The 108,684-nt window shown below is 65.5% G+C and carries 94 protein-coding genes, 1 tRNA gene and 2 pseudogenes (1 of these 97 running past the window's edge); 61 read left to right on the forward strand and 36 right to left on the reverse strand.

The window, feature by feature from the left end:
- The 8 genes from ftsW to lpxC all read left to right on the forward strand — a co-directional run.
- Positions 1-1,209: the 3' portion of a putative lipid II flippase FtsW gene (gene ftsW / locus ACW7G1_RS03280; protein WP_456978325.1), read on the forward strand. 117 nt of this gene lie to the left of the window's left edge; the window shows 1,209 of its 1,326 coding nt (coding positions 118-1,326); its start codon lies beyond the left edge, outside the window; it ends in the stop codon at positions 1,207-1,209.
- Positions 1,206-2,327 carry an undecaprenyldiphospho-muramoylpentapeptide beta-N-acetylglucosaminyltransferase gene (gene murG, locus ACW7G1_RS03285; protein ID WP_456978326.1) on the forward strand — a complete coding sequence of 374 codons (1,122 nt, stop codon included), beginning with the start codon at positions 1,206-1,208 and terminating at the stop codon, positions 2,325-2,327. The genes ftsW and murG overlap by 4 nt, the downstream gene beginning before the upstream one ends.
- Positions 2,328-2,335: 8 nt before the next feature.
- The gene (gene murC / locus ACW7G1_RS03290; RefSeq protein ID WP_456978831.1) at positions 2,336-3,793 is read left to right on the forward strand and encodes a UDP-N-acetylmuramate--L-alanine ligase; all 1,458 of its coding nucleotides are present in this window, start codon (positions 2,336-2,338) and stop codon (positions 3,791-3,793) included.
- Entirely contained in the window at positions 3,790-4,782 is a 993-nt protein-coding gene (locus tag ACW7G1_RS03295) for a D-alanine--D-alanine ligase (RefSeq protein WP_456978327.1), read from the forward strand. The genes murC and ACW7G1_RS03295 overlap by 4 nt, the downstream gene beginning before the upstream one ends.
- Positions 4,779-5,525: a cell division protein FtsQ/DivIB gene (locus ACW7G1_RS03300; RefSeq protein ID WP_456978328.1), complete on the forward strand. Its 747-nt coding sequence runs from the start codon at positions 4,779-4,781 to the stop codon at positions 5,523-5,525. Before ACW7G1_RS03295 ends, ACW7G1_RS03300 begins: the two co-directional genes overlap by 4 nt.
- Positions 5,522-6,772 (forward strand): cell division protein FtsA, encoded by a 1,251-nt coding sequence (gene ftsA / locus ACW7G1_RS03305; protein WP_456962370.1) that lies wholly within the window; start codon positions 5,522-5,524, stop codon positions 6,770-6,772. Before ACW7G1_RS03300 ends, ftsA begins: the two co-directional genes overlap by 4 nt.
- A gap of 68 nt (positions 6,773-6,840) precedes the next feature.
- Complete coding sequence (ftsZ, locus tag ACW7G1_RS03310; RefSeq protein WP_456978329.1) at positions 6,841-8,058, forward strand: cell division protein FtsZ; 1,218 nt, start codon at positions 6,841-6,843, stop codon at positions 8,056-8,058.
- Positions 8,059-8,454: 396 nt separating this feature from the next.
- Entirely contained in the window at positions 8,455-9,372 is a 918-nt protein-coding gene (gene lpxC, locus ACW7G1_RS03315) for a UDP-3-O-acyl-N-acetylglucosamine deacetylase (RefSeq protein ID WP_456978330.1), read from the forward strand.
- Between the two features lie 256 nt (positions 9,373-9,628).
- On the opposite strand, the gene ACW7G1_RS03320 is transcribed toward lpxC, so the two are convergent.
- Positions 9,629-10,078: a DciA family protein gene (locus ACW7G1_RS03320; protein ID WP_456962367.1), complete on the reverse strand. Its 450-nt coding sequence runs from the start codon at positions 10,076-10,078 to the stop codon at positions 9,629-9,631.
- Positions 10,079-10,085: 7 nt separating this feature from the next.
- Here ACW7G1_RS03320 and ACW7G1_RS03325 point away from each other — a divergent pair, with 7 nt between their 5' ends.
- The 3 genes from ACW7G1_RS03325 (at position 10,086) to mutT (ending at position 15,048) form a co-directional block, all read left to right on the forward strand.
- A complete protein-coding gene (locus tag ACW7G1_RS03325) occupies positions 10,086-11,006 on the forward strand; it encodes a M23 family metallopeptidase (protein WP_456978331.1) in 921 nt (306 codons plus the stop codon).
- Positions 11,007-11,169: 163 nt separating this feature from the next.
- A complete protein-coding gene (gene secA, locus ACW7G1_RS03330) occupies positions 11,170-13,941 on the forward strand; it encodes a preprotein translocase subunit SecA (RefSeq protein ID WP_456978332.1) in 2,772 nt (923 codons plus the stop codon).
- 69 nt (positions 13,942-14,010) lie between these two features.
- Positions 14,011-15,048: an 8-oxo-dGTP diphosphatase MutT gene (gene mutT, locus ACW7G1_RS03335; protein WP_456978333.1), complete on the forward strand. Its 1,038-nt coding sequence runs from the start codon at positions 14,011-14,013 to the stop codon at positions 15,046-15,048.
- Between the two features lie 203 nt (positions 15,049-15,251).
- On the opposite strand, the gene coaE is transcribed toward mutT, so the two are convergent.
- From coaE to ACW7G1_RS03390, 11 genes are all read right to left on the reverse strand, one after another.
- Positions 15,252-15,866: a dephospho-CoA kinase gene (gene coaE, locus ACW7G1_RS03340; protein WP_456978334.1), complete on the reverse strand. Its 615-nt coding sequence runs from the start codon at positions 15,864-15,866 to the stop codon at positions 15,252-15,254.
- 25 nt (positions 15,867-15,891) lie between these two features.
- Positions 15,892-16,755 carry a prepilin peptidase gene (locus ACW7G1_RS03345; RefSeq protein WP_456978335.1) on the reverse strand — a complete coding sequence of 288 codons (864 nt, stop codon included), beginning with the start codon at positions 16,753-16,755 and terminating at the stop codon, positions 15,892-15,894.
- Between the two features lie 9 nt (positions 16,756-16,764).
- Positions 16,765-18,027 (reverse strand): type II secretion system F family protein, encoded by a 1,263-nt coding sequence (locus tag ACW7G1_RS03350; protein WP_456978336.1) that lies wholly within the window; start codon positions 18,025-18,027, stop codon positions 16,765-16,767.
- A gap of 202 nt (positions 18,028-18,229) precedes the next feature.
- On the reverse strand, positions 18,230-19,954 hold the full coding sequence (gene pilB, locus ACW7G1_RS03355; protein ID WP_456978337.1) for a type IV-A pilus assembly ATPase PilB: 1,725 nt from the start codon (positions 19,952-19,954) through the stop codon (positions 18,230-18,232).
- Between the two features lie 93 nt (positions 19,955-20,047).
- Positions 20,048-20,329, reverse strand: a complete 282-nt coding sequence (locus ACW7G1_RS03360) for a type II toxin-antitoxin system RelE/ParE family toxin (protein WP_456978338.1) — start codon at positions 20,327-20,329, stop codon at positions 20,048-20,050.
- Complete coding sequence (locus ACW7G1_RS03365; protein WP_456978339.1) at positions 20,326-20,604, reverse strand: antitoxin of toxin-antitoxin stability system; 279 nt, start codon at positions 20,602-20,604, stop codon at positions 20,326-20,328. The genes ACW7G1_RS03360 and ACW7G1_RS03365 overlap by 4 nt, the downstream gene beginning before the upstream one ends.
- A 290-nt stretch (positions 20,605-20,894) precedes the next feature.
- Entirely contained in the window at positions 20,895-21,314 is a 420-nt protein-coding gene (locus ACW7G1_RS03370; RefSeq protein WP_456978340.1) for a transposase, read from the reverse strand.
- 287 nt (positions 21,315-21,601) lie between these two features.
- Positions 21,602-21,823, reverse strand: a complete 222-nt coding sequence (locus ACW7G1_RS03375; RefSeq protein ID WP_456978341.1) for a hypothetical protein — start codon at positions 21,821-21,823, stop codon at positions 21,602-21,604.
- A 27-nt stretch (positions 21,824-21,850) separates the two neighbouring features.
- Positions 21,851-22,243, reverse strand: a complete 393-nt coding sequence (locus ACW7G1_RS03380; protein WP_456978342.1) for an HNH endonuclease — start codon at positions 22,241-22,243, stop codon at positions 21,851-21,853.
- A gap of 242 nt (positions 22,244-22,485) precedes the next feature.
- Positions 22,486-22,878 (reverse strand): pilin, encoded by a 393-nt coding sequence (locus ACW7G1_RS03385; protein WP_456978343.1) that lies wholly within the window; start codon positions 22,876-22,878, stop codon positions 22,486-22,488.
- A 689-nt stretch (positions 22,879-23,567) separates the two neighbouring features.
- Complete coding sequence (locus tag ACW7G1_RS03390; protein ID WP_456978344.1) at positions 23,568-23,960, reverse strand: pilin; 393 nt, start codon at positions 23,958-23,960, stop codon at positions 23,568-23,570.
- Positions 23,961-24,392: 432 nt separating this feature from the next.
- Here ACW7G1_RS03390 and ACW7G1_RS03395 point away from each other — a divergent pair, with 432 nt between their 5' ends.
- Positions 24,393-24,926: an outer membrane beta-barrel protein gene (locus ACW7G1_RS03395; RefSeq protein WP_456978345.1), complete on the forward strand. Its 534-nt coding sequence runs from the start codon at positions 24,393-24,395 to the stop codon at positions 24,924-24,926.
- 167 nt (positions 24,927-25,093) lie between these two features.
- On the opposite strand, the gene ACW7G1_RS03400 is transcribed toward ACW7G1_RS03395, so the two are convergent.
- Positions 25,094-25,285: a type II toxin-antitoxin system MqsA family antitoxin gene (locus tag ACW7G1_RS03400; protein WP_456978832.1), complete on the reverse strand. Its 192-nt coding sequence runs from the start codon at positions 25,283-25,285 to the stop codon at positions 25,094-25,096.
- Positions 25,286-25,342: 57 nt separating this feature from the next.
- Between ACW7G1_RS03400 and ACW7G1_RS03405 the strand changes: the two genes are divergently transcribed.
- The 4 genes from ACW7G1_RS03405 to ACW7G1_RS03420 all read left to right on the forward strand — a co-directional run bounded on the left by ACW7G1_RS03405 (position 25,343) and on the right by ACW7G1_RS03420 (position 26,796).
- Positions 25,343-25,627: a DUF4258 domain-containing protein gene (locus tag ACW7G1_RS03405; RefSeq protein ID WP_456978346.1), complete on the forward strand. Its 285-nt coding sequence runs from the start codon at positions 25,343-25,345 to the stop codon at positions 25,625-25,627.
- A gap of 40 nt (positions 25,628-25,667) precedes the next feature.
- On the forward strand, positions 25,668-26,021 hold the full coding sequence (locus ACW7G1_RS03410; protein ID WP_456978347.1) for a hypothetical protein: 354 nt from the start codon (positions 25,668-25,670) through the stop codon (positions 26,019-26,021).
- Between the two features lie 272 nt (positions 26,022-26,293).
- Positions 26,294-26,545, forward strand: coding sequence for a type II toxin-antitoxin system Phd/YefM family antitoxin (locus ACW7G1_RS03415; RefSeq protein ID WP_456978348.1), 252 nt, complete (start codon positions 26,294-26,296; stop codon positions 26,543-26,545).
- Complete coding sequence (locus ACW7G1_RS03420) at positions 26,542-26,796, forward strand: Txe/YoeB family addiction module toxin (protein WP_456978349.1); 255 nt, start codon at positions 26,542-26,544, stop codon at positions 26,794-26,796. Before ACW7G1_RS03415 ends, ACW7G1_RS03420 begins: the two co-directional genes overlap by 4 nt.
- A 20-nt stretch (positions 26,797-26,816) precedes the next feature.
- Here the strand turns inward: ACW7G1_RS03420 and ACW7G1_RS03425 are convergent, their stop codons facing one another.
- The 3 genes from ACW7G1_RS03425 to ACW7G1_RS03435 are packed head-to-tail and all read right to left on the reverse strand — an operon-like array spanning position 26,817 to position 27,765.
- Positions 26,817-27,092, reverse strand: coding sequence for a type II toxin-antitoxin system RelE/ParE family toxin (locus ACW7G1_RS03425; protein WP_456978350.1), 276 nt, complete (start codon positions 27,090-27,092; stop codon positions 26,817-26,819).
- Positions 27,092-27,352 carry a CopG family ribbon-helix-helix protein gene (locus tag ACW7G1_RS03430; protein ID WP_456978351.1) on the reverse strand — a complete coding sequence of 87 codons (261 nt, stop codon included), beginning with the start codon at positions 27,350-27,352 and terminating at the stop codon, positions 27,092-27,094. The genes ACW7G1_RS03425 and ACW7G1_RS03430 overlap by 1 nt, the downstream gene beginning before the upstream one ends.
- A gap of 41 nt (positions 27,353-27,393) precedes the next feature.
- Positions 27,394-27,765, reverse strand: coding sequence for a type II toxin-antitoxin system HicB family antitoxin (locus ACW7G1_RS03435; protein ID WP_456978352.1), 372 nt, complete (start codon positions 27,763-27,765; stop codon positions 27,394-27,396).
- 35 nt (positions 27,766-27,800) lie between these two features.
- Here ACW7G1_RS03435 and ACW7G1_RS03440 point away from each other — a divergent pair, with 35 nt between their 5' ends.
- Positions 27,801-28,061 (forward strand): CopG family ribbon-helix-helix protein, encoded by a 261-nt coding sequence (locus tag ACW7G1_RS03440; RefSeq protein WP_456978353.1) that lies wholly within the window; start codon positions 27,801-27,803, stop codon positions 28,059-28,061.
- Positions 28,049-28,339 (forward strand): type II toxin-antitoxin system RelE/ParE family toxin, encoded by a 291-nt coding sequence (locus ACW7G1_RS03445; RefSeq protein WP_456978355.1) that lies wholly within the window; start codon positions 28,049-28,051, stop codon positions 28,337-28,339. The genes ACW7G1_RS03440 and ACW7G1_RS03445 overlap by 13 nt, the downstream gene beginning before the upstream one ends.
- 63 nt (positions 28,340-28,402) lie before the next feature.
- Here the strand turns inward: ACW7G1_RS03445 and ACW7G1_RS03450 are convergent, their stop codons facing one another.
- From ACW7G1_RS03450 to ACW7G1_RS03470, 5 genes are read right to left on the reverse strand one after another with little or no spacing between them, the layout of a single operon-like run.
- Positions 28,403-29,398 (reverse strand): hypothetical protein, encoded by a 996-nt coding sequence (locus ACW7G1_RS03450; protein WP_456978356.1) that lies wholly within the window; start codon positions 29,396-29,398, stop codon positions 28,403-28,405.
- A 2-nt stretch (positions 29,399-29,400) separates the two neighbouring features.
- Positions 29,401-30,861: a hypothetical protein gene (locus ACW7G1_RS03455; RefSeq protein ID WP_456978357.1), complete on the reverse strand. Its 1,461-nt coding sequence runs from the start codon at positions 30,859-30,861 to the stop codon at positions 29,401-29,403.
- Between the two features lie 12 nt (positions 30,862-30,873).
- Entirely contained in the window at positions 30,874-33,654 is a 2,781-nt protein-coding gene (locus tag ACW7G1_RS03460) for a type VI secretion system Vgr family protein (protein WP_456978358.1), read from the reverse strand.
- A 16-nt stretch (positions 33,655-33,670) separates the two neighbouring features.
- Positions 33,671-35,104: a sigma-54-dependent transcriptional regulator gene (locus ACW7G1_RS03465; protein ID WP_456978359.1), complete on the reverse strand. Its 1,434-nt coding sequence runs from the start codon at positions 35,102-35,104 to the stop codon at positions 33,671-33,673.
- A gap of 32 nt (positions 35,105-35,136) precedes the next feature.
- The gene (locus ACW7G1_RS03470; RefSeq protein WP_456978833.1) at positions 35,137-36,777 is read right to left on the reverse strand and encodes a sensor histidine kinase; all 1,641 of its coding nucleotides are present in this window, start codon (positions 36,775-36,777) and stop codon (positions 35,137-35,139) included.
- 191 nt (positions 36,778-36,968) lie between these two features.
- Between ACW7G1_RS03470 and ACW7G1_RS03475 the strand changes: the two genes are divergently transcribed.
- The 5 genes from ACW7G1_RS03475 to ACW7G1_RS03495 all read left to right on the forward strand — a co-directional run bounded on the left by ACW7G1_RS03475 (position 36,969) and on the right by ACW7G1_RS03495 (position 42,948).
- Positions 36,969-38,312 carry a hypothetical protein gene (locus ACW7G1_RS03475; protein ID WP_456978360.1) on the forward strand — a complete coding sequence of 448 codons (1,344 nt, stop codon included), beginning with the start codon at positions 36,969-36,971 and terminating at the stop codon, positions 38,310-38,312.
- A gap of 300 nt (positions 38,313-38,612) precedes the next feature.
- Positions 38,613-39,776 carry an ADP-forming succinate--CoA ligase subunit beta gene (sucC, locus tag ACW7G1_RS03480; protein WP_456978361.1) on the forward strand — a complete coding sequence of 388 codons (1,164 nt, stop codon included), beginning with the start codon at positions 38,613-38,615 and terminating at the stop codon, positions 39,774-39,776.
- Between the two features lie 24 nt (positions 39,777-39,800).
- The gene (gene sucD / locus ACW7G1_RS03485; protein ID WP_456962344.1) at positions 39,801-40,676 is read left to right on the forward strand and encodes a succinate--CoA ligase subunit alpha; all 876 of its coding nucleotides are present in this window, start codon (positions 39,801-39,803) and stop codon (positions 40,674-40,676) included.
- Between the two features lie 261 nt (positions 40,677-40,937).
- Positions 40,938-41,297, forward strand: coding sequence for an endonuclease domain-containing protein (locus ACW7G1_RS03490; RefSeq protein ID WP_456978362.1), 360 nt, complete (start codon positions 40,938-40,940; stop codon positions 41,295-41,297).
- Position 41,298: 1 nt separating this feature from the next.
- Positions 41,299-42,948, forward strand: coding sequence for an NAD+ synthase (locus ACW7G1_RS03495; protein WP_456978363.1), 1,650 nt, complete (start codon positions 41,299-41,301; stop codon positions 42,946-42,948).
- Positions 42,949-42,959: 11 nt separating this feature from the next.
- Here ACW7G1_RS03495 and ACW7G1_RS03500 read toward each other — a convergent pair whose 3' ends face one another.
- Positions 42,960-43,802, reverse strand: a complete 843-nt coding sequence (locus ACW7G1_RS03500; RefSeq protein WP_456978364.1) for an outer membrane protein assembly factor BamD — start codon at positions 43,800-43,802, stop codon at positions 42,960-42,962.
- A gap of 81 nt (positions 43,803-43,883) precedes the next feature.
- On the opposite strand from ACW7G1_RS03500, the gene rluD reads away from it, so the two are divergent.
- Positions 43,884-44,858 carry a 23S rRNA pseudouridine(1911/1915/1917) synthase RluD gene (gene rluD, locus ACW7G1_RS03505; RefSeq protein WP_456978365.1) on the forward strand — a complete coding sequence of 325 codons (975 nt, stop codon included), beginning with the start codon at positions 43,884-43,886 and terminating at the stop codon, positions 44,856-44,858.
- On the forward strand, positions 44,859-45,659 hold the full coding sequence (gene pgeF / locus ACW7G1_RS03510) for a peptidoglycan editing factor PgeF (protein WP_456978367.1): 801 nt from the start codon (positions 44,859-44,861) through the stop codon (positions 45,657-45,659).
- Between the two features lie 143 nt (positions 45,660-45,802).
- On the opposite strand, the gene otsA is transcribed toward pgeF, so the two are convergent.
- From otsA to ACW7G1_RS03530, 4 genes are all read right to left on the reverse strand, one after another.
- Positions 45,803-47,182, reverse strand: coding sequence for an alpha,alpha-trehalose-phosphate synthase (UDP-forming) (gene otsA, locus ACW7G1_RS03515; RefSeq protein WP_456978368.1), 1,380 nt, complete (start codon positions 47,180-47,182; stop codon positions 45,803-45,805).
- Positions 47,179-47,952, reverse strand: a complete 774-nt coding sequence (otsB, locus tag ACW7G1_RS03520) for a trehalose-phosphatase (protein ID WP_456978369.1) — start codon at positions 47,950-47,952, stop codon at positions 47,179-47,181. Before otsB ends, otsA begins: the two co-directional genes overlap by 4 nt.
- Positions 47,953-48,209: 257 nt before the next feature.
- The gene (locus ACW7G1_RS03525; RefSeq protein ID WP_456978370.1) at positions 48,210-50,405 is read right to left on the reverse strand and encodes a methyl-accepting chemotaxis protein; all 2,196 of its coding nucleotides are present in this window, start codon (positions 50,403-50,405) and stop codon (positions 48,210-48,212) included.
- Between the two features lie 43 nt (positions 50,406-50,448).
- Positions 50,449-50,916 (reverse strand): hypothetical protein, encoded by a 468-nt coding sequence (locus ACW7G1_RS03530; protein ID WP_456978371.1) that lies wholly within the window; start codon positions 50,914-50,916, stop codon positions 50,449-50,451.
- A 315-nt stretch (positions 50,917-51,231) separates the two neighbouring features.
- Between ACW7G1_RS03530 and clpB the strand changes: the two genes are divergently transcribed.
- On the forward strand, positions 51,232-53,817 hold the full coding sequence (gene clpB, locus ACW7G1_RS03535; RefSeq protein ID WP_456978372.1) for an ATP-dependent chaperone ClpB: 2,586 nt from the start codon (positions 51,232-51,234) through the stop codon (positions 53,815-53,817).
- Between the two features lie 840 nt (positions 53,818-54,657).
- On the opposite strand, the gene ACW7G1_RS03540 is transcribed toward clpB, so the two are convergent.
- Positions 54,658-57,042: a TonB-dependent receptor plug domain-containing protein gene (locus tag ACW7G1_RS03540; protein WP_456978373.1), complete on the reverse strand. Its 2,385-nt coding sequence runs from the start codon at positions 57,040-57,042 to the stop codon at positions 54,658-54,660.
- Between the two features lie 154 nt (positions 57,043-57,196).
- Complete coding sequence (ybaL, locus tag ACW7G1_RS03545; RefSeq protein ID WP_456978374.1) at positions 57,197-58,900, reverse strand: YbaL family putative K(+) efflux transporter; 1,704 nt, start codon at positions 58,898-58,900, stop codon at positions 57,197-57,199.
- A gap of 100 nt (positions 58,901-59,000) precedes the next feature.
- On the opposite strand from ybaL, the gene ACW7G1_RS03550 reads away from it, so the two are divergent.
- Positions 59,001-60,980: an ABC-F family ATP-binding cassette domain-containing protein gene (locus tag ACW7G1_RS03550; RefSeq protein WP_456978375.1), complete on the forward strand. Its 1,980-nt coding sequence runs from the start codon at positions 59,001-59,003 to the stop codon at positions 60,978-60,980.
- Positions 60,981-61,078: 98 nt separating this feature from the next.
- Here the strand turns inward: ACW7G1_RS03550 and ACW7G1_RS03555 are convergent, their stop codons facing one another.
- Positions 61,079-61,789, reverse strand: a complete 711-nt coding sequence (locus ACW7G1_RS03555) for an SIMPL domain-containing protein (protein WP_456978376.1) — start codon at positions 61,787-61,789, stop codon at positions 61,079-61,081.
- 161 nt (positions 61,790-61,950) lie between these two features.
- Here ACW7G1_RS03555 and ACW7G1_RS03560 point away from each other — a divergent pair, with 161 nt between their 5' ends.
- From ACW7G1_RS03560 to ACW7G1_RS03665, 22 genes are all read left to right on the forward strand, one after another.
- Complete coding sequence (locus tag ACW7G1_RS03560) at positions 61,951-63,165, forward strand: cation:proton antiporter (protein WP_456978377.1); 1,215 nt, start codon at positions 61,951-61,953, stop codon at positions 63,163-63,165.
- A 157-nt stretch (positions 63,166-63,322) separates the two neighbouring features.
- Complete coding sequence (locus ACW7G1_RS03565; RefSeq protein ID WP_456978378.1) at positions 63,323-63,661, forward strand: FmdB family zinc ribbon protein; 339 nt, start codon at positions 63,323-63,325, stop codon at positions 63,659-63,661.
- A 133-nt stretch (positions 63,662-63,794) separates the two neighbouring features.
- Positions 63,795-65,591, forward strand: coding sequence for an aspartate--tRNA ligase (aspS, locus tag ACW7G1_RS03570; protein WP_456978379.1), 1,797 nt, complete (start codon positions 63,795-63,797; stop codon positions 65,589-65,591).
- Positions 65,592-66,140: an N-acetyltransferase family protein gene (locus tag ACW7G1_RS03575; RefSeq protein WP_456978380.1), complete on the forward strand. Its 549-nt coding sequence runs from the start codon at positions 65,592-65,594 to the stop codon at positions 66,138-66,140.
- A 233-nt stretch (positions 66,141-66,373) separates the two neighbouring features.
- On the forward strand, positions 66,374-66,637 hold the full coding sequence (locus tag ACW7G1_RS03580; protein ID WP_456978381.1) for a hypothetical protein: 264 nt from the start codon (positions 66,374-66,376) through the stop codon (positions 66,635-66,637).
- Between the two features lie 77 nt (positions 66,638-66,714).
- Positions 66,715-67,257, forward strand: a complete 543-nt coding sequence (locus ACW7G1_RS03585) for a DUF3016 domain-containing protein (RefSeq protein WP_456978382.1) — start codon at positions 66,715-66,717, stop codon at positions 67,255-67,257.
- Positions 67,257-67,931, forward strand: coding sequence for an esterase/lipase family protein (locus tag ACW7G1_RS03590; protein ID WP_456978383.1), 675 nt, complete (start codon positions 67,257-67,259; stop codon positions 67,929-67,931). The genes ACW7G1_RS03585 and ACW7G1_RS03590 overlap by 1 nt, the downstream gene beginning before the upstream one ends.
- Before the next feature lie 71 nt (positions 67,932-68,002).
- Positions 68,003-68,734 (forward strand): YebC/PmpR family DNA-binding transcriptional regulator, encoded by a 732-nt coding sequence (locus ACW7G1_RS03595; RefSeq protein WP_456978384.1) that lies wholly within the window; start codon positions 68,003-68,005, stop codon positions 68,732-68,734.
- Positions 68,735-68,751: 17 nt separating this feature from the next.
- Positions 68,752-69,279: a crossover junction endodeoxyribonuclease RuvC gene (ruvC, locus tag ACW7G1_RS03600; protein ID WP_456978385.1), complete on the forward strand. Its 528-nt coding sequence runs from the start codon at positions 68,752-68,754 to the stop codon at positions 69,277-69,279.
- Positions 69,276-69,872 (forward strand): Holliday junction branch migration protein RuvA, encoded by a 597-nt coding sequence (gene ruvA, locus ACW7G1_RS03605; RefSeq protein WP_456978386.1) that lies wholly within the window; start codon positions 69,276-69,278, stop codon positions 69,870-69,872. Before ruvC ends, ruvA begins: the two co-directional genes overlap by 4 nt.
- A gap of 106 nt (positions 69,873-69,978) precedes the next feature.
- Positions 69,979-71,832, forward strand: a complete 1,854-nt coding sequence (locus ACW7G1_RS03610; RefSeq protein WP_456978834.1) for a potassium transporter Kup — start codon at positions 69,979-69,981, stop codon at positions 71,830-71,832.
- A 26-nt stretch (positions 71,833-71,858) separates the two neighbouring features.
- Complete coding sequence (gene ruvB, locus ACW7G1_RS03615; RefSeq protein WP_456978387.1) at positions 71,859-72,911, forward strand: Holliday junction branch migration DNA helicase RuvB; 1,053 nt, start codon at positions 71,859-71,861, stop codon at positions 72,909-72,911.
- Positions 72,912-72,942: 31 nt separating this feature from the next.
- Entirely contained in the window at positions 72,943-73,374 is a 432-nt protein-coding gene (gene ybgC, locus ACW7G1_RS03620; RefSeq protein WP_456978835.1) for a tol-pal system-associated acyl-CoA thioesterase, read from the forward strand.
- A gap of 74 nt (positions 73,375-73,448) precedes the next feature.
- Positions 73,449-74,231, forward strand: coding sequence for a protein TolQ (gene tolQ / locus ACW7G1_RS03625; RefSeq protein ID WP_456978388.1), 783 nt, complete (start codon positions 73,449-73,451; stop codon positions 74,229-74,231).
- A 107-nt stretch (positions 74,232-74,338) separates the two neighbouring features.
- Entirely contained in the window at positions 74,339-74,779 is a 441-nt protein-coding gene (gene tolR / locus ACW7G1_RS03630; protein ID WP_456978389.1) for a protein TolR, read from the forward strand.
- Positions 74,776-75,756, forward strand: coding sequence for a cell envelope integrity protein TolA (gene tolA / locus ACW7G1_RS03635; protein WP_456978390.1), 981 nt, complete (start codon positions 74,776-74,778; stop codon positions 75,754-75,756). The genes tolR and tolA overlap by 4 nt, the downstream gene beginning before the upstream one ends.
- A 106-nt stretch (positions 75,757-75,862) precedes the next feature.
- Entirely contained in the window at positions 75,863-77,197 is a 1,335-nt protein-coding gene (gene tolB, locus ACW7G1_RS03640; protein WP_456978391.1) for a Tol-Pal system beta propeller repeat protein TolB, read from the forward strand.
- A gap of 81 nt (positions 77,198-77,278) precedes the next feature.
- A complete protein-coding gene (pal, locus tag ACW7G1_RS03645; protein ID WP_456978392.1) occupies positions 77,279-77,791 on the forward strand; it encodes a peptidoglycan-associated lipoprotein Pal in 513 nt (170 codons plus the stop codon).
- Between the two features lie 15 nt (positions 77,792-77,806).
- A complete protein-coding gene (ybgF, locus tag ACW7G1_RS03650; protein ID WP_456978393.1) occupies positions 77,807-78,643 on the forward strand; it encodes a tol-pal system protein YbgF in 837 nt (278 codons plus the stop codon).
- A gap of 47 nt (positions 78,644-78,690) precedes the next feature.
- Positions 78,691-79,368, forward strand: coding sequence for a 7-carboxy-7-deazaguanine synthase QueE (queE, locus tag ACW7G1_RS03655; RefSeq protein WP_456978394.1), 678 nt, complete (start codon positions 78,691-78,693; stop codon positions 79,366-79,368).
- Positions 79,369-79,410: 42 nt separating this feature from the next.
- A complete protein-coding gene (queC, locus tag ACW7G1_RS03660; RefSeq protein ID WP_456978395.1) occupies positions 79,411-80,088 on the forward strand; it encodes a 7-cyano-7-deazaguanine synthase QueC in 678 nt (225 codons plus the stop codon).
- A 133-nt stretch (positions 80,089-80,221) separates the two neighbouring features.
- Positions 80,222-80,297, forward strand: a tRNA-Lys gene (locus tag ACW7G1_RS03665).
- Positions 80,298-80,306: 9 nt separating this feature from the next.
- Here the strand turns inward: ACW7G1_RS03665 and recQ are convergent.
- Both recQ and ACW7G1_RS03675 read right to left on the reverse strand, forming a co-directional pair.
- The gene (recQ, locus tag ACW7G1_RS03670) at positions 80,307-82,133 is read right to left on the reverse strand and encodes a DNA helicase RecQ (protein WP_456978396.1); all 1,827 of its coding nucleotides are present in this window, start codon (positions 82,131-82,133) and stop codon (positions 80,307-80,309) included.
- Between the two features lie 662 nt (positions 82,134-82,795).
- Positions 82,796-83,356 carry a Dps family protein gene (locus ACW7G1_RS03675; protein WP_456978397.1) on the reverse strand — a complete coding sequence of 187 codons (561 nt, stop codon included), beginning with the start codon at positions 83,354-83,356 and terminating at the stop codon, positions 82,796-82,798.
- Positions 83,357-83,438: 82 nt separating this feature from the next.
- On the opposite strand from ACW7G1_RS03675, the gene hrpA reads away from it, so the two are divergent.
- Positions 83,439-87,551: an ATP-dependent RNA helicase HrpA gene (hrpA, locus tag ACW7G1_RS03680; protein WP_456978398.1), complete on the forward strand. Its 4,113-nt coding sequence runs from the start codon at positions 83,439-83,441 to the stop codon at positions 87,549-87,551.
- 42 nt (positions 87,552-87,593) lie between these two features.
- Here hrpA and ACW7G1_RS03685 read toward each other — a convergent pair whose 3' ends face one another.
- Complete coding sequence (locus ACW7G1_RS03685) at positions 87,594-88,112, reverse strand: hypothetical protein (RefSeq protein WP_456978399.1); 519 nt, start codon at positions 88,110-88,112, stop codon at positions 87,594-87,596.
- A 69-nt stretch (positions 88,113-88,181) separates the two neighbouring features.
- Between ACW7G1_RS03685 and ACW7G1_RS03690 the strand changes: the two genes are divergently transcribed.
- The gene (locus ACW7G1_RS03690) at positions 88,182-90,392 is read left to right on the forward strand and encodes a RelA/SpoT family protein (RefSeq protein WP_456978400.1); all 2,211 of its coding nucleotides are present in this window, start codon (positions 88,182-88,184) and stop codon (positions 90,390-90,392) included.
- A gap of 36 nt (positions 90,393-90,428) precedes the next feature.
- Complete coding sequence (locus tag ACW7G1_RS03695) at positions 90,429-91,946, forward strand: hypothetical protein (RefSeq protein WP_456978401.1); 1,518 nt, start codon at positions 90,429-90,431, stop codon at positions 91,944-91,946.
- On the opposite strand, the gene ACW7G1_RS03700 is transcribed toward ACW7G1_RS03695, so the two are convergent.
- The gene (locus ACW7G1_RS03700) at positions 91,943-94,045 is read right to left on the reverse strand and encodes a glycosyltransferase (protein WP_456978402.1); all 2,103 of its coding nucleotides are present in this window, start codon (positions 94,043-94,045) and stop codon (positions 91,943-91,945) included. The genes ACW7G1_RS03695 and ACW7G1_RS03700 overlap by 4 nt on opposite strands.
- Before the next feature lie 156 nt (positions 94,046-94,201).
- Between ACW7G1_RS03700 and mrcB the strand changes: the two genes are divergently transcribed.
- Genes mrcB through tsaB form a run of 4 tightly spaced genes read left to right on the forward strand, consistent with a single transcriptional unit; the run spans position 94,202 to position 100,004 of the window.
- A complete protein-coding gene (gene mrcB, locus ACW7G1_RS03705) occupies positions 94,202-96,640 on the forward strand; it encodes a penicillin-binding protein 1B (RefSeq protein WP_456978403.1) in 2,439 nt (812 codons plus the stop codon).
- Entirely contained in the window at positions 96,637-97,146 is a 510-nt protein-coding gene (locus ACW7G1_RS03710) for a tetratricopeptide repeat protein (RefSeq protein ID WP_456978404.1), read from the forward strand. The genes mrcB and ACW7G1_RS03710 overlap by 4 nt, the downstream gene beginning before the upstream one ends.
- Before the next feature lie 3 nt (positions 97,147-97,149).
- Positions 97,150-99,237, forward strand: coding sequence for an ATP-dependent DNA helicase (locus ACW7G1_RS03715; protein WP_456978405.1), 2,088 nt, complete (start codon positions 97,150-97,152; stop codon positions 99,235-99,237).
- Positions 99,238-99,251: 14 nt separating this feature from the next.
- Positions 99,252-100,004: a tRNA (adenosine(37)-N6)-threonylcarbamoyltransferase complex dimerization subunit type 1 TsaB gene (gene tsaB, locus ACW7G1_RS03720; protein ID WP_456978407.1), complete on the forward strand. Its 753-nt coding sequence runs from the start codon at positions 99,252-99,254 to the stop codon at positions 100,002-100,004.
- Here tsaB and ACW7G1_RS03725 read toward each other — a convergent pair.
- Together ACW7G1_RS03725 and gshB are read right to left on the reverse strand one after the other, a co-directional pair.
- The gene (locus ACW7G1_RS03725; RefSeq protein ID WP_456978408.1) at positions 100,001-100,870 is read right to left on the reverse strand and encodes an energy transducer TonB; all 870 of its coding nucleotides are present in this window, start codon (positions 100,868-100,870) and stop codon (positions 100,001-100,003) included. The genes tsaB and ACW7G1_RS03725 overlap by 4 nt on opposite strands.
- Positions 100,867-101,823: a glutathione synthase gene (gene gshB / locus ACW7G1_RS03730; RefSeq protein WP_456978409.1), complete on the reverse strand. Its 957-nt coding sequence runs from the start codon at positions 101,821-101,823 to the stop codon at positions 100,867-100,869. Before gshB ends, ACW7G1_RS03725 begins: the two co-directional genes overlap by 4 nt.
- 197 nt (positions 101,824-102,020) lie before the next feature.
- On the opposite strand from gshB, the gene pilG reads away from it, so the two are divergent.
- The 5 genes and pseudogenes from pilG to ACW7G1_RS03755 all read left to right on the forward strand — a co-directional run.
- Positions 102,021-102,422 carry a twitching motility response regulator PilG gene (gene pilG, locus ACW7G1_RS03735; RefSeq protein WP_456978410.1) on the forward strand — a complete coding sequence of 134 codons (402 nt, stop codon included), beginning with the start codon at positions 102,021-102,023 and terminating at the stop codon, positions 102,420-102,422.
- A 19-nt stretch (positions 102,423-102,441) separates the two neighbouring features.
- Positions 102,442-102,807 (forward strand): response regulator, encoded by a 366-nt coding sequence (locus tag ACW7G1_RS03740; RefSeq protein WP_456962301.1) that lies wholly within the window; start codon positions 102,442-102,444, stop codon positions 102,805-102,807.
- Positions 102,804-103,364: pseudogene (locus ACW7G1_RS03745) on the forward strand (chemotaxis protein CheW); the annotation flags it as partial. The gene ACW7G1_RS03740 and the pseudogene ACW7G1_RS03745, both read left to right, overlap by 4 nt.
- A 67-nt stretch (positions 103,365-103,431) precedes the next feature.
- Positions 103,432-105,453: a methyl-accepting chemotaxis protein gene (locus tag ACW7G1_RS03750; protein WP_456978411.1), complete on the forward strand. Its 2,022-nt coding sequence runs from the start codon at positions 103,432-103,434 to the stop codon at positions 105,451-105,453.
- 97 nt (positions 105,454-105,550) lie between these two features.
- Positions 105,551-108,232: pseudogene (locus tag ACW7G1_RS03755) on the forward strand (Hpt domain-containing protein); the annotation flags it as partial.
- Here the strand turns inward: ACW7G1_RS03755 and ACW7G1_RS03760 are convergent.
- A partial coding sequence (locus ACW7G1_RS03760; RefSeq protein ID WP_456978836.1) for a pentapeptide repeat-containing protein occupies positions 108,195-108,684 on the reverse strand: 490 nt, incomplete at its 5' end. The pseudogene ACW7G1_RS03755 and the gene ACW7G1_RS03760 overlap by 38 nt on opposite strands.

Raw genomic sequence — 108,684 nt, forward strand, 5'->3', positions numbered from 1 at the left:
AGCTCCATTGCGATCGCGATCGACTACGGCGTTGGCCCGTTCCACTACCTGGTCCGGCACGTTGCCTTCCTCGGTATCGGCGCGGGGCTGGGGCTGTGGCTGATGCGCACTGAGCTGAAGACGGTCGAGAACCTCAATCAATGGTTGCTGCTGGCCTGTTTCGGCCTGCTGGTCGCGGTGTTCATTCCCGGTATCGGCAACGAGGTCAACGGCGCCAGCCGCTGGATCAACCTGCGGGTATCAAGCTTCCAGGCAGTCGAGGCGGTCAAGCTGCTCTACATCATCTGGCTGGCCAGCTATCTCAAGCGTTACAGCGATGAAGTAACCGCCACCTGGACCGCGATGCTGAAGCCGCTCGGCGTGGCGTTGCTGATGGTGGTGCTGTTGATCTTCCAGCCCGACTTCGGCTCGCTGGCGCTGATCCTGGCAATTACCGGCGGCATGCTGGTGCTGGGCGGGGTCAACATGCCGCGGATGTTCGGCCCGGTGCTGGTGTTGCTGCCGGCGCTGGCAGTGGTCGCGATCGCTGAACCCTACCGCGTGCGTCGGCTGACCTCGTTCCTGGACCCGTGGGCGGATCCGTTCAACTCCGGCTACCAGCTGACCAATGCCTTGATGGCGGTAGGTCGCGGTGAATGGTTCGGCGTCGGCCTTGGCGGCTCGGTGCAGAAGCTGTCGTACCTGCCGGAAGCCCACACCGACTTCATCCTCGCGGTGATCGGGGAGGAGCTCGGCTTCGTCGGCGTCTGCACCGTGATTGCCCTGTACGCCTTGCTGGTCGGCCGGGCATTGTGGCTGGGCCTGAAGTGCGTGGAGATGCGCCGCCATTTCTCCGGCTACTGCGCATTCGGTATTGCGTTGTGGATCGGCCTGCAAAGCTTTGTCTCGATCGGCGTCAACCTGGGTCTGTTGCCGACCAAAGGGCTGACGTTGCCGCTGGTCTCCTCGGGTGGCTCCAGCGTGTTGATGACCTGCGCAGCCATGGGCCTGCTGTTGCGGGTGTCCTATGAACTCGATCGCGCCGAGCGCCAGGTCGCGCGCCTGCGCGGCGAGAAGGAGAGCGCCGTGACGGCGGACGGTTCCGAGCTGTCGACCAGCAGCGCCCGCGCGCCCGCATCGGTACCGGTTGGCGAAGTCACGGCCAACACCGCTCGCGGCACCAGCCGCCTGCGCGGTCGCGTCGAGCCGACCTTCGGAGGCCTGGCATGAACGCGGCCCTGCAATCGCATCCAGTGATGATCCTTGCCGGCGGCACCGGTGGGCATATCTTCCCGGGCCTGGCTGTGGCGCGGGAACTGCTTGATCGCGGTGTGCCGGTGACCTGGCTGGGCGCGGAGGGCGGAATGGAGACGCGCCTGGTGCCGGAGCACGGTATCCAGATCGACACCATCGCGGTGCGCGGTGTCCGCGGCAAGGGACTGCGCACCTTGCTGGGCGCGCCATACAAGGTGGCCGGCGCCGTGCGTGCGGCCGCCGCCGTGCTGCGTGCGCGCAAGCCGCAGGTGGTGATCAGTTTTGGTGGCTACGCGGCGGGTCCGGGTGGCCTCGCCGCCAGGTTGGCCGGCGTGCCGTTGCTGGTGCATGAGCAGAACCGCGCGCCGGGCATGACCAACCGGGTATTGGCCCGGCTGGCAGCGGGCGTGATGACCGGCTTTCCCGATACGTTCGCCAACGAGGTGGTCGTGGGCAATCCGGTGCGCGCCGAGATTGCCGCGGTGGCCGGCCCGGAGCATCGCTTTGCCGGTCGCCAGGGGCCATTGCGGCTGCTGGTGCTGGGCGGCAGCCAGGGCGCGCGTGCCCTCAACGATGCGGTGCCCCAGGCGCTGGGCCGGGTTCGCGAGCGGATCCAGTTCGACGTCCGCCACCAGTGCGGAGCGCAGCAACAGACCGATGCCGAGCGCCGGTACGCCGATGCCGGGATCGCCGCCAGCGTCGAGCCGTTCATCGCCGACATGGCCGACGCCTACGGCTGGGCCGACCTGGTGGTATGCCGCGCCGGTGCTTTGACCCTGGCCGAGCTGTGCGCGGTTGGCGTGGGCAGTGTGCTGGTGCCGTTCCCGCAGGCGGTCGACGACCACCAGACCCGCAACGCGCAATACCTGGTCGACCGCGGCGCGGCGCAACTACTGCCGCAAGGCACGGCTGATGACCTGGCCGCGCGCCTGGCGGACACCCTGCAGGGTCTTGCCGATCGCGCGGAGCTGTTGCGCCTGGCTCAGGCCGCACGCGCACTGGCCCGCCTCGATGCCGCGGCGCGGGTCGCGGACATCGTGCTGCAACACACCAATCCTGCCTCCCCATCTTCCCAACAGGAGCCCGCTGCATGAGCACTACCGTGCGCCGCCGCCTGCAACACAGCGGCGATCTCGCCCAAGCCTTTCCGCGGGTTCATTTCATCGGCATCGGCGGCACCGGCATGAGCGGTATCGCCGAGGTGATGAGCACCCTGGGCTATCAGGTGTCGGGCTCGGACCAGGCCGACAACGCCGTCACCCGTCGGCTTACCGGTCTGGGCATTGCCGTGCACCGCGGTCATGCCGCGGCGAACGTGCTGGGCACTGATTGCGTGGTGGTGTCCAGCGCGATCAAGACTGACAACCCGGAATTGCTGGAAGCGCGCGCGCAGCGCATCCCGGTGGTGCCGCGTGCGGAGATGCTGGCCGAGTTGATGCGCTTCAAGCGCGGAATCGCCGTCGCCGGCACCCATGGCAAGACCACCACCACCTCGCTGACCGCTAGTGTGCTGGCCGAAGGCGGGATCGACCCGACCTTCGTGATCGGTGGTCAGCTGCTTGCCGCCGGCGCCAACGCCCGGCTGGGCAGCGGCGACTGGCTGGTGGCCGAGGCCGACGAGAGCGACGGCAGTTTCCTGCGCCTGAGCCCGCAGATCGCGGTGGTCACCAACATCGACGCGGATCACCTGGAGAACTACGGCGGCGACTTCGCCAACGTCCAGGCCGCATTCGGCGAGTTCATGCTGCGGCTGCCGTTCTACGGCCTGGCGGTGTTGTGCATCGACGACCCGGAAGTCGCCGCGCTGGCCGAGCGCACCCCGCGCCACGTGATGACCTACGGCTTGTCCGCCGATGCCGACGTGCGCGCCGAAGACGTCACCCAGCAGGGCGCGCGGATGCACTTTGACCTGTGCCTGCCCGACGGCGCGCGCTGTCCGGTGACCCTGGCAATGCCCGGCGAGCACAACGTGCTCAACGCCCTGGCCGCGGCGACGGTGGGCTGGCAACTGGGCGTGGAACCCAGCGCGATCAGCCGCGCACTGGAGGGTTTCGCCGGGATTGGCCGACGCTTCAACCTGCTTTCCCAGACGTCGCTGTCCAAGGGCGGCATGGTCACCGTGGTCGATGACTACGGGCACCACCCGCGGGAGCTGGAAGCGGTGTTTGCCGCCGCCCGCGGCGGTTGGCCGGACAAACGGTTGGTGGTCGCGTTCCAGCCGCATCGCCACAGCCGCACCCGGGACCTGTTCGATGAGTTCGCGGCGGTGTTGTCCAGCGTCGACGCGCTGGTGCTGACCGAGGTCTACGCCGCCGGCGAGCAGCCGATTGCCGGTGCCGACGAGAAGGCATTGGCGCGCGCGATCCGTGCACGCGGCCGGGTCGACCCGGTGGTGGTGGGCGCCGCGCACGAGCTGCCCGGCGTGCTGGATGACGTGCTCGAGGACGGCGACCTGTTGTTGCTGATGGGCGCCGGCGACATCGGCCAGGCCGCCCAGCAGATCGCGACCCACGGGTTTGTCAACGCCGAGCCCGCCGATGAAAAGGAGGGCCAGCCATGACTGCCGCATTGCCCCCGCCGCGGGTAACCAATCCTGCCGACTTTGGCCGCGTCGCGGTATTGATGGGCGGCACCAGCGCCGAGCGCGAGGTCTCGCTGGACTCCGGCCGCAACGTGCTGGAAGCCCTGCAGGCCCGCGGCGTCAACGCGTTCGCGATCGACGGCATCCCGGCACTGGTCGACGCGGTGCGCAACGGCCGGGTCGACCGGGTATTCAACATCCTGCACGGCAACAAGGGCGGTGGCGAGGACGGCGTACTGCAGGGCCTGCTGGAAGCGCTTGGCGTGCCCTGCACCGGCTCCGACGTGCTCGGTTCGGCGTTGAGCATGGACAAGATCCGCACCAAACAGGTCTGGCTCAGTTCCGGCCTGCCCACCCCGCGTTACCAGTGTCTGGCCGAAGGCGCCGGACGTAGCCGCGAGGATGTGCGCCGCGCCGCGCGCGAACTCGGCCTGCCGGTCATCATCAAGCCGTCCAGCGAAGGCTCCAGCGTCGGCATCTCGCGCGTGCTGGACGAAGCCGGACTGGACGATGCGGTGGCGCTGGCGGCGCGTTACCCGGGCGAGCTGCTGATGGAGCAGATGGTGGTCGGCGACGAGCTGACGGTCGGCATCCTTGGCCACGGCAGTACCCATTACGCGCTGCCGTCGATCCGCATCGTGCCCAAGGGCGAGTGGTACGACTACAACGCCAAATACGTGGCCGATGACACCCAGTATCTGTGTCCCGGCCTGGAGGGCGACGCCGAAGAAGAGATTCGCCGGATTGCACTGGCCGCCTTTGAAGCCGCCGGCTGCCATGGCTGGGGGCGGGTGGATGTCATGCGCGACCGCAGCACCGGCGCGTTCCACCTGCTGGAGGTGAATACCGCGCCGGGGATGACCAGCCACTCGCTGGTGCCCAAGGCGGCCGGCCAGGTCGGGATCGACTTCGAAGACCTGTGCTGGCGCGTGCTGGAGTCATCGATGCAGGAGGGCTCGCACCGGTGAATGCGCTGCTGCGCCTGCTGGGTTGGCTGCTCGCGGTAGCACTGGTCGTGCTGCCGGTCGCGGCCGTGCTCAACGGCTGGGTGGGCGCGGACCAGTGGCCGCTGACCAAGCTGCGCGCGACCGGCCAGTTCGAGCGCGTGGACGAGGCGCTGCTGCGCCAGACCGTACTGCCGTATGCGCGCCAGGGGTTCTTCGCGGTGCGCCTTGATGATGCGCGCGCCGCGATTGCCGCGTTGCCGTGGGTCGAGCACGCCGAGGTCCGCAAGCGCTGGCCGGACGTGCTGGAAGTGCAGGTGATCGAGCACGTGCCGTATGCGCGATGGGGCGAGGACCAACTGCTGTCCGAGCATGGCCGGTTGTTCCCGGCCGCCGGCGTCGAAATACCCGAGGGCCTGCCGCAACTGGATGGTCCCGAGTCCCGGATCAAGGACGTGGTGGCGCTCTACAACGAGTCGCGCAGCTTGTTCAGCCCGATCGGGCTGGACGTCCGGGTGGTCCTGCTGGACCCGCGCGGCAGCTGGACCCTGGGTCTGGGCAACGGCGCCCAGGTGGTGCTCGGTCGCAACCAGGCCCATGCCCGGATCGAACGCTTCGTACGTCTGATGCCACAGCTGCTCGGGCAACAGGAGCAGGCACTGGTCCGCGCCGACCTTCGTTACACCAATGGCTTCGCATTGACCTGGGCCGCGAGCAACCAATCAACCCCGCGCGACCCGGCCGCGGACAAGCAGGGAAATACATGAATCGCAAGGGTGACAAATCATTGATCGTCGGCCTGGACATCGGCACCTCCAAGGTGGTCGCGCTGGTGGGCGAGTACACCCCCGGATACAGCGGACCGGACAACCCGATCGAGGTGATCGGTATTGGATCCCACGAATCGCGTGGGCTGCGCCGCGGCGTGGTGGTCGATATCGAGTCGACCGTGCAGTCGATCCAGCGCGCGATCGAGGAAGCCGAGCTGATGGCCGGCTGCGAGATCCGCTCGGTGTATGCATCGATCTCCGGCAGCCACGTGCAGTGCCGCAATTCGCAGGGCATCGCGCCGATCCGTGACGGTGAAGTCACCTTCGGCGACCTGGACCGGGTGCTGGAAGCCGCCAAGGCGGTAGCTATCCCGGCCGACCAGCGGATCCTGCACGCCATCCCGCGCGACTACGTGCTCGATGATTCGCAGGAAGGCATCCGCAATCCGGTCGGGATGACCGGCGTGCGCCTGGAAGTGCATGCCCACCTGGTGGTCTGCGCGCAATCGGCCGCGGCCAACGTCAGCAAGTGCGTGCAGCGCTGCGGATTGCAGGTGGACAACCTGATCCTGGGGGTACTGGCATCCAGCAACGCGGTGCTGACCAGTGACGAGCGCGAGCTGGGCGTGGTGCTGGTCGACATCGGCGCCGGCACCACCGACATCGCGGTGTTCGTGCAGGGCGCGATCGCCCACTCGGCCAGCCTCGGCATCGCCGGCGACAAGGTCACCGAAGACATCGCCCACATGCTGCGGACCCCGACCCCGGATGCGGAGCAGATCAAGGTTCGCTACGCCTGTGCGCTGGCCCAGATGGCCACGGCCGAGGAGTCCATCCAGGTGCCATCGGTGGGCGACCGCCCGCCGCGCCGGATGCCGCGGGCGTCGCTGGCCCAGGCGGTGCAGGCGCGCTACGAGGAAATCTTCGAGATGGTCCAGGCCGAACTGCGCCGCAGCGGTTTCGAGCAGCACGTCCGGGCCGGCATGGTCCTGACCGGCGGCGCCGCAAAGATGGAAGGCGTGGTCGAGCTGGCCGAGGAAATGCTGCAGATGCCGGTTCGCGTCGGCATCCCGCAACACGTCACCGGCTTGGGCGAGGTGGTCGGCAACCCCGTACATGCCACTGGCGTCGGCCTGCTGCTGATGGGCAGCCAGATCGAAAACCCGCGCCGGCCGGTAATCAATACCGGCCGGGCCGGATCCATTTTCAACAAGCTCAAGGACTGGTATCGCGGCCAGTTCTGAGTTCCCCCGCAAGACGCAGTACCACGCGACACCCAGCACTACATAACTAGACCAACGAGGACACGGACATGGCGCACTTTGAACTGGTAGAAAACATGGCCCCCAATGCGATCATCAAGGTGATCGGCGTCGGGGGTGGCGGCGGCAACGCGGTTGCCCACATGGTCAGCAACAACGTCGATGGGGTGGAGTTCATCACCGCCAACACCGACTCGCAGGCAATCAAGAACTGCGGCGCGAAGCTGCAGCTGCAACTTGGCACCAACGTCACCAAGGGCCTGGGCGCAGGCGCGAACCCGGAGGTCGGTCGCCAGGCCGCACTGGAAGACCGCGAGCGGCTGATGGACGCGATGGAGGGCGCCGACATGGTGTTCATCACCGCCGGCATGGGCGGCGGCACCGGCACCGGCGCGGCCCCCGTGGTCGCACAACTGGCCAAGGAGATGGGCATCCTGACCGTCGCGGTGGTGACCAAACCGTTCCCGTTTGAAGGTCGCCGCCGCATGCAGGTAGCACTCAAGGGCATCGAGGAGCTCAGCCATCATGTCGACTCGCTGATCACCATCCCCAACGAGAAGCTGATCACCGTGCTCGGCCGCAACGCGACCATGATCCAGGCCTTCCGTGCCGCCAACGACGTGCTGTTGGGCGCCGTGCAGGGCATTGCCGACCTGATCGTGCGTCCCGGCCTGATCAACGTCGACTTCGCCGACGTGCGTACCGTGATGTCCGAGATGGGCCTGGCGATGATGGGCAGCGGCTCCGCCCGCGGCGACGACCGTGCGCAGGCCGCGGCCGAGGCGGCGGTGCAGAACCCGCTGCTGGACGACGTCAACCTGCAGGGCGCCAACGGCATCCTGGTCAACATCACCGCCGGTCCGGATTTCACCATGGCCGAGTTCGACGAAGTCGGCCGCACCGTGGAGGCGTTTGCGTCCGAGGATGCGACCGTGGTCATCGGTACCGTGCTGGACCCGGACATGCAGGACGAGGTCCGTGTCACCGTGGTCGCGACCGGCCTGAACCGCGCGGTCGTGCGCCAGGCCCGTCCGGGCGAGGGCAACCGTCCGCCGATCCAGCTGGTCCGCAACGCCACGACCGGCGAGCCGGAATTCCCGATGGACGACGCGATTGCACCGGCGATGCCGAGTTTCGGCGGCAGTTTGCGCGGCAGCAGCAGCGCCGCCTCGTCCGAGATGCCGTCTTCGGCTCCGGCCGCGGCGGAGTTCGGCAACGACACCAACTATCTGGATATCCCGGCATTCCTGCGCCGGCAGGCAGATTGATCACGTTGATTGATCGGGCTTGTTAACCCGGTAATGCTTGAACAATTGTCGTCATCCCCGCGTCCGACTGGACTTCCTTCGGTCGAAAGCGGGGATCCATGGACCCTAAGCCGCCGATGGGCAACGTCCTTGGACTCCCGCTTTCGACCGCAGGGAGTCCAGTCGGACGCGGGAGTGACGATGAAAGCGAGTTGAAGTAACGCCAATGTCCAGTTCGATTGGTTCCGTGGCTTGATTGCGCGGGACGTTTGGACCGGTCACCTGCCCGATGGGCGGTGACCGGTCATTTTCCTCGGCCGGTTCCTCGGCCAGCCCCCGTATTGACCGGAGGCAGCGACGCCGCGTGTTAATCTTGCGCGCTGTAAAAATTCCGTCACAAGGCCTGCCCCTACACCCATGTTGCGCCAGCGCACCCTCAAGAACGTCACCCGCGCCACCGGCGTGGGCCTGCATAGCGGCGAGAAGGTCTTCCTGACCTTGCGCCCGGCCCCGGTTGATGCCGGGATCATATTCCGTCGTATCGACCTGGACCCGGTGGTCGAGATACCCGCGCGCGCCGATCTGGTCACCGAGACCACCCTGTGCACCGGTCTCAGCCTTGGCCCGGCCAACGTGCAGACCGTCGAGCACCTGATGTCCGCACTGGCAGGACTGGGCATCGACAATGCCTACATCGACCTGTCGGCTCCGGAAGTGCCGATCATGGACGGCTCGGCCGGTCCGTTCGTGTTCCTGTTGCAGTCCGCCGGCATTGCCGAGCAGGACGCGGCCAAGCGGTTCATCCGCATCAAGCACCCGGTCGAGGTTCGTGATGGCGACAAGAGCGCCCGGTTCGAGCCCTATGAGGGCTTCCGGGTTGGCTTTACCGTGGAGTTCCGCCACCCGGCTATCCCCGACGCGCAGTCGCGTGCGCAAGTGGAGTTCTCCACCAGCAACTACATCAAGGAAGTCAGCCGCGCCCGCACCTTTGGCTTCATGACCGACCTGGAATACATGCGCGAGCGCAACCTCGGGCTGGGCGGTTCGATGGACAATGCCATCGTGCTGGATGAGTTCCGGGTCCTCAACGAGGACGGGCTGCGCTACGCCGACGAATTTGTCCGCCACAAGATCCTGGATGCCATTGGTGACCTGTACCTGGCGGGCCATGCGGTCATCGGGGCCTATGAGGGCTTCAAGTCTGGCCATGCGCTGAACAACAAGCTGGTGCGCGCATTACTGGCTGAACAGGCCGCCTGGGAAATCGTCAGCTACCCCGAGGCAGAAGAACCAGAAGCCGTATCGGTGGCCTACGGCATTCCATCGTTGGTGTGATCGCACTACCTCGCAAGGCTTCCGGTTCCGGGGTCGGGATTCAGCGACGCTGCGGTTGATGGTGATGGACGAGCTGCGCGCCGCCGCGAGTACGCCGTGCGCGTCGTCACGGAAGTGAACCCACTACCTCGAAATAACGACTTACATACACATTATTCCCGGTCCCTTAACAAATTGAGGGTTTCGGAGCTTTAGCATGCGACGTCGGTGCTCACTTGATCTTCACGGCATACAACATGCCAGCGGGAACAAGTGCTCATCCGGCGTCGTCGGGCTCGTCCGGATTGGAAGGCTTCAACGACGCCAGCGCGGCCTGCAACGCTTGGTGTGCAGCGGCGGACATGGTGACCGGTTTCCGGGGCGCAGGTTGGGGGGGCGCACTGGATACGAGGCTCGTCTTGATGGCGAACTCGGTCACACCCAGTCCAATTGATCGGGCACCCGCCAACAGTTCCGGAGCAAGTAGACGCAATTTCGTTCGCCACACCGGGGAGTCAACCAAATACACGAGCCTGCCGCGCTCGTAATTCGCCAGTCGCGCATGCGCGGCAAGCGGGGGCGGCAGGAGGGGGCGTAAACGACGGTCCAGCTCGTCGAGCCAGAGGGCACGACGAATCGGGTCGCCAGCCGGCTCTGCCAGCAGCGCATCGAGCGCTGCAACAGGAGTCGATGGACGACGCGGCGGGTTGGATCGGGAATCAGACATTGGACCTATGACCTATCAAGACATCGTAAACAAATCGCGTGGCAGGTGGGCGTTAATGGCGCAACGCCTGATGGACACCATGACCCGGCAAGCGTCGCGCCGCCCGGGCCCGACCGCCGCGTTGCTGCTGGGCGGTGGCCTGGCGCTCGGCATCGGTGCCGGAGTCGCCGGCAACCTGTCGCTGCGTCACCAGGTGGACGCCCAGCAAGCGCAATTGCAGACCACCCAGGCCGAGGCGCAACGCGAAATCAACGCGCTGGCGGCCCGTCTGGGCGAACTGCAGGCCGAGGCCAACCGGCTCAATGCCCTGGGTGAGCGCCTGACCCGCATCGGTCAACTGCAGGATGGCGAGTTCAACTTCAACAAACCGGTGGGTCTTGGTGGTGGCGGCATCGTCCAGGACATGCCCAAGAGTGAGCTCAACCAGGGCCTGGTTGAGCTGGGCGCGCAGTTCCAGGCCTCCGGTGAGCAGCTGTCGGTTCTGGAGTCGCTGCTGTTCAACCGTCAGCTGGATATGAACTCGGTGCCTTCAGGCGAGCCGATCGACAGTTACATCACCTCCAACTTCGGCTATCGGGCGGACCCGATCCGTGGCGGCCGCGCGCTCCACAAGGGCATTGATTTCGAAGCCAATGTCGGCGACCCGGTGATGGCCGTTGCCGATGGCGTGGTCAGCTTCTCCGGTAGCCGCTCCGGCTACGGCAATACCGTGGAGATCGACCACGGCAACGGCTACGTGACCCGCTATGCCCACAACTCCAAGCTGACTCTCAAGGTGGGGGCGCTGGTCCGCGCCGGGCAGCAGGTCGCCAAGGCCGGTTCCACCGGGCGCTCCACCGGCGCCCACGTGCACTTCGAGGTCTGGCAGGACGGCCGGGCGGTCAACCCCAAGAAGTTTCTTGCCCAGCGTTCTCCGCTGCGGGGCTGAGCTGCGGGGCTGAGATCGCCATTGGCCCCTTGATAGGCGTCTGCGCGCCCCCACGCTAGAATAGGCTTTGCCATGACAGGGTGCCCAGCGCCCTGTTTTCGTTTTCGCGATGCAATCTTGCTTCCGTGGTGTCGCGCTCGCCTGATTCGTTCTGGACCAATCAATGCTCAACAACATGCTTACTCGCGTCTTTGGCAGCCGCAATGACCGCCTGCTGCGCCAATTGCAACGCTCCGTGACCAAGATCAACGCATTTGAGCCGGACCTGGAGAAACTCAGCGACGCCGAGCTGCAAGCCAAGACCCCCGAGTTCAAGCAGCGCCTGGCCGATGGCGCCACCCTCGACCAGATTCTGCCGGAGGCATTTGCCGTCTGTCGCGAAGCTTCCCGCCGGGTGCTGGGAATGCGCCACTACGACGTCCAGCTGGTTGGTGGCATGGTCCTGCACCTGGGCAAGATCGCCGAGATGCGCACCGGTGAGGGCAAGACTCTGGTCGGCACCTTGCCGGTCTACCTCAACGCCCTCAGTGGCGATGGCGTGCACCTGGTCACCGTCAACGACTACCTGGCCCGGCGCGACTCGGCGTGGATGGGCAAGGTGTACAACTTCCTGGGCCTGTCGGTCGGGGTGGTCTACCCGGGCATGCCGCACGGCGACAAGGCCGAGGCCTACAACGCCGATATCACCTACGGCACCAACAACGAGTTCGGCTTCGACTACCTGCGCGACAACATGGCGCTGTCGAAGGAGGACCGCCACCAACGCGGCCTGAATTTCGCGATTGTCGATGAGGTCGACTCGATCCTGATCGATGAAGCGCGCACGCCGCTGATCATCTCCGGCCCCGCCGAGGATTCGCCCGAGCTGTACATCAAGACCAACCGGATCGTGCCGTCGCTGACCCGGCAGAAAGAAGAGGAAGGCGAAGGCGACTACTGGGTTGACGAAAAGGGCAAGCAGGTGCACCTGTCCGAGACCGGGCAGGAGAACGCCGAGCAGTTGCTGCGCGATGCTGGCATCCTCGATGCAAACGAGGAGGAGGGCGGGCTGTATTCGCCGCAGAACCTCGCCATCGTCCATCACCTCAATGCCGCCTTGCGCGCCCATGCAATCTATCAGCGCGACGTGGACTACATCGTCCGCGATGGCGAGGTGGTGATCGTCGATGAGTTCACCGGCCGTACCCTGGCCGGGCGGCGCTGGTCGGACGGTCTGCACCAGGCGGTCGAGGCGAAGGAGGGTGTGCCGGTCCAGCGCGACAACCAGACGCTGGCGTCGATCACCTTCCAGAACCTGTTCCGGATGTACAACAAGCTTGCCGGCATGACCGGTACCGCGGACACCGAGGCGTTCGAGTTCGAGAGCATCTACTCGCTGGAAGTCGTGGTCATCCCGCCCAACCGTCCGGTGCAGCGCAAGGACAGTGCCGATGCGGTGTTCCTCAACCGCGCCGGCAAGTACCGCGCGGTAGCCGCCGAGATCAAGGAAGCGCACGCGAAAGACCAGCCGGTGCTGGTGGGGACCACCTCCATCGAGGTCTCCGAAATGCTCAGCCAGCAGCTGCGCGAGGCCGGCATCGACCACGAAGTGCTCAACGCCAAGCAGCATGAGCGTGAGGCGACCATCGTTGCCCAGGCCGGCCGGCCCGGTGCGATCACCATCGCCACCAACATGGCCGGTCGCGGTACCGATATCGTGCTGGGCGGGTCGTGGGAGAACGAGATCGAGCAGATCGAGGCCGAGACCGGCGAGCCGGTGGACGAGGTTACCCGCGCGCGCCTGAAGGCCGAATGGAAGGTGCGTCATGACGCGGTCAAGGCCGCCGGCGGCTTGCACATCGTGGGTACCGAGCGCCACGAGTCGCGGCGGATCGACAACCAGCTGCGCGGTCGCGCCGGCCGCCAGGGTGACCCGGGGTCCTCGCGCTTCTACCTGTCGTTGGAAGACAACCTGATGCGCATCTTCGCGGCCGACTGGGTGCAGCGGGTCATGACCCGGATGGGCCTGAAGGAAGACGACATCATCGAAAGCCCGCTGGTGTCCAAGCAGATCGCCAGCGCGCAGCGCAAGGTCGAGGCGCACAACTTCGACATCCGCAAGAACCTGCTGGACTTTGACGACGTCAACAACGACCAGCGCAAGGTGATCTACGGCCAACGCAACGAGTTGCTGGAGGCGCAGGACGTCAAGGAAAACATCGACAACATCCGCGATGACGTGGTCGCCGAGACCGTGGCCCGCTACGTGCCGCTCAACTCGATCGACGAGCAGTGGGACCTGCCGGGGCTGGAAACCGCGCTGGTCAGCGACTTCAACCTGCGCGTGGACGTACAGGCCAAGGTGCGCGACAACGCCGAGATCGATGCCGAGGCCATCGCCGAGTACGTCAACGAGCAGGTGGCTGCCCACGTTGCCGAGCGCGAGGCGCAGTTGGGTCCCGATACCACGCGCATGCTCGAGAAGCACATCATGCTCAACGTCCTGGACCAGAGCTGGAAAGAGCACCTGGCGCAGATGGATTTCCTGCGCCAGGGCATCCACTTGCGCGGTTACGCCCAGAAGCAGCCCAAGCAGGAGTACAAGTCCGAGGCATTTATCCTGTTCAGCGACATGCTGGAGAAGGTCAAGCGCGAGGTCATCTCGATGCTGGCACGCGTGCGCATCCGCAGCGAGGAGGAAGTCGCCGCGCTGGAAGCCCAGGAGCGTGCGCAGGCCGAGGCGCAGGCCCGAAACATGCAGTTCCAGCATGCTTCGGCGGGTGGTTATGGCGCCGATGAAGAGGCCGAGCAGGCACAGGCCGCCATCGCCCAGGCCGGTGGCCCGGGTCTGGCGCGCCATGCCGCTGAACCGGCATTGCCCAAGGTGGGTCGCAATGAACCTTGCCCCTGCGGCAGCGGCAAGAAATACAAGCACTGCCATGGACAGCTGGCCTGACGAGCCTTCACCGAGCGCGCACGACGATGAGCGCGCGCGCCAATCCAGCGACGCCGCCTCCCTGACCCGATGAGCGGCGACCCTCCATCGCGCGTCGTCCAGGTCGTCGCCGGAGTCATCCGCGACGCCCGCGGGCGGATCCTGTTGACCCGGCGCACCGAAGGTCGTGACCTGGCCGGGCGGTGGGAGTTTCCCGGCGGCAAGATCGACCCCGGTGAATCGGCCGAAGCCGCTCTCGCGCGCGAGCTGGACGAGGAACTCGGTATCCAGGTTGACGTCGGCGCGGCGTTGATCAAAGTCCCGCAGATCTACCCCGACAAGCGGCTGACCCTGGACGTCCGCCAGATCGCCCAGTGGCGCGGACGACCCCGTGGCTGCGAAGGCCAGGCGCTGGCCTGGGTCCCCCCGCACAAACTTTCCAGCTATCCGATGCCGCCCGCCGACCGCCCGGTCGTCGCCGCGTTGCTGCAGCCGGAGCTGTATCTGGTGACGCCGGATATAGGGACAACGACTGCCGGCCTACTCGCGCCGTCGGTGCCTACCGCCCTTGATTCGCTGACTGCGGAGACGCACACGAATGCGGAAGAGGAATGGCTGACTGAGCTGGATCGCGCACTCGCCCAGGGCATTCGCCGGGTCCAGCTGCGCGCGCCGAGTGTGGATCCCAAGCGCTGGCCGGAACTGGCCGCCAGCGCGGCCGCGCGCTGCCGAGCCGTGGGAGCGGAGGTGCTGGTCAACGGCGATGCCGCACTGGCGACCTCGCTTGGCATTGGACTGCACCTGCGCGCGGCGCAACTATCGTCGGTGACAACCCGCCCGGTCGCCGACGGCGTCCTGCTCGCCGCGTCCTGCCACACCATTGAAGACCTCCGCGCCGCCGAAGCACTCGGTTGCGACTTCGCCGTCGTTGGCAGCATCAAGCCCACCGCCAGCCATCCGGGCGCCCCTGGCATCGGCTGGGACGGTTTTGCGCGCCTGCGCGAGCACGTCAGCCTGCCGTTGTACGCCATCGGCGGCCTCGGCCCCGATGACCTCGCCGAAGCCCGCCAGCACGGCGCGCAAGGCATCGCCGCCATCCGCGCGTTATGGCCGACGGATATCGTTTAGCCCCCGGTCGCTATGCCATGGCGCATTGTTAATGCGCCCTACGTTGGGTGTGGGTAGGGCGTATTTCAATGCGCCACCGCGCAATACACCGCAGCAAGTAGGGCGCATTAACAATGCGCCGCCCCGCGTAGGCCGTAATGGCCGGTGGCACCCGCTATCGTAGGGCGTATTTCAATGCGCCACCCCGCAATACACCACCGGGGCTATCTCTCGGCTGCCACCACTCGATACCGCCGATCCAACGATTCCACATGCGCGTCCAGCGCCCCCAACGGCCCATCATTGACGATCACGTCATCGCCAATCGCCAACCGCTGAGCTCTGGTAGCCTGCGCCGCAATCATCGACTCGGCCAGCGCCAGGTCCACGCCATCGCGTTTGATCAGGCGCTCGCGCTGTACCTGCACCGGCACGTCCACTACCAGGATCCGGTCCAGCCAGGGATACGCCGTGCGCCCGCCGCCTTCAGCCAGCAACGGGATCGCGGCAATCGCATACGGCCCGCCGGCAGCCTCGCACAGCACATGCAGCCGGGCGCGTACCCGTGGATGGATGATGGCCTCCAGTTCGGTCCGGGCACCGGCATCGGCGAACACCCGCTCGCGCATCCGCGCACGGTCCAGTTGGCCATCGCCGAGCAGGACTTCGGCGCCAAATGTCTGCACCACCTCGGTCAGGCCTTCCGAGCCCGGCGCCACCGCCTCACGCGCGGCAAGGTCCGCATCGGCCACGAAGATGCCCAACGACTCAAAACGCCGCGTGACCGCGCTCTTGCCCGAGGCGACTCCGCCGGTGACGCCGATGATGCAGTTGCTCATACCGCACAGGATGCCATGTGACCGGTCAGGCCAGTCCCGCGACCCGCAGGTAGCTGTCAACCATCTGGTCGCCCCAGAAGAACGCCAGCCAGCCGGCGACGGCGAGGTAGGGGCCGAACGGGATCGGGGTGGCCTTGTCGCGGCCTTTTGCGGCCAGCCAGACCGAGCCGATGATGGCCCCGACCAGCGATGACAGCAGTACCGTCGGCAGGATGCCGTTGAGGCCGACCCAGGCGCCGATCGCGGCCAGCAGCTTGAAGTCGCCGTGGCCCATGCCTTCCTTGCCGGTGACCTGCTTGAATACCCACCAGACCAGCCACAGCGACAGGTAACCGGCCACCGCGCCCAGCAGCGCCGGCTTGGTGGCCATGTACAGATTGTCCGCCGCGGCGATCAACCCCAGCCACATCAGCGGCAACGTCAACTGGTCGGGCAATAACTGGGTGCGCAGGTCGATCCCCGACAGCGAGATCAGAAAGCCGGTAAACACCATCGCCCCGAAGCCCTGCCAGCCGAAGCCGAAGCGCCACACGCAGGCGACCATCAGCACCGCGGTCAACAACTCCACCAGCGGGTACTGGATCGATATCCGGGCCGCGCAGCCACGGCAACGGCCGCGCTGGATCACCCAGCTGAGCACCGGGATGTTCTCGTACCAGCTCAGCTGACGCTTGCATTGCGGGCAGTGCGAGCGCTCCACCACGATGCCTGGCGGCGGCGGATCGTAATCGTCCGGCTCGCCCAGCACCTCGCGGCTGTCGCGCTGCCACTGCCACTCCAGCCGCTTGGGCAGGCGCAGGATCACCACGTTGATGAAGCTGCCCAGCAGCAGGCCGAAACCCGCCACCAAGGGATAGCCTATTTCAGGATTCTGGTCGAGGAATGCCATCGGCTGAGCTTATCCGACTACCGCGCCGAGCTTGAAGATCGGCAGGTACATCGCGATCACCATGCCGCCGACCACCACGCCCAGGAACACCATGATCATCGGCTCCAGCAGGCTCGACAGCGCGTCGACCGCGTCATTGACCTCGCGCTCGTAAAACTCGGCGACCTTGAACAGCATATCGTCCAGGGCGCCGGCTTCCTCGCCGATCGCGGTCATCTGCACCACCATGTGCGGGAACTGGTTGGTCTGCTTCATCGCCATGTTGACCGAGTAGCCCACCGCAACGTCGTCGCGCACCCGGTTCACCGCCTTCTCGTAGACGATGTTGCCGGTCGCACCGGCCACGGTGTCCAGGCCTTCCACCAACGGCACGCCGGCCTTGAAGGTCACCGCCAGGGTCCGCGCAAAACGGGAGATCGCCGAGTTGTGGATGATCGCGCCCACCACTGGCACCTTGAGGATCAGCCGGTCGAGGAAATACTGGAATGCCAGCGAGCGGTTTTTGACCATGATGAAGGCGACCACAGCCGCGACCGAGGCGATCAGGATCAACCACCACCACGCCACCATGAAGCGGCTCATGTTGACGACCATCTGGGTAAAGGCAGGTAGTTCAGCGCCGAAGCCGGCAAATACGTCCTCGAACATCGGCACCACGAACACCAGCAGGATCGCGCTGACAATCAACGCCACCGCCACCACTGCGGCCGGGTAGAACATCGCCTTCTTGATCTTGCCCTTCAACGCCTCGGTGTTTTCCTTGTAGGTCGCCACGGTGTCGAGCACCGTTTCCAGCACGCCGGCCGACTCACCGGCCTTGACCAGGTTGCGGAACAGTTCGTCGAACTCCACCGGATGCTTGCCCAATGCTTCGCTCAACGACGAGCCGCTCTCGACCTCCGAGCGGAGCGAGTTGACCAGCTTCTGCATCTTCGGGTTCTTGTTGCCGCTGGCGATGATCTCCAACGAACCCACGATCGGTACGCCGGCCTTCATCATGGTGGCTACCTGACGGGCGAAGATCGCGATGTCCTGCGGCGTGACCCGCTTGCCGGTACTGCCGAACAGCGGCTTGGGCTTGACCTTGACCACCTTCGGGGTGATGCCCATCTTGCGCAGCTCGGCGCGCACGAAGTTGGCGTTCCTTGCGGTCTGCTCTCCCTTCATGACGACGCCGCGCTTGTCGGTGCCCTCCCAGACAAACATCGGCAACGGCTCGGCGCGGCGTACCGCAGCGGCAGACTTGGTGGCAGCAGATCGGGTAACGGACATGGTTGGGCCCCAGTAACGCGTAGCAATTCGACCAATGTGATGGGTCAGTGGTGACACATCATTCCCCAGTGTAGGCCGCGCCTCCCCGGCTGCGGACTACCCGGCACGCCCCGCATAAAATACCAAGCATGCCGTAGGCCAGCATATCCTGACCTTCCACGTCGCGATAGCAACGCCGGTCACGGTGCGTGACCTTGAGACCTCAGTCCTTGGTCACGCGGTTGATCTCCGCCAGGCTGGTGACGCCGTTGCGGGCTTTCAACAATGCCGATTGCCGCAGATCACGCACGCCGGCCGCCTGGGCCGCCGCGGCAATCTGCATCGCGTTGCCGCCGGCCAGCACGATGGTCTGGATCTCGTCGCTCATCGGCATCACCTGGTAGATACCGGTCCGGCCTTTGTAGCCCTCGGTGCAGTCGTCGCAACCGACCGCCTCGTACAGCTTGAACTCGGGGTCGGCGATTTCCTCCGCGGTAAACCCTTCGGCCAGCAAAGCATGCTCCGGCAGTTCCACCGGGCGCTTGCAGCTGTGCAGCCGCCGCGCCAACCGCTGGGCGATCACCAGGGTGACCGAGGAGGTGATGTTGAACGGCGCCACGCCCATGTTCATCAACCGCGCAATGGTTTGCGGGGCGTCGTTGGTATGCAGGGTGGACAGCACCATGTGCCCGGTCTGGGCCGCCTTGATGCCGATCTCGGCGGTTTCCAGGTCGCGGATCTCGCCGACCATGATCACGTCCGGATCCTGGCGCAGGAAGCTGCGCAGTGCGGCGGCAAAGGTCATGCCGCGCTTGAGGTTCATCTGTACCTGGTTGATGCCGGGCACCCGGATCTCGACCGGATCCTCGACCGTGGAGATGTTGCGGGTCTCGTCATTGAGGATGTTCAGCGCGGTGTACAGCGACACCGTCTTGCCCGAGCCGGTGGGGCCGGTGACCAGCACCATGCCGTACGGCCGCTGCACCGCACCCAGGAACAGGTCGCGCTGCTCGTCCTCGTAGCCCAGCTTCTCGATGCCCATCTTGGCGGCACTGCCGTCCAGGATACGCAGCACGATCTTCTCGCCAAACAGGGTTGGCAAGGTGCTGACGCGGAAGTCGATCTGCCGGGTCTTGCTCAGGTTGAGCTTGATGCGCCCGTCCTGGGGCGCCCGCTTCTCGGCGATGTCCAGTTGCGCCATCACCTTCAGGCGTGCGGAGATGCGTGGCTGCAGTTTCACCGGCACCCGCGCCGACTGCTTGAGCAGACCATCGATGCGCAGGCGCACCCGGTATTCGGTCTCGTAGGGCTCAAAGTGGATGTCCGACGCGCCGCGGCGGATCGCGTCGACCAACACCTTGTTGATGAACTTGACGACCGGCGTGTCGTCCGTCTTGGCGTCGACCCCGGCGTCGGAGTCGTCCTCATCGTTACTGACGTCGAGGTTCTCCAGCCCCTCGTCGTCGCCGCCCATCGCATCACCCAGCGCATCGGCACTTTCCAGCCAGCGGTCCAGGTGGCGCTTGATGCTCTCCTCATCGACCAGAATCGCCTCGATGGTGAAGTTGGTCTGGAACTTGATCTCCGACAGCGCATGGGTGTTGGTCGGGTCGGCAACGCCCACGAACAGCCGGTTGCCGCGCCTGAACAACGGCAGCACGCAGTGCTTGCGCAGCAGCTCTTCCTTGACCAGCTTGACCGCCGATTGCTCCGGGTCCATCGCCGCGGCATCAAACAACGGTACCCCGAACTCGATCGAGTTGGCCGCCGCCAGATGGGCCGGCGTGACCAGGCGCTTGTCGACGATGTAGTTGGCCAGCGGTTTGCGCTCGTCGCTGGCCGCGGCCATGGCTTCGCGGGCAGCGGCCTCGCTCAGCGCACCGTCCAGCACCAGTCGCCGGGCAATACCGGTGATCCCTACCAGGTTGGCAGTAGCTACGGCGTTCATGTGATCCCCTGTGATCCCGTGCGGACAACTTTACTGCAATCGCCCCTTGGCAGGGCGGCGCCGGGGTCGTGGTGCGCCGCGCAAGTCAATTCGTCACTGAGGCCACTGGCGTGCGGTATGGACCAACGCCAGCACCCAAACGGTGTTGTCGTTGATCGTTATCTCGTACACCAGGCGGTAGCTCTTATGCGGGATCAACTCGCGGGTGCCGGGGATCTTGCCAACATACCCGAGCATCGGAAGCTCTGCCAATTTTGCTGCGGCGTCACTGAAAAGCAGGTCCATCCGCGCGGCGGCCGACGGGTTGTCAGCTGTGATGTGGTCCCAGATGTCGTCACGGTCGTGCTCGGCTTCCGGCGTCCAGAGCACTCTCACGCCTGGTCGGTCACTTTAGTGCGCCGTGCGGCGAACTTGGCGTCGACCTCGTCATTGGATCGACCGCGCCCCGCACGCATCGACGCCCGCGCCACTTGGACCTTGCGTTGCAGGAACTCGTCGTACTCGCGCACTTGGCGTTGGCGTTGAACGAACTCGCGCATCAGTTCTCGCACCACCTGCGAGGCCGGGCGATGCACCGCTTCGGCTTCCGCCAAGAATTGCTCCCGCAGCTCGGGTTCCAGCTTCATCGTGAACACAGCTTGCTTTGACATGGGCCACTTCCGGTGATGACATAGTGTATACGTTATCACTACTTTCGGGCTCAGGGGTCTTGGCTGGCCGCTGCAGCGTCTTCTCCACCATTGCCTGGAACCGTGGCGAGCCCAATGCACGCTCCTGGCGCATGTGCTCGCGCACCGCATTCAACTGGTCCTGGTCAAGCGGTTCCATCAGCACGGCCCGATAGCGCGCAACGCGGATGGCGGCATCCGCGCCCAGCGCGATGAAGGACGGGTGCGGTTGCAGCAAGGGCCATGGCTGCAGGCCGAGGTTGGCGTGCACGCTAGACCACCGGTAACTCCCACGGCAATGCAGCCAGCCCCGCGCGCACGGGATTGAGCTCGATGTAGCGCAGGCACGTCAACAAGTAGCGGTCGCTGTCCATCAGGCATGAGCGGAACCGCCCCTCCCACAACGTTCCGGAACGGGCGAATTTGTGGTTGAAGGCGCGCACGTAGCGCCTTCCGAGTGACTGCATCATCCGCGACACCGCTCCCGTCACCGCGGCGCTTACCGACAGGTGCACGTGATTGCCCATCAGCACCCAGCCATGCACCGCGACATCATGGGTGGTGGCCGCAATCGTCAGCGCATCGAAATAAGCGGCGTGATCCTCGTCATCGATGAAGGTGGCGCCGCGATTGACCCCGCGATGGGTGATATGCATCGGGATGCCAGGTAACTCCAGTCGGGGGCGACGCATGCGTGGCACTCCAATGGTTGAAAGTGCTCAGCGTGGTCGTTGCCTGGGGAGTCCTGTATCGGCCCAGTGCGCATGGCAGCGTAGGAAAAGGGGGCGATGGATTGTTGGCGGGACGGGCTGGTGGCTTGTCTTGCGCCAACAAAAAAACCCCGGCGGGTGCCGGGGCTTTTTGTGGTGCCAGGAAGGCGAGGTCGAGTGAATCGGGTGCCTGTTACTTCAGGGTTGCCGATTCAAGTGGAAATGTTCTCCACTCCGACCCCTTTTTCCCCGCCCATGCTGCTGTCCTGTCAGAAGTTGCTGCTGCCGATGAATGCCAATGCAAGCCCGGTAAGTTGAAGAAAAATCGGGTTCTTGGCAACGTCCCAATGTAGGACTAGAAAGAATAGTGTTACGGGGGCTATGAACAAGCAACCTAGCCCCCACAAGATGCTTGTCTTGAACGCGGCGATCAGGGTTCCGATGCCGCCAATGATGAATACGATAATTCCAAGATAGGCCAAAGCCGCCATTTTATTCCCCTAGTGGAAACGCCTGAGTTAAGCTTGGCGCCGCAACGATGAAGGAAGGCTGGCGAGCAACCAGCGCCCCCTTGCGACTCGATGCTGGACAAACCTCTTGTACGCAGGTGTATCAAGTGGCTGGGGCCTGGCATGACGCGTGTGGTTGCAGAAGAAGCATGCCGCCACAATATTTGAACGGCCATTAGTGCCGCCATCACACCGAGGAACTACATGCTCCGCCGTGCATTGGAGAAGTCTGGCTTGGCGCTTACTGACGCGGTGCTTGGTGAGGAATAAGCCTGGCTCACCTAGCAGCATGAGTACACCACAGTAGTAGCAGAGATTATCTTGCTTATGTGCAGCAAAATTTCGGGCGTGAACAATAGATTTTGACATGAGGTAAGACTCCAAAAAAAGGAAGCCCCACATGTCCTTGGGATCAGATGTAGGCGCCGGGGGTATCCTCACCGGCGACTGACTGAGTAGCTCAGCCAGCTTCTGCTTTTACAGTACGCTGAGCCTAGCGCAAACTTTAAGCACGTGCAAATTTCCGGTCAAGCCTAACGCTTAGTGTGGCCAGAAATGAGGTCGACTGAATCGCCTATTACTTCAGGGTTTCCGATTCAAGTGGAAATCCTATCTGACCCCTTTTCCGGCCCCTTCCCCTCTCGTTAGCTACGGCAATTAGAAGGAACGTATCTATTGTCGCTTGAGGTGGTGCAATCCCAAGTCACGCCGCCATTCACAACTGCAGCGGTCAAGTTAAACGTCACCACGACAGAGTTGCTAGCAGTCACAGACACATTAATCGTGCCCGGTTCGGTGCACGCAATAGTAGTGCGACCAATGGTGCCAGTATTGATACCAGTGCACTTTGTCGCGACGTCAGAAGTCAGGTTTTCAGCGATGGTCGTCTTGGCCGCACTTGCCTGCACAACGCCCTCAGAGACTTGGGCGCGGATGGTGTAGTCCTGATAGGCCGGTAACGCAATCGCCGCCAAGATAGCAATGATCGCGATTACGATCATCAGCTCAATTAATGTGAAGCCGCGTACGTTGCTCATGACAACCCCCCCCTCTCTCTCTCTCGAATGCAATGTGATCGTTGCATGAATCATGCCAACGAATGAGCCTGCGAAAAAGACTTTTCAAGGACTGTCGGGAAGAACAGCCCCTATTTTCAGTAGGAACTGGTTGCCACAGGCGTAGGTCGTGCGCTTGATCAACTTGATCTTGTTGTTGATGCCTTCCGGTTGGTCTGTATGCATCGCTCAGCACGCCAGACTGACGATGTCGCGGCAGTAGTGGCGCAGTTTCCGGGCAAGGTGCATTAGCGTCAGAATTCGGCATTTTGGGACACGTGTAGTCTATTTGTTGCGATGCTCGGTGCCACGCCTAAATAGTGCATGTTATCCATAGCGGCTTCAGCTAGGCATTCATCACGTAGGCCGTCTTCTTTGACTGGTGGGTTGCCAGCAGTTCCTCGAACCGGGGCGTCCCGTCTTGCTGGGCGGCTGTGGCGCAGTTAATTGGCCGTGTCCACGTGCACCCGATCGATAACTTACAACCGTACTTGGCGGTCACGTACAACGGTCATAGAACATCCAATAGAAAAACCCCGGCGGTTGCCGGGGTTTTTTGTGTTGCCAGAAAGGCGAGATCGAGTGAATCGGGTACCTGTTATTTCAAGATTGCCGATTCAAATGGAATGTTCTCTGACCCTTTTTCCTTCCTTCTTCCCAACGGAGCAGAATTACTCGCGGCATTCCGCCGGGACGTACTTGGTGTCGCTCGGATTGTTGCAATCCCAGGTCACGCCACCGGTAGACGCAGTCGGAACCAGATCGAAGGTGACGGTGTGGGCAGAATCCGCAACGACGGAGGCAGACAGCGTACCGGTGGCACAGCTGATCGTGGTCATGCCGAGAGTGGTGGTGTTGACCCCAGCGCAGAGGTCGGTGGTTTCCGCCATGATGTTTTCCGAGACGGTAACCTTTGCAGCGCTGGCTTGAACGAGGCCCTCCGACACCTTGGCGCGGACCATATAGTCCTGATAAGCCGGCAGCGCAATCGCGGCCAAGATCGCGATGATCGCGATGACGATCATCAGTTCGATGAGGGTGAAGCCTTGCTGGTTGTTCTTCATGGTGTTTCCCCTAGGAGTGATTGTTACTTCACGTACCTGCAGGTCCGGCTGTTCCGGTCCGTCGGCACCGCCGTGCATGCTGCACGTGCAGGGAAGAGTACGCATGAGCCGTGCCAAGTACAGTGTTATGGGCGTTTTGATGGTGACAGGACGCGAAACTGAATGCCGGGTCACGTTTGGATGGGGCATGTGTGTTGGCAGGGTGACGCGGAAGGTCGGTTTGGCTGCGAGTTGAGTGACGGTTTGCGTCACATTGGCGGGGATGCGCGGGACAGTCCATCCCGGCTTGCGCCCCTTTTCAACCGGTTTCGGGGACCCATTTTCTGTCTTGCAGCGACGGCAGTCCAGGCATTCCGCCGGGGCCCATCGCACGGACGACTCGCCGCTCCCTCCCCTTTGCCGCGATGTCCGGATGCAGGAGCCAGCAACACCATGAACAAGACCAACATCCTGTCCCGTACCCTTTTGGCCGTCGTGATCGGCGCCGCCGCTTTCGGCGCTCAGGCCACCGAGCAGCCCGGTTTCTATGCCGGCGTCGGTGCCGGCCAGTCCATCGTCGACGAAGGCATCCTGGATGACGAGGACACCGCGTTCTCGGTATTCGGTGGTTACCAGGTCAACCGCTATTTCGGTATCGAGGCCGGCTACGCCGACTTTGGCGAGATCGAGCCCCGCGGCGTGCCCGGTAACGTCGAGGCCGAAACGGCCTACCTGACCGCCGTCGGCACGCTGCCATTCACCGATAAGTTCTCCGGTTACGCCAAGGCAGGCTTCCATGTCTGGGACGCCGAGGCGCGTATCCCGGGAGTGATCAGTGCGGACGATGACGGCACCGATGCGACATACGGCCTCGGCCTGCAGTACCGCTTCACCGACGCTGTCGCCCTGCGCGGCGAGTACAGCCGGTTCGAGATGGACGATATCGACGTCGACCTGGCCCAGGTGCAGCTGCGGTTTGACTTCTAGGAAGTCTGCGAATCGTTTGTGACGGAGCGGGGATCCAGCGACTTCGGGCCTTTGAGGGCTGAAGTCGCTGGGTTCCCGCTTTTTGCATTACTGTCCGGGGAAAAGCCAGATCCATGTCCGCCCTGACCCATCGCTCGCTGTGATTGAGCGCCACAAGTCTCCACGGTTCAGTGCGTCAGTTCTGCCAGCTGCTCGGGGTGCTTGTTCAACAGGCGGAACAGGTTGACCACGGCCGGGAGTGGGCGGGCCTCTTCGCGCTCATAGCCGCTGAAGGCATTGTTGTGGCCGCAACTCGGTCCGTCGGCATCCCATGAGGCGGCTCGTCGGGGCTGTAATCCGGTACAAGCCAGTGCTGAGATCGACTTGTATCTCTTTTAGATATACAATGCCGGCCTGGCCGCAGGAGCTTGCCCGGGATGCCCTTGATCATCAGTCCCGCCATCCAGTCCAAACTTCTCAAGCGACATGACGTCACCGCGCGCGATGTGGAAGAGTGTTTTGCCAACCGCACGGGCCGCTTGCTGATCGATGACCGCGCCGAGAACCGTACCAATCCGCCGACGCGCTGGTTCATCGCGCAAACACACCACGGACGGTCGCTGAAAATCGTCTTCGTTCAGAGCGGCGAGGACGTGTTCCTGAAGACCGCTTACGGCCCGAATGCGGAAGAGTTGCGTATCTATCGCAAGTTTGGCCAATGAAGCCGACCCTGTTGCTGCTGACCCATTGATGGAGAACACCATGAGCACCACTTCCCGCAAGACTTCCCGCCCCGCGCTACGAGTTGAAGAGTGCGACTGGGAATCGGGCAAGCTCGGTCGCGACGAGGCACACGTGCGCGTGGCCGACTCGTCTGAAGAGGCGGCGCTGGATGAAGCACTTGGCCTGAAACTGATCTCGGTTCGTCTGCAGAGCGCATTGATCAAGGACATGAAGTTGATCGCCGACTACCACGGCATCGGCTACCAGCCATTGATGCGCGACGTGCTCAACCGGTTCGCCCGTACCGAGTTGCACACGATTGCCGAGAACATGGCCAAGACCGAAGCCGCACGCAAGGCCTTGACTGAGCGACCAAAGCGCAAACACGGCTGATTGCGCCCGTACGTTGCTGCTTACGCCTGCTGCGCCGGAGCTGACCGGCAGACGCGATGATCTGCGTAGATAGCGATTGATTTAAGAAGTGTTTTTGATCGAGCGAAGACAGCGCCACGATTGCCTGCCAGGCAACCGACGTCCCTGGGCTCTCGCCTGTGACCGTAGGAAGTCCAGTCGGGCGCGGAGTTTCCTTACGTAATTGTCAGGGGCTGGCTCTTGACAAGATGCATCTACATTTGTACAGATATGCGTACAACTGGAGGTGCGCTATGAACACGATTACCTACAGCGCTGCACGAGCCAAATTGGCCGATACGATGGACCGCGTATGCGGTGACCACGAGCCTGTCATCATCACCCGCAATGGCCAGCAGGCTGTTGTGATGATTGCGCTGGATGATTTCAAAGCGCTTGAGGAAACCGCCTACCTGTTGCGCAGCCCCAGGAACGCTCAGCGTTTGCTCGAGAGCATTGCAGCTCTTGAGTCTGGGAAGGGCAGAGAGCGGAGCTTGGCTGAGTGAAGCTAGTCTTCTCCGAGCAAGCGTGGGAAGACTATTTGTACTGGCAGAAGATCGACAAGAAGCTGGTGCAGCGTATCAACGGCCTGATCAAAGTGATCACCAGGACGCCGCATACAGGCACCGGGAAGCCAGAGCCACTGAGGCATGCGTTGTCCGGTTACTGGTCGCGACGCGTCAATGACGAGCACCGAATCGTCTACAAAGTGGCCGATGATTCTTTGCTTATCGCTCAGTTGCGATATCACTACTGACGGTAGCTAAGTGGGCCGGATCACCGGTTTTCGCGGGTATGCCATACGCGAAGCACGTACAGGCCGGAGGCGTGGATTTCGTAGCGCATTTCGTAATGGCCTACCAGGATGCGGCGGACTTCGCGGGGATCGAACTCATCGAGTCGTTCCCCCAGCCGGGGCTGTTCCCGCAATCGCCATGGCACTGCTATCAGCGCTTGTACGGTGCGAGTCGCCGCGCCGGGGTTGGCAGCCAGCAAAAACCCGTGGAGGCGAGTCACGTCCGACGTCGCCTGGGCAGTCCACTGCAGGTCCATCAACGCGGCGGCGGAAGCGGCTGGTCGCCGGACAGGCTGTCGGCCCAAGCCTGCATCGCCTGGTGGTCAATGACATTGCCGCTGTCGACATCTGCCAAAGCCTCAAGCGTCAGCTGTCGTCGTTCTTCCTCTTGATCGACCCAAGCACTCAATGCCTGCTTGACGATCCACCCGCGCGAGCGTTCCATCCGGGCGGCCAGCAGGTCGACCTTGTCGGCGAGCGGCTGTGGCAGGTGGGCGGTCACTACTTTGGTGTTCATGGATTGGACTCTATGGTTAATCATGTTGAATCATACCGATTTTACTTGACCAGTCCAAAACTGGCGCGGACGCGCAAAAGGACATGGACGCCACAAGGCCGGGTTGCGCAAAGCTGGATGCGATGGCTCGCCGTTGGGAGCTCGAACTGGAAGGGCGGGGCAACCTGACCGGCGGAACTCAAGGGGCCATCAATCAACCGATGGCCACGTGGGCGATGTAGCTGGAGGCGGGTTTCGCCCAGTTGCTTTGCGTTGGCATCCAGGCGTTTCAGTACGCACCGTGGCAGTGTGATGTTGACACGCTCCACGGTGTCATCCAGCAGGGGAAGGATCCGCGGTGCGCGTACGCGTCGCCGGCTTTGGCGCTGCTTGCCGCCCCTGAGTGATCGGCGTAGGGTGTTAAGAGGTAACACCTTTGAGGAAGGTCATGGCGGCGCCCACTACCAGCGTGAAGATCGATCCGGATATCAAGGTCCGGATACAACGGCTCGCGGAAGCAAGGCATCGTTCGAGCCATTGGCTGTTACGCGAAGCGGTCGAGCAGTACGTCGAGCGTGAGGAAAAGCGCGAGAGTTTCCGTCAGGCGGGACTTGCGGCATGGGCGGCCTACCAAGAGACGGGTCTGCACGTGACAGCGGCGGAAGCGGATGCCTGGATGGCCAAGCTTGAATCGGGCAAGGATGCGGATATGCCGGAATGTCACGGCTGAAGTGGACGTCCGACGCGCTGGGGGACATTGCGCGGCTGCACGCCTTCCTGGAGGCGAAAAGCCCGGATGCCGCGCGACGAGCGATCCGGGTGATCCGTGAGGGTGTGGGGGTCTTGACGCAGCATCCAGAAGCCGGGCGCCCCACGCCTGAAATGGCACCGGAGTTCCGCGAGTGGCTGGTCGAGTTTGCAGCGGGTGGTTATGTGGTGTTGTATCGCTACGACGGTCGCGAGGTGGTCGTGTTAGCGGTACGGCATGTGCGCGAGGCAGGGTACTGAAACCTGATCACTGCAACTCCTCTGATCCCGGCGTCGAATATCTACTTGCATATCGGCCTCCATCTACAGCGTGGGGTCGGACTGATCGGGCGACCATTGCCAGAACGTGGCGCCGTAGCTGCTGCCATCTATCACGGGGAACGCGTCGCCCTGCTTGAAGTAGCGACGGCTGCCTTGCTTGGCGGGAGTGAACCAGTAGCCGGTACGTGGGCAGGCCTCGTTGGCTGGGACACGCAGAGGCGCGGATTCGATCGGGCCAAGGCCTTCCTCGAATGGGATTGATTCGCCTGGCACACGCTCAATCAAAGTCCACGACGTGGGGCGCTTTTCCGAGATCGGGACCTTCTGCCAGACAACACCATTCTCGTCGATGCTCTCATCAATACGGATCAAGTGCCGGGCTTTGGGTGCCTTGTCGCCGGTGACCAGCAGCGAGGCGCAGCTGCGATCGATGTCCGGCAAATAGATGCCGCTCTTCGGAATCGGCTCACCAGTCGCGACCTGTACTGACGAATTGAGATGGTAACGCGACCAGCGTTGCGGCGGCTCCAGTGGACCAAAGCTACCCTCCGAGTAGCGCTCCGTGAGAGTACCTGGGTTCCAGTAACGATCAATCGTATTCGTCACCATGCTTGCCGGCCGGAGCGTGTCCCCAAGAAGGTCCCAGAACTTGTCACTGCCTCCCTGCACCACCGCTGTCACCTGCGGTTCGTCCATCCAGGTCCAGTCGTGCTCGATGATACCGCGGTGGTCGCTGCCGACTTCAGATGCTGCTCCGAGTCCGTTGAGCTCACCATGCGACACCATGATGTACCCCTCGCACAGGCTCCTCAGCGTGCTGCGCATGTTCGGCAATACGCTCTCCCCCCAGACCACATCCGGCTGCCGGCTCAGATGACGGCTGCGATAGTCCGGCGGCAGGTTGTTGACGAATGCGTCAAGGCACTGCTCGGCGTACTTGATCGTCGCCTCGTAGTTGTCGCGGACCGCCCGAAAGTAGTCGAGGGTGCTGAAGCGTTCCAGCAGATACACCTCTTGTGGAATCAGTGGTGTTGCCATGATCAGTCCTTGCTTGCATACAGATTGTTCTTCAGCACCGGCACGCCGACCAGGCTGAGCGGCTCACCGGCCAGACTACGGTAGCCCCACCCGGTGGCGTGACGTTGGCCCAAGTAGGCGACATCCAGATCGGCAGGATCGAGCACGATCTGACGCGCTCCGCCTTCGAGTACATATTCGGCTCGCTTGGTCGTGGGGTTTTTGTACGCCTGCGACGCCACCGTTCCTTCCCAAGCCTTCAAACCTTTGCCCGGCGGCACGGTGTAGGTGACGTACTCGCCGTTGCTGTTCCATTCGGCCTTGACCGCGAACCGGCGCCGCCACTCGGCCTTGCTCTTGAGCTGGTCGAACTCAGACTTGGTCATCCAGCAGATCGAGTTGTCGTACGATTTTGGATCGACGATGCGGTACAGCACCGTGCCGGGCGGGTAGGCGACGGCGTTGAGCGTGCCGTGGAAGGTCTTGTAACCCCCTTTGGTCGGCCCCTTCACCGTGTCGCCCATGTCGGGATACCCCAGCCTTCCCGGCGGAGCATCTTCTAACGCGTCATACGAGAGGTCGCTTCCCTCATCCACCCAGTCGGGCTTGTCTCGCCTGAACGTCTCCAACTCGGCTTCGTTGGCGGGACGCTTGAAGAAATGCGGATTGATCGAATTGACCCGTGCCCGATAGGCCTGGTCGGCCTCGACGTCCAGCCGCCGCGCGACGCGATCCAGCCAGTTCGTCACCGGCCGCAGCACCTTGGCCAACTGCGTATTGGCTGCCCTGCGGATGGTCAACACCATCTGCAGCAGTTGTCCGGCTTGACTGCCCATCGCAGCCGAGCCCCAGCGCTGGATCAAGTCCACCAGATCACGCAGTGCCGACACGATCTCGTCAAAGGCTTTGGTCAGAAGCGAAACGTTGAGCGCGCCGGCAACTTCGCGCACCTTCCCGGCCAACCATTTGTATGGGTTGTCCAATTTCATGAACCGGAGGGTGGCGCGCACGGCCGGCGTGTCCAGGTGTTTGTTGAGCTTGCCGATGCCCACGTCCACCCAGTAGGAAGTGTGCTTCCACAGGTCGGTATCGACAGTGTTCTTGGCAACCCGGATCGTGGCTTTGCGGCTAGAGGCGACCAGAATCTTGAAGCAGCCCTTGGCCAGTGAGCCCAAGACGGGAATCAGCCCGATCAGGGTGATGGTCAAGCCGATCCATGCCCACGTGTTGGACGTGTCTTCGTTGATCTTCCTGCAGTTGGCAACTACATCACGCACGTCGCAGAGCTGATCGACGCCGGGGATCATCGAGACCACCATGCCTGTAATCATCTGGGCGTTGCTTTGCTCCTCGTTGAAGTCGCCTTGCAGCACCTCCCAGATCCACTCGGCTGCCGCTGCAAGACTCTCGCCTGCACTGTCGATCCATTCGGCCGGCGCGGATGTGAACCACGCGAGCGCGTTTTCCAGTTCGTCCCACTCCATGTTCGGTTGTCCTTAACCTAACTTTGCAATTGCAGCTTGCATGATCGATCTGGTCGGCTTCCACGGCTCATCGTCCAATGGTTTGCGCGGCTCGTACTCCACTCGTTCGGCCTTCTCAGGCACATTCTCATGCCGCGCGTGGCCGCCGGCATCGAGCTTGCCCTTGATCGTTTGACCGCCTTCGAAAAATATCGTGTAGCCCTGTCCTGCGAACGGCTGGTTGTCTGCGTCGCGATGATTGACTTCGATCCAGTTGTCCAGTTTAAGTTTGCTATCCGGCAATGCCGCCAACATCGCCGCCGCACTCGCCCCACCCCGAAACGGCACCTGCCCGGCCTTCACCGTGAAGTTGCCCGGGCAGGCGAACTTGATGTCGCCGCCTTCCAGGGTGATCTGGGTCTGACCCGCCTGCAGGACGATCTTCTGCTTCGCCAGTACGTCGATGCGTTCGTCGGTGGCGGTGATGGTGACGGATTGGTCGGCCAGTAGTTCCAATGGGCCGGAGTGGGCCTGCAGAGTCACCGGGCCGTTGGCGGCGATCGCCTTGATCGGGCCGTGCTGGGCGAACAGGGCGACGTGGCCGCCGCTGACGCCGGCAAAGGTGTGGCCGGCCGCCATATGGGTGTCTTGTTGGCTGGTCAGGTGGGTGTTGCCGCCGGCGTAGGCCAGGGCGCTGTTGGGCGTGGTCAGTGCGATGGCGTCGGGGGATTCTGCCAGTAGCAGCGGCGTCGCGAACTTCTCGACGGCGTCGCCGCCGTCACGGGCGCTGGCGTTTGGCTTGGTGGCGCTTTGGCCGTTGACGGTGGCCGGGTGCTTGCCGTCCTGCTCGGGGTCCAGCGCGGTGATCAGGTCGGTCTGGGCGGGGTTGGCGGCCAGCGCGGCGACTTCGCTGCCTTGGGCGGCGTCGCTCAGGGCTTGCGCGGTGCGCTCGGCGCCCTTGAGTTGGGCCAGCGCGTCGGACGTGTCCAACTGGGTCGAGGTGGCGTTGCTTCTTGCGGTGGTCGACAGCAACACGCCCTGACCGGCGCGCAGGTTGGCCCAGCCGAGGGTGGCCAGGTCGAAGCCCTGCCCACGAAGCTCGCCGCGGCGGGCGTTATTGGGGTCGATCAGGTAGCCGAGTTCCAGCCGGCTGTCGGCGAGGCTGGTGTGCAGGCGCTGGCGCAGCTGACCGCTGGCATCGTCCATCAGCCATTGCTGGGTGCCGCTGCCGTCGAGTGATTGGCTGTGCAGGCCGCTGAGGGTACCGGGATGGTTGCTGGCATCGGCCAGGGCGAACGGTGGGGGAATCGCACCGTTGTAGAGCTGGCCGACGATCACGGGCTGGTCGATGTCGCCATGCAGGAACTCGACCAGCACCTCGCTACCGATACGCGGCAGGGCGTGGCTGCCCCAGTTGGGACCGGCCTGCCATTCCGATACCCGCACCCAGGTGCCGCTGCTGTGGTCGCCGGGGGCGTGGCCGTCGGGGTGGGTGCTGGAGCCGGTCTCGGTGAGGCCGCCGCGGTTGGGGGCGACGCCGCGTTGCCACGGGAACTGGATGCGGACCTGGTGGTCGCGGGTGGAGGTGATGCTGGCATCGGGCAGGCCGACCACGTGGGCGGTCTGCAGGCCATGCACGGTCGGTCGGGGCCGCGAGACCGGAACGATGGGGGTGTCGGCGGTGACCGCCAGGAAGCGGTTGCGGTAGCTGCCGCGCTCCAGGTCGCCGCTGCCGGTGAATGCGCTGTCGAGCAGGGCGACGATGCCGCTGCCCAGGTTGTTGGCGGCGATGTGCTCGATCACCAGCGGGAGGAAGCGCTGGTCGGATAGGCCGGGATGCTGGGACAGGGTGAAGACGAACCCGGGCGCCAGTCCACGACCGCTGCCGGTGCCCGCATGCAGGCGCTGCGGCAGGCGCAAGGCATCAAGTTGCAGCGCGGCGGCGAGGTCGGCATGCGTGCGCACGGCAAAACGGCCGGCGCGCGGGACGGTGTAGACCTCGCGAGTCGGCAGGTGCGGGCCGGCGGGGTTGGTGGTCAGGCTGGCTGCGGTGGCTTCGACCTGCTCGGCTTGCCAGCTGGCGGTGGTGAAGGCGTTGGTGGTGGCTTGGCGCTGCTCTGTGAAGTGGTTGATCGCGTCACGCGACTCGGCGGCATCGCTGCGGTGGAAGCGCAACGTGGCCGGGCTGGCGGCAGGGGGTTCGGCGTCGCGGTCGAAAATCACCAGGGTGTGGGTGGTGGCCGGGCCGGAGTGTTCGAAGCGCCAGGCAAGGCCGGCGTCGGCCAGCAGGCGGAATACGAAGGCGTGGTCGGTCTCGCGGTATTGGGTGGTGGTGGGGTAGCACGCCAGTGACTGGTTGGCGTCGACCCGGAAGGCGGCTTGCGGGTAGTCGGCGAGAACCCGCTCGACCACGCCCAGCGCGTCCAGGTTCTGGAACACCAGTGCGTTGCGGCGCAGTTTCAGGAATGCGGTCCACGGCTCCATCGTCAGCCGATAACGGGCCAGGCCGCCGTCGCTGCCAAGCGGCGCCACCTGGGTGCAGTAGCCGTGCCAATGGCGATGTGACCCGTCGGCCTGCCGCAAGCGTAGCGCCAGCGGTTGCCCGATCAGTGCCTTGGCGTCCAGGAACGCCGACATCGACAGGCAGTCGATGTTGAAGGTGAAGTCGTCGCAGACCGATTCGCGGCCGTCGAAACGTTCGACCACCAGCGCGCCGGACGGCGCGGTGTCGATCTCGATCAGGCGGGTGTCTTGCGACAGCAGCGTCGACCATCGCCGGGCGGTTGCTGCGAGTGACTGGATATCCGTATCCATGGTTTCCATCCTTGGTTCAGTCGATGCCGAGTTTCTTCAGCTTGTAGCGCAATGCGCGGAAAGTGATGCCCAGCGCGGCGGCGGTACGGGTCTTGTTGTAGCGGTTTTCCTGCAGGGCGTGGTTGATCGCGGCGCGCTCGATCTCCTCGATATACGAGGGCAGGGCGCTGGTTGCGGTATCGCGCGGGTCGATGGTGCGCGGGTCGATGCCGGCCGCTGCCGCGGCGGTCTGCGGGGCCTGCGGGTGGGAGATGCCGGGGTGCTGGGGATTGCCAGGTGGGTTGCTGAAGCCGGAATGTTGCGGCAGCGACAGGTCGGCGGCGGTCAGGCTGCCGCCATCGGTCAACGCCATGGCGCGTTCGAGGATGTTCTCCAGTTCACGTACGTTGCCGGGGAAATGGTATTGCCCCAGCGCCGCCACGGCATCGGCGCTCAGGCTTGGCGTTTGGCAGCCCAGGTCGGCGGACAGACGCTGGAGGATCTTGGCCGACAGGCCGGGCAGGTCCTCCCGTCGGCCGCGCAGCGGTGGCACGTGCAGCTCGATGACGTTGATGCGGTAGTACAGATCCTGGCGGAAGCGGCCATCGGCCACCATGCGCGCGAGGTCCTTGTGGGTGGCCGACAGGATGCGCACATCGACCGGAATCTCGGCGTTGGCACCAACCGGCTTGATCGATTTTTCCTGGATCGCGCGCAGCAACTTGACCTGCATCGCCAGTGGCAGCTCGGCAACCTCGTCCAGGAACAAGGTGCCGCCGTCGGCGCTCTGGAACAGGCCCGGCTTGTCGGCGTGGGCGCCGGTAAAGCTGCCCTTCTTGTGGCCGAAGAACTCGCTTTCCATCAACTCCGAAGGGATCGCGCCGCAGTTGACCGGCACGAACGGGCTGGCACCGCGGCCCCCTTCGGAATGGATGGTGCGGGCGACCAGCTCCTTGCCGACGCCGGACTCGCCGGCGATGTAGACCGGAGCCTGGCTGCGGGCGACCTTGGTGATGGTATGGCGCAGGCTGACCATCGCCGGCGACTCGCCGTACAGGCGGGTGGCGACGGCTTCCGGGTTGTGGACGGGAGCCGGCTTGTCCTTCAGCTCCAGGGCGTGGCGGACCAGGTCGCGCAACACCGACAATTCCACCGGCTTGGCGACGAAGTCGAATGCGCCGGCCTTGAGTGCCTCCACGGCCGAGTCGACATTGCCGAATGCGGTGATCATCGCGACCGGGGTGTCGGGGTGGCGGTGGGCGATCTCCGCGACCAGGTCCAGACCCGAGCCATCCGGCAGCCGCATGTCGGTCAGGCACAGGTCGTACTGGTTGCGTGCCAGTTGGGCCCGGGCGTCAGACAGGCTGGATGCGGTGTCGCACCGCAGGCCCATCCGTCCCAGGGTCATGACCAGCAACTCGCGGATGTCGCGCTCGTCGTCGATCACCAATGCGCTGCGGGTGTCTGTCATTGCTCCTCCGGTCATGGTGACAGCTTAATCGATCATGACCGCTGGCGGCGCGGATTGCCGTGAGTACCGTTATCGGGCACACGCTTGTCCGTGCCGGTGGACGACAGGCGCAGGCGGAAGCAACTGCCGCCGGCCGGCAGGGCGATGTGGTCAAGCGAGGCCTGGTTGGCGCGCGACAACTCGCGGGCGATGTACAGCCCCAGCCCGGTGCCATGGCCGGAGGTGGTGAAAAAGGGCCGGAACAACTGCTGCGCCACGCGCTCGGGGATCCCCGGGCCACGGTCGGTGACGTCGATGACCGGGTGCTGATGGCTGTCCAGGTACACATGCAGGGTCACCCGCGCCGGTTCGCCCGGGATGCGTCCGTAGGTCAGGGCGTTGTGGACCAGCACGGTGAGGATCTGGTGCAGCTGGCGCGGGTCGACCAGCGCGGCAATCCGGGGCAATTCGCTGGTCGTCAACAAACTGTCCTGTTCCAGGGGGTGCCCGGCGCGATAGTCCTCAACGAAATGGCGGGTCATGCCAATCAGCTCGATGTAGTCGGGCTTGGCCGGGTCACGGCGCGCCATACCGAGCACGTTCTCGACGATGCCGTTCATGCGTTGACCCTGCTGGCGGATGATCTGCAGCAGGCGACGGTCGGCGGTGGCGACGTCGTCGGATTCCTCCAGCAGTTGCACGGCGTAGTTGATCGCCGCCAGCGGGTTGCGGATCTCGTGGGCGAGGCTGGCGGAGAAGCGCCCAAGGGTGGCCAGGGTCATCGATTCGGCGCGCCGCGAGACCAGTGAGGTGTCGTCAAGGAACACCAGGGTCTGGTCGCTGCCGGCCAGCAGGCGGGTGAAACGCGGCACCACCTCGTTCTGGTCGGCGGCGACCAATAGCGGGTCCTCGTTGGCCTTGCCGGTTTCGCGCCAACTGGCCAGGCGCTTGGCCAGCTCGGGCAGGGCCATGCCCAGGTCGCGGTTGCCTTCACCGGCATCACCCAGCAGCAGGTTGGCGGCTTCGTTGGCCAGCTGTACCCGGTTGTGGCCGTCGACCAGCAGCACGCCGGTGCGCAACCGGCGGATGATCAGCTCGTTGACCTCGGTCAGGTGGGCGGTCTGCACGCCGCGGTGCTCGGCCAGGTCGTAGCTGTCGCGCATCTGCCGGCCCAGCACGCTGGTGGTGGTGGCAATGGCGAGGTAACCGACGGCGAACATCAGCGGCTCAGCCAGGGCGCGGTCGCTGGCTTCCAGTGCCACGCTCCACAGGTGTTCGCCGATAATCCCGCCCACCGCGAGGAATGCCGCCGCCAGTCCCAGCCGCGCCGGCAGCAGCAACGCGGCGGCGCCCACGTTGAACATCAGCATCAACGCAATGCCGGTGCCTACCGCAGGGATGGCGTGGATGGCCAGCAGGCCGAAAAACAGGTCGCAGGCGATCCCGGTCAAAGCCTGGTTGCGAAGCTCGCCGCGATTGCGGAATGCAAACAGCAGCGCCGACAGGAAGACATACGACAGCGCGCCCGCCTGCGCGACCAGCTGGTGCCGGGGCGGGTCGATCATGTCGGCGACCGGGCCAAACAACACCAGCACCAACAACGACGCTTCCAGCAGCCGGTACAGGGTGCACAGGTACAGCTCACGGCGCAGTGCGTTGTCGGCGTCTTCGGCCGGGATGGCGGCGATGGTCAGTGGCAAGCGCGAGTCCCCGTTGCGGTCACGCGGAGTATAGGCAGATCGACCGGGGCTTCCAGATTGCGGGCGCCGATGGTCGATGACAGTATCGGACGAACCAAGGGGAAGTGACGTCGTTGTGGTGTCGTGCGCCCGGGCGACAGTGGCGCGGCCTTGATATGGATGTGGGGATGGGGATGGGGATGGGGATGAAACGTTTTCTGAAATGGGCGGCCGTGGCAACCGGAGCGGTAGTCATGGTGGTTATTGGCTTGTACGTGATCTCGCGGGCACTGGGTCCGAGTGACCAGCACGAGCGCGCACTGGCGTTGATGAGCGACCGCGAGCCGGTCACCGGAACCAACGCGTTTGCGGCGCTATGGCTGATGCCCTATGACGTGCCGCCCGACCAGGTCGCGGCGATCGCGGCCACTGATGGGCGGCGGTTCAATGCCTTGTCCGCTCCCAACGGACAGCCCGTCGACGCTGGATCGACGATGGCGAATTTTGCCAGCGTGGCGCAGGGACAGTTCACGCGGCGGTCGCGCGATGAAAGCGACTTGCCGATGTCGTGCCTGGCGGACCCGGTGGCCTGCCTGCAGCACGTCAGCGCCAGGGAGGCGGACTACCAAGGCTGGCGCACGCACAATCGGGCATTGATCGAGCGTGCGGCACTGGACGGGACCGATTACTACCGCAATCCGTTCGAGCCGGCCATTTATCGCCCGTCGCCGAACTTCAGTGTCGGCGCGCGGGCGCGCCGGGCCAGTCAGGCGCTGGACTTCGTTACCGGCGACCGCGAGGCGGCATTTTCCGGCGTCTGCCACGACATCAATACCTGGCGGCGTCTGGGTACGAACGCGGACACTCTGCTCGGGAAGGGGATAGCGTCCGGCTTTGTTGATGGCTCTTTGAGGATGTTCGCTGAAATGCTGGCGCGCGCGCCAGCCGGCGAATCACTGCCCCCCATCTGTGGGGCCGCCCTGGCACCGCCACGGCCGCAGGAACTGTCGATGTGCGAAGTGATGAAGGGCGAGTTTGCCTTCATGCGGGCCGGGCTGGCGGCGGCGGGTTTTCCTGACAGCAACCTGTTGTATGACCGCGAGGGCACCTATATGCGCAGCGCCGCCATCATGGCGGTGGGCTGCGATGAAGCGACCGAGCGCGCGATTGTCAACGACCGCCCGTTACCGCCGTCGGCACTGCCGGCAGCATTCGACTTCAGCTGCATCCGCAATCCGGTTGGCTGCATATTGACCCACATCTCGGGCCCGGCTTATCAGGACTACCTGAAAAATGCCCAGGACACCGGCGCGAAGATGCGGCTGGGCTCGACGGTGTACTGGTTGCAGACCCATCCCGACGACCGCCGGCCGTTGGCCGAGCGACTGGCGGCACGACCGGCGGAGCTGCACAGCCCGCAGCACCTGATCGAGATCGTCAACGGTGGGCAGGCCCTGCGCATCGCGCTGCAGCAAGGCAGCGGGCGCCATTGGGACCTGCCGCTGTCCGCGCCGGCAGGGCAGCCAAGCGCCACCGCCGGAGCACACTAGGGAATCGCTGAACAATTGCCGTCATTCCCGCGAAGGCGGGAAGCGCTTCACAACAGTCCAAAGGGCTGGTCATCCATGGACTTTGATATTCAGGCACGTAACGTCCATGGATCCCCGCCTTCGCGGGGATGACGAACAAAAGCCGAGTGCCCCAGAGCCTCTGCTTTCAATGACTTGAGGTCAGCAGGCGGACGGTTTTTGCTCACCCCGCCGCGATCGGCGACAATACTTGGCCCCCTCGCGCCGCGCCGTTTTTCGGTGGCCTCCGCGTGGGACGTCTTCCACTCCCCTCGGTGACGCATGAATTTTCACGAATACCAGGCAAAGCAGCTGTTTGCCGACTACGGCATTGCGGTGCCGGCCGGGCGCATTGCGCGCACTCCGGAAGAAGCGGTCGAAGCGGCCAAGTCCATCCCCGGCGACCTGTGGGTCGTCAAGGCGCAGATCCATGCCGGTGGTCGCGGCAAGGCCGGCGGCGTCAAGCTCGCCCGGTCGTATGACGAAGTAAAACAGTACGCCGCGGCGATGCTGGGCACCAAGATGGAAACCTACCAGACCGCTGGCGTCGAGTTGCCGATCGACACCGTGCTGGTGTGCGAAGGCACCGATATCGACAAGGAGCTGTACCTGTCGGTGCTGGTCGACCGCAGCACGCAGACGGTGACCTTCATCGCGTCGGCCGAAGGCGGCATGGAGATCGAGCAGGTCGCCCGCGAAAAGCCCGAGGCGATCAAGACCATCCACGTCAACTACGTGGAAGGACTGCAGCCCTACCAGTGCCGCGCGCTCGGCTTCGACATGGGCCTGACCTCCAAGCAGTCCAACCAGCTGACCAAGATCATGATGGGGCTGTTCAAGCTGTTCCACGAGAAGGACCTGGCGCTGGTCGAGCTGAACCCGCTGGCAATCCTCACCGATGGCAACCTGGCGGTGCTGGACGGCAAGATCAACTCCGATGACAGCGCCACCTTCCGCCACGCCGACCTGGCCCAGATGCGCGACATCCGCCAGGAAGACGAGGCCGAGGTCAAGGCCAGCCAGCACGACCTGAACTACGTGACCATGGACGGCAACATCGGTTGCATGGTCAACGGCGCGGGCCTGGCAATGGCGACGATGGACGTGATCTCGCTCAACGGCGGCTCGCCGGCGAACTTCCTGGACGTTGGCGGCGGCGCCACCAAGGAGCGCGTGACCGAGGCGTTCAAGCTGATCCTGTCGAGCGACGACGTGAAGGCGATCTTCGTCAACATCTTCGGCGGCATCGTGCGTTGCGACATGATTGCCGAGGGCATCATCGCGGCGGTCAAGGAAGTCGACGTCAAGGTGCCGGTGATCGTGCGCCTGGCCGGTACCAACGTGGAAGCGGGCAAGGAGTTGCTGAAGAACTCCGGCCTTGCCATCACGCCGGCCGACGACATCAACGACGGCGCGCGCAAGGCCGTTGCCGCCGTTGCCGCCTGACACCCTCACCAGGATTCGATACACATGAGCGTTTTGATCAACAAGAACACCAAGGTGATCGTGCAGGGCTTCACCGGCTCGCAGGGAACCTTCCACGCCGAGCAGATGCTCGACTACGGCACCCAGGTCGTGGGTGGCGTGACCCCGGGCAAGGGCGGCACCACGCACCTGAACCTGCCGGTCTTCAACACCGTCGCCGATGCCGTCGACCAGACCGGCGCCGATGCGTCGGTCATCTACGTGCCGCCGGCCTTTGCCGCCGACGCGATCCTGGAAGCGGCCGATGCCGGCATCACCGTCATCGTGTGCATCACCGAGGGCATTCCGGTGCTGGACATGCTGCGGGTCAAGAACGTGCTGAACGACTACGACGATGTCGTGTTGATCGGCCCGAACTGCCCCGGCGTGATCACTCCCGGCGAGTGCAAGATCGGGATCATGCCCGGCCACATCCACACCGTCGGCAAGATCGGCATCGTCAGCCGTTCCGGCACCCTGACCTACGAAGCGGTCAAGCAGACCACCGACGTGGGCCTGGGCCAGTCGACCGTCATTGGTATTGGCGGCGACCCGATCCACGGCCTGGACTTCATCGATTGCCTGAAGCTGTTCCAGGACGATGAGCAGACCGAAGGCATCATCATGGTCGGCGAGATCGGCGGCAGCGCCGAGGAAGAAGCGGCCGAGTTCATCGCCCAGTACGTGACCAAGCCTGTGGTGGGTTTCATCGCCGGTGCCAGCGCCCCGGAAGGCAAGCGCATGGGCCACGCCGGTGCGATCGCCTCGGGCGGCCAGGGCACCGCGGCGGGCAAGTTCGCCGCGATGGAGAAGGCCGGCGTGACCACGGTCAAGTCGCCGGGCGACCTGGGCGCGGCGATTGCGAAGCGGTTGGCGAAGTAAGCCAGACCGCAGGTAACGAGAAAAAGGCCACCTTCGGGTGGCCTTTTTTGTGTGGGCGAGCCGATCTGATTTTTCCCCCTCTCCCGCTTGCGGGAGAGGGCTGGGGTGAGGGCGCTTGCAGCCAAGGTCCACTGGCACCTTTTTTTCCGCGTGCCCTCATCCGCCCTTCGGGCACCTTCTCCCGCAGGCGGGAGAAGGGAAGTTGCGCCCGGCCCGCAGGATTGCCACGATCACCGTCATATTCATCGAAGGAGCGCAAGGATGCGCGAAGGGCAGAAACGTAATTTCGCGCGTGGGTTGCGTGCGACGATGACCGATGCCGAGCGGAAGGTCTGGTATCAGCTGCGAGATCGCAGGCTGTTGGACGCCAAATTCAGGCGGCAATTCCCGATCGGTCGGTATGTCGTGGATTTCGTCTGTCTCGATGCCGGTTTGATCGTCGAGATCGACGGTGGCCAGCACAATGGCTCCATGCATGACGCGATCCGCGACCGGTTCCTTCGCGAGCAGGGCTTTAGCCTGCTCCGGTTCTGGAACAATGACGTCTTGAGCGACATCGGACCGGTGCTGGCGTGCATCTGCGAAGCACTGGTTCACACTCCACATCCGGCAGAGGACTGACATGGCCCAACCCATCCGCATCGCGCTCGCGCAGTTCGACTTTCCGGTCGGCGCGGTCGAGGACAACGCCAACCGGATCGTCGCGTTCATCGGCCAGGCGCGCGATGAGTACGGGGCCGATCTGGTGCTGTTCCCCGAGTTGGCACTGTCTGGCTATCCACCGGAGGACTTGCTGCTGCGTCCGGGCTTCCTGGCCGACTGCGATACGGCGATGCGGCGGATCGCGCGCGCGGCCACCGGGATCACCGCGGTGGTGGGTTGGCCGGAAACGGCCGGGTCGGTGGTCTACAACGCGGCCAGCGTCCTGCGCGATGGGCGCATCGAGCGGACCTACCGCAAGCGTGAGTTGCCCAATTACGCGGTGTTCGACGAGCGGCGGTATTTCGTGGTCGACCCGGACGGGGGTGACTGCGTGTTCGAGCTCAACGGGATCCGGCTGGGATTGTTGATCTGCGAGGATTTGTGGTTCCAGGAGCCGCTCGCCTCCACGATTGCCGCCGGCGCGGAGCTGGTGTTGTCGATCAATGCCTCGCCGTTCGAACGCGACAAGCACGGCCGGCGTGTCGCGTTGCTGGAGGAAGCGACCCGCGGTAGCGGCGTGCCGATTGCCTACCTCAACGGGGTCGGCGGCCAGGATGCGGTGGTGTTTGATGGTGATTCGATGGTGGCTGATGGCGACGGCCATGTGCATCCGCCGGCGGCGGCGTTCCAGGAGCAATGGCTGGTGGTCGATTTCGACCCGGTGCAGCGCCGTTTCCAGCCGGTGCTGTGGCCGCACGACGGCGATGAAAGCCGGGATGCGCTGGCTTGGCGCGCGGTGGTGTGTGGGACCCGGGACTATTGCCGGAAAAATGGCTTCGGCAAGGTCTGGCTGGGCTTGTCGGGTGGGCTGGATTCGGCCGTGTGCCTGGCCATCGCGGTGGATGCGCTGGGTGCGGAAAACGTCACCGCCGTGCGGATGCCGTCGCGCTACACCGCCGATCTGTCCAACGACCTGGCGGCCGAGCAGTGCGAGCGGCAGGGTGTGCGGTTGTTGACGGTGCCGATAGAGAAGCCGTTCCAGGGCTACCTGGAGGCGCTGGCCGAGTTGTTCGAAGGAGAGCCGGCCGACACCACCGAGGAGAACCTGCAGTCGCGGACCCGTGGCGGGATCCTGATGGCGTTGAGCAACAAGTTCGGCGGCTTGCTGCTGACCACCGGCAACAAGAGCGAGTACGCGGTCGGCTACGCGACCATCTATGGCGACATGGCCGGCGGTTACGCGCCGTTGAAGGACCTGTACAAGACCGAGGTGTTCGAGTTGGCGCGCTGGCGCAATACGGTCGGCGACAGCAGCGATGGGGTCGGAGTCATCCCGGTCGGGGTGATCGAGCGGCCGCCATCGGCCGAGTTGCGTGCCGACCAGACGGACCAGGACTCGTTGCCGCCCTACGACGTGCTTGACGCGATCCTGGTGCGCTACGTGGACCAGGAACAATCGCGCGACGAGATCATCGAAGCCGGCTTCGATGCCGCCACCGTCGACAAGGTATTGCGGCTGGTGCGGATCAGCGAATGGAAGCGCCACCAGGCCGCGCCCGGGCCGAAGGTGTCACGCCGCGCGTTCGGTCGCGAGCGCCGCTACCCCATCAGCAACGGGTACAAGGGATAGCGGGGTCCCCATTAGTTGTCGAGCGCGGACTTCTCGCCGGCAAACGGGTTCAGCTTGCGCCAGTCGCTGGGGAAGTCGGGCCAGTTTCCGCTCAGGTACGGATGGTCGGGTTCGTTCTGGGCCAGCACCCGGCGCGCATCGGCGGCGAGGGTCTCGTTGCCCAATCCCTCGTAAGCGGATGCCAGCGTCGCGACGGCGTCGTTCTGGTAGATGCTCTCGGGATAGGTTTCCAGCAGGTAGGTCGCACGATCGGCAGCGGCGACGTACGCAGTGCGGCGCAAGTAGTACAGGGCCGTTTCCAGCTCGTGGCGTGCGAAGGTGTCGCGCAGATCGGCCATGCGTTTGTGCGCATCGGCGGCAAAGCGGCTATTGGGATAACGGCTGGTGACGATCGAGAAGTCGTTGTAGGCCTGGGTCGGGGTGGCCAGGTCGCGCCGGCTGGCGTCCAGCCGCCAAACCTTCTGCAGGAACACCGCGTCGCGGTTGGAGTTCACCAACCCGCGCAGGTAGTACATGTAGGCGATGTTGCGGTGGGTCGGGTAGGTCCGGATGAAGCGGTCGATGCTGCTGATCGCCTCCTCGTGCGCGCCGGACTTGTACTGCGCGTAGGCGGTTTCCATGAACGCCTGCTCGGTGTACGGGCCATACGGGTACTGGGCGATGAGGCCGCGGAAGGTCGTCGCGGCGCTTGACCAGTTGCCGTGGGTCATCGCGGTATGGGCCTTCTCGTACAACTGCTCTACCGGCGCGTTCTCCGGGGCGTCCTTCTTCTTGAACATTGAGCAGCCGGTGCCGACAAACAGCACAACCAGCATCAGCGAAAACAGGCGAATTGAGGCGGAACGATCAGTCATGGTCGGGATCAACGGGCGCCGGAGGCACGAAGCGCCGATAATAGCAGTCCCGCGCCGTGTGCCCTTAACCGTGTCCATCCAATGAGCCAACCTGCCATCTCCCTGCAGGCCGTCGTGCCTGATGCCGCCGCCGGACGTCGCTTCGATGCGGTGCTGGCCGAACTGTTCCCGTCGTATTCGCGCAGCCGGCTGGCCAGCTGGATCAAGTCCGGGGAAGTCCTGCTGGACGGGCGTGAAGCGCGCCCGCGTGACCCGGTCCGCGGTGGCGAATCGGTTGTCCTGCATGCGGTGCCCGAGGTCCAGACCCGTTCCGAGGCCGAGGATATTCCGCTGCGGATTTTGTTCGAGGACGAGCATGTGATCGTGATCGACAAGCCGGCGGGCCTGGTGGTGCATCCGGGCGCGGGCAACCCGGACGGCACTCTGGTCAACGCGCTGCTGTTCCGGCACCCGGAGCTGAACGCGCTGCCCCGGGCGGGCATCGTGCATCGTCTCGACAAGAACACCTCGGGGGTAATGGTGGTTGCGCGCAGCCTGGTCGCGCATACCGCGCTGGTCGCCCAGTTGTCGGCGCGTGACGTGCACCGGCAATACCTGGCCGTGGTGTCGGGTGCGCTGGTCTCGGGCGGAACCGCGAACGCGCCGATCGACCGCCACCCGCGCGACCGGATCCGGATGGCAGTGCGCGACGACGGCCGCGACGCGATCACCCATTACCGCCTGCGTGAACGCTTCCGCGCCCACACCTTGCTGGAGTGCCGCCTGGAAACCGGTCGTACCCACCAGATCCGGGTGCACATGGCACACCTGAAGCACCCGATCATCGGCGACTCGTTGTATGGCGGGTCGCTGAAGCTCCCGCGCGGCGCCAACGAGGCGCTGGTGACTGCCCTGAAAGGCTTCAAGCGCCAGGCGTTGCACGCCGAGACGCTGGAATTCGTGCATCCGGTGAGTGGTGAGCCGGTGCGGTGCAGTGCGCTGATGCCGCCTGATATGCAGGCGCTGGTGAAGGCGCTGCAGGATGACACCCACGAAGCGGCTGAGCGCGAGCGCTGAGTGAAAAACTCACCACTGCTGCCGGCGGACTGGGCCGCGCCAACCGGGGTGCACGGGTTCACGACGCTGCGTCATGGCGCCGGGTCGTCGCTGCCGCCGTTCGACCGCTTCAACCTGGGCAACAAGAATCCGACGGATGGCGACGATCCGGCGACGGTCGAGGCCAACCGGGCAGCGCTGGTCACCGTTGCCGGACTGCCGGCAGCGCCGGTATGGATGCGGCAGGTGCATGGAACGGCGGTGTTTCGTGCTGGTCCGGACATGAACATGAACATGGACGCGGACATGGGCGCGGATGCCGGGGCGCCAGAAGCTGATGCCGCCGTCACCTCCGTCCCCGGCACAGTCCTGGCAATCCTCACCGCCGACTGCCTGCCGGTGTTGTTCTGCGCCGATGACGGCCGTGAAATCGGCGCCGCCCACGCCGGCTGGCGCGGGTTGGCGGCCGGCGTGCTGGAAGCGACGGTCGCGGCGATGGAGACCGCGCCCGGGGGATTGATCGCCTGGCTCGGCCCGGCGGCAGGGCCGCAGCGCTACGAGGTCGGGGCCGAGGTGTACGACGCCTTCGTCTCGCAGGATGGCGCCGCCGGCAATGCGTTCATCGGCACCCGGCCGGGTCACTGGCATGTCGACTTGTACGCGTTGGCGCGGCGTCGACTGGAACAGGCCGGACTCGGCGCCGACCGGATCTTTGGCGGCGGCCTGTGCACGATCGCCGAGCCGCAACGGTTCTATTCGCACCGCCGCGACCAGCGGACCGGCCGGATGGCCTCGCTGGTATGGATGGAGCCGACACGCTAGCGTGATGTCCCGCAAGTTTTTGCTCGTCATCCTCGCGAAGGCGGGGATCCATGGACTTTGATCGTCCGGCTTAACGTCCATGGGTTCCCGCCTGCGCGGGAATGACGGCAATCGCGGGAATGACGGCAATGGTTCGGCCTTTCCTAGCTCTCCCGCAGCGCCTGTAAATAGCTGCGTCGCCACGCGGTGATGTCGTGTACCTGCAGCCAGTCCATCATCGATTGCCAGCGCTCGCGGCGCTCCGCCAGGGTCATGTCCATGGCCTGGGCGATGGCCGCGGCGACGCCATCCAGGTCGTAGGGATTGACCAGCAAGGCCTGACCCAGCTCATGCGCCGCGCCGGCAAAGCTCGACAGCACCAGTACGCCGGGGTCGTCGGGGTCCTGGGCGGCGATGTACTCCTTGGCAACCAGGTTCATGCCGTCGCGTAGTGGGGTCACCAGTGCGACCCGCGCCAGACGGTAGAACCCGGTCAGCGCGGGATGGGCGAAGTTGCGGTTGACGTAGCGCATCGGCGTCCAGTCCGGCCGGGCGTGGGTGCCATTGATATGACCCGACAGGCGCTCCAGCTCAGCCCGCAACTCCTGGTATTCGGGCACCTCTCCGCGTGAGACCGGGGCGATCTGCAGGTAGGTCAGGTGACCCAACTGGTCCGGGTATTGGCGCAGGTAGCGCTCGAAGGCGCGGAAGCGCTCGGGCAGTCCCTTGGAGTAGTCCAGCCGGTCGACACCGATCGCCAGGGCCCGTCCCGACAGGCTGCCCACCAATCGCTGGAAGCTGGGCCGGTCGACTGCGGCAGCGGCCTGTTGCGCGATGTGGCGGGTGTCGATGCTGATCGGGAAGGCGCCGGCGCGCAGCCGACGGCCACCGGCGGTTTCCAGCACGCCGCTGTCGATCACCCGGCCACGCCCGAACAGGCGCACGTAATCCTGGAAACGCTCCAGGTCACGCTGGGTCTGGAAGCCGATCAGGTCGTGCGCCGACAAGCCTTCGAACAAGCGCTTGTGATGGGGAAGTGCGGCCAGCAGGTCCGACGACGGCATTGGGACGTGCAGGAAGAAACCCAGCTTGCAGCGCACGCCGCGCTCGCGCAGCAACGCCGCCAGCGGTATCAGGTGGTAGTCGTGGATCCAGACGATATCGTCCTGGCGCAGCAGTGGCGCGAGCTTGTCGGCGAACAGGGCATTGACCCGCCGGTAGCCGTCGTAGGTCTCGCGACTGTAGTCGACCAGGTCGACCCGGAAGTGCAGCAACGGCCACAGGGTGCGGTTGGCAAACCCGTTGTAGTAGTCGTCATGGTCGCGCTGCGAGAGATCGATGGTGGCGTAGTGGATCGGTGCTTCGCCGTGGCTGGACTCGTCGAGTTCATGAAGTTCTCCGGATTGGCCGGTGATCCGTCCGCTCCAGCCGAACCACATTCCCCCGGTCTCCTCCAGCGCTGCGTGCAGGGCCACGGCGAGCCCGCCCGAGCTTGGCTGGCCAGGCAGGGCGACCCGGTTGGAGACGATGACCAGCCGACTCATGGTGCGGTCTCCCGTCCCGCGCCGCGACACAGCCAATCGCGCACAGTCGTCGGGTCGGCCAGGCGGTGGTCGGCGGCGCTGGGTTGCCGGTCCCCGACCAGGACCGCCAGGCCGGCGTGTTCGCGCACCACCCGGAAGCCATGCTCGTCGGTGAGGTCATCGCCGACGAACACCGGCCGGCGGCCCCGGAACGGATCGGTGGCAATCAGCGCCGCGATGGCCACTCCCTTGTCCGCGCCATCGGGACGCAGTTCCAGCACCTGGTCGCCAGGTTGCAGGTGATAACCGGGCAACCAGGTCAGCGCCGCCTCGGCCAGCGACATCAATGCCGGCTTGGCGTCGCGATTGCCGCGCCAGTGCAGCGCCACGGTCGCGCCCTTGTCCTCCACCAGAGCGCCCGGGTAGCCATTGACCAGTGACTGCGCCTTGTGCAGCAAGGCTTGCAGCGGAACCGGTGGCGCGGGCGTGGTGGCGCGGGTTGTGTCGTGGCGCATTTCCAGCCCGTGCAGGCCGGCCGCCGGCAGCTGCAACGGGGCGAACAACCGGTCCAGTTGCGCCAGTGGCCGCCCGCTGACCAGCGCCAGCGCACCGTCCAGTTTTTGCTGGAGCGACTGCAGGGTATCCACCAGACCAGCCGGTACCACGACGGCGTCCGGGGTCGGGGCAAAATCGAGCAAGGTTCCGTCCACGTCCAGCAACAGCGCCCAGTCATCGGCGATCTCTGGTGCGGGCCTGAGGTGACGGGACGTGAGGTGACGGGACGTGCGCATACACGCCATTGTGCGCATCGAGGTGTCAGCATCCGGTGCACACCGTGGTGGCAACCCCGCCGGTAAGGCGTGCAATCACTGCATGGGCAACTTGAACCGAGCCGTTGCGGGCCCTACCCGGTGGTTATCACGACCGGGGCGACCGTCGGCTATCGAGCGCACCGGGCGGATCCGGGAGCGCATCGGCCCCTTGGTATCCAAGCCTTGCGTCGGCCCCGCAGCGAACCGACGGCTGCGGGGCGGAGTCCGTCAGCCAATCACCCGCGGCCGGCAAGCCGCTTGAGGGCCAACGGCTTGGGAGCAAGCGCTGCGTCAGCCGTTGGCTGCCCGTCCAGACGGAACACCGACACCGCCTGAATGAGCTGCCCAGCCTGTTGCGCCATGCTGCCCGCGGCCATGCTGGCATCGTCGACCACCCGGGCGTTGTGCTGGGTCGCCTCGTCCATCTCGGTGATGGTCTGGCCGACCTGCAATATCCCCGCGGACTGCTCCTGGGACGCGGTGGAGATCCCGGTGATGATGTCGGTCACGTGGCGGACGCTGGTGACGATGTCGCCCATCGTCCGGCCCGCCCGGTCGGCCAGCGCCCTGCCGCCAGCGATCTTGTCAACCGAGTCCTCGATCAGGCCCTTGATCTCCTTGGCCGAGGCCGCCGAGCGCTGCGCGAGCAGGCGAACCTCCGAGGCGACTACCGCGAAGCCACGGCCCTGCTCGCCGGCCCGTGCTGCTTCGACCGCGGCATTGAGCGCGAGGATATTGGTCTGGAAGGCGATGCCGTCGATGACCCCGATGATCTCGGCGATCTTGTTCGAGGCGGACTCGATGCCGTGCATCGTGCTGACCACCTCGCCGACAACCTCGCCTCCTTGCGTCGCGACCTCCGCCGCGGCGACCGACAGCTCGCGTGCCTGGCCGGCGTGCTCGGCGTTGCGGCGCACCGTTTCGGTCAGTTGCTGCATCGAGGCGGCTGCGGTCTCCAGGCTGGCCGCCTGTTGCGCCGTGCGCTGTGACAGGTCGTTGTTGCCGGTGGCGATCCCGGTCGCGGCGTCACTGATCGCCTGCGACGACTGCTGGATACCGCCGACGATGCGCGCGAGTTGCTCGGCCGTGGTGTCGGCATCGCTGCGTATCTGCGCGAACACGCCATGGAAATCCCCCTGCATGCGCGCGCCGAGGTCGCCGCGGGCGAGCGCGCCGAACAGGCGCGATACTTCCGACAGGCTGCCGGCGTTGGCATCGAGCAGGCCGTTGAGCTGCCCCGCCAGTTGCAGGAAGAACCCGTGCTTGCCCTCGGTGGCGATGCGGCCGGAGAGGTCGCCCGCGGCCGCCGCGCGCACCACTTGCGCGACCTCCTCCTCCACCGCCACCTCGGCGGTGCGGTCGTACCACTCCACCACGTATCCCTGGCGTTGGTCGTCGGCATCGATGACCGGACTGATGGTCAGACGCATGATCCGGCCGCCGACCTCGATCCGGGTCTCATGGCTGCCCGCCAGCCCGGCCAGCAGACCGGCCTGATGCTCGGGGCGGCGATGGAACGTGTCGATGCTGGTGCCGACCAGGTGGGCGGCGTCGAACTCCGGCAGATCCCGGCGCAGCGCTTCCTGCGCGTCGCCAAGCATCCTCAGCAGCGGACGGTTGACGTACACGATGGTGCGGTCGCTGTCGGCGATCATCACGTTGGCGGTGACGTCGTCCAGCGCGGTACGGATGCGCAGGTTCTCCGAGCCCAGGGCGCGCTCGCTTTGCAGGCGTTGCTGGAGTTGCAGGCTGCTGCTCTGCAGCGCCTCGGCGAGCGAGGCCCGGGGGAACGTCATCGCGGCGACATCGGCGGCGAGCGGACGCTCGTTGGCCAGGTCGATCGCCACCCGGGTCAACTGCTCGGGCGCGTGACCCAGGCACAACAGCTCGCGACGCATCTGCACTGCCATCACCACCAGCAGGCCGGTCTCCGCGACCACGTAGGCCGCATGCAGCGCGACGATGCCGAAGCCACTGCCGGGCGGGAAGGTCGGGAACGGCAGGCCGCTGGCCTGCAGGTAGAAGAACACCACGTGGTGCACGGCGATCGCCGCCGCGGCGACCACGATCGGCACCCAGTCGCGGTAGTACAGCAGCAGCGCGATCAGCAGGATCACGCCGAAGTGGACTTCGACCATGCCGCCGGACTGGTGGATCATCACCGCCGACAGAACCATCAACACCAGCGCCACGCTCACCCGGCTGAGGCGGGTACCGGGGAACAGCGCGACCTGGCACGCGACGAGCGCGACGCTGGGCACGGTGATGGCGAAGAAGGGCAGCCATTGCCCGTGGTATCCGGCCAGCGCCGCCGATGCGACGGCCAGCAGCAGGCCCACCCCCACGAACAGGCGGTCTGCGCCGGCAGCCAGTTGCTGCAGGTAGGCGTATCGCTCGCGTCCCACCCAGTGCGGCATCGAATTTGCGGACATCGTGATGTCTCCCATGACTTGGCGGGCTTGGTTCGGCAGGCAGTCAGCAGCGACAGCCAGTGGCGGAAATGAAAGCGGCCGGCGGCTCGCGCAGCAGGCCGGGCAACAGGGCGGCGACGGCAATTCCGTCGCCGCCGCAGAGGTCGTCGAACCGCAGCGGTCCGGCGTACACCAGCTGCGAGCGGGCATCCAGCACCACCAGTTCGAACGGTAGGGTCGGTTGCGCCGTCATCGCGCCCAGATCGACAAGCTCCAGCCGGGCCTGTAACAGGGCCTGCTCGGTGGCCGCCCAGTCGGCGTTGCCGCAGGCGCAGGCTGGTGCGGGCATGCGCACCGCGATGCCGGCGCCCGCGGCGGATCGCAGTTGGCCCGTTGCCTGCAACCAGTCAACGATGAATGCGGCATCCGGCAGTGGTTGCGATCGGGGGGCATAGAGGGCAGCGAAGGCGGGGATAACGAAACCCAGCCAGAGTGCGAGCAAGGCAGCCCCCAGCCATGGTGTCGCCGTCACGACACGAAGATGCCACCGACTACCCGGGTCAATCATCCCCATACCCATGCCTCCCCACGGCTGCTTGATGGATATCGGCAGCAAGGGAAAAATCTTGAATCTCCGGGTGCTGCGGCGTCGGATGGCACGTTCCGGCGCGAGGGCCGATCAGGCCCCGTAAAGCGCATCCGTGCACACGGCTGTGGCCACCCGCGTGCCAGCATTGGGTGGACGCGGCCGGCGAAAAGTGCAGGCAATGGCTTGAACCAGGCTGCAACGATCCGCACTTCCCCTGCATCGTGGCCTTGTCGGCCACCCGTCACGAGGAATCCCACCATGCGAATGGACAAGCTCACTTCGCGCTTCCAGCAGGCGCTTGCCGATGCGCAATCGCTGGCGGTCGGGCGCGACCACAACGTCATCGAGCCGGCGCACCTGCTGGTGGCGCTGATCGACCAGTCCGGCGGCAGCACCCGCCCGCTGCTGTCCCAGGCCGGGGTCAATGTGCCGGTGTTGCGCGAGCGATTGGGCGAGGCGCTGGACCGGCTGCCAACGGTGTCCGGCCAAGCGGGCAACGTCAGCGTCGGCAATGACTTGTCGCGGTTGCTCAACGTGACCGACAAATACGCCCAGCAGCGCGGCGACGCCTTCATTGCCAGCGAGCTGTTCGTGCTGGCGGCGCTGGAGGACGGCGGCGAGGTCGGCCGTGCGTTGAAGGCGGCGGGCGCCGAGAAGTCCCGTATCGAAGCGACCATCGACAAGATCCGTGGAGGCGAAACCGTGCAATCAGAAAATGCCGAGGACCAGCGCCAGGCGCTGGAGAAGTACACCATCGACCTGACCGCGCGCGCCGAGTCCGGCAAGCTCGATCCGGTGATCGGCCGCGACGAGGAGATCCGCCGCACCATCCAGGTGCTGCAGCGGCGGACCAAGAACAACCCGGTGCTGATCGGCGCGCCCGGCGTCGGCAAGACCGCGATCGCAGAAGGCCTGGCCCAACGCATCATCAACAACGAGGTGCCCGAGGGCTTGCGCGGCAAGCGCGTGTTGTCGCTGGACATGGGCGCGCTGATTGCCGGGGCGAAATTCCGTGGCGAGTTCGAGGAGCGCCTGAAGGGCGTGCTGAGTGATCTGGCCAAAAACGAAGGCCAGGTGATCCTGTTCATCGACGAGCTGCACACCGTGGTCGGGGCCGGCAAGGCCGAGGGCTCGATGGACGCCGGCAACATGCTCAAGCCGGCACTGGCACGCGGCGAGTTGCACTGCATCGGCGCGACCACGCTGGACGAGTACCGCAAGTACATCGAGAAGGATGCCGCGCTGGAGCGCCGGTTCCAGAAGGTACTGGTCGATGAGCCGAGCGTGGAGGACACCATCGCGATCCTGCGCGGGTTGAAAGAGAAGTACGCCGTCCACCATGGCGTGGAAATTACCGATCCGGCTGTCGTCGCCGCGGCGACCTTGAGCCACCGCTACATCGCCGACCGCCAGCTGCCCGACAAGGCGATCGACCTGATGGACGAGGCGGCCAGCCGGATCCGCATGGAGATCGATTCCAAGCCCGAGGAGCTGGACCGCAAGGAACGCCGGCTGATCCAGCTGAAGATCCAGCGCGAGGCGCTGAAGAAGGAAAAGGACGCCGCCAGCAAGCAGCGTCTTGCCGACCTGCAGGCCGAGATCGACGTGTTGGAGCGGGAGTTCAACGACCTGGAGGAAGTCTGGAAGGCCGAGAAGGCGATGCTGCAGGGCGCGACGAAAATAAAGGAACAGATCGAGGCCGCCAAACTCGAGCTGGAAGCCGCACAGCGCAAGCAGGACTTCGCGAAGATGAGCGAGATCCAGTACGGCCGCCTGCCGGAGTTGGAGAAGCAGGCCAAGGCCGCGCACGAGGCCGAGACCCGGGGCTTCACCCTGTTGCAGGACAAGGTCACCGCGGAGGAGATCGCTGAGGTGGTCAGCCGCTGGACGGGCATTCCGGTGTCGAAGATGCTCGAAGGCGAGCGCGAGAAACTACTGCAGATGGAGCAGCACCTGCACACCCGGGTGGTCGGCCAGGACGAGGCGATCAAGGTCGTGTCGGATTCGGTGCGGCGCTCACGCGCGGGCTTGTCGGACCCGAACCGGCCCAGCGGCTCGTTCCTGTTTCTGGGGCCCACCGGTGTCGGCAAGACCGAGCTGTGCAAGGCGCTGGCGGAGTTCCTGTTCGACAGCGCCGACGCGATGATCCGGATCGACATGAGCGAGTTCATGGAGAAGCATTCGGTCAGCCGTCTGGTCGGCGCGCCGCCGGGCTACGTCGGCTACGAGGAGGGTGGTTACCTGACCGAAGCGGTGCGGCGGCGGCCGTACAGCGTCATCCTGCTGGACGAGGTCGAGAAGGCGCACCCGGATGTGTTCAACATCCTGCTGCAGGTACTCGACGACGGCCGCCTGACCGATGGCCAGGGCCGCACGGTCGACTTCCGCAATACGGTGATCGTGATGACGAGCAACCTGGGTAGCCAGATGATCCAGGAGATGGACGGCGATGATTCTCCCGAGAGCTACACCCAGATGAAGGCCGCGGTGATGGGCGTGGTGCAGAGCCACTTCCGGCCGGAGTTCATCAATCGGCTGGATGACATCGTGGTGTTCCATTCGCTGGACAAGCAGCAGATCCGCGAGATCGCCCGGATCCAGCTGCACGGACTGGACAAGCGGCTGGCCGAGCGCGGGTTGACGCTGGAGTTGTCCGACAGCGCGCTGGCGCTGCTGGCCAATGTCGGCTTCGATCCGGTGTATGGTGCGCGGCCGTTGAAGCGGGCGATCCAGCAGCAGCTGGAAAACCCGTTGGCGACGAAGATCCTGTCAGGCGAGTTCGCCAGTGGTGAGGTCATCCACGTTGATGCCGAAGGTGGTGGGCTGGTGTTCCGGAAGGGGTGAGCGGCTGCGGTGTGCGGGTGCTGGCTCCGGGGTAAGGCTTCGGCTGGGCGGGTGTCGGGCTGCGGGGGCGATTGCTCCACCCCTCGGTCAGGGCGTCCTGCCCTGACTCGGGGCCGCAGGCCCGCTTCGCGGTCCGGCCCGGCGCAGCGCGCCGGGCGTTCACGGGGCCCGCGCGGCAATGCCGCGCAAACGGGCCCCGCTCACCCATGGCCTGCTTTCCGCAATACCCCACACCCCGACACCCGCGGACAGTTGCGCTGGCTCCGGGGAGGAAAGCGGTTCGCGTTACCGGTTGACGCCCAATCGGTGAGCGATGAGATCGGTCGATCACGAGACAGTTGCTTAACCCTTGCCGTCATTCCCGCGAAGGCGGGGATCCATGGACGTTACGTGCCCGAAGATCAAAGTCCATGGATCCCCGCCTTCGCGAGGATGACGAGCAAAAGCCGAGTTTCCAGCCTTGTCTCTGCTCTTGTTTCCACCGGCCGACGACAATCAATGACCGACGCGGCGTCCTGTTGGGGTATTGCGTAGAGCGGACATGGATGTCCGCGGCGGCGAGTCGGCCATGGATGGCCGATCGAGCCGAGGAGCAATACCCCGACAGGGCGTCGCTGCTTCCGAAGCCAGAAACCAAGCCCGCTTTCTCTCAGTCACCAACCACCAACCACCAACCACCAACCACCAACCACCAATCACCAATCACCAATCACCAATCACCAATCACCAATCACCAATCACCAATCACCAATCACCATTCCGGTTCGCGGTCGCACGTAAAAAAGCCTCCCCGCCAATGAGGCAGGGAGGCTTCGTTTCACACACGTGTTGCGGAGGGTCTTACCAGCGGTAGCCCACCTTCGCGTACATGTAGGCGCCGTTGAAGCCGAACGGCGAGGCCGAGTTGTACGGGAACTGGCCGCTGGTCGAGTTGCCGAAGATGTTCTCCTCCGGATATTCATTCAGCACGTTGTCCCCACCCAGGGTGAAGCTCCAACGATCCAGGTGATAGGTCGCGGCCAGGTCGACCAGCCACTTGGGGTCGTAGGTCTGGTCGTTGTCGGCGTTGTTGGGCGTGGTCTCGAAGCTGCCGTAGCGCGTCGTGCCGGCCAGCAGGGTCCAGTCGCCCAGGTTCCAGGTGCCGTTGAGTACGAACTTGTCGCGCGGGAAACCCTTCTCGATCCGGCCCTGTTCGGCGCGGTCCAGTCGGTCCAGGTCCAGGCCACCGGTCTCCAGCTCCGGCGGATTGGGCGCGATGCGGGTGATCTCGGTTTTCGAGTAGTTGTAGCCGGCGGTCACGTCCAGGCTGCCGGCGTCCAGGTCCCAACGGTAGCTGCCGAGAATGTCGATGCCGCGGCTGCGCGTGTCGATGGCGTTGGTGAAGTAACGACCACCGGTGACGCCGAAGATGCCGCGTGCCTCGAGGAAGTCGCGCACGTCATCGCCGGTGAGGTTGGACGAGAGCACGATGCGGTCGTCGACGTCGACCTGATAGGCATCGACGGTGACATACAGGCGGTCCACTGGCTGCAGCACGACGCCAAGACTGTAGGACAGCGACTCCTCCGGCTGCAGTGGCTCGGCACCCAGGGCCTCGGCGATCGGGCTGGAAGCCGGGAAGGTGCGGATCTCGAACGGGTCGCTGATGCCGGCGATGAAGGTGGTGCTGGTGGTCTGGAAGTTCTGCTGCGACAACGACGGTGCGCGGAAGCCGCTGGAAACGGTGCCGCGCAGGGCAACGGCGTCGCTGAACTCGTAACGCCCCGACAGCTTGAAGGAGGACTGGTTGCCGAAGTCGCTGTAGTCCTCGTAACGCACCGCAGCGCCACCGGAGAAGCGATCGGTCAAGTCAGCCTCAAGGTCGGCATACAGCGCGTAGCTGTCGCGCGAATAGTGGCCGGCATCGCTCGGGCGGTAGCCCGGAAAGCCCTGCGCACCCGAGGCGATAGGCCGAGGCAGCGGTCCCTGGCTCCAGGAGTCCGGCTCACCCGGGGACTGGTTCCATTTCTCTTCGCGGTACTCGGTACCCATCGCGAAGTTGACCGGGTAGGCCAGGCCCCAGTCGAACTGGCGGCTGAGGTCGAGGTTGACGATGTTCTGGGTCGTCTCCAGTGCGCCGGCGAAGAACGACGTAGGTGAACTGGGCCCCAGACTGGCGTTGAGCGAGTTGCGGGTGAAGAACTCAAGGTGGTTGTAGCCGTAGTTGTAGCTCAGGTCCCAGGCCCAGCCGGCGGTGTCGCCGCGCAGTCCGGCCACCAGTGAGCGGTCATCGGCGATGTTGTTGATCTGCGGTACGAAGCCGTCGGGATGGATCGAGGGAATGTTCTGGTTCGGGTTGCCCGGTGCGCGGAAGAAGGCGAACGAGGTGATGTCGCGCTCGCTCGCCATGCCGAATGCGTACAGGTCGATGGTGTCGGTCAACGGGATCTCGGAATTGGCGGAGAACGCCCAGTGCTCGACGGCGGGATCGCCGTAGACGAAGGCTTTCTGGCCGAGCTCGGGTTGGGTCGGGCTCGGCGTGCCCGCGAACGGACGCGCGCGGTTGGTCGGGTCCTGCTCACCGAACTGCCCGGCCAGGTGCAGGAAGCCGTCCTCGCCGATCGCGATCCCGGCATCACCGGAGATCTGATGCTGCTTGCCGTCGCCGGCGGAGTACTGGCCGTAGCTCGCATCCAGACTGCCACCGCTGGTGGCACCCTTGAGGACGATGTTGACCACCCCGGCAATGGCATCGGAGCCGTATTGCGCTGAGGCGCCGTCGCGCAATACCTCGACCCGCTCGATCGCCGAGACCGGGATGGCGTTGAGGTCGACCGGGGACGAGCCGCGACCCTGGCTGCCGTTGACGTTGAGCAGCGCGGTAGTGTGGCGGCGCTTGCCGTTGACCAGCACCAGCACCTGGTCGGGTGCGAGGCCACGCAGCTGTGCCGGCCGGATCGCGCTGGTGCCGTCGGTGACCGCCGGACGCGGGAAGTTGAGCGATGGCAATGCCCGCGACAACGCCGTGGCCAGCTCGGTGGTGCCGGTGGCCCGCAGCACCTCCGGGGTGATGATGTCGATCGGTGACGCCGACTCGGCGATGGTACGGCCGGTCACCCGGGTGCCGGTGACGATCACCTGGTCAAGCGTGGTGGCGTCGTCGACCGGGACGGGCGCGGTCTGGGCAAAGGCTCCGGGAGCGGCGAGTGCAATGGCGATGGCCAGCGGCAGGCGGGTCGGGGTCATGGTGGGTTCTCGGGGGAAGACCGCAATGGCGGCGTTCCCTTGATTAACCCGAAATTAACGCTCCCGTCAAACCATCTTGATGGAACGATGGAAGTACGTTACTGGAACGACCGGCCGGGCCTGCGCGCAACCAGGTGATCAGGCCCGATGGCCGTCAGGCGCGGCTGGTCCGCGGCAAGTGGTGATCACCCCGATAAGCCGGGGTGGCAATCACCATCTCGGCCAGGCTGTGGGCAAGTTCGCGCTCGGCCAGCACCACGCCGTCGGCGCCACGCTCCAACAGGTGTTTGACCTCCGCATCACTGTGCGCGCGTGCCAGCAACGTCAGCGACGGGTTGATGGCGCGCAGCTTGGCCATGGTCTCGCCCGCTTCCAGCGGCTGCGGGATCGCCAGGATCGCGATGGTGGCACGCTCGGGGTGGGCCTCTTCCAGTACCAGGTCGGCGGCCGCACTGCCGCGGATTGCCGGGATGCCCGCGGCGTGCGCGCGTTCGACGTGGTGGCTGCTGTCGTCGATGACGATCACCGGTATGTCGTGGCCACGCAGCAGCTTGACCAGCTCGGTGCCGACGCTGCCAAAGCCAATCACGATGGCGTGATCGCTCAGGTCCAGCGATGGGCCGGGCAGGGGTCCGGTTTCGACCTGCTCCTCGGCCAACCGGGTGTGCCTGGCTTGCCACCGATCGACCAGCACGAAGATCAGCGGGTTGAGCATGATCGTGATCAGTGCGCCGGCCAGGACCAGGTCCTGCGCTTCCTCGTTCATGATCTGCAATGTGACGCCGAGACCGGCAATGATGAAGGCGAACTCGCCGATCTGCGCCAGGCTGGCGGAGATGGTGAGGGCGGTGATGTTGGGATAGCCGAACGCGCGCACGATCACGTACGCGGCCGCGGACTTGCCGAACAGGATGATCAGCACCGTCGCCAGCACGTGCAGCGGCTGCTCGATCAGGATCATCGGGTCGAACAACATCCCGACCGAGACGAAAAACAGCACCGCGAACGCATCGCGCAGCGGCAGCGAATCACTGGCGGCCTTGTGGCTGAGCTCGGACTCGTTGAGCAGCAGGCCGGCGAAGAATGCGCCCAGTGCAAACGAGACCCCGAACAACTCCGCAGAACCGTACGCCACTCCCAGCGCGATCGACAATACCGACAGGGTGAACAGCTCGCGCGAGCCGGTACCGGCGGTGCGTTCCAATACCCAGGGGATCACCCGCCGGCCGACCACCATCATCACCGCGACGAAGGCCGCGACCTGCACCAGGGTCAGGAAGATGGCCACCACGATGGAGCCAAACGTGTGGGTTTCCGCACCGGCGGTGGGATTGGTGATCTCGGCCAGCACCGGCATCAGCACCAGCGCGATCACGCAGGCCAGGTCTTCCACGATCAGCCAGCCCACCGCGATCTTGCCGCGGTTGGTGTCCAGCAGGCGGCGGTCTTCCATCGCCCGCAGCAGCACCACGGTACTGGCGGTGGCGAGCGAGAAGCCGAACACCAGACCGTGCACGGTCGACCAGCCCATCAGCGCGGCCAGGCCCCAGCCGAGCAGGGTGGCGACGGTGATCTGGACCATGGCGCCGGGGATCGCGATCCACTTGACCGCCATCAGGTCCTTGACCGAGAAATGCAGGCCGACGCCGAACATCAGCAGCATCACGCCGATCTCGGCCAGTTGGTTGGCCAGGCCCTGGTCGCCGACGAAGCCGGGCGTGAACGGGCCGGCAACGATGCCCGCCGCCAGGTAACCCACCAGTGGGGAGAGCCGCAATCGATTCGCCAGCGCGCCGAACAGGAATGCCAGCAGCAGCCCCACGGCGATGATGCTGATCAGGTCGGTTTCGTGCGGCATCAGGACTCCATTGGGCTTAGCCGGTCAATCATGTAGGCCGTTGCCGGATCAGGCAAGCGATAACCTCGGCAGGTCGAGCCTGCACCCGTACAATGACCGCATGATTGCTTTCAAGGATTTTGCCCTCCGTCGCGGCGAGCGGCTGCTGTTGTCCAAAGTCGACCTGGTCCTGCAGGCCGGCTGGCGGGTGGGCGTGATCGGCCGCAACGGCAGCGGGAAGTCATCGTTGTTCGCCGCATTGCAGGGCCAGTTGGAAGCCGACAAGGGCGATCTGGGTATTCCCAGCCGGGTCCGCATCGCCAGCGTCGCCCAGGAAACCCCGTCGCTGCCGGACCCGGCGCTGGACTTCGTGCTGTCGGGAGATGCGCTGGTGCACGCGGCGATCCAGGCCGAGGCGGAGGCGGTCGCCAATGAGGACTGGGAAGCGGTCGCCACGGCCCACCACCGGCTGGAGGAGCTCAATGGCTACGACGCCAGCGCGCGCGCCGGCAAGTTGCTGCATGGCCTTGGGTTTGCCGCCGATACGCACGGACGTGCCGTCAGCACATTCTCGGGCGGCTGGCGGGTGCGGCTGAACCTGGCCCGCGCGTTGATGACACCGTCGGACCTGTTGCTGCTCGATGAGCCGACCAACCATCTCGATCTGGATGCGGTGCTGTGGCTGGAGCAGTGGTTGTTGAAGTACCCCGGCACCTTGTTGCTGATCAGCCATGACCGTGAGTTCCTGGACGAAGTCACCAACCACACCCTGCACCTGCATGACGGCAAGGCCAAGCTGTATGCGGGCAACTACACCGCCTTTGAGCGCCAACGCGCCGAGCACCTGCGCCTGCAGCAGATCACCCATGTGAAGGCGCAGGCCGAACGTGCCCACCTGCAGAGCTTCATCGACCGGTTTGGCGCCAGCGCGACCAAGGCCAAGCAGGCGCAGTCGCGGGTCAAGCGCCTGGCCAAGATGGCCGGCACCGAGGCGGTACGGATCGAGCGCGCGCTGCGGATCGAGTTTCCTGCCCCGGCCAAGTTGCCGCATGCGTTGTTGCGCCTGGCGCATGCCGACTGCGGCTACGTTGCGGCCGCCGCGCCTGTAGGAGGGGCTTCAGCCCCGATCGTGCGACCGGCGAAGGCGCAGGACCATCCGATCGCGGCTGAAGCCGCTCCTACAAAAGCAGGGAGAGTGACCACCATCCTCCACGACGTCGGCTTCATTCTGGAAGCCGGCGACCGGGTGGCCTTGCTCGGCCCCAACGGTGCCGGCAAGTCGACGTTGGTCAAATCACTGGTGGGCGATCTGGAGCTGCTGGCCGGGGAGCGCCATGGCCATCCCGACCTGCGGATTGGTTACTTCGCCCAGCACACGGTCGAGTCGCTGCGTGCCGGCACCAGCGCGATCGACCATATCGCCGATATCGCACCCGGCGTGGCGACCCAGCAGTTGCGTGACTTCCTCGGCAAGTGGAATTTCCCTGGTGACCGCGCGTTCGAGACGGTCGATGTGTTCTCCGGCGGCGAGCGCGCGCGCCTGGCGCTGGCATTGATCGCCTGGCGCAAACCCAACGTGCTGTTGCTCGATGAGCCCACCAACCACTTGGACCTGGACATGCGCGAGGCACTGGCCGAGGCACTGGCGGTGTTCGAGGGCGCAATCGTGCTGGTCTCGCATGATCGGCACCTGATCGGCCTGGTGTGCGACACCTTCTGGCGGGTTGCCGACGGCGTCGCCCAGCCGTTCGACGGCGATCTGGACGAATACGCGAGCTGGTTGCGCACGCGCGACAATTCCAACGATGGTCAGGGCCGGCCAGCGTCCGCTCCGGCTGCTGACCAGGCGGCGATCGCGCCCCCGCCAACCAAGCCGCGCAAGGGCAAGGCCAATCCGTACAAGCTGGCCAAGGCCGAGGCCAGCGTGGCGGAGTTGGAAGCGCAGTTGACGGCGCTGGAAGCCGAGTTGGCGGACCCGGCCGTGTATGCAGACGGCGGTGCCCGCGGCGTGGAACTGGGCAAGCAGCAGGTACAGCGACGCGCCGAGCTGGAACAGGCCGAAGCCGAGCTGTTGGCCTTGTACGAAGCCGACGCCGCATAAAACCAACGCCAAGTCGACGTGTAAATTTCGGGCTTGTCCGACTCCCGATCGCGGCTGAAGCCGCTACTACAGTCCGTCGACGTTAATCGCGCCAGAAGTTAATCGCGCAAGAAGTACTCCACCGTGGTCACCACCCGCACCCGCTTGACCTGCGGGCTGCTCTGGTCGCGGTCGGTGATGCTGACCACGCCCTGGTTGGCGCTGCGGATACCGCCCAGGCGCGAGTCGGAATCCTTGGCGAATTGCACCGCGGAATCACGCGCGGCGGCGGTGGCTTCGGCAATCAGCCCCGGCTTGATGTCGTTGAGCTTGGTGTAGTCGAAGTCCGGCGCGCTGCCTTCGCCGATCATCACGCCCTGGCCGACCAGCTCGCCGCTGCGGCGCAGCACGCTCAGCGCCTTGGGTACATCGTCGGTACGCAGGCTCACCGTGGTCGAGTAGCGGTAGCGCTCCGGTGGCCGGTTGTCGCCGTAAGCCCAAGCCCAACGATCTTCCAGGCGCGGCGGGGAGACCACGATTTCCTCGGGTTTGAAGCCGGCGTCGGTGAAGAAGTCGCGGATGGCGGCGGTATTGGTTTCCAGCTGGCGCTGGACCTCGGCCAGATCGTTGCCACCGACGCTGTGCGGCAGCGGCCAGACCACCCGGTCGGCCTCGACGGTCTTCTCGGCCGAACCCTTGACGGTGACGTAGCGGTCGGCGGTCTTCAGCCGTTCCATGCCCTGGCCGGCCAACCAGCCGGCACCGGCCACGCCGAGGGCCAGCAGGGCGGCGGCAATCACAAGGGTGGCGCGCGGCGGATGAGTGGGCATCGGTAGGGCTCCAGGACACGTGGAGCGGCAGCGTACCCGAATCGGGTGAACGCGGCATGGAGGCGGCAAGCATCAGTCGAGTTGTGACCGGGGGTTGCCAGTGGCGGCGACCTGCGCCGACCATGCGCCGGAAGCATTCATTCCTCGCCACCGGCACGCGCATGACCAACGAGTTGATCTACCTGCTGTTGATATTCGGTTTGCTGGTGATCCCGCGCGCGCTGCAGCGCTTCAAGGTCCCCGCCCCGATTACCTGCCTGCTGCTGGGCGTCGGGGCGATGCTGCTGTGGGCCGACCGCGTCCACGACCCGGTCATCGTGCTGTTGTCGACACTGGGGATCTCGTCGTTGTTCCTGTTTGCCGGACTGGAAGTAGAGCTGGCGTCCCTGCGCAAGGGGCTGGGCGGGCTGACGGTGTACCTGCTGATGCGGGTGGTCTCGCTGAGCGCGGTGAGCTGGCTGGCGTGGCGTTACCTGGATCTGGACTGGCAGCCGGCGGCGCTGGTGGCGCTGGCATTGCTGACGCCCTCGACCGGTTTCATCCTCGATACCCTGGAGCGGCTGGGCCTGAACCCGGAAGAACGGTTCTGGGTCACCAGCAAGGCGATCGCCGGCGAGTTGCTGGCGCTGGCGGTGCTGTTCGTGGTGCTGCAGGCCGACGATCCGGTGCAGTTGGGGATCTCGTCGCTGGTGATGCTGGCGATGCTGGTCGGGCTGCCGTTGTTGTTCATCGCGCTGGGCCGCTGGGTGGTGCCGCATGCGCCGGGCTCGGAATTCTCGTTGCTGGTGATGGTCGGGCTCGTCGCCGCGTTCATCACCTTCAAGCTGGGGGTGTATTACCTGGTGGGCGCATTCGTGGCTGGTCTGGTTGCGCGGCTATTGCGGGTGCGCATGCCGCGACTGGCCTCGGACGAGAATATCCACGCATTAAGGCTGTTTGCCACCTTCTTCGTGCCGGTCTATTTCTTCCACGCCGGTACCGAGATCACCCGCGATGCGCTGACGTGGGAGGCGGCGGGGCTGGGCGTCCTGCTGACCGTGGTGTTTGTTCCGTTGCGGGTCGGATTGGTGTGGTTGCAGCGCCGGCTGATGTTTGGCGAGGCTTACAACAGCAGTTTGAAGGTCTCCGTCGCGCTGGCGCCGACGCTGGTGTTCACCCTGGTGATCGCCACCATCCTGCACCAGCAGTTCCAGATATCCGGGACCCTGTTTGGCGGGTTGATCCTCTACACCACCCTCAATACCCTGCTGCCGTCGCTGGTGCTGCACTCGCCCTTTGACGTCGACACCATCGAGCCTGGTTCCCGGCAACACCCGGAAGACCGCATGCGTGCAGAGCCGACGCCGAACGGTTATCCGCCGGCGACCAAGACCTGAGCGCAGCGGCGCAACCGCGATCGAACCGTCGCCGCCTTGAGTTGCCGGGATGCGTCCCCAATATCGGGTTGGCTTGGGCCGTCTGGCCCCTTCCGTGTTGGCCGGGTCGCCAATTCCGCTTTGCCAGTGCATTGCCCAACCCCAAGGTCACGTCTCCATGCCGATCTATGCTTTCGAGTGCGCTGCTTGTGGCCACGATTTCGACCGCCTGCAGAAGTTGTCCGATGCCGATCCGACCGATTGCCCGGAATGCGGCAAACCGCAATTGAAGCGGCAGTTGACCGCGCCCCAGTTCCGTCTGTCCGGCACCGGTTGGTACGAGACCGACTTCAAGAAGGACGGCGAGAAGAAGCGCAACCTGGCCGGTGATGGTGGCAAGGACGCGACAACCACGGACGCCAAGTCCGACGCCAAGAGCGAATCCAAAGCCGACGCGAAGCCTGCAGCCAGTGCGGCCACGGCCAAGCCGGTGGAAAACAAGCCAGCGGCTGGCTGATGGTTGTGGGCCGTTGCCGGGCGACGCAGCGCGATGGGCTGTCGCGGTGCCGGGTGTGACATCGCGCATTGCGCCACTAAACTAACGGGCCAGCCGGTTCGTGCCGGCGTGCCACTGCTGAACCGGAGCCTCCATGCGTACCCATTTTTGCGGCCTGATCGATGAATCCATGATCGGCCAGACCGTTACCTTGTGCGGCTGGGCCGATGTCGCCCGCGACCTTGGCGGCCTGTGTTTCATCGACCTGCGCGACCATGAGGGCATCGTCCAGGTGGTCGCCGAGCCATCGGATGCGGCCGGCAACGCGGCTGTCATCGCTGCTGCCGGGCATGTGGGTTACGAGGATTGCCTGCGCGTCACCGGCGTGGTGCGGCAACGCCAGGCGGTCAACAACAAGATCCGTACCGGCCAGGTGGAAGTGGTGGCCGCGGCCATCGAAGTGCTCAACAAGGCCGAGCCGCTGCCGTTCCACGCCCATGAGAACCCGGGCGAGGACATTCGCCTGAAGTACCGCTACCTGGACCTGCGCACGCCGGAGATGCAGCGCAAGATGCGCACCCGGACCAAACTGGTGCAGGCGCTGCGACGCTGGCTGGACGCGCGTGACTTCCAGGATATCGAGACCCCGATCCTGACCAAGGCGACGCCCGAAGGCGCGCGCGACTTCCTGGTGCCGGCGCGGATGCATCCGGGTGAGTTCTACGCGCTGCCGCAGAGCCCGCAGCTGTTCAAGCAGATCCTGATGGTGGCTGGCTTCGACCGCTACTACCAGATCGCGCGCTGCTTCCGCGACGAGGCCCTGCGCGCCGACCGCCAGCTCGAATTCACCCAACTGGACATGGAGTTCGCCTGGGTCGAGGAGCGCGACGTGCAGGACACCGCCGAGGCGCTGATCTGTGAGGTGTTCCGCGAGGTCATGGACGTCGACTTGGGCGAGTTTCCGCGCATCACCCATGCCGAGGCGATGCGCCGCTTCGGGTCTGACAAGCCGGACCTGCGCATCGAGATGGAATTCACCGACATTGCCGCTCTGGTCAAGGGCTGCGAGTTCAAGGTGTTCACCGACTGGGCCAACGCCGAGGACGGTCGCGTGGTCGCGCTGCGCGTACCGGGTGCGGCGAAGCTGTCGCGCAAGCAGATCGACGAGGTCGGTGCGCACGCGGCCAAGTACGGCGCCAAGGGCGTGGCGTGGATGAAGGTTGAAGACCCGGCGAAGGGCCGCGAGGGCGTGAACTCGCCGATCGCGAAGTTCCTCGACGACGCGACCCTTGCCGCGATCCTGCAGGCGACCGACGCGCAGGCCGGCGACCTGATCCTGTTCGGCGCGGCGAACTACAACACTGCCTCGGACTTCATGGGCGCGGTGCGTCTCAAGCTGGGCAAGGACCTGGGGCTGGTGCGCGAAGGCTGGGCGCCGTTGTGGGTAACCGATTTCCCGATGTTCGAGTGGGACGCGGAGGCCAGTCGCTACGTGGCCCTGCATCACCCGTTCACCGCGCCGGCGGTGGATGACGTCGCCGAGCTGAAGGCGAATGCGAAGACCGCGGTCTCGCGCGGCTACGACATGGTGCTCAACGGCAACGAGATCGGTGGCGGTTCGATCCGTATCCACCGTCCGGCGATGCAGTCGGCGGTGTTCGAGCTGTTGGGTATCGATGCCGAGGAAGCGCAGGCCAAGTTCGGTTTCCTGCTCGACGCGCTCAAGTACGGCGCGCCGCCGCATGGCGGTATCGCGTTCGGCATCGACCGCATCGCTGCATTGATGGCCGGCACCGAGTCGATCCGCGACGTGATCGCCTTCCCCAAGACCACCGGCGCGCAATGCATGATGACCGGCGCGCCGTCGCCGATCCCCGATGCGCAACTGGCCGAGGTGCATGTGTCGGTGCGGCCGAAGCCGGCCAAGGCCGACGAGCCCGCGGCAGGCTAGATGGGCGCCAGTCCCGAGAATGCCGTCCCGGTCATCCGCCGCGCGACGCCGGCCGATGCCGCGGTGTTGTCGCAGCTGGCCACGCGCACGTTCGTCGAGACGTTCGGCCATCTGTATCCGGATGCGGACCTGCAGGCGTTCCTGGCCGAGAGCTATGCGGTCGAACGCCAACGCACGATCCTGGCCCATCCCGACTACGCGGTCTGGCTGCTGGAGCGCGAAGGCGAGGCGATCGGGCATGCCGCAGCCGGTCCGTGCGGCTTGCCGCATGCCGCGGCCCGTCCCGACGATGGCGAGCTCAAGCGCCTGTACCTGGTGCAAGGTGAACAGAACGGCGGCTGGGGCGGCCGGCTGTTCCAGATCGCCCTTGACTGGCTGCAGCGCGATGGCCCGCGCACCCTGTGGATCGGGGTGTGGTCGCAGAACCTGGGTGCGCAACGCTTTTATGCGCGCCACGGTTTCGAGCACGTGGGCGATTACGAGTTCGCGGTCGGCAGCGTGCGCGACCACGAATTCATCCTGCGCCGGCCTGCTGACTGGACCGGCTGAGATCGGCACCCCTCGCTGAGCCGACACCCCTGCAAGGAGACTCTGAGCAACTCGCTTTTGATCGTCACACCCGCGTTTTTGATCGTCACTCCCACGCAGGCGGGAGTCCAGGGACGTTCCCACTCAACGGGTTAAAGTCCATGGATCCCCGCTTTCGCGGGGATGACGATAGTCCGCGGGGATGACAACAAGTGCCCAGGCATTCCCCCCTAAACCTCGGCGGAGACGCACGCATGCTCACCAAAGAACAAGCAAATGCTGCAGCGGACGTGCTGCTCCAGGACATGCAGTCCAGGCAAGCGGCTAACGCTGCAAAACGGGCTGATCGCCGGCAGTCGCTTGCAGACCGCAAATGGATCGCTGTTGGCGGGCTTCTCGGGCTCACAGCGGGTGGCATCATCGGCAGCTACTTCTTTGGCCAGACCTTTCCGTCAACGTTCGTTGGCCTCGTCATCGGCGCGCTACTTGGCAAAATGCGGGATGGACGCGACGCTTGACAGTTCGTTCAAGCCGAACCTGCTTCGCAGGCCGGTTCAACTCAGACGCCAAGCAGATCACCCGCGAGGAACACGCCATGACCTTCCCGATCACCGCTGTGCTGATGTTCGCGCTGTCACTGGGCCTGGCAGGCTGTGCCACCACGCCGGTCATCAGTAGCGGCCCCGGGCAGCTGGCCGATGTCGGAGCGGTGCAGGTCGCGTGGCATGACCCGGCCGGGTTCCGGGAGATCGCCCGTGGGCAGGACCGGGTCGACAGGCTGCGCGGCGTCTCGGCGCGACAGTTGGCGCAGTACCTGCGTAGCGAGGCTGGGCACCGGTTGCCGCCGGGCGAGCGATTGCAGGTCACGTTCATCGACATCGACCGGGCCGGCGGGTACGAGCCCTGGCTTGGTTCGCGATATGACGATGTGCGGATCATGCGCGACATCTACCCGCCGCGGATCCGGCTGGAGTTCCGGCATTCGGGTGCGGACGGCCAGATAGTGGCCGAGGGGGAACAGCAACTGGTCGGCAGCGATTACCTGTCGCGGTCCGTCAGCCATCGCAACAGCGACCCGCTGCGGTACGAGAAACAGCTGCTCGATGACTGGCTGCGGAGCCGGTTCAAGAGATTGTGATGGCTGATTCAGGTGGCGCTGCGGCGGATCAGGTCGGCGCGGAGCAGGGCGCCACGACAGCGACTGGGCGACGGGTGGTGCTTCTGCATGGGCTGTGGATGCCGCGGTTGTCGATGCAGTGGCACGCCCGGCGGTTGCGTCGGGCCGGCTTCAGTCCTGTTCTGGTCGGTTACGCGGGCATTGCCGGCGGCCCCGAGGCGGCGATATCGCGGTTGCGAGCGGCGTTGCGCGAGCCCTGCGACATCCTCGCCCACAGCTTGGGCGGGCTGATCGCGGTGCAGGCGTTGGAGCGGGATCCGGCGTTGCCGGTACGGCGGGTGGTCTGTCTGGGCTCGCCGTTGTGCGGCAGCGCGGCGGCTCGCGGGATGGGTCGGTTCGGTATGGGCAGTGCGTCACTGGGACGCAGCGCGGACCTGCTGCGCGATGGGTGTGGGCCATGGCAGGGGCCGGCGCAACTGGGCGTGGTGGCCGGCAACCTTGGCCTCGGGTTGGGGCGGGTGTTTGGCCGCTTCCCCGACGGCAACAACGACGGCACCGTCGCGGTGGATGAAACCCGGCTGGCTGGCGAGTCCGACCACATTGTGTTGCCAACCAGCCACAGCGGCATGTTGCTATCGCCGCAGGTGTCCGCTCAGGCCATTCATTTCCTCGCCCACGGCCGGTTCGAGCATTGACGGCATCCCGCCGAAGATTCCCGGTTCGAGTAAAGTAGCGGGCTGATACAGCACACTTAATGGAACTTTTCATGGGTAGGGGACCGTCAATCGAGGGTCGCAAGAACGCCTCGGACGCCAAGCGCGGCAAGATTTTCACCAAGCTCATTCGCGAGATCTCGGTTTCCGCGCGAGCTGGCGGCAGTGACCCGGCGAGCAATCCGCGCCTGCGTACCGCGATCGAGAAGGCGTACGCCGCCAACATGACCAAGGACGTGGTCGAGCGGGCGGTCAAGAAGGCCAGCGGTGAGCTGGAAGGCGTCAACTACGAAGAGATCCGCTACGAGGGCTATGCCCCCGGCGGGGTCGCGGTGATCGTCGACTGCCTGACCGACAACAAGGTCCGCACCGTCGCCGATGTGCGCCATGCGTTTGGCAAGTTCGGCGGCAACCTGGGCACCGACGGGTCGGTCGCTTTCATGTTCCACAAGGTGGGCGTGCTGGGTTTCGCTGCCGGCGCAGACGAGGACGCGATTACCGAGGTGGCGATCGACAGCGGCGCCGATGATGTCGTGGTGTATCCGCCCGATGGCGCGATCGATGTGCTCACCCCGGCCGACGCATTTGATGCGGTGAAGGCGGCAATGATCGGCGCCGGGCTGGAGCCTGCGCACGCCGAGGTCACCTTCCGCGCCGACAACGATATCGTGGTCGAGGGCGAGACCGCGCAACAGGTGGTCAAGCTGCTGGACTGGCTGGAAGACCTGGACGATGTGCAGGCCGTCTACTCCAATGCCGATCTGGGCGAGGACGCCTACGCCTGACGGCGTAAGCTGGCGACGTGATCAGAATCCTGGGTATCGACCCCGGTTCCCAGCGAACCGGCATCGGCGTGATCGACGTGGCCCGCGATGGACGTTGCAGGTTCGTCCACTGCGAGGCACTGAAGTTGCTTGACGCGCCCGACTTCCCGTCGCGGCTGGGCTTGCTGTGCGACGGCCTGGAGCGGGTGCTGGATGAGTGGCAACCGCATCAGGTGGCGATCGAGACCGTGTTCATGGGCAAGTCGGCGATGTCGGCCTTGAAGCTCGGCCATGCGCGTGGCGCGGCCCTGGTGACGGTGGTGCGGCGCAAGCTGGTGGTCAGCGAATACGCGCCGCGGGTGATCAAGCAGTCGCTGGTCGGTCGCGGCGCGGCCGACAAGTTGCAGGTGCAGCACATGGTCCGGCTGCTGTTGAACCTGGCCGACAGGAAGCTGCAGGCCGATGCCGCGGATGCATTGGCGGTCGCACTCACCCATGCTCACATGAGCGCAACCGCGATCCGCACCGGATTGGGCGTGGCTGATTTACGGAGACGTGGCACATGATTGGCAGACTCAAGGGGATCGTTATCCACAAGCAACCGCCGTGGCTGGTGGTGGATGTCAATGGCGTGGGTTACGAGTTGGAGGCGCCAATGAGCACCTTCTACGACCTGCCAGAACTGGGCCGCGAGGTGTCGCTGTTCACCCATTACGCGCAGAAGGAAGACAGCGTCTCGTTGTACGGCTTCCTGCGCGACTCGGAGCGACGCTTGTTCCGCGAGGTGCAGAAGGTCAAGGGCATCGGCGCGAAGATCGCCCTGGCGGTCCTGTCCGGGGTCAGCGTCGATGAGTTTGCACGCATGGTCCAGGCCAGCGACGTCACCGCGCTGACCCGGGTCCCGGGCATCGGCAAGAAGACCGCCGAGCGCATGGTGGTGGAACTTCGCGATCGCGCCAGCGACATGACCGGCGGTGACGGCGTGGTCGTTTCGGGTGGGGATGTGCCCCGCGATCCGCAAAGCGAGGCGGTGATCGCCTTGCAGCAATTGGGTTACAAGCCCGCCGACGCGGCCCGCATGGTGCGCGAGGCAGCAACGGAGTCCGACGCCGACGCTGCCACCATCATCCGTAAGGCGCTACAGTCCGCGCTTCGCTGAGGCGCCGTAGCCTCGCCAACGGCGCAGAACCGAGCACCCGATGTCCCTACCTGCGATCAAGTCAGTGAGCAGAAAGACTGGCCGTGATGGCCACGACAAGCCCGGGATGGCCGGTCTGGTGGTGGGTGCGATCGGGGTGGTGTTCGGCGACATCGGTACCAGCCCGCTGTACACGCTGAGGGAAGCCTTCAGCCCGCACTACGGCCTGGTCGCCAACCACGACACCGTGCTGGGCATCCTGTCGCTGGTGTTCTGGGCGCTGATGCTGGTGGTCACGCTGAAGTACGTGACGATCATCATGCGGGCCGACAACGAGGGCGAGGGCGGCATCATGGCGCTGATGGCGCTGGCCCAGCGCACCCTGCCCAAGGGCTCCAGGTCGGCCTACCTGGTCGGCGTGATCGGGGTGTTCGGTGCGGCGCTGTTTTTCGGCGACGGCGTGATCACCCCGGCGATATCGGTGTTGTCCGCACTGGAGGGCCTGGAGGTCGTCGCGCCGGAGTTGGGCGCCTGGGTGGTCCCGTTGACGATCGTGGTGCTGGTGGCCCTGTTCGCCAGCCAGCGGTTCGGCAGCGCCCGGGTCGGCAAGGTCTTCGGCCCGATCACCGGCCTGTGGTTCATCACGCTGGCGGTGCTGGGCGTGGTCAACATCCTGCACGAGCCGGAGGTGCTGCACGCGATCAACCCCTGGTGGGCGGTCAACTTCTTCGTCACCCATCACTGGGGCGGGGTCTTCATCCTTGGCGCTGTAGTGTTGGCGGTAACCGGCGGTGAGGCCATCTACACCGACATGGGCCATTTCGGCGCCAAACCGATCCGTTATGCCTGGTATTACTTCGTGCTGCCGGCGCTGATGCTGAATTACCTCGGGCAAGGCGCGCTGGTGCTGGAAGACCCGGCCGCCATCCGCAACCCGTTCTTCATCGGCGTGCCGGAGTGGGGCCGGATCCCGATGATCGTGCTCGCCACCGCGGCCACGGTGATCGCCTCGCAGGCGGTCATCACCGGCGCGTTCTCGATCACCCGCCAGGCGATGCAGCTGGGCTACATCCCGCGCATGCGGATCAAGCACACCTCCAGCGACACCATCGGCCAGATCTACATCCCGCTGGTGAACTGGTCGATGATGCTGGTGGTGATCGCGCTGGTGCTGGCGTTCGGCAGCTCCTCCAACCTCGCCACCGCCTACGGCATCTCGGTCTCGGGCACGATGCTGATCGATACCCTGTTGCTGGCCCTGGTGGCTCGCGCGCTGTGGCCGAACTGGCGCTGGTGGGTGCTGCCGTGCTGCGCGCTGTTCCTGATCGGCGACATCGCCTTCGTGATCGCCAACGGCGTCAAGCTCCTGCAGGGCGGCTGGTTCCCGCTGGCGCTCGGGATCGTCCTGTTCATTCTGTTGCGGACCTGGCGGCGTGGCCGCGAATTGCTGCGCGAGGAAATCCAGAAGGGCGGCATCCCGTTGGACAGCTTCCTGCCGGGGCTGATGCTGGCGCCGCCGGTGCGGGTGCCGGGCACGGCGGTCTTCATGACCACCGACAAGGGCGTGGTCCCGCATGCGCTGATGCACAACCTCAAGCACAACAAGGTGTTGCATGAGCGCAATGTATTCCTGACCGTGGAGACGCTGTCGGTGCCGTACGCGCCGATCGACAAGCGGTTGAAGATCACCGAGATCGGCGACGACTTCCACCGGGTGTTGATACGGTTCGGGTTCATGGAAACGCCGGACGTGCCGGTGGCACTGATGCGCAGTTGCGACCAGGACGGGATCTATTTCGATCCGATGGATACCACCTATTTCGCCAGCCACGAAACCGTAGTGGCCGCCGCGCACCGCGGAATGCCGGTATGGCGTGACCGTCTGTTCGCGTTCATGCATCGCAACGCGGCGCCGGCGACGAGCTTCTTCCGTATCCCCGGTAACCGATTGGTCGAGCTGGGGGCGCAGGTCGAGATCTAGGCCGTCCGCCATGCGACCATAGACGGATGAATGACGAGCGCATCATCGCTGCGGACCAGGCCTTCGGCGATGACGCCGTGGAGGCATCGATTCGCCCCAGGCGGCTGGACGAATACCTGGGTCAGGTCCCGGTCCGCGAGCAGATGACGATCTACATCGAGGCGGCCAAGGGGCGTAACGAGGCGCTCGACCATGTGCTGATCTTCGGGCCGCCCGGCCTGGGCAAGACCACGCTGAGCCATGTCATTGCCAATGAGCTGGGGGTCGGGTTGCGGCAGACGTCCGGGCCGGTGATCGAGAAGGCGGGCGACCTGGCCGCTTTGCTGACCAACCTGCAGCCGTTCGACGTGTTGTTCATCGATGAGATCCATCGGCTGTCGCCGGCGATCGAGGAGGTCCTGTATCCGGCGATGGAGGACTACCAGCTGGACATCATGATCGGCGAGGGTCCGGCCGCGCGGTCGATCAAGCTGGACCTGCCGCCGTTCACCCTGATTGGCGCGACCACCCGGGCCGGACTGCTGACTGCGCCGCTGCGCGACCGTTTTGGCATCGTCCAGCGGTTGGAGTTCTACAGCGCCCAGGAGTTGACCCGGATCGTGCGGCGCTCGGCGGGGATCCTCGGGATTTCCTGCACGCCGGAGGGCGCGGCGGAGATCGCCAGGCGCTCGCGTGGCACGCCGCGTATCGCCAACCGGCTGCTGCGACGGGTGCGTGATTACGCCCAGGTCCGCGCCGGCGGTGATATCGATCTGGACACCGCCGGTGCCGCGATGGCGATGTTGAAGGTCGATCCGGAGGGCTTCGACGAACTGGACCGGCGGCTGCTGCGGACCATCATCGAGTCCTTCGACGGCGGTCCGGTCGGGGTCGAGTCGCTGGCTGCCGCACTCAGTGAAGAGCGCGGCACGCTGGAGGACGTGATCGAGCCGTACCTGATCCAGCAGGGGTACCTGATCCGCACCGCCCGCGGCCGGATGGCCTCGCCCAAGGCCTACCAGCATGTCGGCCTGGCCCCGCGTGGCAATGATGGGGAACTGTTGCGACCAACGCCGGTCGGAAGCACGGATAGCCAGTAGGGCCATCGTGGCCAACCGCCTCACTTGAGCCATCCCGGAGATTTCCGCTTTGCCTTTGTTCAGCCTCCCGATCCGCATTTACTGGGAAGATACCGATGCCGGCGGCGTGGTCTACCACGCGCGGTATGTCGCGTTCCTGGAACGCGCGCGGACCGAGTGGTTGCGCGAGCAGGGATACGGGCAAAAGCAGTTGCAGCTCGAGCATGGACTGGTGTTTGCGGTGCGCGCCATGCAGGTCGATTTCCATCAGCCGGCGCGGTTGGACGACTTTTTGCAGGTGGACGTGTCATTGCAGCAATGCCGTCGCGCGAGTGCGGTGTTCGTGCAACAGGTGCGGCGCGATGGTGAATTGTTGTTGGCCGCGACGGTGCGCGTGGCGGCGCTCGACACGCAGGGTTTTCGTCCCCGGGCGATCCCGCAACCACTGCTCGATGAGCTCACTGCGCTGCAAACGACGCGATAGCAGGACCTGGCAACACGGCACTACCGACATTCATCCATCACAAGCCCGCGAGCGCGGGCAGCGGAGATCCAGGCATGACCCCATTGTTGAGCTTGTTGCAGGCCACCACCGTCGTCGAGCCATTGCCCCAGGACCCGGCCAGTGCCGTTGCCAGCACCGCAGCAGCCCTGCCTGGCGCGGTCGCGGGCGATGGCGGCGTCGACATGTTGCAGCTGATACTGCACGCCTCGCTGCCGGTGCAGCTGGTGCTGGTGTTGCTGCTGTTCGCCTCGGTGGCCTCGTGGGTGATCATCTTCCGCAAGATCAAGCTGCTTGGGCGCGCCGACCGCGAGGCGGAGACCTTCGAGGAGCGCTTCTGGTCGGGCACCGAGCTGAGCAAACTCTATACCGGTGCTACCAGCCGGAACCGCGACACCGGCGGCATGGAATCGATCTTCGAGGCCGGCTTCCGCGAGTTCTCGCGCCAGCGCCGCATCGCCGATATCCGGATGCAGCTGGAAACCGCCCAGCGCGGGATGCGGGTGGCGACCGCGCGCGAACTGGACGGGTTGGAGCGCAACCTGGAGTTCCTGGCCAACGTCGGCTCGATTGCGCCGTATGTGGGCCTGTTCGGCACCGTGTGGGGGATCATGATCTCGTTCCAGGGTCTGGCCACGATGACCGAGGCGACCATTGCCAGCGTCGCGCCGGGCATCTCGGAGGCGTTGATCGCCACCGCGATGGGTCTGTTCGCGGCGATTCCGGCGGTATGGGCCTACAACCGCTTCGCCACCAAGGTCGAGCGCATCGCCGTGCGCTATGACGCCTTCGCCGAGGAGTTCTCCTCGATCCTGGAGCGGCAGGTGCCGCAGGAGTGATCCGGCGCCGGCCGCGCGCGTGACCGCATGCTTGCGGCCGCACGCAATTCCGGCACCCATCGATCAACCCACCGTCCACTGAACTCGCCGCCACTCGGGAACACCGCATGTCCGTCGCCACCGGCCGCCGCCGCAAACGCAAACTCCAGTCCGAGATCAACGTCGTGCCCTATATCGACGTCATGCTGGTGCTGTTGATCATCTTCATGGTCACCGCGCCGCTGATGAACCTGGGCGTTGACATCGAGCTGCCCAAGTCCGATGCCAAGACCATCTCCCAGAACCAGGAGCCGGTGATTGTCAGCGTGGATGCCAACGGCAATTATTTCCTGACCCTGCAGGGTGCGGAGCAGGAGGCGCTGGGCGCGGAGGAGCTGTCGGCAAAGGTAGCCGCGTTCGTACGCAACAATCCCGGCGTGCCGGTATATGTGGCCGGTGACCGGGCCGCCAATTATGAAGTCGTGCTGCAAGCGATGGTATTGCTGCAGAACGCGGACGTGCCGCGAGTCGGGTTGATGAGTGCGCCGTCGGAGACGGTGCGCAAGTGAGGGAAAGCCGCGCCGACAACCAACGGGCCATCGTGCAGGCGATCGTGCTGCATGTGGCGCTGTTCGCGCTGATGTTCGCCGGCATGTGGTGGACCCGCAGCGCGGTTACCGTGTCTGCCGCAGGGTCGCCAATCGAGGCCGAGCTGATTGATCCCAACGCGTTGTCGGCGTCGATGCGCGAGGTGCTCAAGGACCGGCCCGAGCCGGCCGAGGAGCCGCTGCCCGAACCGCTGCCCGAGCCCGAGCCGGTTGAGGAGGATGCCGCGCCGCTGCCGCAACCGGAGCCGGAACCCATCCCCGAGGACGCGCCCACGCCACCGCAATCGCAGCCGCAGGACTTCGTGATCGAACCCGACACCGTGGAGCAGGACGAGGTCGTGGCCGAGCCGACGCCGACCCCGGCGGATGAGGAGAAGCTGCAGGAGGAAAAGCGGCGCCAGGCCCAGATCGACCTGACCGAGAAGAAACGCCAGGCCGAGGCGGAGCGTACGCGCCGTCTGGCCGCGCAGGCGGAAGAGCGCGAGAAGAAGCTGGCTGAGATCCGTCGCCAGCGTGCCGCTGCAGCGCGCCAGGCGGAACTGGCGGAGCAGAAACTCAAGCAGATCGCCGCCGCCCGCGCGCTCGCCGAGTCCAGGGACAACAGCACCGCGAGCAGTGGCGCCAGTCCGCCGCCGGGCAACAACGGCACCGACACCGGGCTGGAGGCTCGGTATGGGGCAGCGCTGCAGGAAGCGATCCTGGCCAAGTGGACCCGTCCTGAAACCGTCCCGCTGGGCGCCAAGTGCCGTCTGGTCATCACCCAGCTGCCCGGCGGCGAGGTGATGGATGCGAAGGTCTCGTCGCCCTGCGCCTACGATGAACAGGGACAACGATCGATCGAGGCCGCCGTGCTCAAGGCGCAGCCGCTGCCCTACGCGGGCTTCGAGAGTGTGTTTGCGCGCACTTTGACGCTTAATTTCGAGGCGCGCGATCGCTGAGCCGCCCCCCAAAATTGCCGCGCCCGTTGCGTCCGTCGTGTTCAGCTTTGAGAAAGCGTTCACATGGATGCTGTTAAAACTTCTGCTTCTCCGTCAGGTCCTGCCGATGAAACGATTCACCCCAAGACTGGCCGCATTGCTTGCGGCCCTGGTTTTCACGATCAGTGCCCCGTTCGCTGCTGTCGCGCAGCAGCAGGGACTGGAACTGGACATCGTCGGCGGCAATGCCGCCGCGTTGCCGATCGCGGTGGTGCCGATGCCCTACCAGGGCAGTGCGACCGCGCCTGAGACCGATGTCGCGGCGGTGATCGCTGCCGATTTGAACCGCTCCGGCCAGTTCCGCAGCCTGCCCGAGTCCGACCTGGTCGAGCGACCCACCAGCGGCGCCGAGGTCAATTACCCGACCTGGCGTGCACTCAACCAGGACTACCTGGTAGTCGGACGGGTCGTGGACGGCGGCAGTGGCAGCTACCGGGTCGAGTACGAACTGTTTGACGTCGCCACCCAGCAGCGCCTGCTGGGCTTCGCGATGACCGCCCGGGCCAATGCGATGCGCGATGTGGCCCACCAGGTCGCCGACGCAATCTACGAGAAGATCCTCGGCGTGCCGGGTGCGTTCTTCACCCGTATCGCCTATATCACCGCCACCGGCGTGGGCCCGACGGCCAGCTTCTCGTTGATGGTCGCCGATTCGGACGGCTACAACCCGCAGACCGTGGTCAGCTCGCCCGAGCCGCTGATGTCGCCATCGTGGAGCCCGGACGGAAACAAGCTGGCGTACGTCAGCTTCGAAAGCGGCAACTCGGCCATCTATATCCAGGACATCAACACCGGCAGCCGCGAGGTGGTGTCCAAGTTCCGCGGCATCAATGGCGCGCCGGCGTTCTCCCCGGATGGCAACCGCCTGGCGTTGACGCTGTCGCGCAGTGGCAATCCCGAGGTCTACGTGATGAACGTGGGCAGCCGCGCGCTGACCCAGGTGACCAACCATTTCGGCATCGACACCGAGCCGACCTGGAGCGCCGACGGCAGCTCGCTGTACTTCACCTCCGACCGCGGCGGTGCGCCACAGATCTACCAGGTGTCAGCGGGCGGCGGCAGTGCCAGCCGGGTGACATTCCAGGGCAATTACAACGCCAGCGCAACGGTTTCGATGGACGGCAGCAAGATTGCTGTCGCCCAGGGGGCGGGCAATACCTACCGCATCGCGATGATGGACTCGAGTCTGGGGTCGGCACGCTGGAGCACGCTTTCGCCCGGCTCATTGGACGAGTCACCCAGCTTTGCCCCAAATGGCGCGATGATCATCTATGCTGCTCGTGAAGGCACGCGTGGGGTGCTGTATGCCGTATCGTCCGATGGCCGGGTGCGCCAGCGTCTGGTATTGGCGGATGGCAACGTGCGCGAGCCAGCCTGGGGGCCATTCCGTACACCGCGCTGATGTCCTCCTGATCAGCTGACATCATCTTTAAAACGTTTTTCCCACAGTTCCACCTGTCCCAGCCACGACGAGGAAACAATGATGAATACCACCACGCGTTTATTGATGACCGCTCTTTTTTGCGTCGCTGCAGTCGGCTGTTCCAAGAAGGTCAAGGAAGCTCCGCCGGAGACTCCGGTGACCACCGCCCCGGCCACTGACACCACCCCGACGACGCAGGGCGCGTACGGCCCAGGCGATCTGGACACCGATGCCTGCCTGCGCCAGCGCGTGGTGTACTTCGACCTGGATCGCGACGCGCTGCGTCCGGAGTTCCAGGCCCTGGTCGGCTGCCACGCCAAGTACCTGCGTGACCGTCCTTCCTCGCGCATGACCCTGGAAGGCCACGCCGATGAGCGCGGCAGCCGTGAGTACAACCTGGGCCTGGGCGAGCGTCGCGGCAATGCGGTGTCCTCGGCAATCCAGGCCAATGGCGGCTCGGGCAGCCAGCAGACCGTAGTCAGCTACGGCGAAGAGCGTCCGGTGTGCACCACCTCAAGTGAGGATTGCTGGGCCCAGAATCGTCGCGTCGAGATCATCTACACCGCGAAGTAATAAAGGCAATCCATGATGCGCAAGTTGTCAATTGCAATTGCGACATCGCTGGTTGCAGCGGCGGCCCTGGTGGCCGCCGCACCTGCTTCTGCCCAGCGCATGAGCCTGGCTGAGCGGGTGTCCCTGCTGGAACAGCAGGCGGGCAACAACCAGGCGACCGTCGACCTGTTACGCCAAGTCAACCTGCTCAAGGAAGAGGTGACCGCGCTGCGGTCCCAGGTCGAGCAGCTCCATCATCAGCAGGAACAGCTCCAAGGTACCGCCCGCGCCCAGTATCTCGATCTGGATGGCCGAATCAACCGGCTACAGGGCGGCGCTGGCACATCCGAGCTGGACGCTTCTGGAGTGGACCCTGGAATGGACCAGGCAGCGCCTGTAGATCCACCGGCGCCCGGCGCGGCAGCCGCTCCCGTCGACAGCATCCCGGCCATCTACGGAGATCCAGGCAAGCTGGACCAGACGGCCGGGGAGCGCGAGGCCTACGATGTCGCCTTTGACGCGTTGCGGACCGGCGAGTACGTCGAGTCGGCGCGACTGTTCCATTCCTTCCTTGGCCACTACCCGGGTGGGGCCTACGCGCCCAACGCGCTGTACTGGCTGGGCGAGAGCTACTACGTCACCCAGAACTACCAGCTCGCGCTGGAGCAGTTCGAGGCGTTGCTGCAGCGCTACCCGACCCATGACAAGGCGCCTGGCGCGATGCTCAAGGTGGGTCTGTCACAGCAGGGTCTGGAGCAGCCCGACGCGGCCGAGCGAACCCTCACCGAAGTTACCGAACGCTATCCCGGCACCGACGCCGCGCGGATCGCCGCCGACCGTCTGGGCGCCATCCAGCTCGGCCGCATCCAGTAATGGAAGCGGCCACGGCAGGGCTTCGCTTGCTCGGCTAAAATGGCGCGATGAACGTTGTTTCCCCCCAGGCGCCCAACGCGGCGCCGGAGCGCCTGCGGCTGACCGAGATCTTCCTGTCGCTGCAGGGCGAATCGCGCAGCATCGGCTGGCCGACGGTATTCGTGCGCCTGACCGGTTGCCCGCTGCGTTGCCAGTACTGCGATACCGCCTACGCCTTCCATGGCGGCCAGTGGTGGGACTACGACACCATCCTGGCTGAGGTGGCGCGCCATCAAACCCGCCACGTCTGTGTCACCGGCGGCGAACCGCTCGCGCAGAAGCGTTGCATCGGCCTGTTGCAACGACTGTGCGAAGCCGGTTACGAGGTGTCCTTGGAGACTTCCGGCTCGATCGACATCAGTCAGGTCGACGCGCGGGTTTCGCGGGTGCTGGACATCAAGACACCCGGGTCGGCCGAGGTCGATCGCAACTTGTGGAGCAACATCGCCCTGCTGACCGCGCACGACCAGGTCAAGTTCGTGATCTGCTCGCGTGAGGACTACGACTGGGCGAAGACCGTGGTGGCCGAATACCGGTTGGACGGGATCTGCGACGTGATGTTCTCACCCAGTTTCAGCCAGATCAGCCCGCGCGAGCTGGCCGACTGGATCGTGGCCGACCATTTGCCGGTGCGCTTCCAGTTGCAACTGCACAAGATCCTGTGGGACGACGAGCCCGGTCGCTGACCTGGACTCGTCTTTCCTTGTTGTCACTCAAGAAGACCAACCATGAAAAAAGCCGTTGTACTGCTCTCCGGGGGGATGGACTCCGCGGTCGTCGTCGCCATCGCCCGCGAACAGGGCTTTGCCGTGCACGCATTGAGCGTGAACTACGGCCAGCGCCACACCTCCGAGCTCGCCGCTGCCGCCCGCGTGGCGACGTCACTGGGCGCGGTCGCGCACAAGATCGTCAGCGTTGATCTGGGTGCCATCGGTGGCTCCGCGTTGACCGATGAGTCCATCGCGGTGCCGCTGGACGAGCCTGCGGGCGCCAACGCCATCCCGGTGACCTACGTGCCGGCACGCAACACCATCATGTTGTCGGTCGCACTCGGCTGGGCCGAAGTGCTCGGTGCGGCCGACCTGTTCTGCGGCGTCAATGCCGTGGACTACTCGGGATACCCCGACTGCCGTCCCGAGTTCATCAGCGCTTTCGAGAAGCTCGCCAACCTGGCCACCAAGGCCGGTGTCGAAGGGCCGGGGCTGCACGTGCATGCACCATTGCAAACCATGAGCAAGGCCGAGATCGTGCGTGAAGGCGTGCGCCTGGGGGTCGATTTCGCCGAGACCGTATCGTGCTACAAGGCCGACGATAAGGGTCTTGCCTGCGGTCACTGCGACGCTTGCCGGTTGCGCGCGGCGGGCTTCGCCGGCGCCGGGGTTGCCGATCCGACCCGGTATGTCTGAACCCTGGGCACCGGCGTCGGCGCACGGGGGTCGTTTGCACCCGCCGTCTTTCCCGGTCCTCGGCTCGTGCGCTTCGCACCTGAGCGCCCAGTTGCGTTAGAATTCACGCCCCCGGCGCAAGGCCGGGTCGCGTGGGCCGTTAGCTCAGTCGGTAGAGCATCGGACTTTTAATCCGCTGGTCGATGGTTCGAATCCATCACGGCCCACCAGTTTTCGCATCACGCCACGTCGCAATCCAGCAACTGCTGCAATACCGCCTCGCCATAGCGTTCCAGCTTGCTGGCGCCGATGCCGGGAATGTGGCTCAACTCGTCGAGGTCGCCGGGGTCGGATTCGGCAATGGCGCGCAGCGTTGCATCGTGGAAGATCACGTAAGCGGGGACGTTCTGCTCGCGGGCCATTTCAGCGCGCCATCCACGCAGCGAGCGGAAGCGCGCCGCAGGCTCGGGGGCGAGGTCGATCGGCGCGGGTGCGGAGCCGCTGCGATTGCGGCGCCCAACCGGTTTCGGCGCGTCCCGACGAAAGCGCAGTTGGCGCTCTCCGCGCAGCACCGGCCCGGCGTCATTGGTCAACCGGAATGCACCGTGACGTTCGTGGTCGGCTTCCAGCAATCCGGTGGCCACCAGTTGCCGGAACACGCTGCTCCATTGCCGCGCATCCAGGTGATCGCCGATCGCCCAGGTGCTGAGCTTGTCGTGGCCATGCTGCGTGACCTTGTCGGTCGCCGTGCCGCGTAACACGTCGATGACATGGCCGGCGCCAAACCGCTGTCCGGTTCGATAGACACACGACAAAGCCTTGCGCGCCACTTCGGTGGCGTCCCAGCTCTCCGGTGGATTCAGGCAGTTGTCGCAGTTGCCACAGGCGCCCGGATGGCTTTCCGCGAACCAGCCCAGCAGGGCCTGGCGGCGACACTGGGTCGACTCGCAGTAACCCAGCAAGGCATCCAGCTTGCGCAGCTCCAGTCGCTTGCGTTCGTCACTGGCCTCGCCCTGGTTGATCAGCATGCGCAGGTTGACCACGTCGCCCAGGCCGTAATTCAGCCAGGCCTCGGCCGGTTCGCCATCGCGTCCGGCACGGCCGGTTTCCTGGTAGTAGCCCTCGATCGACTTGGGCAGGTCGACATGGGCGACAAAGCGCACGTCGGGCTTGTCGATGCCCATGCCGAACGCAATGGTGGCGACCATGACCACGCCGTCGGCCTGCAGGAATCGGCGCTGGTTGGCGGCGCGTTCGGCCGCGGGCAGGCCGGCGTGGTAGGGCAGCGCGTCGATGCCGGCCGCCTGCAGTTGCTCGGCGGTCTTGTCGACCCGCTTGCGCGAGAACGCATAGACAATGCCGCTGTCGCCACGATGGCCGGCGAGGAAGTCCAGCAGGGCGCGCTGGCCGCTGCCGTCTTTTTGTGCAACCCGGTAGCGGATGTTGGGCCGGTCGAACGAGCTGACGAACTTGCGGGCATCGTCCAGTGCCAGGCGCTCGGCAATCTCGCGCCGGGTCGGCTCGTCGGCGGTAGCGGTCAGGGCGATGCGCGGGATGTCGGGCCAGCGTTCGTGCAGGATGGTCAGTTCACGGTATTCGCGGCGGAAGTCGTGGCCCCATTGGGAGACGCAGTGGGCTTCGTCGATCGCGAACAGGGCGATACCCGGGCCGGCATGGACGCGGTCGAGCAGGCTCAGGCAGCGGCCGCTCAGCAGGCGCTCGGGGGCGACGTAGAGCAGGTCGAGCTCGCCGGCGAGCAGGTCGCGTTCGACCTCGGCGGCGGTGGCGGCGTCGAGGGAGGAATTGAGGTAGGCCGCGCGCACGCCGAGTTGGCGCAGGGCTTCGACCTGGTCCTGCATCAGGGCGATCAGCGGTGAGACGACCACGCCGCAGCCGTTGCGCAGCAGGGCGGGGAGTTGGTAGCACAACGACTTGCCGCCGCCGGTCGGCATCAGGACGAGGGCATCGCCGCCGTTGACCAGGCAGTCGATGATTTCTGCCTGTTCGCCGCGGAATTCCGGGTGGCCGAAGGTGGTGCGAAGCAAGTCGAGTGCGGCGTTTTCCATGCGTCACAGGGTAGCAAGCGCGCGTCTCGGGGATGCTCGGAGAATCCCACTTCGGCTGGTGGGGGTTTGCCTGGTTGCTGGTTGGGAGCAGGGAACGGCAACAGCAACAGCAACAGCAACAGCGGTAGGGTGCGCCGGCTTCGGCGGGGGCGGCGCCCTGTCCGGGTATTGCTACTCGGTTCGGGCGGCCGTCCCTGGCCGCACTCACCGCCGTGCGCCATCCATGGCGCACTCTTCGCAATACCCGGCCAGGACGCCGCACGGGGGCTGGCCGGGTATTGCGGCCTTGTTTCAGTGAGAGCGGACTGGTCTTAGACGATCCGCGCTCCTCGCTTTTCCCGAAGTCAGCGAAGTCCGGCAGGAGGTGGACGGCGGGGGGATTGCGGAAAAGCAGGCCATGGATGGCCTGCGGCCCGCCTCAGGGCAGGATGCCCTGATGAAGGGCTGGAGCAATCCCCCCGCCGGCCGCCTCCCGCGACGAACCATAACGAGGCCGCTCTTGCCTCTGAACACAACACCGCCCGAGCATCAAGCAATCCCCCGCAGCCCGGCTCCCGCGTCCGCCGCGTGCGATCGGGATACAAGAAACCCCAAGGCGATGATCCCCGGGGTTCCTGAGCTTCCAGCTTTCAACTGCTGGCTGCAGTTAACGCACTAGCAACTTACTGCAACAGCGAACGCAACATCCAGGCGTACTTCTCGTGGGTGTGCAGACGCTGGGTCAGCAGGTCGACGGTCGGGTCGTCGCTGGCATCGTCGGCGGTCTTGAGCACCTTGCGCGCGGTGCGACAGACCGCTTCGTTGCCGACGGTCAGCTGGCGCACCATCTCCTTCCAGTCGGGGATGTCGGACAGGCCCGCCTCTTCCGGGATCGACGCCAGTTCGATGAACTCGGCATACGAGCCCGGGGCGTTGTAGCCCAGCGCGCGAATGCGCTCGGCGATCTCGTCCAGCGCCGTCCATTGCTCGGTGTACTGGGTCTCGAACATCAGGTGCAGGGCGTTGAACATCGGCCCGGTGACGTTCCAGTGAAAGTTGTGGGTCTTCAGGTACAGCGTGTAGGCATCGGCAAGGAAGTGGGCCAGGCCGTCGGCGATCTTCTTGCGATCTGTATTGCTCAGGCCGATATCAATGGCTGGAGCGCCCGATGCCGGCTGGGCGGATGTCGCGGACTTGCTCTTCTTGGCGGTCTTGGCGGTCTTGGCGGGCTGCGATTTGGCCATGGTTTTTTCCTCTGGTGGATGTTGCTGTGACAATAGGGCGCTGTGCACGCGGTTGAACTATGCAATTTCTGCGAAAGGATCCATGAAGCCTACCGATGTTCCCGACAAGACGGCGTCACGACGCGTTGGTCCAAAGCCGGCTCGCTCACCACGGGCCGGCTCGGCACAACCTCGCCCAAAAGCGGCCGACTCCAAGCGGACCGACCCGGACAGGGCCGCACTGGAGCAGGCGCGCCGCAGCATTGATGCGGCCCTGAGCCGGGATCGTGGCCGTCTGCACGGCCTGTGGTCGCGTTGGCGTGCAAAGCCATCCGACGCGACCGCGCGCGCGGCATTCGAGAAGGCCCGGGACAGCTCGCTCAGTCAGTGTCGCCAGCGCGCCGCCCAGTTGCCGCAAGTACCGGTCGATCCGTCGCTGCCGATTGCCAGCCAAGCAGAACGCATTGTCGCGCTGCTGCGTGAGCATCAGGTGGTGGTGATCGCCGGGGAGACCGGCTCTGGCAAGACCACCCAGTTGCCGAAACTGTGCCTGGCGGCCGGGCGTGGCGCGGCTGGCATGATCGGTTGCACCCAGCCGCGCAGGATTGCCGCGCGAGCGGTCGCCAAACGCGTTGCCGAGGAGTTGCACACCCCACTCGGCGGGCTGGTCGGCTACCAGGTGCGGTTCAACGAGAAGGTCAGTGAATCGACCGCGATCAAGTTCATGACCGACGGCATCCTGCTGGCCGAGATCCAGTCCGACCGCTGGTTGTCGCGCTACGACACGATCTTGATCGACGAGGCGCACGAGCGCAGCCTGAACATCGACTTCCTGCTCGGCTACCTCAAGCAGTTGCTGAAGAAGCGTCGCGACCTGAAGGTCATCGTCACTTCGGCGACGATCGACACCACCCGGTTCTCCGAGCATTTCGATGACGCGCCGGTGGTTGACGTGGAGGGGCGCGGGCATCCGGTGTCGGTGCGTTACCGGCCGCTGGAAGGCGAGGGTGACCGTGATGGCGAGCGCAGCATCAACGACGGCATCGTTGCCGCGTGCGATGAGATCACCGGCGAGGATCCTCGTGGGGATGTGCTGATCTTCCTGCCCGGTGAGCGCGAGATCCGCGATGCACACCAGGCGCTGGAGCGCCGGAAATACCGCCATACCGAGGTATTGCCGCTCTACGCGCGGCTGTCGGTGCGCGACCAGGACCGGGTGTTCAACCCCGGTACGCAGCGGCGCATCGTGCTGGCTACCAATGTCGCGGAGACTTCCTTGACGGTGCCGCGGATCCGCTACGTGGTAGATCCCGGGGTGGCCCGGATCAAGCGTTACAGTCCGCGCAGCAAGCTGGATCGCCTGCGTATCGAGCCCGTCAGCCAGGCCAGTGCCGACCAGCGCAAGGGCCGCTGCGGGCGGGTGTCGGAGGGCACCTGCTACCGGCTCTACAGCGAGGCGGATTTCGACTCACGCCCGGCCTATACCGATCCTGAGATCCGCCGCGCTGCGCTGGCCGGGGTGATCCTGCGGATGCTGTCGTTGGGTCTGGGCGATATCGACGACTTTCCGTTCCTGGAGCCCCCCGAGCCGCGCGCGGTGGCCGATGGATGGCAGCAACTGGGCGAGCTGGGGGCGGTGGAAGTGGCCAGCGACAAGGCCGCGCGCAATCAGCTGACCGCCACCGGGCGATTGATGGCGCGGATGCCGGTGGACGTCAAATTGGCACGGATGCTGGTCGCCGCCAATGCCCGCGGTTGCCTGCGCGAGATGCTCGTGATCGCGTCGTTCCTCGGCATCCAGGACCCGCGCGAGCGCCCCGCCGACCAGCGTGCCGCCGCCGACAATGCCCATGCCCGGTTCGTTGACTACAGCTCGGAGTTCGTCGGCATCCTGAAGCTGTGGGCTGCTTACCAGGAAACCCATGAAGCCTCCACCCAGTCGCAGTTACGGCGCTGGTGCGAGAAGAACTTCCTCGGTTTCCTGCGCATGCGCGAGTGGCGCGAACTTCACCGCCAGTTGAAACTGATGGCGGACGAACTCGGTTGGGTGCAGTCGTCGCAGCAAACGCCGGAACTCGATGCCGGCGCCTACGCCAACCTGCATCGCGCACTGATCGCCGGCTTGCCGACCCAGATCGGCCACCGGGTGCCGCCGGCCGAGAACAAGGCGCCCGGCAAGGGGCCCGGCAAGAAGCCCGGCGAACGCAAGCCGGCCGCGGTCTACGACGGCCCGCGCGGGCGCAAGTTCCAGCTGTTCCCGGGCTCCTGGCTGATCCGCAAGCCGCCGCCGTGGGTGCTGTCGGCGACCCTGCTCGACACCGAGAAAGTCTGGGCGATGAGCAACGCCTCGATTGAGCCGCAGTGGGCGATCGACGAGTTGCCGCACCTGCTCGCGCGTCGTCACCATGACCCGCGCTGGTCGCGCTCGCAGGGCCGGGTGCTGGGCAGCGAGCAGGTCAGCCTGTTCGGTCTGGTGCTGGCGCCCAAGCGTCCCGTCCACTACGGCGGGTTGTACCCGCAGGAGAGCCGCGCGATCTTCGCTCGCGACGCCTTGGTCACCGGCGAGATCAACACCCGCAGCGGGTTCCTGGCGCGCAACCTGGCGCTGCTCGACAAGGCGCGCGAGGAGGAAGCCAAGCAGCGGCGCGCCGGACTGGTGGTCGACGAAGACTGGATGGCCGACTGGTATCTGCAGCGGTTGCCGCCTGATGTCCACAACGCCCAGGCGCTGGATGCCTGGTACGGCAAGTTGCCGGCAACGCAGAAGGCCACGCTGGAATGGGCGCTGGATGACTTGCTGGTCGGCGATGAGACCGATGCGACGCGCTTTCCACCACAGATCGCGTTGGGTGACGCGTGGCTGGCGGTCCGCTACCGCTTCGAGCCGGGCGCTCCCGATGACGGGATGACGATATCGGTCCCGCTGCACCTGCTCAATGCGCTGGACCCGGCGCGGTTGGGCTGGTTGGCGCCGGGTTTCACCCAGGACAAGGCCATCGCCCTGATCAAGAGTTTGCCCAAGGCTCAACGTCGCAATTTCGTCCCCGCACCGGATTTCGCCAAGGCCTTCCACGAAGCGCACCCCGGACCGGAACCCCAACCCATGACCCGCGCGCTTGCGGATTTCCTGAAGCAGATCACCGGCGCGGCTGTCACTGCCGACGAGTTTGACGAGTCCGGCCTGGAACCGCACCTGCGCGCCAACCTGCGGTTGCTGGATGTGCCGGACAAGCGCGGTGAAGCCGTGGTGCTGGCGGAGTCACGTGATCTGGGCGAGTTGCGCGAGCGCTTCGGGGAACGCTCGACGCGGGCGTTCGCCGCACACGCTGCCGATGGCCTGGGCCAAAGCGGGCTGGTCAGCTTCCCCGACGATGCCATCCCGGCCAGCTTGCCCGGCGTGGCGGGCATGCCGGCGTATCCGGCGCTGCACGATGACGGCGACAGCGTGTCGCTCCAGGTCCATGCCGAACGCGAGATCGCACTGCGGGATCACCCCGCTGGGGTGCGCCGGCTGCTGTGGCTGGCGCTGGGCGATGCGCGTAAACAGGCACGCAAGCAATTGCCGATATCGGCCAAGACGGGTTTGTTGTACGCCGCCATCGAGTCGGCCGCGCCGCGGGAGAAAGGCAGTCGCGATGGCGATCATCTGCGCACTGATCTGGTCGATGGCGCCTTTGCCGCCCTGGTGGCCGATGGGCTGGACGAGATCCGCGATATCGCGGCGTTCACAGCGCGCCGCGACGCCGTGGCCAAGCGCCTGTTTGCGGAATCCATGGAGCGCTTGCAGCAAGCGGAGATCATTCTTGCGGCGGTGTCGCAGGCGCGCGCCAGCCTGGAATCGCCGCTGATGGGTTGGGCGGGCGCCAACCTGGATGACATGCGTGTGCAGTTGGCGGGATTGACGCTGCCGGGATTCCTCGGCGATGTGCCAGCACCGGCCCTGGCCGAGTATCCGCGCTACCTGAAAGCCCTGGCGCTACGCGGTGAGCGCGCCTTGCGCGACCCGGTGCGTGATCAGGCTCGGATGCTGGAGCTCAAGCCTTTCGCTGATGCATTGGCGGCGGCAAACGCCAGCGGCGAAGCCAGCGCAACGCCGTGGCAGGCGTTGCGCTGGGACCTGGAAGAGCTGCGGGTGTCGCTGTTTGCCCAGGAGTTGGGGTCGCGCGGCGTGTCGCCGAAGAAGCTCGCCGCGCGCCTGGCGCAGTTACGTCCGTAGCGCGAACGACAAACGCGTGCCGGGCAGACGTTGGTGCGCCGCCTACTCGACCCGTTCCACCTTCGCGCGGGTGTTGTAGCCCTCGACCCGCAGGTACCAGATACCGCCAAACATGCCGGGCGTGATGGTGACCTGGGGGCTGTCCAGGCGCACGCCGACCAGCGATGCATTATTGGTCTGGCGCCACACTTGGCCGTTGTCCAGGGTGTACTTGAGACCTTCGCGGAAGCCCTCGAACTTGCCTTGCAGATGCGCGATCACCGGCTCGCTGGCGAGGTTGGCGGCGAATCCGCGTTGCTCCTGTTCAATCCGTTCCTCGGCGACCTTGGTGGCCTTGCTGGTCTCGGTATCCAGGGTGCGGTTGAGCCAGTTGTTCAGCTGGCTCAGTTGCGCCGGGGTGAGCTGGTCAAGGCCGGCCGCCTGGAACTGCTCGGCGGTCATTTGCTGCTCGATCCGGGTGGCATCCTGGGCCGATGCGAATGGGGCCAGCAGCAGCAGGCCGACCAGGACAAGCGGACGGAGGCGATACGAGGCAGGGCCATTGCGTTCAGTCGTTTGCATGAGTTGTTCCTGTGGGTGTTTGGTCGCTAGTGTAGACACTCCCCTGCACACAGATGAACCGATACCGCGATGAGCACTTCGCGACCCACTGCGTCCAAGGCGGCTGTTCCGGTGGCCGACGCGCCCTCGACCTCCGCGCCGGCAGCCGCGTTGGCGGCGTTGTTGGAGCAGGCACCTGCAAACACCATTGAGCCGGGTCTGCTGGCGGCGATGGTGCAGGCGGCGGCGACGGACGCAAGCGCTTCCGACGATCCACGCGACCCTCCCGAGACGGTTGCGAAGATGCTGACGGCGCTGCAGCGACTGGGCGCCGACAGCGACAGCCTCGCCGCGGCGATCGTGCATACCTATCCCGGCCTGCAGGCGCGGATCAGTGAAACGCTCGAACGCGACTTCCCGGTGATCGGTGCCTTGCTGGAAGGCCAGCGTGCCGCCGGCCAGGTGTGGGCGCTGCATGTCGAGCAACAGGGCCGTGGCAGCAGCGAGGGTTTGCGCCGCTTGTTGCTGGCGATCGTGCGCGACATGAGGGGAGTGCCGATCCTGCTTTCGCGGCAGCTGGCCCGCATGCAGCAAGCCGATACTCTGCCGCCGGAACGGCGTATGGCATTGGCCTCGCTCACCCGCGATATCCATGCACCGCTGGCCAACCGACTGGGCATCTGGCAGCTGAAATGGGAGCTGGAAGATCTGGCGTTCCGTTACCTGCACGAAGACACCTACCAGCAGATCGCACGTCTGCTGGCCGAGAAACGCCGCGACCGGGAAAGCTACATCGACCAGGTCCAGAAGACCTTGCGCGCCGCCCTGGGTGCCCACGGGCTGAAGGCCGATATCGCCGGTCGGCCAAAGCACATCTACAGCATCTGGAAGAAGATGCAGCGCAAGCAGGCGCCGATCAGCGAGCTGTACGACCTGCGTGCGGTACGCATCCTGGTCGACGACGTGGCGGCCTGCTACGCCGCGCTCGGAGTGGTGCACGCCACGTGGGTGCCGATCTCCAGCGAGTTTGATGATTACATCGCCCGGCCCAAGCGCAATGACTACCGCTCGCTGCACACCGCGGTGATCGGGCCACAGGGCAAGACCCTGGAAGTGCAGATCCGTACCTTCGACATGCACAGCCAGGCCGAGCTGGGCGTGGCGGCGCACTGGCGCTACAAGGAAGGCAGCGGTGGTGACGCCGCATTCGACCGCAAGATCGCCTGGATGCGCAAACTGCTGGAACCGGCTGCCGAAGCGGGCGCGGATGACGCCGCGCTGGCCGGCGAGTTGGATGCCGAGCTGGTCGAGGACCGGGTCTATGTGCTGACGCCCAAGGGCGAGGTGATCGACCTGCCGCTGGGCTCCACGCCGCTGGACTTCGCCTACCGCGTGCATACCGAGGTCGGCCACCGTTGTCGCGGCGCCAAGGTGGATGGGCGCATCGTGCCGCTGGATCATCGGTTGAGCAGTGGTGACCGGGTCGAGATCAAGACCGCCAAGACCGGCGAGCCGCGTCGCGATTGGCTGATCGAGTCCAATGGTTTCCTTGCCAGCAGCCGTTCGCGCGAGAAGGTGCGCAACTGGTTCCACAAGTTGGATCGTGGGCGCAACGAGGTTGCCGGCAAGGAGCTGCTGGACAAGGAGCTGCGTCGGCTGGGCCTGCTGGGCGCGGACCTGGCACCGGCTCGCGAGCGCTTTGCGCTGGCCAACGATGGTGACTTGCATGTGCTGGTCGCCCTGGGAGACCTGGGGCCGCATCAGGTCGGCCGGGTATTGCTGGAGCATGAACGTGCCGGGGCCACTTCCGCGCCGACCCCGGAGGTCGCCGCCGCCCCGGTCAGGCCGCCGCGCAACAAGGCGCGCGACTTTACCGTGCAGGGGCTCGACAACCTGCTGGTGCAGCTGGGACGTTGTTGCCAGCCGTTGCCGGGCGAACCCATTGCCGGCTACCTGACCCGTGGACGCGGGGTAACCGTGCACCGTGACAGCTGCGCGATGTTCCAGCGACTGGCGGACAAGGAGCCCCAGCGCATCCTGACGGTGGAGTGGGGTGCCAGCAGCGGTTACGAGGTGGACGTGGAAGTGGTCGCGGTGGATCGCAAATGGTTGCTCAAGGAGGTCACCAACGTGATTGCCCAGGCCAACGTGCATGTCGGCAGCATCCGCAGCGACCTGCAGCGAAACGGTGCCCGCGTCCGGATCCGGATGCGGTTGCGGGTAGGCGATTTCGGCCAGCTCTCGGCCCTGTTGGGAAAGCTCTGCGCGCTACCGGGAGTGGAGCACGCTCGACGGAGCTGACGCCAGCCCGGTGGGTCGGCGGACTATGCTGCTGTCATGCGTCTGCACTCACGTCGAAACAATCACCGCGATGACCGCGCGCCGCGCGTCCCTGCCTGGCATCGCTGGCTGGCCGTGGTGTTGGCGATAGGCGGGGTGGCGGCGCTGCTGGTGGCCCGCCAACCGATATCGCAGTGGTTGTGGCCGGACACGCGTATCCAGCAACTGCGCATCGATGCCGCCCAGGCGCTGGGAGCCGGAGAGCTGAGTCGCGCGGACGGGCGCGGCGCACGCGAGCTGTATGAAGCCGCGTTGGCGCTGGATCCCGACCGGATTGGCGCACGTGACGGGTTGGTCGCGGTCGGCAACGCCGCATTGGCACGTGCCAATGCGGCGATTGAACAGGGACATCCGGCGGAAGCGCGCGACGCGCTGCAATTGGCCCGCGACCTGGCCGTGCCGACGGCGCAGACCGATGCGCTGGAGGCGCGGCTGCGCAAACGGGAAGTGGACGCTACCGGGGTGGACCGGCTGCTGAGCGAGGCGGTCGTGGCGCGCGGCGCGGGTCATCTTGACGGCGATGCGGGGGCTGCGCTGCCATTGTTTGAGCGCGTACTGGCACTGCAACCCAACAACATTGCCGCGTTGGAGGGCAGGGAGGACACTTTGGCCGACTTGCTGCAACAGGCGCGCAAGGCCGTGAATGATGCCGATCTCAGCCACGCGGCGAGGTTGGTTGCACGCGTGCAGGCGGTGGATCCCGGTCACGTCGACCTGCCACAAACCCTGGCCGAACTGGGAGCCGGTATCGAGCGTCGGCTGGCGAAAGCGGACGATGACCTGGCGGGACGTGAGCTGGTGGCCGCACTGGCGGGTTATGACCAGGTGGCGACGATCTACCCCGGTAACACCGCGGCGGTCCGCGGTCGGGTACGGGTGGCCGATGCACATGCCGCGCGCAGTCGACGCTACGCCGCCGATTTTCAGCTTCGGCCGGCGCAAGCCGAGTTGCTGGCGGCCGAGGCGATCGCACCGCAGGCTGCAGCCGTGGTCGCCGCGCGGCGATACCTGACCGAGGCGCGGGTGTCGCAGGCACGTTTCAACGATGGCGTGCCGTCCGCCGCCCAGCGTCGACGCGTGCTTGACCTGCTGGCTGCTGCCGGGGCCGCTGAAGCGCGCGGCGACCTGCTGTTGCCGCCGGGCGAGAGCGCCTATGACAAGTTGCGCACCGCGCGCGCCATCGCACCGCGGGACCCGGCGGTGCTCGCCATGGCGGCACGCCTGCGTCCGGCGGCCTGGGAGTGTTTTGAGCAGGCATTGCCGCGCAACCGGCTGACGACCGCAGGCGCCTGCCTGGACGCCTACGCGGTGTTGGAAGGCGATGACGGCGCCATGCGCAAAGCGCGCCGGCGGCTGGCATTGCGCTGGATTGCCGTGGGTGACGAGCGTCTGGGGGCCGGCGAGCTGCCGGCCGCGCGACATGCCCTGGACACGGCGCGCGCGCTGGATCCGCTTGCAGAAGGCATGGAGGCCTTCGCCCACCGTGTGCGCGCCGCGTCGATAGTGGCCGACTAGTTCCGACCCAACAGCACTTGCTGCACCACGGCGCGTCCAGCGTCCAGCGAGAAGTGCTGCTCGACGTTGGCGCGGCCGTTATCCCCCAGCTGTTGCCACAAGGCGCCGTCGTGATAAGCGCGCAGGACGGCGGCGGCGAAGTCGGCGGCATCGTCGGCCACCAGCACGTCCTGGCCGGCGCGCAGATGCATGCCTTCGATCGCGCAGGTGGTGGCTACCACGGGCTGGCCATGCGCCATGGGCTGGTTGATCTTGCCCTTCACCCCCGCGCCGTAGCGCAGTGGCGCGACCGATAGCCGTACTTCTGCCAGGTACGGGGTCAGGTTGGGCACGTGCCCATGCACGATGACGCCCGGTGATGTCGCCAGTGCCGCAACCTCGGCGTTCACGTCGCCGCCGATGCAGTGGAATTGCAGGTCCGGCTCATGGGCTCGCAGCAATGGCCAGACCGATTCGACAAACCAGCACACCGCGTCCACGTTGGGCGGATGGCGAAAACCGCCGACGAACATCAGGTCGCGGCGCTCCTCGAAAGGCAGGCCGTGGCCACCGCTTCGGTGCAGGTTGGACAGCACTTCCACGCGGGCCTGCGGAGCGTCCTGGGTCAACAGTTCGCGCTCTACCTCGCTGACCACCAGCGTTGCGTCGCTGCGGGCGATGACGTCCAGCTCCAGGGTGCGGGTACGCTCGGCGGCGCGGGTCCGGACCGGGTCGTTGGCCAGCTCGCCGCCGCGGCGCTCGCGCAGGTAGTGCAGGTCGACGGTATCGAACACGAGCCGTGCCTGCGGCGCGTACCTGCGCAGCAATGGCAGCATCTCGCGCATCACGTAGTGGCGGCACACGAGCACGCTGTAAAAGCGCGCGCCGTGCCCGGCCAGCCATTTCGGCAGCCGCGCTGCGAATGGCACGTACCAGACCTCGACCCCCAACTGCTGCAAGGTGCGGGTGTAATCGCCATCGTGGTCGCGATCGGCTGGTATGAACACCACGTGCGCGCCTTCCTCGCGCAACATGCGCATCAGGTTGACCAGCCGCAGCGACCCGGAGTCGCGGTCCGGGCGCGGGGTGAGTGCGTCGATGACCAATACGGTGCGCGAGTACAACCGGTCGGTCAGTCCAGCCACGCTGGCGGTATGGCCAGGGTGGTCAGGCAGCAGTGCGTGCCAGCGCTCCCGGAAATACTGCTGGTTGCGCACCTGGTAGGCCTTGACGCCATGGCGTGTATCGGTGCCCGCGGTTGCGCCCTCGGTGTGTACCACCCTGGACGCCGGCTGGTACAGCACCTGTAGCCCGCGTGCACGCACCTGCATGCCCAGGTCGGTGTCTTCGTAGAATGCCGGCGCGTAACGGGTGTCGAACCCTCCCAGTGATTCCAGCAGCGCCCGCGGCAGGGCGATCGCCGCGCCGGAGCAGTAGTCCACGCGGCGGACGTAGTTGAAGGCGCAGTGGTCGGCGGACTCCAGCCGGCCGAGCTTGTCGGCGGAGCCGTCCTTGCGCACGATTCCGCCCGCCTCCTGCAAGCGACCATCGGGATACAGCAGCTGCGCACCGACCAGTCCGGTACCGGGATGCTGGTCAAAGGTCGCCAACAGCGCGTCCAGCCAGCCCGGTTGCGGAACCGTGTCGTTGTTGAGGAACACCACGAACTCGCCACGCGCCTTCGCCAGGCCGTCGTTGCAGGCGGCGACGAAACCGCCATTGTCGACACGGCGGAAGTAGCGCAGCCCGTCCACCTGCGCCAATGCGGCGGCCGTTTCGTCGGTGCTGCCGTCGTCGATGACGATGATCTCCACCGGCAACCCGGGTGGATGCGCGGCCAGCGCGCGCAGGCACCCCAGGGTGTGCGGGAACTGGTTGTAGACGGGAATCACGATGCTGGCGACGGGCGCTTGGCTGGCAGGCACGGCGAAGCCGGCGAAAGGCGTCGGCGCGGGAAGGTACAGATCGCTGCGCGGCGTTGGCCGGACCCACCGCAACTGTTTGAGCACGCGCTGCCACGAGGCATGAAGGCCACGGGTGCGCAAACTGGTCAGCCCGCGTTGGACCAGGCCGGTGCTGCGATCGAACAGAAACCGCAGATCGGCCCGCGACATCGCCATGCTTTACAACTCCGATAGTAGGGAAAAGCGCGTCGTACGCTATCGCAACGGGCTGAACTGACGCCCAATTCACGCCAGTGCCCACGCTACGGGCGCCGGCTCGGGCTGCGTTAGACTTCAGTCCACGAGGGCACCGCCCTGTCATTGTCCCATGCCGTGGCCCGAATCGATTACGACGAAGACGATTTGAATTCCGAGCACTCGAATTCCGACGAACATCGGACACCGCAATGGCGCCGCCGCGTGGTGACCTGGGTGCTGGCGGCGATCGGGTTGGGGCTGGGGTTTCTGATCCCGTATTCGCTGTACCTCAACCACGAGGTCGGGGAGCGCTTCGACCAGCTCCGCTGGCAGTTGCCGACCCGGGTATACGGCCGACCGTTGGCGCTGGTGCCGGGTCTGGCGATGGACGCCGGCACGCTCAAGACCGAGCTGCACGCGGCCGGCTATCACGTCGGCGACGGGCGCAGGGCCGGCAGCTATTCCAACGAAGGCACGCACTGGGTGATCTCCAGCCGCGGCTTCAACGACGTGGATGGGCCGGTTGCTCCCAGCCGGGTCGAGGTGACGGTGTCGGGCGGCAAGGTCACTGGGCTGCGCGCGGCCGGCGCCGATGAGGCGTTGAAGCTGGCCAGGCTGGACCCGGCCCGCATCGCGACCCTGTACGGCCAGCAGCAACAGGAGCGTCGGCTGGTACAACTCGACGAAGTCCCCGAATTGCTGGTGACCGGCCTGCAGGCGGTCGAGGACCGGGATTTCGCCCACCACCACGGCATCGACCTGTCCGGCATGGCGCGGGCCGCCTGGGTCAACCTGCGCTCGGGCGAAGCACGCCAGGGTGCCAGTACGCTGACCCAGCAACTGGCACGTAGTGGTTTGCTCGGGATCGGCCGCGAGCGCACCTACACCCGCAAATTCAACGAGATCATCTACGCGTTGCTGATCGAGGCGCGCTACGACAAGCAGGTGATCCTGGAGGCCTATTTCAACCAGGTTTACCTGGGCCAGCGCGGCGCGCAGGCGATCCACGGCGTGGCGGCGGCCGCGGAGTTCTGGTTTGGGCGCGATCTGGCCGATATCAGCACCGAGCAGATCGCCTTGTTGATCGGGATCGTGCGCGGACCGTCCTATTACGACCCGCGGCGGCATTCGGACCGGGCCACCCAACGGCGTAATTTCGTGTTGGGCGAGATGCATGAAACCGGGCTGATCGACGACGCCGAGTACCAGCGTGCACGCGCCGCGCCGTTGGGCGTCACCGATCAGCCTGGCAGCACCTCGGCCAACCGGTTTCCCGCCTATGTCGACCTGATGCGGCGTCAGTTGGCCCGGGACTATCCGGCCGACGCGCTGGCGGGCGCCGGGCTGAGCGTGATGACCGGGATGGCGCCATCGGCGCAGGCCTATGCGGAAAGCGCGGTTACCCACACCCTGGACGGCCTGAACGGGAAAAACCGGCCGGACCTGCAGGCCGGGCTGGTGCTGACCGACGTCCATGACGGCGAAGTGCTGGCGGTGGTCGGCAGCGCGACCCCGGCGTTGCCCGGCTTCAACCGTGCGGTGGAGGCGCATCGTCCGGTGGGCTCGCTGATCAAACCGTTCGTGTACCTGCTCGCGCTGGCATCACCGGGTCAATGGTCGATGGCCAGCTGGGTCAGCGACGCCCCGGTGACGGTGGCGCTCAGCAACGGAAAACGCTGGGAGCCGGGCAATTCCGATGGCCGCAGTCACGGCAGCGTGCACCTGGTCGACGCGCTGGCGAACTCCTACAACCAGGCAACGGTGCGGGTCGGCATGCAGGTCGATCCGCGGCGGATCGCCGATCTGGTACAGACGCTGGCGGGGATCAAGGCCGAACCCAACCCGTCGCTGATCCTCGGTTCGCTCGACCAGAGCCCCTACGCGATGGCCCAGCTGTACCAGTTCCTTGCGTCCGGCGGCGAGATCCAGCCGCTGCACCTGGTGCGTGGCGTGCTGGATACCGACGGTCGCGCGCTCAACCGGTACGACACCGCGCCGGCGCCGGCGCAAGCGGGCGATGCGGTGGCGGCGCGGTTGATCACGATCGCGCTGCAACGCGCGGTTTCCAACGGCACCGGTCGACAACTGGTATCCGACGGGCTCGGCCGACTCAATGCGGCGGGCAAGACCGGCACCAGCAACGACAGCCGCGACAGCTGGTTCGCCGGCTATACCGGTGATCACCTGGCAGTGGTTTGGGTAGGCAACGACGACAACAAGCCGACCGGGCTGTATGGCTCGACCGGCGGCATGCGCGTGTGGTCACGATTGTTCAAGCACCTGCCCAGTGCGCCGTTGACGGTGGGCGACGAAGGCTTGGACTGGCGCTGGGTGGTCGGGTCGAACACGACCGATGCCGGTTGCCCCGGCGCGCGCCGGTTTGCCTTCGTTGCCGGCTTTGCACCCGCCCACCAGCCTTGCCAGCCACCCGAACCCGAGATCGTGCCGGGGCAGGAACAGGGACAAGGCGGTTGGCGTGAGTGGTTCGGGTTTGGTCGTGACGATGACAAGCCCCAGCCCCAGCCCCAGCCCGAACCCGCCGCCCAGCCGCTACCGCCACAGGAAACACGATGAACCTTCGTTTGCTGATTGCCGCCACGTTCGCACTGGTGCTCAGTGCTTGCTCCGCCGCGCCGGTGGTCGCTCCCGCGCCGTCGTTCGATCCGGTCGCCATGGTGAAAGCGATCCAGGCCGCGGGCGCCTCCGCAACACCCGAGCTGGTCGTCAATCCCCTGGCCGGCACACACGTCACCGACCTGCAGGAGCAAGCCCGCCAACGGCACGCGCAAGGCCACCACGCCGAAGCTGCGGTGATCCTCGACCAGGCCCTGGCCCTTGATCCGGGTGATCCGGAACTGCTGCAACAACGCGCCGAGGCCGCCGTGCTGCTGGGGGATCTGCCACAGGCCGAAGGACTCGCGCGCCAGGCGATCACGATTGGCGCCGAGGTGGGTCCGCAGTGCCGGCGGCACTGGGAAACCGTGGTCCAGGTGCTGGCGGTGGAAGGCGAAGCCGCACAGCTCGCCCAGGCACGCCAGCAACGCGACGCGTGCACCGTCACCGCACCGCCGCGTTATTGACCGATGGACCACGCGACAAGTCGACTTGGCACCGCCAGCCGCGCCGCATTGAGCGAAGGCGGCGAGCTGGCGCGCAATATTGCCGCGTTCACGCCGCGCAGCGCGCAGCAGGATTTTTCCGCCGCGATTGCGAATGCGTTCGAACACCGCGGCGTGCTGTTGGCGGAGGCCGGCACCGGTACCGGCAAGACCTTCGCCTACCTGGTTCCGGCGATCCTGTCCGGTCTGAAGACCATCGTGTCCACCGGCACCCGCGCGCTGCAGGACCAGCTCTACCATCGCGACTTGCCGCGGGTGCGCGACGCACTCGGGGTCGGCCTGAAGACCGCGTTGCTGAAAGGCCGGTCCAACTATATGTGTCATTACCGGCTGCAGCAGGCCAAGGGCGAGCCGCGCTTCCACTCTCTCGCGATGGCCTCGCAGTTCCAGCGCATCGTGGCCTGGTCCAGTCGCACCCGGATGGGTGACATGGCCGAGCTGGAGGACCTGCCGGACGATTCGCCGCTGCTGCCAATGGTGACCTCCACCGCCGATAACTGCCTGGGCAGCGAGTGCCCGTTCTTCTCGGAGTGTTTCGTGGTCCAGGCGCGGCAACGTGCGCAGGCCGCCGACCTGGTGGTGGTCAACCATCACCTGCTGCTGGCCGACCTGGCGCTGAAGCAGGAAGGCTTCGGCGAGATACTGCCCGGTGCCCAGGCGTTCGTGGTCGACGAGGCGCATCAGTTGCCGGAGCTGGCGGCGCAATTTTTCGGTGAAGCGCTAAGTGCCCGGCCATTGGTGGAGTTGGCCCGCGACGCGCTGGCCGAGTGCAAGCAGACTCCGGGGGCATTGGCCGTTTTGCAGGAGCCCACGCGCGCGCTGGAGCAGGCGGTGCGCCAACTGCGCGCGTCAATGGACGAGCTGCCAGTGCGTGGCACCCGTCGCCGCGCCGCTGAGGACGCCAACGCCGAGGCCGGACTGGATGGCCTGCTGCAGGCGTTACGCGACCTGCACGCCGCGTTGTTGCCACTGCGGGAGGCGGCGCCGGGTTTCGACAGTTGCACCGCGCGGGCCAGGGAGTTCGAGAAACGCCTGTTGCGTTGGCGTGATGCCGACGATGCAGGAGCTGTGGAAAACGTGGCGGATGCCGGGGTCGACGGTATCGATCCGTCGCCGTTCGCCCCGCAGCATGTTGATGTCCCGGTCGCCGACCCGGACGATCGCGGTCCGCTGCTGGATGGCAGTGAGCCCAGCGTGTTGTGGTACGAGCTGACGGCGCGTGGTTTTCGCCTGAGCCGCACGCCGCTGGATGTTGCCGGTCCGCTGGCCGAGCACCGCGCACGCTCGCAGGCGGCCTGGGTATTCACCTCGGCCACACTGGCGATCGGCGGCCGCTTCGAGCATTACGCCATCAAGCTGGGCCTGCATGAGCCGACCACGTTACTGGCACCCAGCCCGTTCGATTGGCCGCAGCAAGCGTTGTGTTACCTGCCCCCGGGGCTGCCCGAGCCGTCGGCGCGTCACTACACCGCCGCCATCGTGGAGGCGATCAAGCCGGTTCTGGAGGCGTCCGCAGGCCGTGCGTTCGTGTTGTTTGCTTCGCACCGGGCGCTGCGTGAGGCTGCCGAATTATTGCGCGGCGGCCCGTGGCCGCTGTTCGTGCAGGGCGAGGGTCCGCGCTCGCTGCTGCTGGAGCGCTTCCGTGGGTCGGGTAACGGGGTGTTGCTGGGTGCCGCGAGTTTTCGCGAGGGCGTGGACGTGGCCGGCGATGCGCTCAGTGTGGTGATCATCGACAAACTGCCCTTTGGCGCGCCCGATGATCCGGTGTTCGAAGCCCGGCTGGAAGCGATCCGGCGCGACGGTGGGAACCCGTTCCGCGACGAGCAGCTGCCACAGGCGGTCATTGCGCTCAAGCAGGGCGCCGGGCGCCTGATCCGCAGCGAGACCGACCGCGGTGTATTGGTGCTGTGCGATCCGCGGCTGTCGGCCAAGAGCTACGGGCGGGTGTTCCTGGACTCGTTGCCGCCGTTGCCAAAGACGCGGCGCATCGAGGAGGTGGAGGACTTTTTTGCGTCACAGTCATCACTCCTGGCGGAGACCATCAATGAGTGACCAGGGCCGATGAAATGAAGCTGCTCGCGTTTGAACTGTCTACCGAGGGCTGCTCGGTCGCGTTGTGGATCGATGGCGAGGTGCATGAGCGTTTCGAGGTTGCACCGCGCCGGCACGCCGAGCTTGCGTTGCCGTGGGCGGAAGCCTTGCTTGCGCAGGCGGGCTTGAAGAAGTCGCAGTTGGATGCAATCGCCGTCGGCCGCGGGCCGGGTGCATTTACCGGCGTGCGCCTGGCGATCGCCATTGGACAGGGCATCGCGTTGGCGCTGGACTGCCCGATTGTCCCGGTATCCACGCTCGCCGCGCTCGCGGCTGGCTGTCGTCCGGCCAGTGCCGCCCAGTTGCCCGGGCAAGTCGCGGGCAGGCCCGATGGACGCATTCTTGCTGCAATCGATGCGCGCATGGGCGAGATCTATTCCGGTGCGTTCGAGTGGCGCAATGACGGACTCATCGCCATCAGCGAGGAAGTTGTGGTTGCCCCGGACGCGGCGCAACTGCCCTCCGGACCCGGCGACTGGCACGGGGTTGGCACCGGCTTTGAGGCTTGCGATGGCGCGTTGGGATCACGCCTTGCTGCCAGATTCGCGAGCATCGATGCGACGGCGTTGCCGCATGCGGCTGCGGTCGCCACGATCGCGGCGGCGGCGTTGGCTCGCGGTGAGGGAGTCGCGCCGGAGCGGATCGAACCGGCCTACCTGCGCAATCACGTTGCCCTGACAACGGCAGAACAAAAGGCTTTGCGGGCCTCCAAACCGCCGCGTCCCTAACGGTCTTGCAGCTGGCCGTCCGGCAAGAATGCCCAGGTGCGGGTCACGTGCAGGATGTCGGGATCCTCGTCGGTCGCCGGTAATGGCGCGTAAGGTTCGGCCAGCTTGGCAATACGCAAGGCGGAAGCATCCAACAGCGCGATGCCGCTGGTCAGCACGATCTGCGAGTGCTCCACCGTGCCATCGCGGCGGATCCCGATACTGATGACCACCTGTCCGGCCAGCCGGCGCCGACGGGCCTCGTCGGGATAGTTGAGGTTTCCGACGCGCTCGACCCGGTCGACCCAGCCACGCAGGTAGCTGGCCCAGGCGTATTCGGCGGTGCTGGCGGAGACGAACTTGCGCTTGGGGCGCTTGGCATAACGCTCGGAGCGCAAGTGTATTTCCGCTGCCAGCCGGGCCATCGCGACGTCGCGATCGATCTTTTCCTGGCCGGGAGGCAGTGGACGGTCGCTGGCCTCGGGAGTTTCCAGTGCGGTGGCAACGGCGGCCTCGCTACGCGTGCTGCTGATGACCCGTGCCCGCGATCGTGGTTGCGGGGCGGGCGACTGCGCGCGCAATTGGCGCTGGGCAATGCCATCGGTGGCCTGTGGCAATGGCCCCGATTGGCGCTCGCTCGGGCGCGTGCTCTTGTCGTGTTCGCCGCCGCCCAGATTGTTGGCCTGGGCCAGGAAGTCGGCCTGTTCCGGAGTCAGCGCGCTGCGGGTCTGGGTCAGGATCACGTCAAGAGTCGGGACTACCGGCGCGGCGTTTTCCAGCGCGAAGCCGACGCCGAGCAGCAGCATCCCATGGACCAGCAACGACAGGACCAGTGTCGCGCCCAGACGTTGTTGTTCACCGATCACTGGCGCGGCTGCCACGCTCACGTGTCGGCAGCCGCCCGTGCCTCGATGGCATCGAACAGGCTGGCGGCGATGTTCAAGCCGAACTGTGCGTCCAGCTCGCGGATGCAGGTGGGGCTGGTGACGTTGACCTCGGTCAGGTAGTCGCCGATCACATCTAGACCGACGAACAGCATCCCGTGACGTTTCATCTGCGGCCCGACCTGGGCGGCGATCCAGCGGTCGCGCTCACTCAGCGGGCGGCCTTCGCCACGTCCGCCGGCGGCGAGGTTGCCGCGGAACTCGTCGCCCTGCGGAATGCGCGCCAGGCAGTAGTCGACCGGCACCCCGTCAACCAGCAGGATGCGCTTGTCGCCGGCGCTGATCTCGGGGATATAGCGTTGCGCCATCGCCATGTGGGGCCCATCGCCGAGCAGGGTCTCCAGGATCACGTTGGTGTTCGGATCGCCGTGGCCGACGCGGAAGATCGAGCGTCCTCCCATTCCGTCCAGCGGCTTCAACACAGCTTCGCCCTGTTCGGCGATGAATGCCTTCAGCATTGCCTTGTCGCGGCTGACCACAGTAGGAGGGCAACACTGCGGAAACAGCAATGCAGCCAGTTTTTCGTTGTAGTCGCGCAGGCCTTGCGGGTCGTTGACCACCAGCGCACCGGCGTCCTGGGCGAGACTGAGGACTTGGGTGTCGTAGATGAATTCGTTGTCGACCGGCGGGTCCTTGCGCATCAACAGCACGTGGCCGGCGCCAAGGTCGACCTGGGTCTCCGCTTCCAGCTCGAACCAGTTGGCCGGGTCGTCGCGAACACGCAGCCGGGCCACCTTCGCTACCGCCTTGCCGTCGCGCAGGCCGAGTCCGCCCGGCACCACGTACCACAACCGGTGCGAACGCCGCTGGGCTTCCAGCAGCATGGCGAAGGTGGAGTCCTTGGCAATCTTGATCGACCCGATCGGGTCCATCACGACGACGATGTCGAGGGGCATGGCGACACTGGCTGTAGGGAGTGGCAACGATGGTAGCAGGGGCTCCGGCAGATCGCCGCAGCGGCGCGCATTCATCTTGATCGCGAACGATTCCGTGCTTGACAGCTTGCATCTGGCTTGGAATAAAGGGAGCCTACGCAACGCGCCCGGGGATTTGGCATTGGCGCTTCGCATTGGGATATCGGGGACATTTGAAGATGCACGACGAGGTTCGCAACGGCAGCCTTGATGGTTTGCGGGTCATGGTGATTGATGACTCCAAGACCATCCGCCGTACCGCCGAGACATTGCTCAAGCGTGAGGGCTGCGAGGTGGTGACCGCCACCGATGGTTTCGAGGCGCTGGCAAAGATCGCCGACCAGCAGCCGCAGATCATCTTCGTGGATATCATGATGCCGCGCCTGGATGGCTACCAGACCTGTGCGCTGATCAAGAACAACCAGGTTTTCAAGAGCACGCCGGTGATCATGCTGTCCTCCAAGGACGGCCTGTTCGACAAGGCGCGTGGCCGCATCGTGGGCTCCCAGCAGTACCTGACCAAACCATTTACGCGCGGGGAACTCCTCGACGCCATACGAACGCACGTCAACAACGCCTGACCGGGGGGTAAGGCAACCAATGGCACGTATTCTTCTGATCGAGGATTCGCCGACTGATACGGCGGTCCTGACCCAGTTGCTGGAACGCAACGGACATGAAGTGCTCGCTTCGGGCAACGCCGAGGACGGCATCGATACCTGTCGCCGCGAGCAGCCGGACCTGGTGTTGATGGACGTGATCCTGCCGGGGATGAATGGTTTCCAGGCGACTCGCGCCTTGTCGCGCGATGAGGCCACCAAGGCCATACCGGTATTGATCGTCAGCACCAAGGGCATGGAAACCGACAAGGCCTGGGGCCTGCGGCAGGGCGCCCGGGACTACATCGTCAAGCCGCCACGCGAAGACGAGTTGATCGCGCGCATCAACGAGCTGCTGGGGCCGTGAACCACCCGCTGGCGACGGCGCCGGATCCGTTTGCGATCCTGGTCAATTACGAGCGCCGCAGCCTGGCGCATGTCGCCGGGCTGCCAGAGCAGCTGGAAGCGCCCGGCCTGTGGCGCGGCGTGGGTTATCGCATAGGCAATCGTCGGCTCGCCTCCGGGTTTGACGAGGTGCTGGAGATCCTGCCGCTGCCCCAGGTCACACCGGTGCCGGGCGCGCGCTCATGGCTGCTGGGCCTGGCCAACGTGCGCGGAAACCTGTTGCCGGTAGTGGACCTTCGCCAGTTCATGGAAGGCGAGCGCACCGTGCTGCACGAAGCCCAGCGCATATTGCTGGTGCGCCAGCCGGGCGGCGACGTCGCGGTGTTGGTCGACGAGCTGTTCGGCCAACGAAGCTTCAACGAGTCCCAGCTGGAGCCCGCCGATGGATCAGGCCATGCCGGCTTGATCGAAGGCCGTTATACCCATTTCATCAGCCGGGCTTACCGCCTCGGCGAGCATCCCTGGGGGGTGTTCAGCCTGGACCGGCTGGCCCGAACCCCGGAATTCAGGCAGGCGGCCTTTGAATCGCCGCGCGCCGAACTCCACGGCAATGAAACCCACGCCAGCAACGCACTTGAGGTCGAACATGAGCACTGAAATGAATTCCGTCGCCGGCAAGACCCGCAACATCGGGGTCAATACCTGGTTGATCGTGCTGGGCTTTTCGGTGCTGATTTTCGGCCTGAATACCGGTTATGCAACCTGGAAGGCCGCGCGCCTGGGTGGTGCCAGTACATCGGCCTCGAACCTGCAGGTGCTGTCGCAGCAGCTGGCAGTGCGCGGCCGGGAAGCCGTCGGTGGCGACCAGGCGGCGTTCACCTCGTTCAAGGCAACCAAGGCGGAAGTCGATGCGAACATCGGCGACCTGACCACGAACTTCGGTGACACCCCCGGGGTATCCGGGGCAATCGGTGATGTCAGCCAGACCTGGGCGCCGTTGGACAAAAGTGCACAGCAGGTAATCGCCAGCGAGAAGGCCGTGCTTGGCCTGGCCGGTAGTGCCAACAGCTTCACCAAACAGGTCCCGGACCTGCAGGCGCGGCTGGACGAGCTGGTGCGCGCGATGTCCGCCAGCGGCTCGCCATCGTCACAGGTCTACTACGCGCTGCGCCAGGTCGTGTTGTCGGGGACCATGGCCCGGCGGGTGACCGAGATCCGCGCCGGCGGAAACACTGCCGAAGCCGCGGGTGAAGGCCTGGCTCGCGACGCTGCGGTATTCGGGAACGTGCTGGCCGGCTTGCGCAATGGCGATGAGGGCACCGGCATCACGGCGCTGAGCAACGCCAACGCCTTGAACGCCCTGGGCCAGGCTGAAACGTTGTGGACGGCGATGAAGACCGACCTGGATGCGATCCTGGGAAGTTCACAGAACCTGTTCAGTGCCCAGGCCGCGGCCGACGCGATCACCACTGGCTCGGACAAATTGCTGTCCGAAAGTCGCTCGCTGTTTGATGCCTTCAACGCATTCGGCTCATTGAAGGACACCAGCTTGCTGGGCAACCTGTGGGTATCCATCATCTCCGGTTTGGTCGCGTTGCTGGCGATTGCCGGACTGCTGTTCTCGCTGAACCGCGCCCAGCATGCCCGCTACAGCACCAGCAAGGAGCTCAATGACCGCAACCAGGAGGCGATCATGCGCCTGCTGGACGAAATGGGCTCGCTGGCAGAAGGCGATCTGACCGTCAAGGCGACCGTGACGGAAGACATGACCGGCGCCATTGCAGACTCCATCAACTTCGCCGTCGAGCAGTTGCGCAGCCTGGTACAGACCATTACCGACACCTCGGTCCAGGTCGCCTCCAGCGCGCAGGAGACGCAGGCCACGGCCATGCACCTGGCCGACGCGGCGCAGCATCAGGCGCAGGAGATTACTTCCGCCTCGGGTCGTATCAGCGAAATTGCCGCCAGTATCGACCAGGTCTCGAAGAACTCCGCGGAATCGGCTGACGTGGCACAGCGCTCGGTGCAGATCGCGACGGCCGGTGCCGGCGTGGTGCGCCAGACGATTCAGGGCATGGACAACATCCGTGACCAGATCCAGGAGACCTCCAAGCGCATCAAGCGCCTGGGCGAGTCCTCCCAGGAGATCGGCTCGATCGTTGAGCTGATCAACGACATTTCCGAGCAGACCAACATCCTGGCGCTGAACGCGGCCATCCAGGCGGCTTCGGCCGGTGAGGCCGGCCGCGGGTTCGCGGTGGTGGCCGATGAAGTGCAGCGTCTTGCGGAGCGCTCATCCAATGCGACCAAGCGGATCGAGTCGCTGGTCCAGACCATTCAATCCGATACCAACGAGGCTGTCAGCTCGATGGAGCAGACCACCACCGAGGTGGTGTCAGGTGCGCGTCTGGCGGAGGACGCGGGTACCGCGCTGGGCGAGATCGAGAAGGTCTCCTCGGATCTGTCCGGATTGATCCAGGGGATCTCGACGGCCGCGCAACAGCAGTCTGGCGCGGCGGCCAATATCACCCAGACCATGAACACGATCCAGCAGATCACCTCGCAAACCACCGAGGGCGCCAACCAGACCGCGCAGTCGATTGGAAACCTGGCGCAACTGGCCGCCGACCTGCGGCGTTCGGTTGCCGACTTCAAGCTCCCGGCCTGAGGCGAAAATTGGATCGACGGATGAACAGCCTGACACCCGGTCGCTCGCAACCCCTGCGCCCGCTCGCCAACCAGTGGAGTGCTGCGTGATGACAGTGATGCGCGACGCGATCGACACCACCACGCTGGGTTGGATCAAGCCGGAGCTGGACGAGACCTTGCGCCTGGCGCGCCAGGAGATCGAGGCGTATGCCGAATCGCCTGGCGACGGCAGCGCGATGCGGACCTGCGCCAGCCACCTGCACCAGGTCCACGGGACCTTGCGCATGGTGGAGCTGTACGCGCCGGCAATGGTTGCCGAGGAAATGGAGCGACTGGCCCTGGCCTTGCTACATGGCGAGATCAGCGATCGCGACGACGCCTGCACGATGCTGATGCGCGGGGTGGTGCAGTTGCCCGATTACCTTGAGCGCCTGCAGGGTGGCCACCGGGATATTCCGATCGTATTGCTGCCGCTGCTCAACGAGTTGCGCGCCACGCGGGGCGAGGCCGGACTGAACGAAAGTGTCTTGTTCGCGCCGAATATGAACCGACCGTTGCCGGTCGACTTGCCGGCACCCCGGCAGAGCGCGGACACGATTCGCACCGGCCGACAGCCGGCCAGTGAGAACCTCGTGGCACTGGGTCGGGAGCTGGCGCAATGGCCCGAGAACGGCGCGCCGGCGGATGCCGCGCGGCTGGCCCAGTTGGTCGATGGCCTGCTTTCGGAAGTCTCGATCGAGCCATTGCGACGCATGCTGTGGGTCGCATCATCGGTTGCCGGTGCGCTGCGTGACGGCGCACTGCCTCCGACGCGCACCTTGCGCCTCGCCTTTGGCGGCGTGGAACGTGAGGCGCGGCAGCTGCTGGGCGAAACCGGCTACCGTGCACCGGGCGGCGAGCCCAATGCCGAGCCAACCCGACAACTGCTGTACCACGTTGCCCATAGTGACGACGGCCATCCGGCACTGGACAGTCTGCGCAAGACCTTCGAGCTGGATGTGGCACCACCCACTGTATCGGAGCTCGAGCACGCTCGAGGCAGCCTGAGTGGCCGCAATCGCGCGTTGCTGGATACCGTATCCAGCGCGCTCAAGGAAGACCTGTTGCGAGTGAAGGACGCACTCGATCTGCATCTGCGCACGGGTCAGACCGGGGTGGAAGACCTGCGCCCGCAAGTGGAGACGCTTGGCCGGGTCAGCGACACCCTCGGCATGCTCGGGCTTGGAATCGCTCGCGGCGTGGTGGTGCAGCAACGCGATGCGATGCAGGAGATCGTCTCCGGCCAGCGCGCGGCAGAAGAATCCGTCTTGCTGGATGTCGCCGGCGCGCTTTTGTATGTGGACGCCTCGCTCGACGAGCAAGTCGCCCGGTTGGGATTGTCCGACGATCACGCCGACGAGGATCTGCTGGCGAGCGAGTCGCGCAAGATCCTTGAGGTCGTGGTACGCGAGGCGATTGCGAACTTCGGTGACGCCCGCCAGTCGTTCGTCGCGTTCGTGGAGACCAACTGGGACCACGCCGAGCTGGTCGAGGTTCCGCGCCTGCTCGGGGAGGTCAGCGGTGCATTGCGCATCCTGGATTTCAACCTGCCGGCGGATTACCTGTTTGGGATACAACGTTATGTCGAGGTCGAGCTGATCGACCGCAAACGTGTCCCCAACGGGAAGCAGCTGGACACCATGGCCGACGCCCTGGCCAGTGTCGAGTACTACCTGGAAGCGCTGCGCGAGCAGCGGCCCAGCCGCGACCGCATTCTGGAGATCGCCCGTCATAGCCTGGCGACACTGGGTTACTGGCCAGTGCCGGCACCACTCGACGCCGACCAGGTCGTGACGCCATCACCCCTGTCGTCGCGGGATGAGGACGAGGCTGCCGCCGCGATCGACCGGTTGTCGGTCGATGCCCCAATCCTGCACGAGACCGCGGAGCCGGATCCGGACGCGCCTGCAGTCAAGACCGGAGTCGAAGCGCATAGCTCCGGGCCGGTCGTCCTGGTGGGCCGCGGTGTCGATGGTTTTGGAAGCAACGACGACATCGACGACGAGATCCGCGAAGTCTTCCTGGAGGAGCTGGAGGAGGAGATCGGTAATCTGGGGACACAGCTGTCCGTCTGGCGCCAGGCGCCTGAAAACATGGAGCAGCTGCGCTCGTTGCGTCGCGTCTTCCATACCCTCAAGGGCAGCGGGCGCCTGGTCGGGGCCAGCACCCTGGGTGAATTCAGCTGGAAGATCGAGAATGTCCTCAACCGCGTACTGGAAGGCACGCGCCTGGCCAGCCCCGCGGTCGTGGCGATCGTCGAGCATGCGCACATCGCGCTGCCCCAGTTGCACGCGGCGCTGCAAGGTGTCGGGGAGATCACCGCTGATCTGGAGGGCCTGCAGTCTGTTGCCGATCGGATCGCCGAGGGCGAGGAAGCGTTCCATACCCCGACCATCGCGACGGCCGTGGAGGTGGAAAGCCCGGTTGATATCGGCGCTGCTGGCGAGCCCGAACCCGAACCCGACGTGGCTGACCGGGCACCGGAGTCAGAAGGATTCGAGACGCCAGTGCTGGCCGAGGAACCGTCCGGAATTCCCGCGTCGGTCGACCCGGTACTGCTGGAGATCCTCGGTACCGAAGTCACCGGGCACTTGGGCACGATCCAGGACTGGCTGAGCACTTGTCAGGATCAGCCGCAGCCGGCCGATGACCAGTTGCAGCGTGCGATCCACACCCTCAATGGCGCGTTCGCGATGACGGAAGTGCCCGTCATTACCGAGATCACCACGCCGGCAGAGGCCTATGTCCGGCGACTGTTGGCCACCGGATTGCCGGCCACCGCCGAGGGTGTCTTGGCGATTGCCGGGGTTGCGACCGCCGTCGCCAGCACGCTTGCCGCACTGCAATCGGAGCGGCCGCGGGTGCCGGAGTTCGCCGGTGTGGCCGAGCGGATGCGAGCATTGCGCGACAGCCTGCCCAATGCGCGGGCATCGGGGCCACTGGTCGACATCGACGTCCCACTGCCGGCAGTTGCCACCAGCGGGATATCGATGGTTGATCTGACCCCCTATGCGGGTGACGACGATGCCGGGGTGGCTGACGAGGCCACGCTGACTGATACCGAAAGCGCCGAGCTGGAGCGGGCCGAAGCCGAGCGGATCGAAGCCGAGCGGATCGAAGCCGAGCGGATCGAAGCCGAGCGGATCGAAGCCGAGCGGATCGAAGCCGAGCGGATCGAAGCCGAGCGGATCGAAGCCGAGCGGATCGAAGC

The organism is Lysobacter sp. A378 (genome assembly GCF_054052125.1).

Excerpts from the sequence above, each read along its gene's own strand:
- murG (WP_456978326.1), top strand. The coding sequence starts at position 1,206 with ATGAACGCGGCCCTGCAATCGCATCCAGTGATGATCCTTGCCGGCGGC.
- ACW7G1_RS03295 (WP_456978327.1), top strand. The coding sequence starts at position 3,790 with ATGACTGCCGCATTGCCCCCGCCGCGGGTAACCAATCCTGCCGACTTT.
- ftsA (WP_456962370.1), top strand. The coding sequence starts at position 5,522 with ATGAATCGCAAGGGTGACAAATCATTGATCGTCGGCCTGGACATCGGC.
- ftsZ (WP_456978329.1), top strand. The coding sequence starts at position 6,841 with ATGGCGCACTTTGAACTGGTAGAAAACATGGCCCCCAATGCGATCATC.
- lpxC (WP_456978330.1), top strand. The coding sequence starts at position 8,455 with ATGTTGCGCCAGCGCACCCTCAAGAACGTCACCCGCGCCACCGGCGTG.
- ACW7G1_RS03320 (WP_456962367.1), bottom strand. The coding sequence starts at position 10,078 with ATGTCTGATTCCCGATCCAACCCGCCGCGTCGTCCATCGACTCCTGTT.
- ACW7G1_RS03325 (WP_456978331.1), top strand. The coding sequence starts at position 10,086 with ATGACCTATCAAGACATCGTAAACAAATCGCGTGGCAGGTGGGCGTTA.
- secA (WP_456978332.1), top strand. The coding sequence starts at position 11,170 with ATGCTCAACAACATGCTTACTCGCGTCTTTGGCAGCCGCAATGACCGC.
- mutT (WP_456978333.1), top strand. The coding sequence starts at position 14,011 with ATGAGCGGCGACCCTCCATCGCGCGTCGTCCAGGTCGTCGCCGGAGTC.
- coaE (WP_456978334.1), bottom strand. The coding sequence starts at position 15,866 with ATGAGCAACTGCATCATCGGCGTCACCGGCGGAGTCGCCTCGGGCAAG.
- ACW7G1_RS03345 (WP_456978335.1), bottom strand. The coding sequence starts at position 16,755 with ATGGCATTCCTCGACCAGAATCCTGAAATAGGCTATCCCTTGGTGGCG.
- ACW7G1_RS03350 (WP_456978336.1), bottom strand. The coding sequence starts at position 18,027 with ATGTCCGTTACCCGATCTGCTGCCACCAAGTCTGCCGCTGCGGTACGC.
- pilB (WP_456978337.1), bottom strand. The coding sequence starts at position 19,954 with ATGAACGCCGTAGCTACTGCCAACCTGGTAGGGATCACCGGTATTGCC.
- ACW7G1_RS03365 (WP_456978339.1), bottom strand. The coding sequence starts at position 20,604 with ATGTCAAAGCAAGCTGTGTTCACGATGAAGCTGGAACCCGAGCTGCGG.
- ACW7G1_RS03370 (WP_456978340.1), bottom strand. The coding sequence starts at position 21,314 with ATGCGTCGCCCCCGACTGGAGTTACCTGGCATCCCGATGCATATCACC.
- ACW7G1_RS03375 (WP_456978341.1), bottom strand. The coding sequence starts at position 21,823 with ATGGCGGCTTTGGCCTATCTTGGAATTATCGTATTCATCATTGGCGGC.
- ACW7G1_RS03380 (WP_456978342.1), bottom strand. The coding sequence starts at position 22,243 with ATGTGGGGCTTCCTTTTTTTGGAGTCTTACCTCATGTCAAAATCTATT.
- ACW7G1_RS03385 (WP_456978343.1), bottom strand. The coding sequence starts at position 22,878 with ATGAGCAACGTACGCGGCTTCACATTAATTGAGCTGATGATCGTAATC.
- ACW7G1_RS03390 (WP_456978344.1), bottom strand. The coding sequence starts at position 23,960 with ATGAAGAACAACCAGCAAGGCTTCACCCTCATCGAACTGATGATCGTC.
- ACW7G1_RS03395 (WP_456978345.1), top strand. The coding sequence starts at position 24,393 with ATGAACAAGACCAACATCCTGTCCCGTACCCTTTTGGCCGTCGTGATC.
- ACW7G1_RS03405 (WP_456978346.1), top strand. The coding sequence starts at position 25,343 with ATGCCCTTGATCATCAGTCCCGCCATCCAGTCCAAACTTCTCAAGCGA.
- ACW7G1_RS03410 (WP_456978347.1), top strand. The coding sequence starts at position 25,668 with ATGAGCACCACTTCCCGCAAGACTTCCCGCCCCGCGCTACGAGTTGAA.
- ACW7G1_RS03415 (WP_456978348.1), top strand. The coding sequence starts at position 26,294 with ATGAACACGATTACCTACAGCGCTGCACGAGCCAAATTGGCCGATACG.
- ACW7G1_RS03425 (WP_456978350.1), bottom strand. The coding sequence starts at position 27,092 with ATGGACCTGCAGTGGACTGCCCAGGCGACGTCGGACGTGACTCGCCTC.
- ACW7G1_RS03430 (WP_456978351.1), bottom strand. The coding sequence starts at position 27,352 with ATGAACACCAAAGTAGTGACCGCCCACCTGCCACAGCCGCTCGCCGAC.
- ACW7G1_RS03445 (WP_456978355.1), top strand. The coding sequence starts at position 28,049 with ATGTCACGGCTGAAGTGGACGTCCGACGCGCTGGGGGACATTGCGCGG.
- ACW7G1_RS03450 (WP_456978356.1), bottom strand. The coding sequence starts at position 29,398 with ATGGCAACACCACTGATTCCACAAGAGGTGTATCTGCTGGAACGCTTC.
- ACW7G1_RS03455 (WP_456978357.1), bottom strand. The coding sequence starts at position 30,861 with ATGGAGTGGGACGAACTGGAAAACGCGCTCGCGTGGTTCACATCCGCG.
- ACW7G1_RS03460 (WP_456978358.1), bottom strand. The coding sequence starts at position 33,654 with ATGGATACGGATATCCAGTCACTCGCAGCAACCGCCCGGCGATGGTCG.
- ACW7G1_RS03465 (WP_456978359.1), bottom strand. The coding sequence starts at position 35,104 with ATGACAGACACCCGCAGCGCATTGGTGATCGACGACGAGCGCGACATC.
- ACW7G1_RS03475 (WP_456978360.1), top strand. The coding sequence starts at position 36,969 with ATGAAACGTTTTCTGAAATGGGCGGCCGTGGCAACCGGAGCGGTAGTC.
- sucC (WP_456978361.1), top strand. The coding sequence starts at position 38,613 with ATGAATTTTCACGAATACCAGGCAAAGCAGCTGTTTGCCGACTACGGC.
- sucD (WP_456962344.1), top strand. The coding sequence starts at position 39,801 with ATGAGCGTTTTGATCAACAAGAACACCAAGGTGATCGTGCAGGGCTTC.
- ACW7G1_RS03490 (WP_456978362.1), top strand. The coding sequence starts at position 40,938 with ATGCGCGAAGGGCAGAAACGTAATTTCGCGCGTGGGTTGCGTGCGACG.
- ACW7G1_RS03495 (WP_456978363.1), top strand. The coding sequence starts at position 41,299 with ATGGCCCAACCCATCCGCATCGCGCTCGCGCAGTTCGACTTTCCGGTC.
- ACW7G1_RS03500 (WP_456978364.1), bottom strand. The coding sequence starts at position 43,802 with ATGACTGATCGTTCCGCCTCAATTCGCCTGTTTTCGCTGATGCTGGTT.
- rluD (WP_456978365.1), top strand. The coding sequence starts at position 43,884 with ATGAGCCAACCTGCCATCTCCCTGCAGGCCGTCGTGCCTGATGCCGCC.
- otsA (WP_456978368.1), bottom strand. The coding sequence starts at position 47,182 with ATGAGTCGGCTGGTCATCGTCTCCAACCGGGTCGCCCTGCCTGGCCAG.
- otsB (WP_456978369.1), bottom strand. The coding sequence starts at position 47,952 with ATGCGCACGTCCCGTCACCTCACGTCCCGTCACCTCAGGCCCGCACCA.
- ACW7G1_RS03525 (WP_456978370.1), bottom strand. The coding sequence starts at position 50,405 with ATGTCCGCAAATTCGATGCCGCACTGGGTGGGACGCGAGCGATACGCC.
- clpB (WP_456978372.1), top strand. The coding sequence starts at position 51,232 with ATGCGAATGGACAAGCTCACTTCGCGCTTCCAGCAGGCGCTTGCCGAT.
- ACW7G1_RS03540 (WP_456978373.1), bottom strand. The coding sequence starts at position 57,042 with ATGACCCCGACCCGCCTGCCGCTGGCCATCGCCATTGCACTCGCCGCT.
- ybaL (WP_456978374.1), bottom strand. The coding sequence starts at position 58,900 with ATGCCGCACGAAACCGACCTGATCAGCATCATCGCCGTGGGGCTGCTG.
- ACW7G1_RS03550 (WP_456978375.1), top strand. The coding sequence starts at position 59,001 with ATGATTGCTTTCAAGGATTTTGCCCTCCGTCGCGGCGAGCGGCTGCTG.
- ACW7G1_RS03555 (WP_456978376.1), bottom strand. The coding sequence starts at position 61,789 with ATGCCCACTCATCCGCCGCGCGCCACCCTTGTGATTGCCGCCGCCCTG.
- ACW7G1_RS03560 (WP_456978377.1), top strand. The coding sequence starts at position 61,951 with ATGACCAACGAGTTGATCTACCTGCTGTTGATATTCGGTTTGCTGGTG.
- ACW7G1_RS03565 (WP_456978378.1), top strand. The coding sequence starts at position 63,323 with ATGCCGATCTATGCTTTCGAGTGCGCTGCTTGTGGCCACGATTTCGAC.
- aspS (WP_456978379.1), top strand. The coding sequence starts at position 63,795 with ATGCGTACCCATTTTTGCGGCCTGATCGATGAATCCATGATCGGCCAG.
- ACW7G1_RS03575 (WP_456978380.1), top strand. The coding sequence starts at position 65,592 with ATGGGCGCCAGTCCCGAGAATGCCGTCCCGGTCATCCGCCGCGCGACG.
- ACW7G1_RS03580 (WP_456978381.1), top strand. The coding sequence starts at position 66,374 with ATGCTCACCAAAGAACAAGCAAATGCTGCAGCGGACGTGCTGCTCCAG.
- ACW7G1_RS03585 (WP_456978382.1), top strand. The coding sequence starts at position 66,715 with ATGACCTTCCCGATCACCGCTGTGCTGATGTTCGCGCTGTCACTGGGC.
- ACW7G1_RS03590 (WP_456978383.1), top strand. The coding sequence starts at position 67,257 with ATGGCTGATTCAGGTGGCGCTGCGGCGGATCAGGTCGGCGCGGAGCAG.
- ACW7G1_RS03595 (WP_456978384.1), top strand. The coding sequence starts at position 68,003 with ATGGGTAGGGGACCGTCAATCGAGGGTCGCAAGAACGCCTCGGACGCC.
- ruvA (WP_456978386.1), top strand. The coding sequence starts at position 69,276 with ATGATTGGCAGACTCAAGGGGATCGTTATCCACAAGCAACCGCCGTGG.
- ACW7G1_RS03610 (WP_456978834.1), top strand. The coding sequence starts at position 69,979 with ATGGCCGGTCTGGTGGTGGGTGCGATCGGGGTGGTGTTCGGCGACATC.
- ruvB (WP_456978387.1), top strand. The coding sequence starts at position 71,859 with ATGAATGACGAGCGCATCATCGCTGCGGACCAGGCCTTCGGCGATGAC.
- tolQ (WP_456978388.1), top strand. The coding sequence starts at position 73,449 with ATGACCCCATTGTTGAGCTTGTTGCAGGCCACCACCGTCGTCGAGCCA.
- tolR (WP_456978389.1), top strand. The coding sequence starts at position 74,339 with ATGTCCGTCGCCACCGGCCGCCGCCGCAAACGCAAACTCCAGTCCGAG.
- tolB (WP_456978391.1), top strand. The coding sequence starts at position 75,863 with ATGAAACGATTCACCCCAAGACTGGCCGCATTGCTTGCGGCCCTGGTT.
- pal (WP_456978392.1), top strand. The coding sequence starts at position 77,279 with ATGAATACCACCACGCGTTTATTGATGACCGCTCTTTTTTGCGTCGCT.
- ybgF (WP_456978393.1), top strand. The coding sequence starts at position 77,807 with ATGCGCAAGTTGTCAATTGCAATTGCGACATCGCTGGTTGCAGCGGCG.
- queE (WP_456978394.1), top strand. The coding sequence starts at position 78,691 with ATGAACGTTGTTTCCCCCCAGGCGCCCAACGCGGCGCCGGAGCGCCTG.
- queC (WP_456978395.1), top strand. The coding sequence starts at position 79,411 with ATGAAAAAAGCCGTTGTACTGCTCTCCGGGGGGATGGACTCCGCGGTC.
- recQ (WP_456978396.1), bottom strand. The coding sequence starts at position 82,133 with ATGGAAAACGCCGCACTCGACTTGCTTCGCACCACCTTCGGCCACCCG.
- ACW7G1_RS03675 (WP_456978397.1), bottom strand. The coding sequence starts at position 83,356 with ATGGCCAAATCGCAGCCCGCCAAGACCGCCAAGACCGCCAAGAAGAGC.
- hrpA (WP_456978398.1), top strand. The coding sequence starts at position 83,439 with ATGAAGCCTACCGATGTTCCCGACAAGACGGCGTCACGACGCGTTGGT.
- ACW7G1_RS03685 (WP_456978399.1), bottom strand. The coding sequence starts at position 88,112 with ATGCAAACGACTGAACGCAATGGCCCTGCCTCGTATCGCCTCCGTCCG.
- ACW7G1_RS03690 (WP_456978400.1), top strand. The coding sequence starts at position 88,182 with ATGAGCACTTCGCGACCCACTGCGTCCAAGGCGGCTGTTCCGGTGGCC.
- ACW7G1_RS03695 (WP_456978401.1), top strand. The coding sequence starts at position 90,429 with ATGCGTCTGCACTCACGTCGAAACAATCACCGCGATGACCGCGCGCCG.
- ACW7G1_RS03700 (WP_456978402.1), bottom strand. The coding sequence starts at position 94,045 with ATGGCGATGTCGCGGGCCGATCTGCGGTTTCTGTTCGATCGCAGCACC.
- ACW7G1_RS03710 (WP_456978404.1), top strand. The coding sequence starts at position 96,637 with ATGAACCTTCGTTTGCTGATTGCCGCCACGTTCGCACTGGTGCTCAGT.
- ACW7G1_RS03715 (WP_456978405.1), top strand. The coding sequence starts at position 97,150 with ATGGACCACGCGACAAGTCGACTTGGCACCGCCAGCCGCGCCGCATTG.
- tsaB (WP_456978407.1), top strand. The coding sequence starts at position 99,252 with ATGAAGCTGCTCGCGTTTGAACTGTCTACCGAGGGCTGCTCGGTCGCG.
- gshB (WP_456978409.1), bottom strand. The coding sequence starts at position 101,823 with ATGCCCCTCGACATCGTCGTCGTGATGGACCCGATCGGGTCGATCAAG.
- pilG (WP_456978410.1), top strand. The coding sequence starts at position 102,021 with ATGCACGACGAGGTTCGCAACGGCAGCCTTGATGGTTTGCGGGTCATG.
- ACW7G1_RS03740 (WP_456962301.1), top strand. The coding sequence starts at position 102,442 with ATGGCACGTATTCTTCTGATCGAGGATTCGCCGACTGATACGGCGGTC.
- ACW7G1_RS03750 (WP_456978411.1), top strand. The coding sequence starts at position 103,432 with ATGAGCACTGAAATGAATTCCGTCGCCGGCAAGACCCGCAACATCGGG.